At 41.4% G+C, this 115,343-nt stretch carries 96 protein-coding genes, 1 tRNA gene and 2 pseudogenes (2 of these 99 running past the window's edge); 44 read left to right on the top strand and 55 right to left on the bottom strand.

Annotated features, from left to right (window positions below; all coding sequences use genetic code 11):
* Positions 1-731, top strand: the 3' portion of a protein-coding gene (locus tag KAN5_RS10820; protein ID WP_244389688.1) for a cupin-like domain-containing protein. Its footprint begins 295 nt before the window's first position; 731 of the gene's 1,026 nt are visible here — the last part of the coding sequence; its start codon lies beyond the left edge, outside the window; it ends in the stop codon at positions 729-731.
* A gap of 96 nt (positions 732-827) precedes the next feature.
* Here the strand turns inward: KAN5_RS10820 and KAN5_RS10825 are convergent, their stop codons facing one another.
* The 3 genes from KAN5_RS10825 to KAN5_RS10835 are packed head-to-tail and all read right to left on the bottom strand — an operon-like array spanning position 828 to position 5,653.
* Complete coding sequence (locus KAN5_RS10825) at positions 828-1,865, bottom strand: glycoside hydrolase family 16 protein (RefSeq protein ID WP_138554011.1); 1,038 nt, start codon at positions 1,863-1,865, stop codon at positions 828-830.
* Complete coding sequence (locus tag KAN5_RS10830; RefSeq protein WP_244389689.1) at positions 1,856-4,375, bottom strand: exo 1,3/1,4-beta-D-glucan glucohydrolase; 2,520 nt, start codon at positions 4,373-4,375, stop codon at positions 1,856-1,858. The genes KAN5_RS10825 and KAN5_RS10830 overlap by 10 nt, the downstream gene beginning before the upstream one ends.
* 12 nt (positions 4,376-4,387) lie before the next feature.
* Entirely contained in the window at positions 4,388-5,653 is a 1,266-nt protein-coding gene (locus KAN5_RS10835; protein WP_244389690.1) for a sugar MFS transporter, read from the bottom strand.
* A gap of 282 nt (positions 5,654-5,935) precedes the next feature.
* Between KAN5_RS10835 and KAN5_RS10840 the strand changes: the two genes are divergently transcribed.
* The 3 genes from KAN5_RS10840 to KAN5_RS10850 are packed head-to-tail and all read left to right on the top strand — an operon-like array spanning position 5,936 to position 9,596.
* Complete coding sequence (locus KAN5_RS10840) at positions 5,936-7,234, top strand: GH1 family beta-glucosidase (protein ID WP_016708123.1); 1,299 nt, start codon at positions 5,936-5,938, stop codon at positions 7,232-7,234.
* A 21-nt stretch (positions 7,235-7,255) separates the two neighbouring features.
* Complete coding sequence (locus tag KAN5_RS10845) at positions 7,256-8,590, top strand: glycoside-pentoside-hexuronide (GPH):cation symporter (protein ID WP_029216097.1); 1,335 nt, start codon at positions 7,256-7,258, stop codon at positions 8,588-8,590.
* A 1-nt stretch (position 8,591) separates the two neighbouring features.
* Positions 8,592-9,596, top strand: coding sequence for a LacI family DNA-binding transcriptional regulator (locus tag KAN5_RS10850; RefSeq protein WP_016708125.1), 1,005 nt, complete (start codon positions 8,592-8,594; stop codon positions 9,594-9,596).
* Here KAN5_RS10850 and KAN5_RS10855 read toward each other — a convergent pair.
* The 5 genes from KAN5_RS10855 to KAN5_RS10875 are packed head-to-tail and all read right to left on the bottom strand — an operon-like array spanning position 9,583 to position 15,107.
* Complete coding sequence (locus KAN5_RS10855) at positions 9,583-11,547, bottom strand: response regulator (protein ID WP_016708126.1); 1,965 nt, start codon at positions 11,545-11,547, stop codon at positions 9,583-9,585. The genes KAN5_RS10850 and KAN5_RS10855 overlap by 14 nt on opposite strands.
* Positions 11,548-11,568: 21 nt before the next feature.
* The gene (locus tag KAN5_RS10860) at positions 11,569-12,030 is read right to left on the bottom strand and encodes a response regulator (protein WP_016708127.1); all 462 of its coding nucleotides are present in this window, start codon (positions 12,028-12,030) and stop codon (positions 11,569-11,571) included.
* On the bottom strand, positions 12,031-13,515 hold the full coding sequence (locus tag KAN5_RS10865) for a sensor histidine kinase (RefSeq protein WP_244389691.1): 1,485 nt from the start codon (positions 13,513-13,515) through the stop codon (positions 12,031-12,033).
* A 21-nt stretch (positions 13,516-13,536) separates the two neighbouring features.
* Entirely contained in the window at positions 13,537-13,746 is a 210-nt protein-coding gene (locus KAN5_RS10870; protein ID WP_016708129.1) for a hypothetical protein, read from the bottom strand.
* A gap of 20 nt (positions 13,747-13,766) precedes the next feature.
* A complete protein-coding gene (locus tag KAN5_RS10875; protein ID WP_016708130.1) occupies positions 13,767-15,107 on the bottom strand; it encodes a sigma-54 dependent transcriptional regulator in 1,341 nt (446 codons plus the stop codon).
* 153 nt (positions 15,108-15,260) lie between these two features.
* On the opposite strand from KAN5_RS10875, the gene KAN5_RS10880 reads away from it, so the two are divergent.
* Entirely contained in the window at positions 15,261-15,776 is a 516-nt protein-coding gene (locus tag KAN5_RS10880) for an NUDIX hydrolase (RefSeq protein WP_138554016.1), read from the top strand.
* A 134-nt stretch (positions 15,777-15,910) separates the two neighbouring features.
* On the opposite strand, the gene KAN5_RS10885 is transcribed toward KAN5_RS10880, so the two are convergent.
* On the bottom strand, positions 15,911-16,948 hold the full coding sequence (locus KAN5_RS10885; RefSeq protein ID WP_244389692.1) for a nitronate monooxygenase: 1,038 nt from the start codon (positions 16,946-16,948) through the stop codon (positions 15,911-15,913).
* 193 nt (positions 16,949-17,141) lie between these two features.
* Between KAN5_RS10885 and KAN5_RS10890 the strand changes: the two genes are divergently transcribed.
* On the top strand, positions 17,142-18,524 hold the full coding sequence (locus KAN5_RS10890; protein ID WP_016708133.1) for an NAD-dependent succinate-semialdehyde dehydrogenase: 1,383 nt from the start codon (positions 17,142-17,144) through the stop codon (positions 18,522-18,524).
* A gap of 24 nt (positions 18,525-18,548) precedes the next feature.
* Here KAN5_RS10890 and KAN5_RS10895 read toward each other — a convergent pair whose 3' ends face one another.
* Entirely contained in the window at positions 18,549-19,631 is a 1,083-nt protein-coding gene (locus KAN5_RS10895) for an endonuclease/exonuclease/phosphatase family protein (RefSeq protein ID WP_244389693.1), read from the bottom strand.
* Between the two features lie 229 nt (positions 19,632-19,860).
* Between KAN5_RS10895 and KAN5_RS10900 the strand changes: the two genes are divergently transcribed.
* The 4 genes from KAN5_RS10900 to KAN5_RS10915 are packed head-to-tail and all read left to right on the top strand — an operon-like array spanning position 19,861 to position 22,592.
* Positions 19,861-20,244: a type IV pilin protein gene (locus KAN5_RS10900; RefSeq protein ID WP_244389694.1), complete on the top strand. Its 384-nt coding sequence runs from the start codon at positions 19,861-19,863 to the stop codon at positions 20,242-20,244.
* Positions 20,244-20,684, top strand: coding sequence for a GspH/FimT family pseudopilin (locus KAN5_RS10905; protein WP_138554020.1), 441 nt, complete (start codon positions 20,244-20,246; stop codon positions 20,682-20,684). Before KAN5_RS10900 ends, KAN5_RS10905 begins: the two co-directional genes overlap by 1 nt.
* Entirely contained in the window at positions 20,684-21,349 is a 666-nt protein-coding gene (locus KAN5_RS10910) for a PilX N-terminal domain-containing pilus assembly protein (RefSeq protein WP_244389696.1), read from the top strand. Before KAN5_RS10905 ends, KAN5_RS10910 begins: the two co-directional genes overlap by 1 nt.
* Entirely contained in the window at positions 21,297-22,592 is a 1,296-nt protein-coding gene (locus KAN5_RS10915; protein ID WP_244389697.1) for a hypothetical protein, read from the top strand. The genes KAN5_RS10910 and KAN5_RS10915 overlap by 53 nt, the downstream gene beginning before the upstream one ends.
* A 39-nt stretch (positions 22,593-22,631) precedes the next feature.
* Here KAN5_RS10915 and KAN5_RS10920 read toward each other — a convergent pair whose 3' ends face one another.
* Both KAN5_RS10920 and KAN5_RS10925 read right to left on the bottom strand, forming a co-directional pair.
* The gene (locus tag KAN5_RS10920; protein ID WP_308700767.1) at positions 22,632-22,967 is read right to left on the bottom strand and encodes a hypothetical protein; all 336 of its coding nucleotides are present in this window, start codon (positions 22,965-22,967) and stop codon (positions 22,632-22,634) included.
* 75 nt (positions 22,968-23,042) lie between these two features.
* Positions 23,043-23,453 carry a hypothetical protein gene (locus KAN5_RS10925; RefSeq protein WP_016708139.1) on the bottom strand — a complete coding sequence of 137 codons (411 nt, stop codon included), beginning with the start codon at positions 23,451-23,453 and terminating at the stop codon, positions 23,043-23,045.
* A gap of 365 nt (positions 23,454-23,818) precedes the next feature.
* Between KAN5_RS10925 and KAN5_RS10930 the strand changes: the two genes are divergently transcribed.
* From KAN5_RS10930 to KAN5_RS10940, 3 genes are all read left to right on the top strand, one after another.
* Positions 23,819-25,399 carry an ATP-binding cassette domain-containing protein gene (locus KAN5_RS10930; RefSeq protein WP_244389698.1) on the top strand — a complete coding sequence of 527 codons (1,581 nt, stop codon included), beginning with the start codon at positions 23,819-23,821 and terminating at the stop codon, positions 25,397-25,399.
* Between the two features lie 69 nt (positions 25,400-25,468).
* The gene (gene rhlP / locus KAN5_RS10935) at positions 25,469-26,305 is read left to right on the top strand and encodes a rhombotarget lipoprotein (protein ID WP_244389699.1); all 837 of its coding nucleotides are present in this window, start codon (positions 25,469-25,471) and stop codon (positions 26,303-26,305) included.
* A gap of 76 nt (positions 26,306-26,381) precedes the next feature.
* Positions 26,382-28,436: a TonB-dependent receptor gene (locus tag KAN5_RS10940; RefSeq protein ID WP_244389700.1), complete on the top strand. Its 2,055-nt coding sequence runs from the start codon at positions 26,382-26,384 to the stop codon at positions 28,434-28,436.
* Between the two features lie 90 nt (positions 28,437-28,526).
* Here the strand turns inward: KAN5_RS10940 and KAN5_RS10945 are convergent, their stop codons facing one another.
* Together KAN5_RS10945 and KAN5_RS10950 are read right to left on the bottom strand one after the other, a co-directional pair.
* Positions 28,527-28,796: a hypothetical protein gene (locus KAN5_RS10945; protein WP_244389701.1), complete on the bottom strand. Its 270-nt coding sequence runs from the start codon at positions 28,794-28,796 to the stop codon at positions 28,527-28,529.
* 1 nt (position 28,797) lies between these two features.
* On the bottom strand, positions 28,798-28,956 hold the full coding sequence (locus KAN5_RS10950; protein WP_244389702.1) for a hypothetical protein: 159 nt from the start codon (positions 28,954-28,956) through the stop codon (positions 28,798-28,800).
* 404 nt (positions 28,957-29,360) lie between these two features.
* On the opposite strand from KAN5_RS10950, the gene KAN5_RS10955 reads away from it, so the two are divergent.
* Entirely contained in the window at positions 29,361-30,530 is a 1,170-nt protein-coding gene (locus KAN5_RS10955; protein ID WP_016708145.1) for an MFS transporter, read from the top strand.
* Here the strand turns inward: KAN5_RS10955 and KAN5_RS10960 are convergent.
* The 6 genes from KAN5_RS10960 to KAN5_RS10985 all read right to left on the bottom strand — a co-directional run bounded on the left by KAN5_RS10960 (position 30,508) and on the right by KAN5_RS10985 (position 34,613).
* The gene (locus KAN5_RS10960; RefSeq protein ID WP_244389703.1) at positions 30,508-30,735 is read right to left on the bottom strand and encodes a hypothetical protein; all 228 of its coding nucleotides are present in this window, start codon (positions 30,733-30,735) and stop codon (positions 30,508-30,510) included. The two genes, KAN5_RS10955 and KAN5_RS10960, sit on opposite strands and share 23 nt — an antisense overlap.
* Before the next feature lie 72 nt (positions 30,736-30,807).
* A complete protein-coding gene (locus KAN5_RS10965) occupies positions 30,808-31,224 on the bottom strand; it encodes a GFA family protein (RefSeq protein WP_016708147.1) in 417 nt (138 codons plus the stop codon).
* A 105-nt stretch (positions 31,225-31,329) separates the two neighbouring features.
* On the bottom strand, positions 31,330-31,578 hold the full coding sequence (locus tag KAN5_RS10970) for a TIGR03643 family protein (protein WP_244389704.1): 249 nt from the start codon (positions 31,576-31,578) through the stop codon (positions 31,330-31,332).
* Between the two features lie 50 nt (positions 31,579-31,628).
* Complete coding sequence (locus KAN5_RS10975; protein WP_016708149.1) at positions 31,629-32,006, bottom strand: VOC family protein; 378 nt, start codon at positions 32,004-32,006, stop codon at positions 31,629-31,631.
* An 83-nt stretch (positions 32,007-32,089) separates the two neighbouring features.
* Positions 32,090-33,085, bottom strand: a complete 996-nt coding sequence (locus KAN5_RS10980) for a fatty acid desaturase (RefSeq protein ID WP_244389705.1) — start codon at positions 33,083-33,085, stop codon at positions 32,090-32,092.
* Between the two features lie 1,060 nt (positions 33,086-34,145).
* On the bottom strand, positions 34,146-34,613 hold the full coding sequence (locus KAN5_RS10985) for a GNAT family N-acetyltransferase (RefSeq protein WP_244389706.1): 468 nt from the start codon (positions 34,611-34,613) through the stop codon (positions 34,146-34,148).
* A 294-nt stretch (positions 34,614-34,907) separates the two neighbouring features.
* Here KAN5_RS10985 and KAN5_RS10990 point away from each other — a divergent pair, with 294 nt between their 5' ends.
* On the top strand, positions 34,908-35,291 hold the full coding sequence (locus KAN5_RS10990) for a DUF1842 domain-containing protein (RefSeq protein WP_016708154.1): 384 nt from the start codon (positions 34,908-34,910) through the stop codon (positions 35,289-35,291).
* 382 nt (positions 35,292-35,673) lie between these two features.
* Positions 35,674-37,722 carry a bifunctional 2',3'-cyclic-nucleotide 2'-phosphodiesterase/3'-nucleotidase gene (locus KAN5_RS10995; protein ID WP_244389707.1) on the top strand — a complete coding sequence of 683 codons (2,049 nt, stop codon included), beginning with the start codon at positions 35,674-35,676 and terminating at the stop codon, positions 37,720-37,722.
* Positions 37,723-37,859: 137 nt separating this feature from the next.
* On the opposite strand, the gene KAN5_RS11000 is transcribed toward KAN5_RS10995, so the two are convergent.
* Positions 37,860-37,944 (bottom strand) — tRNA-Leu (locus KAN5_RS11000).
* A 261-nt stretch (positions 37,945-38,205) separates the two neighbouring features.
* On the opposite strand from KAN5_RS11000, the gene KAN5_RS11005 reads away from it, so the two are divergent.
* Positions 38,206-38,700, top strand: coding sequence for an RDD family protein (locus KAN5_RS11005; RefSeq protein WP_029216101.1), 495 nt, complete (start codon positions 38,206-38,208; stop codon positions 38,698-38,700).
* Positions 38,701-38,740: 40 nt separating this feature from the next.
* On the opposite strand, the gene lptG is transcribed toward KAN5_RS11005, so the two are convergent.
* Positions 38,741-39,808: an LPS export ABC transporter permease LptG gene (lptG, locus tag KAN5_RS11010; RefSeq protein WP_016708162.1), complete on the bottom strand. Its 1,068-nt coding sequence runs from the start codon at positions 39,806-39,808 to the stop codon at positions 38,741-38,743.
* Complete coding sequence (gene lptF / locus KAN5_RS11015) at positions 39,805-40,917, bottom strand: LPS export ABC transporter permease LptF (RefSeq protein WP_244389708.1); 1,113 nt, start codon at positions 40,915-40,917, stop codon at positions 39,805-39,807. Before lptF ends, lptG begins: the two co-directional genes overlap by 4 nt.
* 264 nt (positions 40,918-41,181) lie before the next feature.
* Between lptF and pepA the strand changes: the two genes are divergently transcribed.
* From pepA to KAN5_RS11030, 3 genes and pseudogenes are all read left to right on the top strand, one after another.
* Positions 41,182-42,693, top strand: a complete 1,512-nt coding sequence (gene pepA, locus KAN5_RS11020; RefSeq protein ID WP_016708164.1) for a leucyl aminopeptidase — start codon at positions 41,182-41,184, stop codon at positions 42,691-42,693.
* A gap of 159 nt (positions 42,694-42,852) precedes the next feature.
* A pseudogene (locus KAN5_RS11025) lies at positions 42,853-43,297 on the top strand (DNA polymerase III subunit chi).
* 61 nt (positions 43,298-43,358) lie between these two features.
* On the top strand, positions 43,359-46,214 hold the full coding sequence (locus KAN5_RS11030; RefSeq protein ID WP_016708166.1) for a valine--tRNA ligase: 2,856 nt from the start codon (positions 43,359-43,361) through the stop codon (positions 46,212-46,214).
* A 120-nt stretch (positions 46,215-46,334) separates the two neighbouring features.
* Here KAN5_RS11030 and KAN5_RS11035 read toward each other — a convergent pair whose 3' ends face one another.
* Entirely contained in the window at positions 46,335-47,603 is a 1,269-nt protein-coding gene (locus KAN5_RS11035; RefSeq protein WP_016708167.1) for an outer membrane protein transport protein, read from the bottom strand.
* A gap of 290 nt (positions 47,604-47,893) precedes the next feature.
* Here KAN5_RS11035 and KAN5_RS11040 point away from each other — a divergent pair, with 290 nt between their 5' ends.
* The gene (locus KAN5_RS11040) at positions 47,894-48,235 is read left to right on the top strand and encodes a hypothetical protein (protein WP_016708168.1); all 342 of its coding nucleotides are present in this window, start codon (positions 47,894-47,896) and stop codon (positions 48,233-48,235) included.
* Here the strand turns inward: KAN5_RS11040 and KAN5_RS11045 are convergent.
* The 11 genes and pseudogenes from KAN5_RS11045 to KAN5_RS11095 all read right to left on the bottom strand — a co-directional run bounded on the left by KAN5_RS11045 (position 48,195) and on the right by KAN5_RS11095 (position 60,591).
* A complete protein-coding gene (locus KAN5_RS11045; RefSeq protein WP_016708169.1) occupies positions 48,195-49,412 on the bottom strand; it encodes an HD-GYP domain-containing protein in 1,218 nt (405 codons plus the stop codon). The genes KAN5_RS11040 and KAN5_RS11045 overlap by 41 nt on opposite strands.
* Before the next feature lie 286 nt (positions 49,413-49,698).
* Positions 49,699-50,034, bottom strand: coding sequence for a ribonuclease E inhibitor RraB (gene rraB, locus KAN5_RS11050; RefSeq protein ID WP_016708170.1), 336 nt, complete (start codon positions 50,032-50,034; stop codon positions 49,699-49,701).
* Positions 50,034-50,747, bottom strand: coding sequence for a 1-acylglycerol-3-phosphate O-acyltransferase (locus tag KAN5_RS11055; protein ID WP_016708171.1), 714 nt, complete (start codon positions 50,745-50,747; stop codon positions 50,034-50,036). The genes rraB and KAN5_RS11055 overlap by 1 nt, the downstream gene beginning before the upstream one ends.
* Positions 50,748-50,906: 159 nt before the next feature.
* Positions 50,907-53,196: pseudogene (parC, locus tag KAN5_RS11060) on the bottom strand (DNA topoisomerase IV subunit A).
* Between the two features lie 10 nt (positions 53,197-53,206).
* A complete protein-coding gene (locus KAN5_RS11065) occupies positions 53,207-54,301 on the bottom strand; it encodes a PQQ-dependent sugar dehydrogenase (RefSeq protein WP_016708173.1) in 1,095 nt (364 codons plus the stop codon).
* Entirely contained in the window at positions 54,294-56,222 is a 1,929-nt protein-coding gene (locus KAN5_RS11070; RefSeq protein WP_244389709.1) for a GGDEF domain-containing protein, read from the bottom strand. Before KAN5_RS11070 ends, KAN5_RS11065 begins: the two co-directional genes overlap by 8 nt.
* Before the next feature lie 18 nt (positions 56,223-56,240).
* Positions 56,241-58,130, bottom strand: coding sequence for a DNA topoisomerase IV subunit B (gene parE, locus KAN5_RS11075; protein WP_016708175.1), 1,890 nt, complete (start codon positions 58,128-58,130; stop codon positions 56,241-56,243).
* Between the two features lie 31 nt (positions 58,131-58,161).
* Entirely contained in the window at positions 58,162-58,722 is a 561-nt protein-coding gene (locus tag KAN5_RS11080; protein ID WP_016708176.1) for a YqiA/YcfP family alpha/beta fold hydrolase, read from the bottom strand.
* Complete coding sequence (locus tag KAN5_RS11085; protein WP_244389710.1) at positions 58,707-59,492, bottom strand: metallophosphoesterase; 786 nt, start codon at positions 59,490-59,492, stop codon at positions 58,707-58,709. Before KAN5_RS11085 ends, KAN5_RS11080 begins: the two co-directional genes overlap by 16 nt.
* A complete protein-coding gene (locus tag KAN5_RS11090) occupies positions 59,479-59,937 on the bottom strand; it encodes a DUF1249 domain-containing protein (protein WP_016708178.1) in 459 nt (152 codons plus the stop codon). Before KAN5_RS11090 ends, KAN5_RS11085 begins: the two co-directional genes overlap by 14 nt.
* A 33-nt stretch (positions 59,938-59,970) precedes the next feature.
* Positions 59,971-60,591, bottom strand: a complete 621-nt coding sequence (locus tag KAN5_RS11095) for an NUDIX domain-containing protein (RefSeq protein WP_138554631.1) — start codon at positions 60,589-60,591, stop codon at positions 59,971-59,973.
* A gap of 156 nt (positions 60,592-60,747) precedes the next feature.
* On the opposite strand from KAN5_RS11095, the gene tolC reads away from it, so the two are divergent.
* From tolC to KAN5_RS11110, 3 genes are all read left to right on the top strand, one after another.
* A complete protein-coding gene (gene tolC, locus KAN5_RS11100; RefSeq protein ID WP_016708180.1) occupies positions 60,748-62,088 on the top strand; it encodes an outer membrane channel protein TolC in 1,341 nt (446 codons plus the stop codon).
* Positions 62,089-62,195: 107 nt separating this feature from the next.
* A complete protein-coding gene (gene lpxL / locus KAN5_RS11105; RefSeq protein WP_016708181.1) occupies positions 62,196-63,122 on the top strand; it encodes an LpxL/LpxP family Kdo(2)-lipid IV(A) lauroyl/palmitoleoyl acyltransferase in 927 nt (308 codons plus the stop codon).
* A gap of 54 nt (positions 63,123-63,176) precedes the next feature.
* Positions 63,177-63,749 (top strand): TcpQ domain-containing protein, encoded by a 573-nt coding sequence (locus KAN5_RS11110; protein WP_016708182.1) that lies wholly within the window; start codon positions 63,177-63,179, stop codon positions 63,747-63,749.
* Here KAN5_RS11110 and glnE read toward each other — a convergent pair.
* Positions 63,738-66,536 (bottom strand): bifunctional [glutamate--ammonia ligase]-adenylyl-L-tyrosine phosphorylase/[glutamate--ammonia-ligase] adenylyltransferase, encoded by a 2,799-nt coding sequence (glnE, locus tag KAN5_RS11115; protein ID WP_244390946.1) that lies wholly within the window; start codon positions 66,534-66,536, stop codon positions 63,738-63,740. The genes KAN5_RS11110 and glnE overlap by 12 nt on opposite strands.
* A 73-nt stretch (positions 66,537-66,609) precedes the next feature.
* Here glnE and KAN5_RS11120 point away from each other — a divergent pair, with 73 nt between their 5' ends.
* The 6 genes from KAN5_RS11120 (at position 66,610) to ruvX (ending at position 70,903) form a co-directional block, all read left to right on the top strand.
* Entirely contained in the window at positions 66,610-67,503 is an 894-nt protein-coding gene (locus KAN5_RS11120; RefSeq protein WP_016708184.1) for a hypothetical protein, read from the top strand.
* Positions 67,504-67,533: 30 nt separating this feature from the next.
* Positions 67,534-68,007 carry a hypothetical protein gene (locus KAN5_RS11125; RefSeq protein ID WP_244389711.1) on the top strand — a complete coding sequence of 158 codons (474 nt, stop codon included), beginning with the start codon at positions 67,534-67,536 and terminating at the stop codon, positions 68,005-68,007.
* 85 nt (positions 68,008-68,092) lie between these two features.
* Positions 68,093-68,827 (top strand): 16S rRNA (uracil(1498)-N(3))-methyltransferase, encoded by a 735-nt coding sequence (gene rsmE / locus KAN5_RS11130; RefSeq protein WP_244389712.1) that lies wholly within the window; start codon positions 68,093-68,095, stop codon positions 68,825-68,827.
* 54 nt (positions 68,828-68,881) lie between these two features.
* Positions 68,882-69,835, top strand: a complete 954-nt coding sequence (gshB, locus tag KAN5_RS11135) for a glutathione synthase (RefSeq protein ID WP_016708187.1) — start codon at positions 68,882-68,884, stop codon at positions 69,833-69,835.
* A gap of 27 nt (positions 69,836-69,862) precedes the next feature.
* Complete coding sequence (locus KAN5_RS11140) at positions 69,863-70,420, top strand: YqgE/AlgH family protein (protein ID WP_016708188.1); 558 nt, start codon at positions 69,863-69,865, stop codon at positions 70,418-70,420.
* A gap of 36 nt (positions 70,421-70,456) precedes the next feature.
* Positions 70,457-70,903, top strand: coding sequence for a Holliday junction resolvase RuvX (ruvX, locus tag KAN5_RS11145; RefSeq protein ID WP_016708189.1), 447 nt, complete (start codon positions 70,457-70,459; stop codon positions 70,901-70,903).
* Positions 70,904-71,166: 263 nt separating this feature from the next.
* Here ruvX and KAN5_RS11150 read toward each other — a convergent pair whose 3' ends face one another.
* Both KAN5_RS11150 and KAN5_RS11155 read right to left on the bottom strand, forming a co-directional pair.
* On the bottom strand, positions 71,167-72,297 hold the full coding sequence (locus KAN5_RS11150) for a PilT/PilU family type 4a pilus ATPase (protein ID WP_016708191.1): 1,131 nt from the start codon (positions 72,295-72,297) through the stop codon (positions 71,167-71,169).
* The gene (locus KAN5_RS11155; protein ID WP_016708192.1) at positions 72,297-73,340 is read right to left on the bottom strand and encodes a type IV pilus twitching motility protein PilT; all 1,044 of its coding nucleotides are present in this window, start codon (positions 73,338-73,340) and stop codon (positions 72,297-72,299) included. The genes KAN5_RS11150 and KAN5_RS11155 overlap by 1 nt, the downstream gene beginning before the upstream one ends.
* A 2-nt stretch (positions 73,341-73,342) precedes the next feature.
* Here KAN5_RS11155 and KAN5_RS11160 point away from each other — a divergent pair, with 2 nt between their 5' ends.
* The 8 genes from KAN5_RS11160 (at position 73,343) to KAN5_RS11195 (ending at position 80,443) form a co-directional block, all read left to right on the top strand.
* Positions 73,343-74,056, top strand: a complete 714-nt coding sequence (locus KAN5_RS11160; RefSeq protein WP_016708193.1) for a YggS family pyridoxal phosphate-dependent enzyme — start codon at positions 73,343-73,345, stop codon at positions 74,054-74,056.
* 15 nt (positions 74,057-74,071) lie between these two features.
* Complete coding sequence (proC, locus tag KAN5_RS11165) at positions 74,072-74,893, top strand: pyrroline-5-carboxylate reductase (protein ID WP_244389713.1); 822 nt, start codon at positions 74,072-74,074, stop codon at positions 74,891-74,893.
* A gap of 49 nt (positions 74,894-74,942) precedes the next feature.
* Positions 74,943-75,476, top strand: coding sequence for a YggT family protein (locus KAN5_RS11170; RefSeq protein WP_016708195.1), 534 nt, complete (start codon positions 74,943-74,945; stop codon positions 75,474-75,476).
* 55 nt (positions 75,477-75,531) lie between these two features.
* A complete protein-coding gene (locus tag KAN5_RS11175; protein ID WP_244389714.1) occupies positions 75,532-75,975 on the top strand; it encodes a DUF4426 domain-containing protein in 444 nt (147 codons plus the stop codon).
* Between the two features lie 3 nt (positions 75,976-75,978).
* On the top strand, positions 75,979-76,578 hold the full coding sequence (locus KAN5_RS11180; protein WP_244389715.1) for an XTP/dITP diphosphatase: 600 nt from the start codon (positions 75,979-75,981) through the stop codon (positions 76,576-76,578).
* Positions 76,575-77,711 carry a radical SAM family heme chaperone HemW gene (gene hemW / locus KAN5_RS11185; RefSeq protein ID WP_244389716.1) on the top strand — a complete coding sequence of 379 codons (1,137 nt, stop codon included), beginning with the start codon at positions 76,575-76,577 and terminating at the stop codon, positions 77,709-77,711. Before KAN5_RS11180 ends, hemW begins: the two co-directional genes overlap by 4 nt.
* Positions 77,712-77,784: 73 nt before the next feature.
* Positions 77,785-79,617, top strand: coding sequence for a DUF885 domain-containing protein (locus KAN5_RS11190; RefSeq protein ID WP_244389717.1), 1,833 nt, complete (start codon positions 77,785-77,787; stop codon positions 79,615-79,617).
* A 130-nt stretch (positions 79,618-79,747) separates the two neighbouring features.
* On the top strand, positions 79,748-80,443 hold the full coding sequence (locus tag KAN5_RS11195; RefSeq protein ID WP_016708200.1) for a hypothetical protein: 696 nt from the start codon (positions 79,748-79,750) through the stop codon (positions 80,441-80,443).
* Positions 80,444-80,445: 2 nt separating this feature from the next.
* Here the strand turns inward: KAN5_RS11195 and KAN5_RS11200 are convergent, their stop codons facing one another.
* Positions 80,446-81,162 (bottom strand): SIMPL domain-containing protein, encoded by a 717-nt coding sequence (locus KAN5_RS11200; RefSeq protein WP_016708201.1) that lies wholly within the window; start codon positions 81,160-81,162, stop codon positions 80,446-80,448.
* A gap of 171 nt (positions 81,163-81,333) precedes the next feature.
* Here KAN5_RS11200 and KAN5_RS11205 point away from each other — a divergent pair, with 171 nt between their 5' ends.
* Positions 81,334-83,994, top strand: coding sequence for a bifunctional acetate--CoA ligase family protein/GNAT family N-acetyltransferase (locus KAN5_RS11205; protein ID WP_016708202.1), 2,661 nt, complete (start codon positions 81,334-81,336; stop codon positions 83,992-83,994).
* 14 nt (positions 83,995-84,008) lie between these two features.
* Positions 84,009-84,956 carry an ion transporter gene (locus KAN5_RS11210; RefSeq protein WP_016708203.1) on the top strand — a complete coding sequence of 316 codons (948 nt, stop codon included), beginning with the start codon at positions 84,009-84,011 and terminating at the stop codon, positions 84,954-84,956.
* A 73-nt stretch (positions 84,957-85,029) separates the two neighbouring features.
* On the opposite strand, the gene KAN5_RS11215 is transcribed toward KAN5_RS11210, so the two are convergent.
* The 3 genes from KAN5_RS11215 to KAN5_RS11225 are packed head-to-tail and all read right to left on the bottom strand — an operon-like array spanning position 85,030 to position 90,177.
* Positions 85,030-89,541 carry an EAL domain-containing protein gene (locus KAN5_RS11215; protein WP_244389718.1) on the bottom strand — a complete coding sequence of 1,504 codons (4,512 nt, stop codon included), beginning with the start codon at positions 89,539-89,541 and terminating at the stop codon, positions 85,030-85,032.
* A gap of 28 nt (positions 89,542-89,569) precedes the next feature.
* Positions 89,570-89,974, bottom strand: coding sequence for a GNAT family N-acetyltransferase (locus KAN5_RS11220; RefSeq protein ID WP_244389719.1), 405 nt, complete (start codon positions 89,972-89,974; stop codon positions 89,570-89,572).
* On the bottom strand, positions 89,974-90,177 hold the full coding sequence (locus KAN5_RS11225; protein WP_016708206.1) for a DUF3283 family protein: 204 nt from the start codon (positions 90,175-90,177) through the stop codon (positions 89,974-89,976). Before KAN5_RS11225 ends, KAN5_RS11220 begins: the two co-directional genes overlap by 1 nt.
* 260 nt (positions 90,178-90,437) lie before the next feature.
* On the opposite strand from KAN5_RS11225, the gene KAN5_RS11230 reads away from it, so the two are divergent.
* A complete protein-coding gene (locus KAN5_RS11230) occupies positions 90,438-91,133 on the top strand; it encodes a transporter substrate-binding domain-containing protein (RefSeq protein WP_029216103.1) in 696 nt (231 codons plus the stop codon).
* Here the strand turns inward: KAN5_RS11230 and KAN5_RS11235 are convergent.
* From KAN5_RS11235 to zntR, 4 genes are all read right to left on the bottom strand, one after another.
* Positions 91,130-91,375, bottom strand: a complete 246-nt coding sequence (locus tag KAN5_RS11235) for a DUF1289 domain-containing protein (protein WP_016708208.1) — start codon at positions 91,373-91,375, stop codon at positions 91,130-91,132. The genes KAN5_RS11230 and KAN5_RS11235 overlap by 4 nt on opposite strands.
* Positions 91,376-91,486: 111 nt before the next feature.
* Positions 91,487-92,620, bottom strand: a complete 1,134-nt coding sequence (locus KAN5_RS11240; protein WP_016708209.1) for a 1-acyl-sn-glycerol-3-phosphate acyltransferase — start codon at positions 92,618-92,620, stop codon at positions 91,487-91,489.
* Between the two features lie 160 nt (positions 92,621-92,780).
* The gene (locus KAN5_RS11245; protein WP_138554641.1) at positions 92,781-93,950 is read right to left on the bottom strand and encodes an SO_0444 family Cu/Zn efflux transporter; all 1,170 of its coding nucleotides are present in this window, start codon (positions 93,948-93,950) and stop codon (positions 92,781-92,783) included.
* Positions 93,934-94,347, bottom strand: a complete 414-nt coding sequence (gene zntR / locus KAN5_RS11250) for a Zn(2+)-responsive transcriptional regulator (protein WP_016708211.1) — start codon at positions 94,345-94,347, stop codon at positions 93,934-93,936. The genes KAN5_RS11245 and zntR overlap by 17 nt, the downstream gene beginning before the upstream one ends.
* A 102-nt stretch (positions 94,348-94,449) precedes the next feature.
* Here zntR and KAN5_RS11255 point away from each other — a divergent pair, with 102 nt between their 5' ends.
* Entirely contained in the window at positions 94,450-95,394 is a 945-nt protein-coding gene (locus KAN5_RS11255; RefSeq protein ID WP_016708212.1) for a D-2-hydroxyacid dehydrogenase, read from the top strand.
* Positions 95,395-95,557: 163 nt separating this feature from the next.
* Positions 95,558-95,938: a DUF3192 domain-containing protein gene (locus KAN5_RS11260; protein WP_016708213.1), complete on the top strand. Its 381-nt coding sequence runs from the start codon at positions 95,558-95,560 to the stop codon at positions 95,936-95,938.
* A 41-nt stretch (positions 95,939-95,979) separates the two neighbouring features.
* Here the strand turns inward: KAN5_RS11260 and KAN5_RS11265 are convergent, their stop codons facing one another.
* The 3 genes from KAN5_RS11265 to KAN5_RS11275 all read right to left on the bottom strand — a co-directional run bounded on the left by KAN5_RS11265 (position 95,980) and on the right by KAN5_RS11275 (position 102,129).
* Complete coding sequence (locus KAN5_RS11265; protein ID WP_016708214.1) at positions 95,980-96,915, bottom strand: diguanylate cyclase; 936 nt, start codon at positions 96,913-96,915, stop codon at positions 95,980-95,982.
* Entirely contained in the window at positions 96,899-100,666 is a 3,768-nt protein-coding gene (locus tag KAN5_RS11270) for an ATP-binding protein (protein WP_244389720.1), read from the bottom strand. Before KAN5_RS11270 ends, KAN5_RS11265 begins: the two co-directional genes overlap by 17 nt.
* A 65-nt stretch (positions 100,667-100,731) precedes the next feature.
* Positions 100,732-102,129 carry a PhoH family protein gene (locus KAN5_RS11275; RefSeq protein ID WP_138554643.1) on the bottom strand — a complete coding sequence of 466 codons (1,398 nt, stop codon included), beginning with the start codon at positions 102,127-102,129 and terminating at the stop codon, positions 100,732-100,734.
* Positions 102,130-102,427: 298 nt separating this feature from the next.
* Here KAN5_RS11275 and rapA point away from each other — a divergent pair, with 298 nt between their 5' ends.
* Positions 102,428-105,322, top strand: coding sequence for an RNA polymerase-associated protein RapA (gene rapA, locus KAN5_RS11280; protein ID WP_244389721.1), 2,895 nt, complete (start codon positions 102,428-102,430; stop codon positions 105,320-105,322).
* A gap of 557 nt (positions 105,323-105,879) precedes the next feature.
* Here the strand turns inward: rapA and KAN5_RS11285 are convergent.
* The 6 genes from KAN5_RS11285 to ampE form a co-directional block, all read right to left on the bottom strand.
* Positions 105,880-106,569, bottom strand: a complete 690-nt coding sequence (locus tag KAN5_RS11285) for a tRNA-uridine aminocarboxypropyltransferase (protein ID WP_244389722.1) — start codon at positions 106,567-106,569, stop codon at positions 105,880-105,882.
* 581 nt (positions 106,570-107,150) lie between these two features.
* Entirely contained in the window at positions 107,151-108,578 is a 1,428-nt protein-coding gene (lpdA, locus tag KAN5_RS11290; protein WP_244389723.1) for a dihydrolipoyl dehydrogenase, read from the bottom strand.
* Positions 108,579-108,776: 198 nt separating this feature from the next.
* A complete protein-coding gene (gene aceF / locus KAN5_RS11295) occupies positions 108,777-110,684 on the bottom strand; it encodes a pyruvate dehydrogenase complex dihydrolipoyllysine-residue acetyltransferase (RefSeq protein WP_244389724.1) in 1,908 nt (635 codons plus the stop codon).
* A gap of 11 nt (positions 110,685-110,695) precedes the next feature.
* A complete protein-coding gene (gene aceE, locus KAN5_RS11300; protein ID WP_016708267.1) occupies positions 110,696-113,362 on the bottom strand; it encodes a pyruvate dehydrogenase (acetyl-transferring), homodimeric type in 2,667 nt (888 codons plus the stop codon).
* A 116-nt stretch (positions 113,363-113,478) separates the two neighbouring features.
* Complete coding sequence (pdhR, locus tag KAN5_RS11305) at positions 113,479-114,228, bottom strand: pyruvate dehydrogenase complex transcriptional repressor PdhR (protein WP_016708268.1); 750 nt, start codon at positions 114,226-114,228, stop codon at positions 113,479-113,481.
* Positions 114,229-115,066: 838 nt separating this feature from the next.
* Positions 115,067-115,343, bottom strand: the end of a protein-coding gene (gene ampE / locus KAN5_RS11310; RefSeq protein WP_016708269.1) for a beta-lactamase regulator AmpE. The gene runs 575 nt beyond the window's last position; 277 of the gene's 852 nt are visible here — the last part of the coding sequence; its start codon lies off the right edge, out of view; its stop codon occupies positions 115,067-115,069.

Consider the following 115,343-nt stretch of genomic DNA (forward strand, 5'->3'; position numbering starts at 1 on the left):
ACTTAGTTGAATTACTTGAGCAATTAGAGCAAGTAACAGCAATAGCTGAGCCAGACTCTTACTACATGGGATCAACAGCGTGTGATTACTGTGCCCCTGATTTTAATCGTTACAACCCGTTACTGGTCACAGCCCATAAGTGTTTAAAAAGCTTGTGGGTAGGTAATCACAGCCAAATTGCCGCCCATTATGATAATGCCGATAACCTTGCTTGCGTTGGCGCAGGAAGTCGTGAGTTTATTTTGTTCGCCCCAGAGCAAGTAGATAACTTATATATAGGCCCGTTAGAATTCACTCCTGCAGGACAAGCCGTCAGTTTAGTTGATTTTACAGCCCCAGATTTTGAACGTTTCCCCCGCTTTAAACAGGCGCTAAATAGCGCGCAGATCGCAAAGTTAACACCCGGTGATGGCATATTCATTCCTGCACTTTGGTGGCACCATGTTAGCGCTCAAAGCGTATTCAACGTGCTGGTTAACTATTGGTGGCGTCAAGCCGCTGATCATTTAGCCAATCCATTTGATGCGCTGCTACACAGCATGCTCGCGATTAAAGATTTGCCCGCAAATCATAAAACGAACTGGCAGCAGTTGTTTAATCATTACGTCTTTAATGACAATATTGAGCTTGGTGAACACACACCCGATAATGTAAAAGGCATACTTGGGAAAGTAGATGAACTTACTGCACGAAAGATTCGCCAGTTACTATTACAGAAGTTAAATCGTTAAGGTTGGCTGGTGGTTTCTGGTGTTAATAAGATGGGTCTTAAGCCTGCAATTACAACGAGTTCGGCGATGTAACTGCAGGCTAAAGACCCAAATAACTTAAAGACGTTTGGGTATAATCTGCTTAGCAGAATCTTGATACGTTGCGCAGCCTTTGCCCGTTTCAGGGTTAACGCTGCATTCAAATACCCGCACATAATCCACCAGCATTTGTTTTGCAAAGCCACTCTCATCCACGCCTTTTTCATTCACGTTTGCAGGCCAATTACCGCCAATCGCGAAATTCAGCAACATATGAAAGCGCTTATTAAAAGGTGCAAAACCTGAATTTTTTAGTAACGTACCATCAGCTTGTTCACTGACTGAATACCACTGTTCACTTTTGAAGGTGGCAAAGTGAATATCATCCACATACCAGCGCATTTCATCTTGCTGCCACTCTAGAGCATAAACATGAAACATATCAGCTGGGTTTTGATCAGCAGCAAATGTATACGCTGTGCCACTGTAAACATTGTTAGGGGCTGGACCACCGTAATGCAAAGTACCGTGCACACGGCTCTCAAGCGTACCAGTTGGCGCCGTTTTATCATCTGTTGGTACTTTAAGATTCACCGCTTCCATAATATCGATTTCACCTGAAGAGGCCCAACGACCATACTCCCAATCAGTAGGTAACATCCAAATTGCAGGCCATGCACCTTGCCCTGCTGGCAGTTTTGCACGAATTTCAAAGCGGCCATATTGCCAATCCCCTAAACCTTTACTGCGTAACCGCGCAGAGGTAAATGACTGGGTCTGAGTAAGTGCTCGCTCTGCATCACTATTAACGTCATCACGATTAAATTTAGGACCCGTGTATTGCTCTTTATGGGCGACTAAATGCAACAATCCTTGCTCAACAAAACTGTTTTTGGCTCGTGCGGTATAACACTGTTTTTCGTCGTTGCCACCACCATGACAGTTTACTTCATGGGACCATTTTTGTGAGTCAATTTGTGAGCCATTAAATTCATCTTGCCACACCAGCTGCCAGCCTTCACCGATGCTTGCGGTTACAGGCCGAATTTGCTCTACTTGTTGGCAAGCGCTAAGTGCGCTTGCCAACATCAGGAGTAGCGGAGCTTTTATTGACATACCACAGCCGACTCTGGTGTACGTTCAGTTGTTATCATTAACTTAGCGATAGATAACTGCCAATCCCCTTGTGTGCTTAACTGCCACGGTGAAAACACTTGCCCTAGGTTCACATTTTGCTGAGCAAAACAGGCTAAATCAATGTTCAATGTTTGCCACTGTGCGTTTTTACTTAATTGCTCAGTGATATCGAACTTGCCTTGGCAATCATCGCCACACTGCATACCTAACCACAGCGGGCTTGCGCCTGCTTTATCCACTTTGACCTGCATTTGTAGCTGCCCTTGTTTTTCAACAAAAGAGCGTAGATCTGATGGAAACGCCGCCATTAAGCGAATGGCCGCCAACTCTTCACCTGTAAAGGTGATAGCACGTGCATCTTCTTGAACGTCTTTATCAAAGGTTTTAACACTCACAGCGCCAACCGCTTCCCGGCTGCTTGCCATCGTTTTTTGTTGCTCACCACTTTGTAATACTAAGCTCCACGGTGCTTTTACAGCGCGTTCAAATAACACTAAATCTTCAAGCTGCTGCGTTACTTGGCTTTGCTCTTCAAGGTCATCAGCTAAGGTGTTTTCGTCGGTGTAGGTTAAACCAAAGCCATATGGCAGCAATGGTGCGTATTCAGTGTCTCCACGGTTGGCATTATCAATTGGGTTGTTAGGCCAAGAGAATGACAGCTTACCTTTAAAGTCATGGTTTACAGAGCCGTCAGCATTGGCAAATAACACATCGCTGATGGCATCCCCTTCACTACCTGGAAGCCAAGTAGCAACAAAGGCATCACTGGCATTTAATTCTGCGTTCACCCACATAGGGCGACCACTAATGAATAATGATACAACTGGAATACCGGCTTGTTTGAACTTACGCAACAACGCTAAATCTGTTTTATTGCCACGTTGGTATTCAAGGTTATCTAAGTCGCCGTTGCCTTCTGCGTATGGTTGCTCACCAAACACCACGATGGCCACATCTGGAGATGTTTTAAACTCACCATTTAAGTCATACTGCACTTGGCCACCAGCTTGCTTAACCGTGTGCTCAATACCATCCAAAATCGATGTGCCGCCAGGGAAGTCACTATTTTCGTTACCTGTCCCTTGCCATGTGATACTCCAACCACCTGACTGCATACCAATGTTATCAGCGCCTAAACCCGCAACAAGCACATTTGCTTTTGGTGAAAGAGGCAGTAACTGCTGTTTATTTTTAAGTAATACTAATGACTCGCGTACCGCTTGCTTTGCAATTGCACGGTGTTCTGCGCTACCTATAACCTCTGTTTTACCTGATAACGGACGCTGCGCTGGGCTTGGTTTATCAAATAAACCTGCACGCATTTTCACGCGTAAAATACGCGTCACCGCATCATCAATTCGGCTTTGAGCAATATCGCCACTTTTAACTTGAGCAATTAAGTTTTCATAAAGCGGCTTCCATGCATCGGTTGGCACCATGTATACATCTAAACCAGCATTGGCTGCCTGCGCACAATTACCATTTGTACAACCGTCGATTTGCCCGTGACCATTCCAGTCACCCACTACAAAACCATCAAAGCCCATTTTGCCTTTAAGCACATCGGTCAGTAAGTATTTGCTGCCATGAATTTTTTCACCATGCCAACTATTAAATGACGCCATAACTGTTTGCGCGCCGGCACCTAAGCCACCCACATAGCCTTGGGCATGGATATCGAACAGTTCTTGCTCTGATGCAATGTTATCACCTTGATCGTCACCACCTTGCGTACCACCATCACCCAAAAAATGCTTAACAGTACTAATAACGCGTTTATCAGATAAAAAGTCTTGATCGACCGCGCCTTGCAAACCCTTTACAATTGCTGCTGAGTAATCACGCACGATTTCAGGGTCTTCTGAATAGCCTTCGTAAGTGCGACCCCAGCGATCGTCACGCACCACAGCTACAGTGGGTGCAAACACCCAATCAATACCTGTTACCATCACTTCTTGTGCGGTTGCTGCGGCTATTTTTTCAATCAACGCAGGGTTGTTTGTCGCGCCTAAACCAATGTTATGCGGAAATAAAGTCGCGCCAATCACATTGTTATGCCCATGTACTGCATCGGTGCCCCACATGGTTGGAATACTAATGCCATCCAGCGAGTCATCGACAGAAGCCTGATACATTTTTTCTGCAAGCTCTATCCAATCAGCTGCGCTGGCGTGTTTATCGTTATTAGGAAACGCACCACCACCATTTAAATATGAGCCAAAACCATACTTACGCATATCTTCCACTGTAATATCGCGAATTTCCGGTTGGATCATTTGTGCAATTTTTTGCTCAAGCGTCATGCTATTTAACAACGTGGTAATTGCCGCCTCCATGTTGGCATCATCATTAATACCCGTGGTGATTTTTGGCCAAATTTCATCGTTTGCAGTTTTGCTCGCTTGTATGTGCTCAGGCCCCGAGCAGCCGTTCATCGCTATGGTCGCCATCACTAGCGCTGTAAGTGTGAATGGTTTTTTTAATGTCATGTTTTGTACCTATTATTTATGACGAGGAGAAGATACTTTTGAGCCAACCAGCGCAAAGTAAGTGATATATAAATAACAGCCTATTGGTAGTAACAGCGCTAACTGCACGCCAATACTGTCAGCGAGTACACCTTGTAGTAGTGGAATAATCGCACCACCAACAATCGCTAAGCAAAGAATACCTGACCCTTGTGAAGTGTATTTACCAAGCCCCTGTAACGCTAAGCTAAAAATAGTTGGGAACATGATTGAGTTACACAGGCCGACCAATAAAAGCGCCCACATGGCAAATCCACCTTGGCCAGTCATTGCCATAACAATCAATACAATGGCAAGTAAGCCATGACATGCCAGCACTTTACCGGCATCAAATTTTTGCATCACTACTGCGCCAATAAAACGGCCTATCATCGCACCGGCAAAGTAATAACTAATGTAATGAGCCGCTTGCTGCTCGGATAAACTGCTAATATGATCAAGCGTTAAAAAACCCACCAAGAAACTACCAATGGCAACCTCAGCCCCCACATAAACAAAGATACCTAATGCGCCAAACAGTAAATGACGGTATTGCCACACACTACCTAAATCAACAAATCCTTCAACCTGCTGACTTTGAACTTGAGAGTCACTTTCTTTACCTAATTTCGGCAATTTTAAAAATGCGAAGATAACCGCAAGCACCAATAGACTGGCTGACAGCATTAAATACGGGAGTTTCACTTGCTCTGCCGTTGCTTGACTCACTTCAGTTAAAATTAACCAACCACCAAAAATAGGCGCTATTGTAGTCCCTAATGAATTAAATGCTTGAGTCATGGTTAGGCGTGATGAGGCTGTTTTAGGCGACCCCAACACACTTACATATGGATTAGCTGATACTTGTAAAATAGTGATACCCGATGCTAATACAAACAACGCCAATAAAAATAATTCATAAACATGTGCCACTGCTGCAGGATAGAAAAGTGCACACCCTATAGCGGCAACCACAAGCCCGACGACAATACCAAACTGATAACCAATTTTACTAACCAACTTCCCCGCAGGGATCGACATTACAAAATAAGCCCCAAAAAAGCAGAACTGAACTAACATTGCTTGGGTATAATTTAGCGAAAACATACCTTTTAAATACGGGATCAAAATATCATTTAAGCAAGTAATAAATCCCCACATAAAAAATAGTGTGGTCAACGACGTTAAAGCAAACGTTTGCTTGCCCAATGGTTGCTGGCTATGTTCGTTCTCTGCCAAAGTGTGTGTGACATGTGCCATATTAAAATCTCTAATTGTTTTTAATTATCAGTTTATTACAACTACTAGCAGGTTCTTTTATTAAAACTATAAAAACAAAAAATAGTTGCAACATTAAATGTAAGCGCTTACATTTATAACATATAAATCGAATTTAGCAATTTATTTACAAAAAACTTGTAAGCGCTTACATTGAAAAGCTATGCTGTCTTCAAAATAAATATTAAGCGATTACGACTACCGAAAATTAAAAGGTGCACCTTGAGCGAATTTAAAACTATATCACTGCCCTCAAATTCCCCCATGCTAATGCCACAGTTCGTATTTGGCGTAGCAACGGCTTCATTTCAAATTGAAGGAGCACGTGATACCCGCTTACCTTGTATTTGGGATACTTTTTGCTCAAAACCTGGAGCAATTGCTGATAATAGCCATGGCGATATTGCCTGCGATCATGTCAATTTATGGCAACAAGATATTGAAATGATCGCAAACTTAGCCGTGGATGCATACCGACTCTCTATTTCATGGCCGCGCGTGCTGCATCAAGATGGTACAGTGAATGAACAAGGCATTAGTTTCTATCGTAATTTATTAACTGCATTAAAAGCACGAAATATTAAAACCTATGTCACTCTTTATCATTGGGATCTGCCACAACATTTAGAGGATCAAGGTGGTTGGCAAAACCGTGAGACCGCCTACGCTTTTGCAGCCTACACCGATGTAATTAGTAAAGAGCTCACCGGCTTGGTCGATTCATATGCCACTTTAAATGAACCATTTTGTAGTGCTTATTTAGGGTACGAAATAGGTGTTCATGCACCAGGTATCAAAAGTCAGCAAGCAGGACGTCAAGCTGCTCATCACTTACTATTAGCACACGGCCTTGCGATGCAAGTGTTACGCCAAAACTGTCCTGATACTGAAGCTGGGATTGTACTAAACTTTAGCCCGAGCTACCCACTGACATCAGCAGATCAAACAGCAGCAATGCTTGCCGATCAATATCATAACCAGTGGTACATCAAAGCAGTACTAGAAGGACAATACCCTGACTTGCTGAGCAAACTCAATATCAACGTACAGCCAGTAATTGCCCCTGGCGATATGGCTATAATTAGCCAGCCAATTGACTTTATTGGGGTTAATTACTATACCCGCATACATTATCGCAACACTGAAGATAACTGGTTTGCCGAGGCTAATATTGATAATGTGCCAGTCACGGATATGGGCTGGGAAGTTTATCCGCAAGGCTTAACTGAGTTATTGGTTTCGTTAAATGAGCAATACCAGTTACCCAAAGTCTATGTAACAGAAAATGGCGCGGCCATGGCAGATCACTTGCATGAAGGGCAAGTAGCTGATTTAGCAAGAGTAAGCTACTATCATACCCATCTTAATGCTGTTCATGACGCAATAATTCAAGGCGTTGATGTCAAAGGCTATTTTGCATGGAGCTTATTGGATAACTTTGAATGGGCGTACGGCTACGAAAAACGCTTTGGTTTGGTTTATGTTGACTATTCGAATCAGCAACGGATACTTAAAGAAAGCGCTAAACAATATCGCCGCTTACTGCAACAACGTAAAAAATAACAATAAAATTGAGTGCCAATTATGCTAACTAAAAAAGAAAAAATAGCCTATGGCTTAGGTGATACTGCCAGTAACATCATTTTTCAAACCGTAATGCTATTTTTGACTTTTTTCTATACTGATATTTTTGGCATATCGCCTGCTATAGTCGGCACTTTATTTTTAGTCGTGCGCATCATTGATGCAGTTACCGACCCATTAATGGGCGCACTCACAGATGCTACACGCACAAAATACGGCAGCTATCGCCCTTATCTATTATGGCTGGCAATCCCATTTGGGGTGATCAGTATTATTACCTTTACAACGCCAGATCTTAGTCCAAGCGGCAAAGTGATTTATGCATTTGTCACTTATACTTTACTGATGTTGGTCTACACCGCAATTAACATACCTTACTCAGCACTAGGTGGCGTGCTTAGCCGCGATCCTAATGAGCGCGTTTCAATTCAATCATATCGTTTTGTATTTGGCATGTTAGGTGGCTTACTCGTAAGTAGCTGTACGCTACCTTTAGTCAATTGGCTTGGTCATGGGGATAACGCCCTTGGTTACCAACTCACTATGGTCATAATGAGCTGTTTTGGCGTGATACTATTTTTAGTGTGCTTTCGATTTACCAAAGAGCGGGTAGTGGCACAGCAGCATAAAACCCTGACTCTTAAAGCACAAATGGCCACTTTATGGCAAAACGGGCCGTTTAAAATACTCTGTGCTGCTGCCCTAATGTTATTAACCAGTATGGTATTACGTACCACCTTAGCAATTTATTACGTAAAATATGTGCTCGGGGAAGGTGATTTAGTCACTCACTTTGTTACTCTCGGTATGATAGGCAATATCTTAGGCTGTGCCTGTGCGCAACCATTGAGTAAACGCATTGATAAAAAAACCGCTTATATTTATCTACAGTATATTTCTGCGGCTCTTAGCTGTGTTGCCTTTTGGTTACCTAGCGAGCAGCTTATTTTGGCCTTTGCAGTGTACTTTTTATGGTGTTTTTTCACTCAAATGGCAACTCCGCTGCTATGGGCAAAAATGGCCGACGCTATCGATTACGGACAATGGCAAAATGGCCACCGCCTAACCGGTCTTGTTTACGCGAGCGTGGTGTTTTTTATTAAACTCGGTTTAGCACTGGGTGGCGCGATTGCTGGCTGGTTATTAGCCTATTATGGTTACCAAGCAAATACTGAATTAACTGAGCTGACTAAAACTGGAATTTTAACCTCGTTTACTCTTTACCCTGCTATTGGCAGCGTACTTGTCGCTTTGATCATGACAAGGTATATTCTTGATAATAAAACTTTAAAACAGATAAATGACGATTTAGTAGCCCACACTCAAAAGGAATAACATGGCCACCATTTATGAGGTGTCAAAACTTGCTGGCGTGTCATTAGCAACCGTCTCAAGAGTGATGAATAATAATGCAAATGTCAGCGATGCAACCCGTGAAAAAGTAACTCGTGCGATGACAGAGTTAGGTTATCGACCAAACTCCATAGCTCAATCGTTAGCATCAAATTGCTCAAATAGCGTGGGATTACTCGTTTCTGAGCTACAGGGTCCTTTTTATGGCCCTATGATGAGTGGGATAGAAACCGCGTTTCGTAAGCAGAGCAAACATGTGATCATCGCCGCAGGTCATAGTGATGAAGAGCGCGAACAACAGGCTATTGAATTTTTAATTAGTCGCAATTGCGATGGTTTAATTTTGCATGTTGAGGCTATTAGTGATGATTACCTAATAGAGCTTAGTAAAGGGAAAACCCCTTTTGTGCTAATCAATCGCTATATTGAAGAATTATCTTCACGTTGTATTATTTTAGACAACGTGAAAGGTGGTTACTTAGCTGCTAAATACGTCTTAGAGCAAGGCCATACTGATATTGCTTATATTAGTGGCCCATTGTGGAAAAAAGATGCCCAAGATCGCTTAGCTGGGCATAAGCAAGCCTTAGCTGAGTATAACCTGAACTTTAATGAGCAATTACTGTATCAAGGTGATTTCATGGAAGACAGCGGTGCTACAGGCTTTCAGCACTTACATAACAATGCGCCTCAATTTACTGCATTGATCTGCGCCAATGATGAAATGGCCACTGGTGCAATGGCCACAGCAAGAGAGTATAAAATTAAATTACCCGAACAATTATCGATTATGGGCTACGATAATGTGTTTTTTACTCGCCATATTTCCCCACCATTGAGCACTATAAATTACCCAATCAGTGCAATGGGTCGCATGGCTGCCGATTGGGTATTGAGCAATGTTTATCACAAAAACACGTCACCATTACAAACTTTATTTGAGCCGGAGTTAATCATCCGCCAATCAGTACTTGCTATCCCTCAATAAGTTGGGTTAACAATGCAAGATTAATTGGTTTTAATAAAACATGCTTAATATTGAGTTGTTCTAGTTGCAACGGTTCAGGCTGCATACCACTGACAATAACACGTGATAACTGAGGGTAATGCAGCTTGATATAAGCTGCTAACTCCAAGCCACTGCCATCCGGTAAATGCATATCTAATAAAACCTTATCAAAGTTGCTATCCGCTTTTAAGATGGCAACACAATGCTCATAACTGGTTGCAATACTTGTTTGTACGCCTAAGCTTTCGAGTAATAATTGGGTTATTTGCGCCGCATCGGCATCATCTTCAACTAATAAAAAACGCATTTTATTTTGCAAACTATCGAGTGCAGGCACAACCTCCTTGGTTTTTTGCGTGTTATTAGCTAAATAGGTTTGCAAGCACAAATACAATAAATTAGCGTCAACAGGCTTGCCTATTACATCATTAAACCCCAAGGCTGTAAGCTCATTATGAATGCCCTTCATCGTTGCGGCGGTAAGCGCAATAATAGCTCCCGTAAACCCAGCCTTTCTGAGCTCAATGGCGGTTTCTTTACCGCCCATCACCGGCATATGGATATCTAAATAAACTATATCGTATGGTTCACCTTGCTGCTGCGCTTTGGCTACTTTATCAAGTGCTTGCTTGCCGTGCTCGGCGTAATCAACTTTCGCTCCAGCAGAGGCAATCATATGCCCTACCAACACCCGCAAATCACGTAAATCGTCAACTACTAACACTCGACCTGTGACCTTACATGGTGCGGTTTTTTGCTGCATATTAGGGGTTAGATCCAACTTTAGTAAATGCCGTTCAACCGCTTGAATATTGCCGGGATATAAAGAAATAGTAAACTCAGAGCCCTTGCCTATTGCCGACTCCAAGGTTATACCGCCTTGCATGCGACTCAATAACTCAGAGCAAATAGCAAGCCCTAAACCAGCACCGCCAACAGAGCGCGATTCAACATCTGCTATTTGTTCAAATGGTTTAAATATCAACGCTTGTTTTTCTGGCGCAATGCCCAACCCTGAATCTTTAATACTAAAAAATAGCATTTCAGTACCATCAACAACTTTTGTCCACGCACGAACAATGATCTCACCTTGCTCAGTAAACTTAATTGCGTTGTTGATTATATTAATTAAAATTTGTCTAAACCGCGTCGCATCAATATTTACCACCAGCGGTAAAGGCTGTAATGATTCAAAACGCAGTGATAAGCCCTTATCAAGCGCAGACACTCGCATCAGAGTAAACACATCAGCCATAAGGCTATCAAGGTTCACATCACTGCAGCTGAGCTCTAATTTATCGGCGGCTATTTTTGATAAGTCGAGCACATCATTCAACAAGCTTAATAAGTGCTTACCATTTCGATAAATTACACCAAGCTCATTATTAGCATGGTCATTTAGGTCACTTTGCATGAGCAATTCGGTATAACCTAAAATGGAGGATAAAGGTGTGCGTAATTCATGACTCAAATGAGCTAAAAAGCGGTCTTTAGAGCGATTTTCGGCTTCCGCTTTCAACCGTTCGATACGCTCATCTTCAATGTCTCGCCGTGCTAATGCATAGCGAATTGAACGTGCAAAACGGCTACTGCTCATTTCATTTTTAACTAGGTAATCAACTGCGCCTGCATCCAATGCTGCAGAGTCAAGTTCATCATTTGACTGCCCAGTAAGCATAATAATTGGCCCAGTAAAGCCATTTTCGACCGCTTGTTTTAATACAACAAGGCCATCCGATGCGCCTAAACGGTAATCAAGCAGGCAGATATCATGTAAGTTTTGACTTAATAGCTGCACTGCCTGCTTGGGGTCACTGATCCACTCTATATCAAATGTATGGGAATTAAGCTGTTCAAGATAATCGCAGGTAAGTATGTAATCATCTTCATCGTCTTCAACCAATAGCAGCTTAGTTGCCTTATCTAACATAGTGTCTCCAGTGGTTACTTTCTAATCGTTATAGGTACTCGGTAATTCTACAAACTCAACCCAATACTTACCGAGTGTTTTCATCAGGTCAACAAGACCATCAAAGGTCACCGGTTTAGTGATATAAGAGGCGGCGCCCAGGTCATACCCTTTAACCATGTCTTCCTCTTGCTTTGAGGTCGTTAAAATCACCACCGGGATGCCTTTTAAGTTCGGATTGGCTTTGATTGCTTGCAGTGCTTCTCGCCCATCCATGCGCGGCATATTTAAATCCAATAGAATTAAACTTGGTCGTGGTGATGAATCTCTGTCTTCAAACTTACCTTTACGCTCAAGGTACTCCAACAATTCCACACCATCTTCAACAAAGTGCAATTCATTAAGCACGCGGCTCTCTGTCAACGCATCTTGAGTTAATAAACGATCATCTTCATCATCATCAGCCATTAAAATGGTGATTGGCTTTACTTTAGTGAACGGCATTTAAGCCTCTCCTTGCAATGTGAAAAGTTCACTTTCCACAGGTAGTTTTATGATGAAGGTTGCCCCCTCACCCGTTTCGCTTTGAGCTGTAATAGTGCCGCCATGACGCTCTACAATTCGTCGACATACCGATAAACCTATACCGGTGCCTTTGTATTGTGAGCGTCCGTGTAAGCGCTGAAACGGCACAAAAATTTTGTCCGTATACTCAGCTGAAAACCCAATACCATTGTCTTTGACTGTAATAACTTGCCATTCTACGTCGGTATTAAGATCTTCACTGAATTGCGTTTGATGTGCGTAATCTATATGAATGACAGGCGCTATTTCTGGCCGCCTAAATTTCACCGCATTCGAAATTAAATTTAAAAACAGCTGCTCCATCTGACTTGGATCAGCTTGTATTACGGGCATTTGAGCAACGTGAACTTGCGCATTTGATTCTTTAATCGCAATCTCCAAATCATTCAAGATTTCATCAAGTACTTTTTGTAAATCGGTATCGACAAAATCTTTGCCGCGGGTAGTCACTCGCGAGAATTCCAATAAGTCATTTATTAAGTTAGACATGCGTTGCGCTGCATTTTTCATTCGCGCTATATAATCAATGCCTTTTTCACCCAGCTCATCTTTGAACATGGTTTCTAAACGATCACTAAAGGCCTGAATCTTACGCAGTGGCTCTTGCAAATCATGACTTGCCACAAAGGCAAACTCTTCAAGTTCACGGTTAGAGCGACTCAATTCATCAGAATATAAAGTTAATTCCTGAGTACGCTCAGTCACTTTCGCCGCCAAAGTTTCATTCTGATACTCCAGCTCTTCACGGTATTTTGCTGAGGTGCGTAAGTTGATCCGTGTTAACACAAACATGCCAATAATTAATAACGCACTCGTCACTGCAGTAATCGCAAATGTGACTTTTGCCTCTTTTTTGATTTGTCCTAACTTTCTAAATTGAGCAAGTTTAAAGGCTGATTCAGCATCTTGAATTTCATCAGCAAGTAAGCGAATTTCCTCGTACAGCTTACGACCTTGGTGAGTCTCTAATAAGTAATGTGCACGACGCTCTTTATCCGCTAAAGCTAAATCGGCGGTTCTGGTTAAGATTGCCACTTTATCATCAACTAAAAACAATAAACGAGCGACTTTATCTGCTTGACCATCGATTTCGGTACGTAAGCCTTTAACTAACTTAGCTTGTGAGTTAAGTTGTAAAACAGCATCGTAATAAGGCGCTAAATACGCCTCATCACCGGTTAGTAAAAAGCCACGTTGCCCTGACTCAGCCTGCACAATAGAAAGGTGAAGCTTTTCAATGGCGGTATTTAGCATCCCAGTATCGTCTAAACGTTGTTGAGTTTGCGTAAGACTTTGAATAGTGTTCATGGCCAAAATAGCATTGCCAACGACAATACATAGCACTACAGCAATAAAGCTAGCCCAGACTACATTGGTTCTACCTTGTTGCTTTTTTTGCTTCATTTACTTTCCCTTAAAAACTGTTTATTCAGTGACATCTGAGTCCGCTATTTTTTGCAAGCTGTCACTGCACTGCTGGCAATTACTAATTATTTTATCTAATGCCGCTAACGCTTTATCTTTAGGCATATCGTTTTCAATTACCAATTTAATTAATTCTGCATTCATTGAGATACGGTTAAGTGGTGCTCGCGCATCATGAACGAGTTTATTTAACGGTTCGTTATTACTCATGTTTCTCCTGCCGAAATTATCTAACTATATTCGCCTATGCCACCGTATGCATTTAAGCGGTTATATAACGTTTTTGTACTGATCCCCAGCATTTGTGCCGCCAGAGTTTTATTGCCTTGTACTTTATCTAACGTGGCATGGATCAACTCTTTTTCAACTTCTTCAATCGTTTGTCCAGCACTGACTTGGTTGACTTGGGTACGCTTATTAATTCGAGAAAATGGCGACTCTAAGTTATCTGGCAGGGTAATAGCCTTACCTTTTGGATCGCTCATAATAAAAGCACGATGAATCGCGTGGCGCAGCTCTCGCACATTTCCCGGCCAATCATAGCTTTCAAGCAATTTTAACTGGCTGGCTTGCCACTGAAAATCAGTATTGTTTTCATCATTTAACTGCTCTAAAAATGCGCTAGCGAGTAGACTGATGTCTTCTTTTCGGTCTCGAAGTGGCGGAATATCAATAGGAAATACCGCTAAACGAAAGTAAATGTCTTCACGGATAATATTATTTTGCGCCAAGTCTTCCAGCGAACGGTTAGTCGCAGAAATAACTCGACAATCAACTGCGCTTTCTTTACTACCACCTACTCGAGTGACTTTTTTAGTTTCCAGCACACGCAGTAAATTCGGCTGCATATCAATAGGCATTTCGGTTACTTCATCTAAAAACAACGTACCGCCCATAGCTTGTTCAAATACGCCGTCTTTGCGGGCAATTGCGCCTGTAAATGCACCTTTTTCATGGCCGAACAACTCACTGCCTATTAGCTCTTTTGAAAGTGCGCCGCAGTTAGTTGCCACTAATGGGCCACTACAGGCACTGGCGTTATGAATCGCCTGTGCCACAACTTCTTTACCAGCACCACTTTCACCCATTAACATCACGTTAGCGCTGGTGTTTGCGACTCGCTCAATCATAGTGTAGAGCCGCTGCATTTGCGGTGACTCACCGATCAAGGTACCAAAATGTTTTTTAATACTCGGCGTTGTTTTTTTCTTAACGGCTACTTTTTTAGGATTTAAAACGCGTTCAATATCTTCACGTTGTAAAGGTTTAACTAAATGGCCAACATTTGGCTCACACATCTCAGCCAATTTACCTTTTACTGAAGGGTGGCCTGAAATAAGCGTTATTTTAGGTTTTTGACCTATACTCTTAAGGTGCTCAACTAAATGTAAGCCGCTGCCGTCTGGCAGCATAAAATCAAGGAAAACGTGGTCAAAGTGATTATTAACAAACCATTGCTCTGCTTCGGCTAAATTTGCCGCGGTGTTGATGTTATGCCCTAAAAACTCAACAATATGACAAACAACCTCACTAAACTCATTGTCATCATCAACTAAAAGTATGTTTAACATGAAAAATCCCTATGCTTTTATTATTACTGAGCCTAACACATTAATCCTTTTATGCTATAGGATTGATTCTTAACCCACAGTTTACGTACGAAAAAATTTTATTGATCACTTTTGCGTTATAATTCTTGAAAATATTTTACAGTTAGGAAAGCTATGCGCTTACTTAAGACTGCTATTCACCCCAGTGTTAATGCCAATGACCCTCGCCAGTTTACTCGCTTAACGGGGCGGGCAATAGCCCTAAATGGAACTGACATTTTATTAATGTACACCGCCCGTTATGAAGATTACAGCCTCCCTGGCGGGGGGATAGATGAAGGTGAAAGTATAGAACAAGGACTCATTCGCGAACTACAAGAAGAAACCGGCGCACAGAATATAAAAATACTTAACGAGTTTGGCCTTTATGAAGAATATCGCCCTTGGTATAAAGATGATTTTGCTGTGATCCATATAAAATCTTACTGCTATTATTGCAGCATTGATGAAAAATTAGGCCAAGCTCAATTAGAACATTATGAGCAACAAAATGGCATGACCGCAAAGTGGGTCAATATTTATGATGCCATTGCCCATAATGAGCGCACGCTGGCAAACAGTGATAAGCAAGGGCTGTCGATCATTCGTGAAACCTACTTATTAAAACAAATAGCCGAACAACTTAAGTAAGCACTGCGAAATTAAAAACATACCGCCCCCTGAAAAACAGCAGTCTAATTTAACCTAGCCAGTGGCGCCTTAATTTAAGTTAAGGCGCTATGACGAATTAATAATAACGATCACCTAATGGTCACATCGCTAAATTATGCATTGTCTGGTGCTAACAGCTTAGTAATTTCAGCAGCGCTCAACGCATCTCTAACAATATATTTTTGCCCACACCATAACGGCGAAAAATCACTTTTACCTTGTGCTTCAGATTTAGCGCGCAATGCACTTAGCGCAATACTGGCAAATGGAAATGCAGGAGCTTGCTGTGGCATAGTGCCAAGCTCGCGCATAATACGGTTTTCAATTCCACGCGCAGCGCGCCCTGAAAAAATCGTTGTCAGTGCAGTGCTATTCACTGGCTGCTGCAAAATAGCGTCGCGGTGCAGCGCTGATGTTGTTGCCTCTTGGCACAACAAATATGCACTGCCAACTTGTACCAAAGCAGCACCAAGTGAGTGCATTTGTTTGACATCCTCAACGGTTGCAATACCACCGGCAGCAATTACAGCTATATTTAGCTCCCGCACACATTGCTCAACCAGCTTAGTCGTTGGCTGCTGTAAACTTAAGTCCATTGATAAAAAGTGCCCTCTGTGGCCGCCTGCTTCTAAACCTTGTGCTATAACAGCATCGGCCCCATTAGCTTCTAGCCACTTAGCTTCATCCACTGTTGTTGCTGTGGAAATAACTTTGCCACCCCAACTTTTAATTTGTTGCACAATTGCTGCAGCTGGTAAACCAAAATGAAAGCTCACTACTGGCGGTTTAAAAGGCGCAATCAGCGCGACAGTGTCTGCATCAATTGGCTGACGTGATGCCGTCATACCTAAGCTTGAATCATCTATACCCAGCTCAATAAAATAAGGCGCAAGCAATTGATGCCATTTTTGTTTTTGCGGTTGTGTGTAGCAGGCCGGTGTATGGCAAAAAAAGTTAAGGTTATAAGGTTTATTAGTTGCTTGGGTCAAAGCGGTGAGCTCACTCAATAATTGCTCTTTAGAGAGCATGGCACAGGGTAATGACCCTAAGCCACCAGCGTTACTCACTGCCGCCGCTAAACGAAAATCTTGCACCCCTGCCATTGGCGCTTGAATGAGTGGTTGTTGAGTATTAAATAAAGATAACGCCATAACTTTCTCCTTGTAACTTTTTCAGCCACCTGCACTTTTTACCGATACAAAAATAATAACTGAATAATAAAAACAATTTCAAAAAACAAAAATTGTTTTATAGCAACAACTTAAAGCTGTGAAATCATTTACCGCAGAGTTGGTGTTAGCTTTGCACACTGCTTACTCAATACAAATTGTAAGGAGATAAATGATGACTAACACAGTAACTACGATTAATCCTGCTACTGAGCAAACTATTGCAGACTATACCTTGCTCGACCTAGCACAAGCAAAAAATGAGATAGATAAAAGTCACGAGGCATTTTTACAGTGGCGTATGACCTCGTTTACTGAGCGGGCTAAACATTTAAATCAGTTAGCCGTGATATTTGAGGAAAATAAACAGAGCATAGCTAAATTAATGACCGCAGAAATGGGCAAGGTTTACTCACAAGGCTTTCAGGAAGTTGAACTTTGCGCCGCTATCTGCCGTTATACTGCTGAAAATGGGCCTGCACAATTAGCGGATGAGCAACGCTCAATGGAAACGGGCCGCGCCATCATTTCTTACCAACCGATTGGGGTTTTACTCGGTATTCAGCCTTGGAATTTTCCGCTTTACCAAGTTGTACGTTATGCCGTGACTAACATTATGGCTGGTAATACCGCCGTACTTAAACACGCGGGTAATGTGTTTGGTATGGCTGAGAAAATAGAGCAGATGTTTGCTGATGCCGGTTTCCCAAGCCATGTATTTAAAAATTTACTCATTGATGGCAAAACAGCCAGTGAGCTGATCAGCCACCCAGCAATTCGTGGGATAACCTTTACTGGCAGTGACGGTACGGGTAAAAAAGTGGCCGAACAAGCAGGTAAACAGGTGAAAAAGACCGTTTTAGAGCTGGGTAGTAACGATGCTTACTTAGTGCTTGATGATGCCGATTTAGAATTGGCAATTAAAACTTGTGTGCAAGGTAGGATGATCAATAACGGTCAAACATGCGTTTCAGCAAAACGCTTCGTCGTCGTTGATTCTTTATATGATGAATTTAAAGCCGGTATTATTGAACAATTTAAGGGCCTAAAACTTGGTGATCCAATGGATGAAAATACCGACCTTGGGCCAATGGCACGTGAAGACTTAAGAGATAAGCTACACGATCAGGTACAAAAATCTATTAAAGCTGGTGCTAAAGTTGTTCTCGGTGGCGAAATCCCCACGCAAACAGGTTTTTACTATCCCGCTACCTTAATTGAAAATTTATCACCAGGCATGCCTGCTTATGATGATGAGCTATTTGGTCCTGTTGCTTCACTGATCAAAGCAAAAGATAACGAGGATGCGATGCGCATTGCCAACGACTCCCGCTATGGTTTAGGTGGCGGTATTTTCTCTAAAGATGAAAAACAAGCTGTTGAGCTGGCGAAAAAATACTTTGATACCGGGATGGTCAATATCAATGGTTACGGTCTTGCTCAGCCCAACTTACCTTTTGGTGGCGTTAAAGACAGCGGTTATGGCCGCGAGCATGGCGGTTTTGGTATCCGTGAATTCGTGAATATCAAAACCATAATGATCGCTGATAATAGCTAAGCAGTGGCTTTGTAAAAAGGGCCTTTATTGGCCCTTTTTAAAGGTTGGTACTTGACGCTTATCAACCCGGTTCATTTTTAACTGCTCTGCTATTTCAGCCGTATCCTCATCTTTTTTTAACAATGATTGCTGCTCAGCATCTTCATATACTAACTCAGTTAACAAAGCAAAATGATCAGAACCATATTTAGCTAGGCGCTTGATGCGTTTAACCGTAAACCCGGGACTGTGGAATAAGTGATCCAATGGCCAACGCATAAAAAAGTAATCTGCATGAAAAGTATTGAAAAATCCCCTCCCCTTACGAGGGTCTAAAAAACCACTCAGTTTCATAAATAATTGTGTGGTACGTGACCATGCAACATCATTGAGATCCCCCGCAACGATAACTGGCCGAATAGGATCTTTAACGGCTTTGGCAACCATAATAAGCTCGCTATCTCGCGTTCGCGAAGTGTCTTTTTCTGTCGGACTTGGCGGCTCAGGATGAATAAAATGTCCTTGCATTTGCAAGCCATCAGCATTTTCAAACAATATATGAATAGACGGAATATCGTCTGAAACAAGTTCACATATCTGTGATTGGATTATTTTATACTTACTAAACACATGCATGCCATAGCGATTATCTTTTGGGCACGCTATACGATACGGGTAATCATTATGCAGCGCTGCGAGCTGATTTTGCCACCAAGTATCAGTTTCGAGTGTGACCAATAAATCCGGCTGATGCTGTTTTACTAAGCTGATCAATGCCTCACTGTTATGATTAGACATCAACACATTCGCACTCATAATACGAATACTATGGGGAGCATGAGAGTGACTATTTTTTACTTCATGACGAGCAAACCTGCAATAAGGATAAATCCAATAACCTTGCAGTATTAGTACCAGCACGTTTGCAATTACCAGAACAATAAGTAGTGGTGAACTCATCACTAAAACAGCATAACTGGCGATTAGCAATAAATTAATAAGCGCACCATAACATACTTGCAAACGAATAAAGTCGCCGCCTCGAACCATATAATGCTGGCTATAAGAAAGTGGCAACACGCTGGCGATAAGTAAGATGGTCGAAATAATGGCAAGTAAAATAAGCACTCTTCATTCCTTTTATTTTTTATACAGCTAGCATAACAGTTACGTATGAATCAGTAATGAAAAACAGAAAAAATACATATGTAATCATTAAATTACAAACTCATCGTACCTGATTGCATATTGAGCGTTCTAAAAATGTGCAAAGCAGTGTAAAATTTGCGCATCTAAAAAGGATTTATAAACTCGCTACGGAACCGCTTTGTTCCGTACTTTTTAGGTGCCTTCCACAATGCGCAATCATCGCTACTTTCTACAACATGGCTTTACTTTAGTCGAACTGATGATAGTTATCGCTATTTTAGGCATTTTATATCGCATCGCGATGCCAAACTACACTGAGCATATGCTTAAAAGTCGCCGTGCTAATATCCAACAAATCATGCTCCAAGGCAGTGCCAGCCTAGAACGTCACTATAGTAGAAACGGTCGTTACCCTAACGAATTTGCCACACAAGATACTGAATACTATGAATTTAATTACAAATCAGATAATATAACTTTTGTACTAGAAGCTGTACCTAAAGGGGCACAAACGGCTGATAGTTGCGGTACTTTAATGACTAATCACAGTGGCCAGCAAACAGCTCAAACTGATAACTGTTGGAATGGCTAATGCGTGGTTTTACTTTACTGGAATTAATGATAGTGGTGGCTATTGTCAGTATTATGGCTGTACTTGCAGCGCCCAATTATATGGCGTTTATCAAACATGACCGTCTTGTCACCCATGCGAATCAATTACAGAGTGTCTATAAATACTCACGCAGTGAAGCTATTAAGCGTAACCAAACGGTGATATTACAAGCAAAACCCGAACACTGGCAGGCAAAGACTGATGTCGATGGCGTAACTACCATCTTGCAAGAATTTACGATTCAGCATGCGAGCATTACTATCGATTTGCCGACTTTAAGTGTCTCTGCAACAGGAGAGCTCAACCAAGCTTATCAAATCACAGTAACGGATCAGGATAGCAGTACCATTGATATGCAATTGTGTATTTTACCAAGTGGACAAAGCTGGCTTAGCGAACAACCGCAAGGTTGTGCTTAATGAGAAACTCAAAAGGCTTTACCCTAATAACAGTATTAATACTCACCTCAATGGCAACTTTAGTAGTGTTAAGCTCACTACGTGACACTATTATTCAAGAGCGCCTCAGCGGGAATTATCAAAAGCAGCTTAATGCCCGTTTAATGGCTGAAAAAGGTGTATACGCCAGTATGCAGCAACTCAACCAACAACTACTCAATGATCCAACACAAAACTTAGCTGATTTAGTCAATCAAAATGCGTCTATCAATGGTAGTGGTACACTGGATGCAACCGCTTTTAATGCCAATTTAACCGTGAATAACGATGGCGAATTAGTGATTTCTAGCACGGGTAATCGCTTTGAAGGCGAAGCTAATTTAGAAGCAATTTTTGAATTTGTACAAACACCCGGCAGTACTGGCAGTTCACCATTCTCACCGGGGATCACCGGGTGTTCAGGTATAAGTTTGAGTGGTAGCGGGAAAATTGACAGTTATGATTCTTCGCTCGGCGATTACAACGCCACTCTAAGTGACGGTAGCCAAAATTACAGCGAACAAGCTTTTGTACAAACTTTAGATGGCGATAGCACCATTGTTTTATCAGGTAATGGGAAAAATTTTTGGAGATGTGATTGCATCCAACAGCATCAAACTTACTGGCTCTGCAGATATCAGTGGTAACGTGCATTCAAATGGCTATTTAAGCTTACCAAGCAATAGCAAAATTGGTGGCAATGTAACCGCGTATCTTTATTACAGCCAACAAAGTGGCAGCGTCGGTGGCAACATTCAAGCAAATGGTGATATTTCCCTAAAACAAACCTATGTCGCAGGTAATATTACTTCGGGCGCTAACATTGCAATTACAGGTAACACAATTGATGGAAAAGTTCTTAGCCAAGGCGATACCACGCTTAACCAACCGACTATTTTAGGAGGAGTGCAAAGTCACGGTAATTACAGCCAAAAAGGGGGGACAGTCAGTGGTGGAGTAAAAGTCTTAGGCAATGTCGCACTTACCCAATGGGGCAGTACTATCAGCAGTGATGATTTACGTTATCTTGGTAATGGTAGTTTTACAGGCGATACACCAGAGTATTACCTCGCCCCATATAAAGCTTCACCACCACTGGTAATTGATACTATTTCACCAGTGAAGAAAATAGACTTTACTGAAAATGGAGCTGCTAGCGGCACTACAAGTTGCGACCCTCTGGGTATCAACAACGCGATTAATGACTTAGATGATCCATTAAATAATTACCAAGATTTGTTCATTAGTGGCTCTGGCAAAGGTGATCACCTGCAACTTTTCACCAGTAAAGCAGAGTTTCTAGTTGATAATGCAAGTACACCTGATAGTGATATAACAGCAAAATCAACGCGTTTTTTAGATAAGCCAACGGATATTATGTATTTTGATAATATCAGTATCAAAGGTCATTTATCTGTAAAAGAAAACCACCACGCCACCTTATTTGTACAAGGTGACTTTACCATGAGTGGTGCCAGCTCACTGACAATCCCTGAGCAAAGTAGTTTAACGATTATAGTTCTAGGCAAGTTTAATATTGGTGCTGGTACCCAAGTCTATACTCCGACAAATGGCATTACGGCACTAGGGAAACCGGTATTTAGCATATACAGTAACTATTCGGGCAATGACACTGGTGTTAGCTTTTCAGGCGGCACTGAGCAAGCTTACGCAGTTATATACGCACCATTAAGCCATGTTGAAATAACTTCTTCGGTTGGCTTTAAGGGCTCTGTGCTAGGTAATACGGTTAATGTATCTGGTGCTGGCGGCATCCACTACGATACCGCACTTGCTGATGTAAGCGCAGGTGGTGGCAGTACTTCAAGCTCAAGCAGCCACTTGGTATTTAAAGGCTGGCGCTATGCGGTAGAGGAAAATAAAGAATAGCAAATAGTTAACTCTAAATCCCCTCTTCCAACATGGCACTTAATACCGGCTCAAAATTGATAAAATCTCCCGTGTATCATGCACCAAATGAATGATGGTATCGTCGATTTCAATGGTAATACGACCATCACGGTCTATCGGTTTGATAACTCGACCATGACGATAAATGTCATCATCTAATCTATCGCCTTTATGGTATTTTTTTTGCCAACCCGGTGGTAATTGCCCGCCATTATCCACTTTCTTTTGCAGCCCAGGCGGTAAGCTCACTTTGCCTTTATTTTTATCTTTGTCATGGTTATCATTTTTTGCAAATACTACACTGCTGCAAAGTACTAACCCTAGCAAAGCAATTGATGTTAGTGTTTTCATCATTTACTCCTTATCTAATTGCTTAAAGAGTAGCAATAGTTCATAAATTCACCATGAAGTTAACTACCCTATCAATGTTTAATGATGACGAGTCACAATCGAAAGGATCTCTCGGGTATCGTGAACTAAATGGATAAGTTGATCATCAACTTCCAATAAAACTAAACCTTTGCGCTCATGACGCTCTATAACTCGCCCATGGCGGTAAATATCTCGTTCAAGGCGATCACCACGGCGGTACTTTTTGTACCACCCCGGCGGCAAACCATGTCCGTAGCCTACTTTTTTATATAAACCCGGCGGCAGCTTTTTATAATATGCTGATTTATGGTGCGTTTTATAATATTTTTTATGATGTTTCTTACTGTGTTTTTTATGCTCATGACGATGTTCATAACGGTCATGTTCACGCTCGTGCTTAGCACTTGCAGCAAAGGGTAATAAACTCAAGCCTAGTAAAGCCAAAGACAATGGCGTTAAGTTGTTCATAGTTACGTCCAAAATAATCTGTGTGAATAACTAAAGCCTAACAAATCAGCCTTAATCGTAAGTTAACCATAATGTAAATATTGTAAAGACAGTAAGCACTCACATAATCATTCCATTTAGACTGCAACAATAAAACCATCGGCTAAATATAAAGAAATAAAAGCGTGACAGTCCCCTTTGAACTGCTTAAAATATCATCTCTTATCTTATTGGAGTTTGCGCATTAATGAATAACTAACACCTGTTGAAATTCGTTTTATTTTTTGAATTTACAGGGTTAGTGGGCGCAAAATTCGTCATATTTCGACCTATCACAATATAATATTATTCTTTGCGCGCCATGCCCTGCACACTCCAGAGGCATTATGCAGTTATTACACATTCATAATTTAAGCTATCAACACGCTGATGGCCATGTACAATTTAAACAACTTAATTTTGCTGTCAGTGAAAAACTCACTGCAATTATCGGTGCCAACGGCACAGGTAAATCGTTGCTGGCACAAATACTCGCAAAACAACTTGCAGCCACCACTGGCAATGTTGAATTTAACGGCTCTGTTTTACTCGTTTCGCAGCAACAACTAACTGCACAACACCTTGAAGAAACGTCAGGTTCTATAGCCCACCAGCTCGGAATTGCACAAAAACTCGCGGCACTTGCGCGCATAGAGCAAGGTAGTTGTCTTGAGACTGATTTTAATCTTGTAAACGATGATTGGCTTTGCGCGCAATACTATCAACAACAACTATTAACCTTGGCTATTGATGCACCATTGACTCAACGCGTGGGAAGTTTAAGTGGCGGTCAGCAACGGCGCTTAACACTTTATTGCGCTTTGCAAGCAGCGCCTGATTTGCTGATTCTAGATGAGCCCACAAATCATTTAGATCATGCAGCAAAGCAGTGGTTAATAGCACAGCTACACGCATTTCAAGGGCATATTATTGTTGTTAGCCACGACCGCGAACTACTCAACCAATGCAATGCAATCATTGAGCTAAACAACCAAGGTGCGACTTACGAAACCGGTAATTACCAGCATTACAGTGAGCAAAAAGCGTTGCAACAAAATGCCCTAGCCAAAAGAATTAATCACCTAGAAAAGGAGCAAAAAAAGCAGCAACTCCAGATGCAACAAAACCGCGAAAAAGCTCAGCAACGGGCGGCACAAGGTAATAAAAATCGCAGCACAGCAAGTCAACCTAAAGTCATGCTAGATTTTAAGAAAAACAGCGCCCAAGCTAGCAAAGGCGCTAGCGAACGTTTAGCCTCAGCTAAGTTAGATTCTTTAGCCAAAAAGCAACAAACCCTGAAACAGCACCTGCCAGATAATATTGAACGAAAGTTAAAATTCAGCCAACCCTCCAGCAATAAACGCTTACTGTTTATTGATAAGCTTTGCTTACCCTATGGTTGCAGTAAAAATCCCGTAACCTTACAAATTAACAGTGGCGATAAATTACGTATTGCAGGGCCAAATGGCTCAGGTAAATCAACGCTTCTAAGGATGATTAGTGAATCCACAAAGTCATGCCTATCAGCGGCAATTCAATTAAACAGTAAGGTGCTTTATATTGACCAACATTGCTCTTTTTTAACCGCTACTGACAACTTAGAAAAGGCGCTAGAGCTACACTGCGAGCTTAAGCCGCAAACAATTCGACATTTACTGGCGAATATTGGCTTTAAGGGCGATGATATATATCGGCAAATACACCAGCTCAGCGGCGGAGAGAAAATGCAATTAGCCATGCTTATTGCTGCGCAAAATGCCGCGAACTATTTACTATTACTCGATGAGCCCGATAATCATTTGGACTTAGCGAACAAGCAACATCTTGCGCAAAACCTCGCTAATTTTACTGGCAGTTTTATATTAGTAAGCCACGATGAAGCATTTGTTCAACAATCTAGTTTAACAGCCCAAATTACCTTAAAGTAACGGCGAGAGAACTTTTTCCTTGATTAAGGTTCAAACTCATCGGATCACTTAATTATAAAAAGGAATAATATGAAAACTCTGCAATTAGTTTTGGTGATAATAATTACTGCATTAGCTGGCTGTAGCACTATGCTCAGCCAAAATGCCAATCAAAAAACGCGCTCAAGTAGTCTTGTGGATTTTTTATACCCAGATGAGCAAAGCCGTCAAGCCCATCAACCAAGCGTACCTACGCTCAATTTACCAGCCACTGTCGGTATTGCATTTATTCCGAATCAATATGACTCAGGCATTCGCAGTAACGACGAAATAGCCTTGCTTGAGAAAGTAAAAAAACAGTTTATGCAATACGACTATATTGACCGTATCGAGGTTATCCCAAGCAGTTATTTAAAAGGAGGCCAAGGATTTACTACCCTTGAGCAAGTATCTAGATTGTATGATGTTGATATTATGGCACTGGTATCTTATGACCAAGTTGCACAAACACTCGAAAATAATGCCGCATTCTTATACTTAACAATAGTTGGTTTATACGTTATTCCTGGCAACGAAAATACCGTACAGACTTTTGTTGATACTGCTGTTTTTGATGTGCGAAGTAAAAAAATGCTGTTTCGAGCGCCAGGAATTAACAAAGTAGAGCAACGTAGTACAGCCATCGGTATTGACGACACCTTAAACGAAAAGTCACAAAACAGCTTTAGCTTAGCTGTTGATGACATGATCACAAACTTAGATGCAGAGCTTGGCTCATTTAAAACCCGGGTTAAAGAAGACAAAATAGCCAATGTAAATCATAAAGACGGTAGCAGTGGTGGTGGCTTATTTGGCTTGCTGATGCTTTTAGCGGTCGTGTTAATCTTAAAACAAAACCAGAAAAAAGCGAAACTACGCTCTGCTTAATTTTAAGCTAACGCTTTAGAATTCCTAAAAAAGGTTATATCCTGCCCTTTTGAAATAGCTTAGATAAAGGGCTTTCATGCTTTCACGAATATTATGCCTGGCGCTGCTCACACCTACTGCATTTAACGCTTTCGCCGCGCAAAACGATATAGAACGTATTACGACTACTGCATCTCGTTCAGAAGTAAACGCTGACCCTCTACCATTGGTAATTAGCAGTATCACTAATGCACAATTGGAGCTAATTGCCCCAACCCATATTGAACAAGTCTTAAAACAAGTTGCCGGTGCAAACATCCAACACGGCAATGGCCAAGAATATTTACCGGCACTGCGATCGCCGGTGCTTTCAGGCGCTGGGGCTTGCGGTGGTATTTTAACAGCAGAAGACGGTATTCCGCTGCGTGCGGCTGGTTTTTGTAATATCAATGAGTTATTTGAAGCGCATACAGAAATGGCCCAGCGTGTTGAGGTGTTAAAAGGCCCAGGCTCTGCCCTATACGGCTCCAATGCCGTGCACGGGGTTATTAATGTGATCACCCCTGATACCACTTATGATGAAAGTTTGCTTGGTGTTGATTTAGGCTCATACGGTTACAGCCGATTTAAATTACGCAGTGGTAAAGACTTGGGCAATCAAGGGATTGGTATTAACGCCAGTGTTACTCGCGATACTGGCTACCGTGATGATGAAAGCGTTGACCAAGAAAAACTCAATTTACGCCATCGCTATACACATGCTGATCTCGCTATTACTACAGGGCTAACTTACACCCATTTAGATCAGCAAACAGCAGGATTTATCGAAGGCTTTGAAAGCTATAAAGATGATGAAATAGCCCAGCAGAATTTTGATCCTGATGCATTTAGAAAAGCCCGTTCTTTTCGGCTTTGGTCAAAAGTGCAGTGGCAAACCGCAAAAGATACGTTCACCATCACACCGTATCTACGCAGCCAGAGTATGACTTTTTTTAAACACTTTTTACCAGGCACTCCCCTTGAAGAAAACAGCCAAAATGGCGTTGGTGTACAATCACTTTGGCAGCATGCTTATACAAATACACTCACTATTAACCTAGGGCTTGATAGCGAATACACCCGTGCAGAATTTTTGCAATATCAAGATCAGCCAACTCAAGGTTCAGCATTTTTAGTCGCTACAGTGCCACAAGGTAAGCATTACGATTACGATGTAACTAGCACGCTACTGGCGCCTTTTATCAGCCTTGATTGGCAATGGCAACAACTTGCTATCAGCTTAGGTGCACGCTTTGAGCAACTTAATTACGACTACACTAATAATATGCTCGCAGGGCGTACAGACGAAAATGGTAACGAATGCGGTTTTGGTGGTTGCCGTTACTCGCGCCCGCCAAGTAGCGAGAACACCTTTACTAATACATCCCCTAAATTAGGCCTTAGTTACCAATTAAGTGCAGATCATTATCTATACGCAAACTTATCGCGTGGTTACCGTGCCCCACAAGCCGCTGAGCTTTATCAATTAGAGCGCGCACAACAAGTTGCTGACCTTGAATCTGAAACCGCAGACAATCTAGAGTTCGGTTTTAAAGGGCAATACCAACAATTACATTATGTTTTCTCAGCGTACGCAATGAATAAAGAGAATGTCATTTTTCGTGACAGTGACTTTTTTACCATTAATGACGGGCAAACTCAGCACCGCGGTATTGAACTGGAGCTGGATTATCAGCTTACTGAATCACTCCAGCTCGCTTTTGCTGCAAGCCATGCCGAGCACACCTACGACTATGACCAAGTTTTATCTGGTATAAACATTAACGGCAACGATATAGACACTGCACCGCGTAATATCGCCAACTTCCAAGCTAACTGGCAAGTTACTAATAACACCTTAATTGCCATTGAGTGGCATCATGTCAGTGATTATTTTACCGACCCTGAAAACCTGCACAGCTACAACGGTCATGATCTAATTAATTTACGTGGGGCTTGGCAGCTAACTGAGCAGCTAAAGCTAACCGCGCGAATTAACAACCTAACCGATGCCGCTTATGCCGAGCGCGCCGACTACACTAGCTTTACCGGCGACCGTTATTTTCCAGGGCGACCACGTAATATAATGTTCTCAGCGAGTTACGCTTGGTAGCAACCACGCTTAAGTAGGTTCGCCAAATAGCGAACATAATTGTACAAAACCAAAAAGATAGCCATATAGCGAACATAAGTCGATTACATTTTACTGAAATAGCTGTTTATATTGCTCAGTTAAGTGCACCTTAAGTTCGGGGTGCGCTGCTAACAATTCAACCAACTGTGTTTTAGCGGCTACTGTATTTCCCTCTGCAATGAGTGTATCTATGCGCTTAAATTTATTTGCTACCTCTGCGGTGACGATTTCAAGCTCTAGTAACAACGTACTTTTCGCTGCCATGCTTGGTACTGCAAATTGCCTTCCAGCCATTTCTTCACTGCGTTGGCGCTGTTGGCTTTGTTTTAATTGCATCATTTTAGCTTGCGCTTCGCTTTGCATCATCTGCAATTGGGCGAGGCATTGGCGGCATTAAGCTAATGCTGGCGTTTGCGTGCATCATTCCCTGTGGCATTGCTTCGTAACTTACAGCATGTAGCCGCTGTGTTTCTTGCACCTGCTCTTGTGCAACTAACATCTGTTCACTGCGGGCTTTACTTTGCGCTATTTCAACTTCATCTGCTTACTCTTTTACTGAGCTTTGTGATGCTTGTTTGCAGCCAGTTAAACCACTAAAACGGCAATACTTAACACCGTAAGACTCTTTTGTTATTGCCATAATCGTGTAAAACGTTATTCATAAGTCACCTTTTAAAGTCAAATTTGGATTACTACAGCTATAAACGGATGACTTTAAAAAGTGGGGTTAATTATTTTTTAATGAGCTATAGATACCACCAATTGTTAAGAATAAGTTATTCAAAAATAAAGACTAAGGAGTAGTCAATTTAATACCAACGCCATTCCCCTTCGGGTATAATTACGCCACCTGCCATCGACTTGGTGACTTTAGTTTTGTATTCAGCGCCTACTAAGCGGACTGTGTTTTCTTCTGCTATTTTAATTCTTGGTATTTTCTTTATTGCCACAAACTTACGTGCTCCAGTAACAGGCATTGCGCCTGTACTTGAGGATATAATTGCGTCTTTTAGCCTTTCACCATCACAAGCGGGTATGTTAACAACACTACCGCTTCTGGCCTTTGCATTAGCGTCACCACTGGCTAATTGGCTTGCTAAAAAACTCGGGCTAGAAATCTCATTATTTATAGCTTTGCTGCTAATTGGTGCAGGTTTAGCGTCACGCTTAATAACAAACCTACCTTTGTTGTATCTAGGCACAGCTATTATCGGAGTGGGTATTGCGATTGGTAACGTCCTATTGCCAAGCTTAATTAAACGCGATTTCCCACATAAAGTCGCGGTAATGACCTCGGCTTATGTACTCGCAATGGCCATTTTTGGCGGTAGCTATGCGGCGATTGTATTCCCGCTGAGTCAGTATCAGGATATCGGCTGGCAACTTGCACTGGCAAGTTATGGCTTGCTGACTTTACTGGGTATTATTCTTTGGTTCCCGCAGCTTAAATACCACACAAAGCCTGTAAAGGAACTGGTTAATACGCAGGCGAACAGTAATGTTTGGCGACAATCACTAGCATGGCAAATCACGCTTTTACTTGGGCTTAACTCATTTTTTACTTACATTATGGTCGCTTGGTTACCAAGTATTTTAATTGAAAACGGTATATCACCACTACAAGCCGGTGCCATGCAAGGTGCATTTCAAGCAGCATCGGCAGTGCCTGGGATTATTTTAATTCCTTTATTAGCGAGGCTCAAAGATCAACGTATTTTAACCAGTACGTTAGCACTGCTTGGCGCACTTTGCTCTTTTGGCTTATTGTTTATGCCTGAGTTAGCACTATTTTGGTCAATAACGTTGGGGTTTTGCTCTGGGGCATGCTTTATATTAGGTTTGTCATTTGTCAGTTTGCGAACACATAATAGCCGCCAAGCCGCGTCATTATCTGCCATGGCACAATGTATTGGTTACCTAATAGCGGCAACAGGTCCAATGCTGGCGGGTGCTTTACATGACCACTTTAATAGCTGGGCACCGACATTATGGTTATGTGCTATCGCCAGTTTTGGCTGCGCCGTATTTGGCTACCTTGGCGGGCGCAATATCACTTTGAAAAAAGATCTATAAGCCAACTTAGTAAAGTCTGCTTTTGAGGTTGTTGAGAGCGGTGCTTAGCAACCCATTTTTTGTTAAGTGCCTCACGCTCTTCACGTCGCGCTTGCGCTAAATTAGCACGGGCAGCAAACTGTTGGCGTTGCTCTGCACTTAACTCATTATCGAATGTAAATTGTGACTCCTTAACAGTCCGGTTTGACTTTACTGAGCTACACATTTTGCCGTCTCCTAAACAATCATCTCATTTAAGTAGACAGCATAATGTCTGTTTCTATTTCACACCTATAAATTAACTACTTGGTGGAACGGTCTCAAAACCCTTTATGTTATTAATTTCTTTTAACCAAGATGGGCTCGAACGACACCAAATTTGTGCTTTAGGAATAAGTTGTTCACGCTGCTCAACCGCACCTAAACGTAGGCCATAAACTTTATCGCCCTCGCCAACTGAAGTGGCATACAAAGAAGTACCGCAATTACCACAAAAACCTTGTGCACGCTTATTACCACTTTCGGCAATCTTTATATATTCTTTTGGTGCAGCAGCAGTGAAGGTAACCGCGTTAGGATGCGATATTACTACAGTGCGAAATGGCGCACTTGCGATGATTTGGCAATCAGTACAGTGACAGTTAATTACCTTGTTTTCGTCTACCTCTGCCGTGTAAGTTACTTCCCCGCAATGACAACGCCCAGTGATCTGCATAATAATCCTTAAAATAATTTATTTAATTAATGTCTAAAACTCTACGTTAAAAATTGCCAAAAACACAGTAATACTGAGCTTTTGCAACAAATAAATTAGACCGGATCAACGATTTTTATATTGCGTCTTACAGTGACTCCGCTCAACTGCGGGATCACGTAATTTAAGATGCTTTGTTACTCGCCCTGCATGGCGTTTTCGCCAAGCTTTAAATGAGCCAGCCGATATATTAGCACGCATAAAATTAACTAACTGAGAGTAATTTAACCCATAAAGATTTTCAATGGCTTCAAATGGTGTGCGATCTTCCCACGCCATCTCGATAATTCTAGACACTTGACTACAATCAAACATAACAGACTCTTTTGCAAAGTACCTTTATACCCAACCTAGCAAAAATTCGATCAAGCTATAATTTCAACTCGCCAAGGTGGATTCAAGCGATTAGACCCCGCCCAATAAAGCTTAATTTTATTGCCTGATGGATCTTTTAACACCGCTTCTTGCCATAAATAACGCTGCTCGGTGATCGTGGATTCAAACTCAAAGCCTTTATCTTTTAAGGAGGCGACCCACTCTTCAAGTTCTTCGCTTTCAAAGTAGATAACCGCACCATTAGTAAACGTATCATCGGTTAATAACAAAGAAAATGTGGCTTTATTAGGGCACTCAAAACGTGAGTAATGAGGCGTTTTCACAATTTGTGTAAAACCCATAGCCAAATAAAACTGGTTTGCTTTTTCGATGTCACAGACAGGTAAAGTGATTTGATTAAGGTTCATGGTCGCTATCTAAATATTGAGTTAGATAACGACTTTAAAACCTTAACTTAACTTGAGGTCAATGAATAATTTGTATCTTGATATTAAGAAGCTTGGTAGCGATTTGCTTGTTTGATACTAGCAAAGTCGTTAAAGCGAACACCGTGTTTTTTCATTACCGCTAACACTTTCTTGCTGATCATCTGACGCAAATAAAACGGCTGATTCGGCACAAAGTGATGAATTGTATGGGTATGGCCAAAGTTAAAACAAAACAAATGAAATGGTGCAAACAAACGACTCGTTAATACATGAGTTTGCTCCAGCATATTGTTTACACCGCCATAGTAATGCATTGAAGATGTTACAAAATTAAGTGAGCTTGAACGTACAATATTAGGCACGATCAGTACCACCATTAAGAACTCAAACACCGCCATCACATCTAACAGTAAAACCGGTGAATTAGTTTCAAGTGGCATAAATAAGTTCACCGAATGAAATACAATCACGCTATATAAAATTGCAAAATACGCGGTAGTTACCGGAAAACCGGCATTAAACACTTTCAAAAAGCTAAAGCCTTTAATTTCTTTACTAAAGCGTTTAGTGTTAATTAGTAAACCAAGCAAGCCGTCAACAATCACTAATGCGCGTAAAAATGGGTTTTTAATGCCGTTACCAACTAAGCGCTCTTCAAGATCTTGATCAGTGCCCGAAGTTTTATGATGATGTAAATGCATTTTGCGGCGATACCATGGGCTAATGGTGTTTGGTCGCATTAGCCAAACGGTTAGCATCATAAAGTTATGTAAAAAAGGTTGGTTACTAAAATACTGTTTATGGATCAGATCGTGTTCGAGTTCGTGTGAAATTGAAGTCGCAATGGCCGCTAATACAATACATAACCAAGCTGGAATAATAGCAAAATAATAAAGCGCACCAACCCCAATTAAGGCACCGAGTGATAATAATAAAATAGCCATCCCGATAGTATTCTGATGGGCTAATAACGGATGCTTTTGACGAAGCTTGGCTTCTTCAGCTTTAATCGCCTTAACAATAGCTTGAATATTTTCTTTAGCACTTAACGTGTTCATAAATAGCAACTGATAATCAAAGTTGCGCAGATGATACCCGAATAAATAAAAAGCTGCCATAGCGGGCAACGGGCAACGGGCAACGGGCAACGGGCAACGGGCAACGGGCAACGGGCAACGGGCAACGGGCAACGGGCAACGAAAAAATAAAAGTGTGGTTAGTTTAAGTCAAGGTGTTCCTTATGGATATTAGCCTTCAAGTTCGTCCTCATTTACTTCTCATTCCCTTCTCTTTGTGCAAAAGATCTTTAATTGAATTATTCACAAAGAGGTTGATAGACGCTGCGCTTAAGAGTAAGGGTCTAAAGGCTGAGGTTGGCGTAGGTCGTGCTTTAGCGCGTCAATTCCAATAGTTAATTGGTTCTCGCCATAAATGACGTATCTACATTGCTAGGTGTATACCCGCAACTCGTTGCTCGAATCCAGTGGCTTGTCATTCCCGTTTCTTTGGGAAAAAGATCTTTAATTGAATTATTCACAAATAGGTTGGTAGACGCTGCGCTTTAGAGGAATATATTTACTTATTAAATTATAATTGACCGTCAATCTTTAAAGGCGGTCAAAAAGCATACTAACACCTATTGACAGAGTTAAGGCTTATATGTGTTATAAGCCAAATGCTCGATGTTTAAATAATGCACTAAAATAACCCAACTATTTTGAATAGTGCTACAAATACCAACAATACAACAATTACATTTGGAAAATACGGATGTTTTGTCTTCATCCACGTTAGAGCCGGTGATTTTTTAGAAGTAACAAGTACACCGCCAAAGTGCAACGCACCGACTATGCAAATAAAAATTACTACAATGCTGCTTACTGGTTCAGAGATCAACGTAGCTCCTTGGGCTTATAATTTTATAGTGCGCTAAGGGCGAATATTTCTGTTCCGACCACACTCACATTTATACTTTAAACAGTTTCAACAAATTATCTATGGCATTGCTATTATTAAGTTTTCTACTATTTTCAAGCAAAGCTAAATGGAACAATATACACGCGTCGCTCATTTCTTGATTGTATGAGCAAAAAACAAGTCGACTACAATACCCTCATGTTAAACATCACAACTTTTAACCATTGCCAGCTTTTCAATACCGTGTTCTGGCGTCCATCTTTTGAACTCAACAAAACCATGTTTTTTATATAGCTTAATAGCGGGTTCGTTTACCACGGCGGTCTCGACGATCGCAGTTGTTATAGCTGCGCAAATAACGCATTCACTTAGCGCATAGCGAATTAACTTATCGACAATGCCTTTTCTAAAATGATCAGGGTAAACCACTAAGCTATTAATTTCTAATCCCTCATTACCGATTGCCAGCTCAATAACCCCCGCGAGCTGCGTATCGTCATAAAATCCATAAAAAAGCGTTGGCGAATTTTGGATGTCAGTAACAGTGCGCGATAAAGGCGGAAAATTAAGTGCACCTATTAACTCAGCTTCTATTTTATAGGAACGCTGTAAAGTGATGTAAATTTGCTTTGCGACAAAATCATTTGCATTGTCTAATTTTGTGATCATTAACTTCACTCCCTGTTATAAGCATTATGTTTGTACCAAGTGCCAATAGATTAAGTTTGTTTGCTCTTCCAATAACATTATAAGTGCTTTTAATCTATCGAAAAAACGACTAACTCAATACATTAACTGCAGACATTTGCACCGCAATGATAAAGTAACTGCGTCGAAAGCTGATATACATTACCTAGCTGTAATACCCTGTAATATGTATTTCTTGGCAATCACCCTACACTTTCCATCGATTAATGAATGCCCGCACAATTGTGTGCAGCACTTAATAAAAGGAAGAATAAAATGTCTGGTGAAAGCTTATATCTCGTAAAATTACAGTTTCAATCTGGTGTTGTTGGTGGTGGCTCAATGGAGATTCAGTTTGCTGTTGATCCAAAAACAGATGCACTAAATGGTCGCGCTAATGGTCATATTCAAGAAGGCACACAACATTCACCACAGTTTACATCTAGCGCTTCAGGGCATATGCATGCAACTGGCTATAATGATATAACTAAAGTTGGCGCGCTAACAGGTCAAGCCGTGGTGTCTTTTCCGCCTCCTGCGATTGGTAGCTATCTGTCACCATTTACAGCAAGCTTTGCTGTAGATAACCAGTGGAATGGCAAAGGTAGCTTTTCAGTAGGTGACAACACCTACCAATGTAAAGTGAGCTTAATTGACTAAACTGACTGAAGTTAGTTTTTATATTAAATGGCGTTCAATCCCCCCTGAATGCCATTTAATGGTTACCAAGCAACAACACTGCGCAGTATACGAGTATCGTAGCCGGCGACGGAGCCATACTTGAAAGCTCTGTATTGTCTGATCCATGAGAGTTTCCATCGCCAGAGATTTCAATATCTTGCCATCTTTCACACTCTGAGGATATGGCTGTAATTATCAAAAGCATCACATAAATTAAAATTAGCCCTGCCGAATACGATTACCCCCATCCCTTTTACGTCCTAACCTCTTTGATTTATTAATATTTTTATTCAATTAACGTCATTAAGCTTTAATAATTAAGGTCTAATGTGGCGGCTACTTTATAACACACGGAACAATCATGAAAACCATGGATCTAACAAGCACTTTTTTTAAAACAACGCTTGCATTAAGCGTAGCACTTTCATTGACAGGATGTATCAGTGATAAAAATGATGATGAGCCATCGCCAACAACGGTAAACTTGCGTGTAATGGAAACTACCGACATTCACATGTACCTATCTAATTATGATTATTTTGCGCAAGCGCCATCAGAAACGCTTGGCTTTGTTAATACAGCAACGTTAATAAAAGAAGCACGCAATGAAGTACAAAATAGCGTACTGGTTGATAATGGTGATCTTATTCAAAATAGCCCACTAGGCGACTATGAAGCAATCATTCGTAAAGATGACATCTTAAATGGCGCTACCCATGTAGTTTATAAAGCAATGAACTTGCTTGATTACGACGTCGCAAATCTAGGTAACCACGAATTTAACTTTGGTTTAGAGTTTTTAGATGCAACTTTGCAAGGCGCAGACTTCCCATATATAAACGCTAACGTCTATATAGATGATGGCGATAACAGTGACGAAAATGACAAAAATCGTTACACCCCTTATTACATCCAAGAAAAAATCGTTTTCGATGAAAACAATAACGAACAAACAATCAAAATCGGTTATTTGGGGTTAACGCCACCACAAATTATGCAATGGGATAATGCACATTTACAGGGTAAAGTAATAGCTAAAGACATTATTAAAACAGCTGAAAAATTCATTCCACAAATGAAAGCTGAAGGCGCTGATATCATCATCGCTATTCCACATTCAGGGTTAACAGCCAGCGCAAAAGAAGACTTAGCAGAAAACACAGCGCTTTATTTATCACTAGTGCCAGGTATTGATGCAATTCTATTTGGTCATAACCACCGCATATTCCCTGGTGATGCTGCTTACGACGGGTTTGAATTTGCTGGTATCGACAACGTAAATGGTAAGCTCAATGGTGTGCCTGCGGTTATGCCTGGTTTTTTTGGTAATCATTTAGGTGTTATTGATTTAGTGATCGACCCAACTAAAGATGGCGGCTGGCAAGTCGTTAGCTCTCGTGTTGAAAATCGTGCAATTAGTGGCACTGATGAAAATGGTGATTTTGTTGACTTAGCCGTAGCTGATACTGATGTTGCAGCCGCAATTGAACTTGAGCATAAAGCAACGATTGAATGGGTTAGCGAACCATTTGCAAAAATCTCTGCGCCTATTTATAGCTTTTTTGCACTTGTTCAAGATGATCCATCAATTCAAATTGTTTCAGACGCACAAATTGCCTGGGGGGAAGCATTTATTCAGGGTACTGAGCTTGATGGCCTCCCCGTTCTATCTGCTGCTGCGCCATTTAGAGCAGGCCGTAATGGTATTGAAGATTACACTAACGTTAAGGCTGGCGATATCGCCTTATTAGACACTGTAAGCTTATACGTTTACCCGAACACTATTCGCATGGTACGCGTAACAGGAAAAGATGTTAAAGAATGGCTTGAGCGCTCAGCAGGTCAATTTAATCAAATAGATGTAAACAGTAGCGCGCAACAAAACCTACTCGATACCACTTTCCCGTCATTTAATTTTGATATAATTGATGGCGTAACGTTCGAGATAGATGTAACTCAGGCTAAACGATACAACAACGATGGTAATTTAGTTAACGCCGAAAGCTCGCGCATTACCAACTTGCAATACCAAGGTGAAGCGATTGATTTAACCGCTGAGTTTTTAGTGGTAACTAACAACTATCGAGCATCTGGTGGTGGTAACTTCCCAGCAATAGATGGCACCAGCCGTGAAACGTTTGAAGGCCCGGATGAAAACCGTGGTGTACTCAGAAACTATATTATTAGTGAAGCAGCTAAAAGTGCAGAAGGCAGCATAGATCCTTCAGCTGATAACAACTGGCGCTTTGCGACAGTGGTCACTGACACTGATTTAAATGTGGTCTTTAGAACATCCCCACTGGATGCAGTAGCAAGTATTGCGCAAACGCTACCAGCTGTAAGCCCTACATCACCTATCGAGTTAGATGAAAACGGCTTTGCTCTTTATAGCATTGACTTAAAGCAATAAAATCTAGCTAAAATACTAAGTCAGTTGTTGGTTTAACAACTGACTTTTTTGTTCTTAAATTTGTATAGCTTCCGCCCGAGTTCACTTTGCTACAGGCATAAAAAAACCCCGACCAATTTGGTCAGGGTTATCAAAAGTGGTACCAGCGGCCGGACTTGAACCGGCACGCCTTGCGGCAGGGGATTTTGAATCCCCCATGTATACCAATTTCATCACGCTGGCATCATTTTTCTTTAACCTTCTAACATGAGAAGATAAAGAAAAACCACTTTAGAGCTAAGACTTATCAAGCTATCTTCGTCTCTATGGCAAGCATTATACAAACAATCACAGACGCAGCAAGCGTTTTTTACAAAACCCCGATCAACCGCTTAACAATTAAGCAACCATTAACATTCCCCTATTTAAACCAATTACGCAGTGGCTAGTATTTGTCTCGCTATTTGCTAAACTAGCGCGCATATTAACTTTATGAGTGTGTTTATGTCTGGTGAGTTTCCACGTGCGGGCTTCTGGCGTCGCTTTGCTTCATTGATTTACGATTCTTTAGTCGTTATTTCATTATCTATGTTGACTGCTATTTTGTATTTTGCTGCGATTCAGAGCTTAGTTGCACTCGGGTTTATTCCACAAACAGAAGATCCTGCCGCGCTAATACAAGATTCACCACTGCTTTATGGTATTCGTAGCGCACTATTTATAGGCGTTAACATTGCGTTTTTTGCTTATTTTTGGACTAAAAGCGGGCAAACTATTGGTATGCGGGCATGGCGTTTAAAAGTACAAACCCTTAATAACGAACTCATCAGTTGGCCACAAGCGGTTATTCGCAGCATAACGGCATTACTCGGGTTAGGTAATTTAGTGGTGTTAGTTGATTTTAAAAATAAACGCGCTTTACAAGATTACCTATCTAAAACCGAGGTTGTTACGCTAACTAAAGAAGAAAACAAACGTATTTACCGTTCGTTAGATTAGCAGACTTTCTAGGAGCCTAGGCTCCTAGAATAACAAGCAACTAGTTACGCTTATTCAGTAAATAAGTGGCAAAACCAATAAAAAGTATACTCGGTAAAGTGGCGCCAATAATTGCAGGAATTTGATAAACCATAACCACGGGGCCAAATATCTCATTGGTTAAATGGAACACAATACCTGTCACCACCCCCATTACAATACGTGCCCCCATGGTTACAGTACGCAGCGGGCCAAATATAAACGACAGGGCTACTAACAACATCACCGCAATTGACACAGGTTGCATTATCTTACGCCATAGCGCCAACTCATAAGTACTGGTATCTTGCTCATTTTGCTTTAAATAACCTAAGTATGACCACAACCCAGTAAATGACAGTGACTCAGGCTTAACCGATACCACGCCTAATTTTTCTGCGGTTAGTTGTGAGTCATAAAACTCTTCATCTTGTTGCTGAGTATTAATTTGTTCTTCAGTCAGCTGCACTTTATTTACATCACGCAATAACCAACCATCTTTTCGGCTAACGGCTTCACGGGCTTTGGTAATTTGCGTAAGTTGCAGCGATTTATCAAAATGGTACATATTTACACCGTGCAACACACCATTTTGATCTACATCTTCAATATTAATAAAGTTATTACCATCTTTTGCCCACACACCTTTTTGCGCGTTGAATACATCACCGCCATGAATTGCATGGTTACGTAACTCTTTAGCTTTAAGCTGCGCTTCTGGTGCTCCCCACTCGCCAAGCGCCATCATACAGATAGCCATAAATATTGCGGTTTTCATTACTGAAATTATGATTTGCAAGCGTGACATACCAGCCGCTTGCATTACAACTAGCTCACTATTTGAGGCAAGTGCTCCTAACCCAGTTAAACCGCCAATAAGTGCAGCCATAGGGAAAAACACCACAAGATCACCTGGCATGCTATACAAGGTATATAACAGCGCAGTGGCGATATCATAACTACCGCGACCAACTGATTTTAATTGCTCGATAAATTTAATAAGGGTACTGATACCCACCAACACCATTAAAGCAAAACCCGTGGTCTGTAAGATGCTGCGGCCTAAATACCAATCAAGCATTTTCATCATGCGCTTAACTCCCGCTTAGTGACGATTGCTTTGAGCCAAGCCCCTAATGGACGCCCTTTGATTATTAAAAACCCACCAATAAATAGCGCCGTAAAGTGGATCCACCATAAACCAATTGAAGGTGGGATCTTGCCATCCTCAACAGCAAACTTGGCGGCATTGAGTAAAATGAAATAGCCTAAATATAAACTAATAGCTGGCACTAATTTAGCAAACTTACCTTGTCGCGGGTTTACCACGCTCAGCGGAACTGCCAGTAAAGTAAGTAACGGTATCGACAGCGGTATAGCTAAACGCCATTGCCACTGTGCAACCGCTTCAGGACCTTGCATAGTCAATAGATCCATAGTTGGTACGGCTTCAAGCTTGCGGCGTTGGTGTTCAATTTCTTGTTCACGTATTTGTACACTGTAACCATCAAATTCGGTTAAATTTAGTGCAGGTGTCTTACCGTCTGTTTCGTATCGCTTACCGTCGCTGAGGATTAATTGTTGCTCGCCACTTTCTTGCTCAATCACCACACCACGCTCCGCATACACTAACCGAGCTAGGTTATCTTTTTCGTTGTCTGGTAGTTGAGCAACAAAAACTTTATGTAATTCTTTACCGCCATTTTCAATATTATGAATAAATACCACGGCTTTTTCGTTACCTGTTTGTTGAAAACGTCCAGCTCGCAGCGCCGACAATCCGGCATCTGCTTTGGCTTGCTCTTTTAGTTGATATTCTTGCTCGCTAGCCCATGGCGCAACATACAAAGTTAATACACCCGCTAAAAGCGCAAGCAGCACACTAGAAATCAAGGTCACTCGTACCACATACCATTCACTGACCCCGCACGCTTTTAGCACCGTCATTTCACTATCGGCATAAATTCGGCTATAGGCGAGAATAATTCCTAAAAAGATACTAAGTGGTAAAATTAATGAAGCTAATTGTGGTAGTTTTAGTGCAATCATCGACAACACTAACTTAGCAGGAATGCCACCTTCAGAGGCATCACTTAAAATAACAACAAACTTTTGCGACAAAAAAATTGTCATCAAAGTTAAAAATACGGCGACCTGAGACTTTAATACTTCAGTGGTCAAATAACGGAAAATTAGCAATGATCGCCCCTGTTAAACGTCGTGTTTCACTTTAAGAGTAAGAAAATTTTAGTAAACTTAAGATTTTATTATATGTCATCAACATTAAATATCATACCTAGCAACTCGATATATTGTCGCTTTAGTGGTATTGATAGTACTAAACATATAAAGTTCAAATACACATAATGAGTCAGCGTTTATAAGCTAGTATTAATCTAATGTCTGGATTTTTATTTAATTGCCCTTATCTAAGGGTTAAATGACTCAAAATTAGGAGTGACAATGGAATTTAGCGTAAAAAGTGGTAGTCCTGAAAAGCAACGTAGCGCATGTATAGTAGTTGGCGTTTATGAGCCACGTCGTTTATCCCCCATTGGAGAACAACTCGATAAAATCAGCGATGGTTATATCTCTAATTTATTACGCCGTGGTGATCTCGAAGGCAAGCCTGGGCAAGTACTGTTATTGCATCATGTACCAAACGTATTAAGTGAACGCATTCTACTTGTTGGCTGTGGTAAAGAGCGCGAACTGGATGACAAACAATACAAACAAATTATTTCAAAAACCATTAATACCCTTAACGAAACTGGGTCGATGGAAGCGGTGTGCTTTTTAACCGAGCAACATGTAAAAAGTCGCGATACGTATTGGAAAGTCCGCCAAGCGGTCGAAACAACTCAAGATTGCTTGTACACATTTAATCAATTAAAAAGCAAAAAAAGCGACCCACGTCGTCCACTGCGTAAAATTGTATTTAATGTACCTACTCGTCGTGAGTTAACTATTGGTGAAAGCGCTATTGAGCACGGCTTAGCGATTGCTGCTGGTAGCAAGTTATGTAAAGACGTAGCAAACATGCCACCAAATATCTGTAACCCAGCGTATTTAGGTGAACAAGCGCAAGAACTTGCCACTAATTTCGATAACATCACAGTGGATATTATCGGTGAAGAAAAAATGGCAGAGCTGGGGATGAATTCATACTTGGCTGTTGGCCGTGGTAGCGATAACGAATCGGTGATGTCGGTCATTAACTACCAAGGTGGCGCGAAAGATCAAGCCCCTATCGTATTAGTTGGTAAGGGCTTAACCTTTGACTCAGGCGGTATTTCACTAAAACCTGGCGAAGCCATGGACGAAATGAAATACGATATGGGTGGTGCTGCCGGGGTAATTGGTGCCATGCGTGCTTTAGCACAAATGCAATTACCAATTAATGTAATTGGTGTTTTAGCCGGTTGTGAAAATATGCCAAGCTCAAATGCCTATCGACCTGGTGATATTCTAACCACTATGTCAGGGCAAACGGTTGAAGTACTCAATACTGACGCAGAAGGACGTTTAGTGCTATGTGATGCACTCACCTATGTTGAGCGCTTTGAGCCTGAAACTGTAATTGATGTAGCCACTTTAACCGGTGCCTGTATTGTTGCCCTTGGTGCTCATGCCACAGGGTTGTTATCAAACCACAATCCACTGGCACATGACTTATTAAAAGCCTCTGAACAAAGTGGCGACCGTGCATGGCAATTACCACTGTGGGATGATTACCAAGATCAACTTGAAAGCCCATTTGCTGATTTCACCAACTTAGGTGGTCGTGCAGCAGGCACTATTACCGCCGCGTGTTTCTTATCTAAGTTCACTAAGAAATATAATTGGGCGCATTTAGATATTGCTGGTACCGCGTGGCGTAGCGGTAAAAATAAAGGGGCAACAGGTCGCCCAGTGCCGATGTTGACACAATACTTACTAAACCGTGCGGGTGTAAGCGAAACCACTCAAGATTAACCTTCGCATACAATGCATTTAAATTAAAATAAGGCGCTTTTCAGCGCCTTATTTATTCTCCACTTAATGAGTGTATTAATTGAAGCAAAACACGTTATATGGCAAAATCTCTGCTTTGATTTAAGTATTATTTTCAATACTGTGGGAAGCCCCGATACAATGAGCATCAACGCCCAGTTTTTCGTTATAAAGCAACAAGATGAGTCATTAGCCAAGGCTGACGATCACTTTCGCTTAGCGGCTGATATTGCGGCTGAACAGTATCGTCTTGGTCATCGTATATTTATTTACGTCGATGATCTTGAAGTCGCCCATGCCATTGATGAAACTATTTGGTCATTTGACCCCGACAGTTTTGTGCCACATAACCTGCAAGGTGAAGGCCCAAAAGGCGGTGCGCCCGTTGAAATAGGCACCACCCCCCGTCGGTAATCGTAAAGTTTTAATTAACTTGGCAGCACAATTACCGGACTTTATTCGCCGGTTTAACCAAGTTTTTGATTTTGTACCCGTAGAAGCCATAGCAAAACAAGCCGCCCGTGAGCGTTTTAAAAAGCTACGCCAACTCGGTGCTAATATCACCACGCAAGATATTAATAGCTAACATACCCTATTGTATAAATAGCTAACTAACTCATTTAAGTACTTATTTAAGGTTCTGTGTAATGGATAAAACCTACAATCCGCAAGATATTGAACAGTCGCTATACCAAGACTGGGAAGAAAAAGGCTACTTTAAACCATCAGGCAAAGGCGACGCATATTCAATTATGATCCCACCGCCAAATGTCACAGGTAGCTTACACATGGGCCACGCCTTTCAAGACACCATTATGGATACCTTAACGCGCTTTAAGCGTATGCAAGGTAACAACACTTTATGGCAAGTAGGTACTGACCACGCAGGTATTGCAACACAAATGTTAGTTGAGCGTAAACTTGCTGCCGAAGAAGGCAAAACACGCCACGACTTAGGCCGTGAAGCCTTCATTGATAAAATCTGGGAATGGAAAAACCAATCTGGCGGCACAATCACCAAACAACTTCGCCGCCTTGGTGCATCGGTTGATTGGGATCGTGAACGTTTCACTATGGATGACGGCTTATCAGAAGCGGTTAAAGAAGTGTTTGTTCGCCTGCACAAAGAAGACTTAATCTACCGTGGTAAACGCCTAGTAAACTGGGATCCAAAACTGCACACAGCAATTTCAGACCTTGAAGTTGAAAACAAAGACAAAAAAGGCTTTATGTGGAACTTACGTTACCCATTAGCTGATGGCGTTAAAACGCAAGATGGTAAAGATTACATTGTGGTTGCAACCACCCGCCCAGAGACCATGTTAGGCGACTCAGGTGTTGCAGTAAACCCAGATGACGAGCGCTATCAAGATTTGATCGGCAAAGATATTTTACTGCCGATTGTTAATCGTCGTATTAAGATTGTTGCTGACGAACATGCCGATAAAGATAAAGGCACAGGCTGTGTAAAAATCACTCCAGCTCATGACTTTAACGACAACGAAGTAGGTAAACGTCATCAACTGCCGATGATCAACATCTTCGATAAAGATGCGGCTATTTTAAGCCAAGGTGAAACCTACACCTTTGACGGCAAAGAGCTTGAATTTGACGCGCCAATTCCTGAACGCTTACATGGCCTTGACCGTTTTGATGCACGTAAAGCGATTGTTGCTGAATTTGAACAGCTTGGTTTACTTGAAAAAATCGAAGATCACGCGCTAACCGTACCTTACGGCGACCGCTCTGGTGTAGTAATTGAACCACTCCTTACCGACCAATGGTATGTACGCGTTGCACCACTGGCTGAACCTGCAAAAGATGCCGTTAAAAATGGCGACATTAAATTTGTACCGCAGCAATACGAGAACATGTACTTCTCATGGATGAACGACGTACAAGATTGGTGTATTTCACGCCAACTTTGGTGGGGTCACCGCATCCCTGCTTGGTACGACAGCGAAGGTAATGTATTTGTCGGTCGTGATGAAGCTGAAGTGCGTCGCGAAAACAATATTGCTGATGATGTAGCTCTGAGCCAAGACGAAGATGTGCTAGACACTTGGTTCTCGTCTGCACTGTGGACTTTCTCAACGCAAGGTTGGCCTGAAAATACCGATGACTTAAAAACCTTTCACCCGTCTGACGTGTTGGTAACCGGTTTTGATATCATTTTCTTCTGGGTGGCGCGTATGATCATGATGACCATGCACTTCATCAAAGATGACAACGGCAAGCCACAAGTGCCATTCAAAACGGTATATGTAACGGGTCTAATTCGCGATGAAAATGGCGATAAAATGTCAAAATCAAAAGGTAACGTACTTGATCCAATTGATATGATTGACGGTATCGACCTTGAGAGTTTAGTGACCAAGCGTACTGGCAATATGATGCAGCCGCAGCTTGCGAAAAAGATTGAAAAGAACACCCGTAAAACGTTTGAAAATGGCATTGAAGCCCATGGTACTGATGCACTGCGCTTTACTCTTGCAGCAATGGCGTCAACCGGTCGTGATATCAATTGGGATATGAACCGCCTTGAAGGTTATCGTAACTTCTGTAATAAGTTATGGAACGCTAGCCGTTACGTACTTATGAATACCGAAGAGCAAGATTGTGGTTTTACAAGCGATGCTGCAAAAGAATATTCACTTGCTGATCGTTGGATCTTAGGGCAATTTGAAGCGACGGTAAAAACTTACACTGAGCACTTAGATAACTACCGTTTTGACCTTGCAGCCAATACGCTTTATGAGTTCACTTGGAACCAATTCTGTGATTGGTACTTAGAGCTGACTAAGCCCGTATTATTCAAAGGTAATGAAGCACAGCAACGTGGTACACGTCATACGCTTATTACTGTACTTGAGAGCTTGCTACGCCTAATGCACCCAATGATGCCATACATCACAGAAACAATTTGGCAACGTGTTGCGCCATTAGCAGGCCTTGAAACAGCCAATACTAGCATCATGGTACAGGCATTCCCGCTATACAATGAAGCGAACGTTGATGCTAAAGCGATGGACGATTTAGAGTGGGTGAAACAATTCATTCTCGCTATTCGTAACATTCGTGGTGAAATGGATATCAGCCCAAGCAAGCCATTATCAGTGTTACTAGCAAATGCATCGAGTGATGATGTACGTCGTATTGAGGAAAATAAATCATTCTTAGCTTCTCTTGCTAAAATTGAAGAATTTACCCTACTTGATAACAAAGATGACGCGCCAGCATGCGCAACATCTTATGTGGGTAACCTTGAGATCATGATCCCAATGGCTGGTCTAATAGATGTAGACGCAGAGCTTGCGCGTATTGCTAAGCAACTTGAAAAAGCTGAGAAAGGCCTAGCCCAAGTGCAAAACAAGCTAGCAAACGAGAAGTTTGTAAACAATGCACCTGAAGCGGTACTTGCTAAAGAAAATGAGAAGCTTGCAGAGTTTTCAGATGCTAAAGCAAAACTACTTGAGCAAAAAGCGAAAATCGAAAGTCTGTAACTACGATCAACGTATATAGTAGCAGCGCGATGTAAAATCGCGCCTACCTACAAAAAAAAGCCGCGTTACTATACAGTAACGCGGCTTTTTATTTGCGCAGGATAACCCCGCGCTTACACATTAAAACGTGTAGTTATACTGTGCACCAAATAAGTACGCATGGCCTTTTGATTCAAAGCCCCACTGCTGCCCTAATTTATCTGATTCAGTAAACTTTTGTGTTTTACCACGTAAAATACTCATACCAATATCTAAGTTTGCTTGCTCACTCATCGTGTAATTAACACCAAACGAGTACCAAAAACGGTCTGTGTCAGGAATAGAAATCGACATATGGTTTTTATCAGCTGGTGATTCATCATACGCAAGACCTGCACGTAGTAGCACAGCATCGTTATACTGATAATCACCACCGATTGAATAACGCATTGCGTTAGAGAAGTTCTCTTCTTTGTCAAATACCGGCTCTTCTAAGCCTGGTACGTAAGCTTCCAGCCTTTCAAAGCTATCCCAACCGGTCCACATTACACTGTAGTGTAAACCTGTTTTCTCATCTAACTGATGTGAACCAGAAAACTCAGCAATTGCTGGTAAAGTAATTTCAACGCTACCCGGTACACTTGCACCCGCTAAACCATTAAAAGGTGCTGATGCTGGTAATTGGTTAGAATATTCACCGTCAAATGTAATGTCTGTTTCACTGCGATAATTAAAACCGAAGCGGCTGTTCTCATCTAGTTGGTACGTAGCACCTACATTCCAACCAAAGCCAGTATCATCACCTTCTAAGTGAGCGCCTTCAGTTTGTGCTGGCACACCAAATGGATTAGCACCAAAGTTACGTACAATTTTCGCGTCTGCGTAAATATAGTTTAAACCAAGACCTACGCTAAATTGCTCGTTAATTTTATATGAGCCACTCACATTCATATTTACAGTAACGATCTCAGTTTCACCAGCAAGTTGACCTGCCGGGTAATCGGCATCAAACTCGGTCGCTAAGCCAAAGTTCGAAAACGCACCAAAACCAACGGCAAATTTATCATCAATAGGCATTACAAAGTAACCGGCTGGAACAAACGCAGCCGGTGCAATGCTACTATCATTTAATTCATTTGGGTTAACTGATGCATTGCTCGCAGAAGTACCACGTAGGCTAACATCAGGAACAACTGCAACGCCTGCAACGCTTAATTGCTGCTCTTTAAATACAGACATTAATGCTGGGTTACGAGCTACGACTGAAGCATCATCGGCTACGGCAGCTTCACCGGCATAAGCACGGCCAAGTCCTGAAGCACTATGCTCAGCTAGTTGAAAAGCTGCTGCAAACGTATCTGCAGACATAACAGCAAGAGATGCTGCGATTAAAGTTTTTGTAAATTTCATTATGTTACCTTAACCAAACTATGCGCTTGGGTTCCCATGTGATGTATCTAATTATTAGGAGTAAGTTACTTCAAAACCTTAGCACATTACCTTATTTTTTAATAAAAAACTGTAACAATTCGTTAAAAAACACCTTTTAAACAAGTTTTTAACAGCAGGATAACACCCTTTTAAAACACATCGGACAAGATGTAGCATTAACTGCAATTGCTATTAATTATCATTTAGGTTGACTTGATTCTAATCGCTAATTAGACTGTTCAACAAGAGTCAGTAAAAGGAGTAAAGCTGTGGAAATAGCATTAATTATTGCTGCATTAGCTTTTTCTGGGGCGAGTGTGTATTGCTTTTGCAAAGCGAACTTTTGTGCCTGCACAAGAGCTGGGCAATGCGACAATCCTGTTAATCATTATTGGTTAGGCGCGATTATTTTCGCCTTGATAGCATTATTGTTTTGCTGTGGAGCCCTGCATACTGAAAAGGGAACTTTATTATGGCTATTATTAATGGTCAGTTGCTTCAGCGGTGCTCTTTTATCAGCAAAGCAGTCAGCTAAAAAGCGCTGTGATCAATCAAAAATTAAAAAATCGCTTAAACCAGCAGATGCTCTTTTAACAAACGAGCCAAATTAAGCTGGTAGTCTAACGGCTTAATACTCGCGAGGATTTTTAAATCATGTTCAGGTGAAGTTAAATCAACATCTTTTGCAGTAATATGATGGCTGTGTTTAGCGTTATAGAAAATTTTCACTTTAGGCTGAATTGGATTCTGGTGATTCCCTTCAGTGACTAAAGCCAAGCGTTCATTAGTTAACTTAACAATAGTCCCTACCGGATGCACGCCTAAACACTTAATAAACCGTTGTACTAACTCCCCATCAAACATTTGTTTATTTGCCAATAAATAACGCAGTGCGTTAATTGGCTCATCGCCTATTTGATGCGGCCTATCTGCGGTCATCGCATCGTACACATCTACAATCGCCATTATTCGTGCTGGCCGACTAAGTTTATCACCTTGCAAACCTCGAGGGTAACCACTCCCATCAAGACGCTCATGATGATTAACAATCATATCAAGCATCAAAGGTGTAATGCCTTTCTCTCCTTTTACTAAGCCAAGACTTTGTGCAACATGCTTTTTAATCGCTTGCATCTCTAACTTGTTCACTTTTTCAGGCTTAGAGAAAATCCCTTGAGGTAATTTAGCTTGCCCTAAGTCATGCAACAATGCCCCCATAGCAAGCTCATGAACAATACTTTCTTTGTAACCTAAGTACTTAGCAAATACAGTGACAAAAATAGCGCAATTGGTCATGTGTCGCCAATTGTACATATGTTTATCTTTAAGACGCGTTAAAATGGTCATTGCATTGTGATTGCGAAATACCGATGCCACAATATCTTTGGCAATATCATCAAGCAACGTCATATTCATCTTTAAACCTGAAGTTACATCGCCATATAAGCTTTGCAAATTACGATTATGTTGCTCATAACTAACACTGGCTTTAGCAAACTCTTGTTCGACAGAGATAACCTTTTTGGCTTTTACTTTTTTAGCTTTTGCTACAGGCTCATTAGTCGTCTGAGTTTTTTGTTGGTACTTAGCGGGGATCCCTACGTCACTTTGAGTAAAGTCGATTAATAACTCTTGCACCCCCTCAGATATTAGTCGCTTTATAATTGACTTATCACGAACTAAACCTCGAGTTTTAATCTTGATACTATCAGCGCCCTCAAATTGCTTGCTGACACTGTCAACAAACATACCTGGTACGAGTTCAGAAATAGGGAGGGTAATGAGCATAAATAGCAATAAGTTACTTTTTCAATAATGGCTTTTTATTATCAACTATCCAGTATAAATGTCTATAACTAAAAGCAGGAACAATAATTAAGTATGAGGTAAACTTATATTTACTTGTCGGTAGTGTGGGTTTGCATTTATTTGTGGATATTGCGAGTTGGCATTTACTTATGGGAGCGCGAGTTGGCGAGATTAGAAACCAAACACAAGGGTCAAGCTGTTTACCCTCGCGAGCTTTACTCTCGCTAACTTTACTCTCTCTAACGTTGCCCTCGCCACTCGCTACTTATTCTTGAAAATACGTGCCCCAGCCGTCGTATTCTACATCGGTATCTACCGCCAGTTGGGCAAGCTTATCAACGTCTTCCATAATAACATCAACATCAAGCTCTGCTTCTACAACGATGTCAAATCCCCAAATTTTACTACCATCTTCAAGCTCTAGCTCGGCAGGTTCTTCAACATCATAACCAAGCTTAAACGCGGCTAATGCAGCTTGCTCAAGCTTTGCAAAGTCTTCACAGACAAAGTGGTGTTCAACTTCATATAAGATCTCTGGATCTGAGCCATCTTCTAATAACGAAGTTACAATGTCTTCACTTATTTCACGCCAATTTTCCATTACTTTTCTCTCACTTGAGCATCTAATTCAGTTATTCTAGCAGCCATTATAGAGTGAATACGTGTTGCGTGTTCACGTGCCCCAACCTTTTTATCAAGGGGGTGTGGCGCTAGCATGTCTATATAGATTGTACCATTGTCCCAGCGATTTAGCTTAATGGTTTTATCCGTTGTACTCATACATACAGGCACTACTGGCACATCGGCATTTAATGCAGTATGAAATGCCCCTGTTTTAAATGGCAATAAACCACGACCATAACTACGCGTTCCCTCAGGAAACATCCATACAGACAAGCCTTTTTGTTTAATTTTATCTGCTGATTTAGAAATAGTCCCAGCCGCTTTTGAGCGATTACCACGATCAATCAAAATGTTTCCCGATAGCCAGTAAAGCTGGCCAAAAAATGGGATCCATTTCAGGCTTTTTTTCCCTAAGCTTACACAGTTTTTTGGTACTGCGGCTGGTAACGTGAAAATATCGTAGTTATTTTGATGGTTTGCAACGTACACTGCCGGACCGCAGTTTTGTGCATCAGGGTGACGTGTAATAACCAATTTTACCCCAAGCATTTTAGCCATAGAGCCAAACCAACTAGCCAAAATATGTACATTATTTATATGGAAAGGCTTTACTAAACAAAGTATTAAACCAAATATACAGCTTAGTAAAATAAATAATGCCATGATCAAAATACGAATAATAGCTAACAAAGAAAACTCTCCAAAAATAATAACGCCGGCATTATAGCGTTATTTTAGTTGCTAAACGAGAGTTTAGCGCACACTTGTAAGCTTAAATTAATTTTCTTTTTAAAAACAAATGGCCTGCAAACGCAGGCCATTTAGTTTAATAACAATTAAGTCAAATTGTTACTCTGTTTCGGTGGACTCACTATCGTCAACAGTAATTAATTCAACCACAGCTTCATCAACTCGCTGTAAACCTCGCGGTAGCTTATTACCACGACGACCACGCTCACCATGATAATGCTCTAAGTCACTTGGTTTTAGGGTCAATTTACGTTTACCTGCATGCAAGGTAACACTCGTTCCTTCTGGCACAACCGCCAACACTTTTACAAACTCTTCTCGCGCTTGCACTTTTGCGCTTGGAATCGAAATTATTTTGTTACCTTTACCTTTACCCAACTTTGGTAAGTCACGTAACGGGAACAGTAACATTCTACCTTCGTTCGAGATAGCCATACAGTAATCAGTGGCAACATCATTGACTCTAATTGGCGCCAATAACTGCCCCCCCTTAGGGACGCTTACCAAAGCTTTACCGTTTTTGTTTTTACTTACTAAATCAACAAAATCAGTGATAAAACCATAGCCTGCATCCGATGCCATTAGCAGCACTTGTTTATCATCAGCCATTACTACATGTTCAAAGTTCGCACCAACAGTGAGGTTAAACCGCCCTGTCATTGGTTCTCCTTGGCTTCGTGCCGACGGTAAACCATGTGCATCGGTGGCAAATGCGCGCCCTGCTGAATCTAAGAACACCGCGGGTTGATTACTCTTACCCCTAGCTGAGGCTTTATATGCATCACCAGCTCGATAACTCAGCCCTTCTACATCTAAATCATGGCCTTTACCTACTCGCGCCCAGCCTTTTTCCGATAGCACCACAGTTACAGATTCTGATGGGATCAAATCTTTTTCACTTAGTGCTTTTGCTTCTAGACGCTCTACAATTGGTGAACGGCGCTCATCGCCATACATCTCTGCGGCTTCTTGAATTTCTTTTTTTAGCAACGTCGACATACGACGTTCTGAGCCTAAAATCAGCTGTAATTTGTCACGCTCTTTCGCTAGCTCATCTTGCTCACCACGAATTTTAAACTCTTCGAGTTTTGCTAAATGACGCAGTTTCAATTCAAGAATTGCTTCTGCTTGAATATCAGTAATACCAAAGCGCTCCATTAACACCGGCTTGGGCTTATCTTCAGAGCGAATAATTTCAATAACTTCATCAATATTTAAAAAGGCAGCGAGTAAACCTTCTAAAATATGCAAACGAGCCAATACTTTATCTAAACGATACTGCAAACGGCGGCGCACAGTTTCACGACGGAACACCAGCCACTCAGTTAAAATTGTTCGTAAATCCTTTACCTGCGGACGGCCATCAAGACCCAGCATATTAATATTAACGCGGTAATTTTTTTCCAAATCTGTCGTTGCAAATAAATGGGCCATTAACGGCTCCACTTTAATACGATTAGAGCGAGGAATAATCACTATGCGAGTTGGGTTTTCGTGATCTGACTCATCTCGTAAATCAGCCACCATAGGCAGCTTTTTTCGCATTCATTTGTGCTGCAATTTGCTCAAGCACTTTGCCACCAGAACACTGATGCGGTAATGCAGTGATCACGATATCACCGTGTTCTTCTGTGTAAATAGCCCGCATTTTTATCGAACCACGACCAGTTTGATAAATTTTACGAATATCAGCTTTTGACGTAATAATTTCTGCTTCAGTTGGATAATCAGGTGCTTGCACATGCTCAAGCAATTGGTCCAACTCAGCTTTTGGGTTATCTAACAATTCACAACAGGCGCTAGCCACTTCACGCACGTTATGTGGCGGAATGTCTGTTGCCATACCTACGGCAATCCCCGTAATACCATTAAGTAAAATATGCGGTAAGCGTGCAGGCAGGACTTTAGGCTCATCCATAGTGCCATCAAAATTAGGCGTCCAATCAACGGTGCCTTGGCCAAGCTCTTTTAACAGTACTTCGGAAAACTTAGATAAACGTGCCTCGGTATAACGCATTGCAGCGAATGATTTAGGATCATCTGCCGCGCCCCAGTTACCTTGTCCATCTACAAGTGGATAACGATATGAAAATGGTTGCGCCATTAACACCATCGCTTCATAACAGGCGCTATCTCCATGTGGGTGATATTTACCTAATACGTCACCAACTGTGCGCGCAGATTTTTTATATTTCGCTGCCGCTGATAAACCCAGCTCACTCATCGCATAAATAATCCGGCGCTGTACGGGTTTTAAGCCATCGCCAATATGCGGCAATGCCCTGTCCATGATCACATACATGGAGTAGTTCAAATAGGCGTCCTCGGTAAAACGCCCCATTGTTTGTTGTTCAATTCCTTGCATTAGCAAAGTATCTGTATCACTCATCAAAGCCTACCTAATTTTTTTTATAGCTTACACGGTAGATCACATTGGCATAATCATCGGAGATCAATAAGCTGCCATCGGCAAGTTCTGCAAAAGCAACTGGACGACCCAATGTTTCTTCGTTTTTCATAAAGCCCGTAATAAACGGCGTATATTTTATCACACGTCCTTGCTCAATGGTGGCAACTGCCACTTTATATCCGGATTTTTTACTGCGGTTCCACGACCCGTGCTCAGCAACAAATAGCTGCTGTTTATAATTAGCCGGAAATTGCTTTCCGTTATAAAAATGAATACCTAAAGGTGCAACATGTGCACCTAACGCTAACGCTGGAGCACTGTAATCTGCAATACTTTTGCCTTTGCCAAACTCAGGATCTAAAATTGCACCTGCGTGCACGTATGGGAAACCAAAGTGCTCACCTTCGCTCGTTAAACGGTTTAACTCATCTGGAGGTAAATCATCCCCCATCATATCTCGACCATTATCGCTAAACCACATAACCTGTGTACTTGGGTGGAAATCAAAACCGACAGAATTACGAACACCTTGCGCAAGCGTGGTCATTTGTTTGGTGCTGACATCCAACGAAAAAATTCGTCCAAACCGCTCATCTTCGCCGCAAATATTACAAGGTACCCCAACTGGGATGATCAATTCGCCAGTAGGTGAAAAACGTAAAAATTTCCAACCATGATGGCGCTCAGTTGGCAACGCATCGTATACCACTTCATAGCTTGGCGCTTTTAATTGTGTATCGATATTTTTAAAGCGAATAATCCGATGTACTTCACCTACATATAAATCACCATCTTTAATTGCTAAGCCAGATGGCATGGTTAAACCGCTGGCTACTAAGATTTGTTTATCAGCAATTCCATCGCTATTGTGATCAATCAATGCATACACATTGCCCGCTTTTCGCGAGCCAACATACACTATGCCTTTTTTTGACACAGCAAGCTGCCGAGCGTTTTCTACATCACTGGCAAATATATTTATTGTAAAACCATCCGGAACACTGAGTTCTTGAATAATTTCTTTTGCTGCTAAGGGCGTGCTTAGCAACCCTACTGCTAGTAGAGATATTAGTAATTTATTCATCGGTTTCTACCCTATTTCGACCACGCTCTTTTGCAGTATAGAGCGCTTTATCTGCGTTTTTTAATAAATCTTTACATGAGTTTAGATGCACACCTTTTTGCGCGACACCAAAACTTGCAGTCATTCTAAGCACATGTTCGCCATAATTAATCTGTGTTTTTTCTATATCACTTTTAATTCGATAAGCGATTTCTACCGCTTCCACACGCGATGTATTACTTAACACCACTAAGAACTCCTCTCCACCAATACGTCCTAAAACATCATTGTCGCGAATAGCGCGTTGCGAAATCTCAGTAATCGCTTTTAATACATGATCCCCAGCTGGATGACCAAACTCATCATTGATAGTCTTAAAGTGATCTAAGTCAAAAATGATCAAACAAAAATTATGATTATCTTTTTTCAGCTGTAGCCACTGTAACTCAGCAAGATCCATGATTTTGCGTCGATTTGCCACACCGGTTAAAAAGTCAGTATTTGCCAATAAACTGAACTTACGTTTTAATCGGTATTGTCGCCACGAAAACAGTAACAAGAGTAAAAACAACAATAACACACTAAACATAATGGTATTTTGTAGTGCTTGCTGTTGTTTAATTTCTAGTAAAGCAAACTCATTAAGCTCTTTATCTTTTTTAAGCAATTGCTTTTCAAGTTCAACTTGTTTGGTATCAAATTGGACTTTATGACGTGAGCGCGACAACTCACGTACTTTATTATAATGCTGATCATTTAACGCTATGAAATCTTGTTGATACTTATAAGCCAGTTGATAATCATTTTGTTGTACGGCCAGCTTTGTTTGTAACCGTGCCAGCTTTAATAACGACGTTATACTATTTTCTATTGGTATTTGTTCAGACATCAACTGCGCTTTTGCTAACGTTTGCGCGGCTTGCTCAGTTAAATTTTGTGCAAGCTCGACAGCAGCTTGAATGTATAAGTGATTGGCAATGTTAGCGACATCTTCAAGCTTATCGAAAAACTGGTTACTGAGTGCAAGGTAATGACTAGCACGCGTTATATCTTGTTCAAATAAATACGCTTCGGCCAATATTATATAACCGTAGTACACTAAGTTTTCATTTGCTACTTTGTGGGCCATTGCGAGCATTGTTTGGCTACTATCAATTGCCTCTTGGCTACGCTCCATCTTTAAATATACTTTAGCTAAATGAAAGTACGACACTAAACTATCAAACACTAAATCATTCTCTAGGAAATAAGCTAACGCCTTGTGCTGCATTTGCAGTGCTTTATCGTAATCAAATAAATACTCATACGATTTTGCCATGGTCGATTCTATGTAGGCTAAATCAAGTAAATCTCCGCTGCGCTTAATAATCTCATAGCTTTTATAAAAATAGTCTAATGCTTTAATATCATCATGATTATAAACATAAAAACTCGCTAACGCGCCGTATACTTTACTTCTTAACTTATCATTACCAAGTAGATCGACTTGCTGCTCAGCGGTCTTTAAAATCGCTAACGACTTATCAGCTTGACCCGAGTAACTATGGATAGTGGATTTTATTAAGTAGTAATTGATCAACGACTCATTACTTAATACTGCCAATTCATTGGCAAGTTGTTTTTCCAGCTCTATGGCTTTAGTCAACTCACCCAATAATAAGTAATTTTCAGCTAAATCAAGTTGTAACTCACTGCGTTGTAAGGGCGTTAAGCGAGTGTGCTGTTGGGTTAATACTAATTCTAAAAACTCAGTAGCTTGACCTGGATCTTGAACACTTTTCTCATGTGCAAGGTCGCGTTGTGTCGCCAACCATTGCGCATCTAAAGCCGGTTGCTGCGCTGCGTTTGACGCAGCGCAATATAAATACAAGTACGCAAATATGCTGAGTAATAAAACACGTATGTGTAAATAGCTAAAACAGCTTCCTTGTTGACCTTGCATATTTACACCCTGGCTTAATTACACTTGAGCACGATTTCCATGGTCTTCTAACCATTGACGACGATCTGATGAACGTTTTTTCGCAAGCAGCATATCCATCATTTCCATGGTTTCCACTTCATCTTCTAAAGTAAGTTGTACTAAGCGGCGAGTATTAGGGTCCATGGTTGTTTCACGCAATTGTAGTGGGTTCATTTCACCCAAGCCTTTAAAGCGCTGTACATTCACTTTGCCACGTTTTTTCTCAGCTTCAATACGAGCTAAAATGCCTGACTTTTCATCTTCATCCAAGGCGTAATAAACGTCTTTACCAATATCGATTCTAAACAATGGCGGCATCGCAACAAACACATGCCCCGCTTTTACTAAGGTAGGAAAATGACGCACAAAAAGCGCACATAATAAGGTGGCAATATGTAGCCCATCTGAATCAGCATCCGCTAAAATACAGATTTTATTGTATCGTAAAGAAGAAATATCTGCGGAATCTGGATCAATCCCTAATGCAACTGAAATATCGTGTACTTCTTGTGATGCTAAAATCTGCCCTGATTCAACTTCCCACGTGTTCAAAATTTTACCACGTAGCGGCATAATAGCCTGAAATTCACGGTCACGCGCTTGTTTTGCTGAGCCGCCTGCTGAGTCACCTTCGACTAAAAATAATTCGGTGCGATCATTATCAGCGGCACTACAATCGGTTAATTTACCAGGTAATGCGGGGCCTGCTGTAACACGTTTACGCACCACCTTTTTAGCAGCACGTAAACGTTTTTGAGCATTTGAGATACACAGCTCAGAAAGCAGCTCTGCAGTATCAGTATGTTCGTTCAGCCACAAGCTAAATGAGTCTTTAACCACCCCTGATACAAATGCAGAACACGAACGAGATGAGAGTTTTTCTTTGGTTTGGCCAGCAAATTGTGGATCTTGCATTTTAACTGATAAGACATAGCTACAGCGCTCCCAAATATCATCGGGGGTCAACTTTACGCCGCGCGGTAAGAGGTTTCTAAATTCACAAAACTCACGCATCGCTTCAAGTAAACCTTGGCGCAAACCATTCACATGGGTGCCGCCTTGCGCTGTAGGTATTAAATTAACATAGCTTTCAGCAATTGATTCGCCGCCTTCTGGCAACCAAACAACGGCCCAATCAGCCCCTTCAGTTGAGCTTGAGAATTCGCCTGTAAATGGGTCTTGTGGTAAAACCTCGTATCCTTTAACGGCCTCGTTTAAGTAATCTTTTAAACCCGTTTCATAGTACCACTCTTGCGTTTCTTTGGTTTGCTTGTTAGTAAACTTAATACGCAAACCCGGGCACAATACAGCCTTAGCCTTAAGCAAGTGATGTAGCTTGAGTAATGAGAAGTTAGCGGAATCAAAATAGCTGGCATCCGGCCAAAAACGCACTGTGGTACCGGTGTTACGCTTACCAACAGTACCAATGACATGTAAGTCTTCAACTTTATCGCCATTTTCAAACGCCATCATGTATTGCTGTGCATCACGACGCACAACCACTTCAACTCGGGTCGAGAGCGCATTTACTACAGAAATACCGACACCGTGTAAACCACCAGAAAATTGGTAATTCTTATTGGAAAACTTACCACCGGCATGCAATTTAGTGAAAATTAGTTCAACCCCAGGGATACCTTCTTCTGGGTGAATATCAATAGGCATACCACGGCCGTCATCGCTGACCTCTAGTGAATTATCTTCGTGTAAAATAACATCAATTTTAGTGGCATGGCCGGCCATTGCTTCATCGACACTGTTATCAATAACCTCTTGTCCCAAGTGATTAGGACGGGTAGTGTCGGTGTACATGCCAGGACGGCGTTTAACAGGTTCTAACCCATTTAATACTTCAATGGCTTCGGCGTTATAATTTTGCTGACTCATAGTTTTTATCTTTTATGCGCTTAGCTATGTTTTACGTGATTTTAAGAAAATCTACAATACTAGCAATGGAGTCTTCAAAGCCAATAAAGCTATGATCACCCCCAAATTCTACCCGTTGCTGGCATTGTGAATAATATTTAACGGCCTGCTGATAATCCAAAACTTCGTCACCCGTTTGCTGTAATAAATACAGTAATGATGGGCGTTTCAAGTATGGTATCGACAGTGACTTTAACGCGTTAATATGACTATTATTGAGCTCGTAATGGCTATCCTGATACGGATTATAGTTCGGCCCTAACAATGAACTCAATAATAAATAAGGTTTAACAGCAGGATTGATCAGCGCTGCTGGTAATTGATATTTCTGCGATAAATAAGTGGCGTAAAAACCACCTAAAGAACTGCCAAGTAATACCGTATTTGGCGTTATTAATTGCTCAAGCTGAATTATTGCATGATACGGTTCATGACTCAGGCGCGGCACACAATAATCAACGTCATAGTGTGCCATATACTCACCAAAGCGGACAGCTTTAAATGATTTCTCACTGCTATTAAACCCATGAATATAAATTACTCGTTGAGCCATACTAGCTCCGAATCAACAATTACGTCATCGCTTGACTTAGCTATCGTTAATAACCGATAACTCGCACCTAAATTTTGTTGCTGCCAATGGTGACTATTTTTAGTAAATTGTACTGAACTTGCAGGGGTCGCCACCACCTCAATATTTCTGAACTGAAATTGATAGTCATTATGAACATGACCATGAAATACATGCCTAACCTGCCCACTGTTTTGTAACATGTTAAGTAACTGTGGCCCATTTTCAAGCATATGCTTATCTAAATAGCCGTTAATTGGCAGCGGATTATGATGGCAAAAGACCACACTCGGTGACACTGTATTTGCTAATAATTCAGTGATCTCATTTAAGTGCACTTCACTTACCCAGCCTGCGGGAGTTGGGCCTTTAGAGTTAATCAATAACACTTCGAAACCCTGAGCAATTAAACGCTTAGCGTTGCTTATTTGGCCGCTAGAAATGTGTTTCATGGCAGCTATATCGTCATGATTTCCTGGCAGCCAAAATACCTGACAGGTAAGCGCTGAGTCAGCAATCAACTGAGCAAATAACGAGTACGATTCAATACTGTGATCTTGAGTTAAATCACCACCAAAAATAACCGCATCTAATGACTGCGCTGCCATGTGTGCCAGCGCGCGAGAAAAGTGCTCTGCGGTATTAACCGAAAAATACTCACCTTGTGGATCAGCAAATAAATGGCTATCGGTAATATGCGCTAAACGTAGTTGATTGTGCTTGAAAGTGGCATGTACATCAAACCAAGCCATTATTCACATCCCAATTGAGTACAGAGCGACCACTTTCTACACATGCCACTAACCAATCATATAAAAATGCATTGAGCTGATATTTTTCATCTTTTTGATGCATTTGCGGATTAGGGTAACCATAGGATGGTTTAATTCTTTGGTGGTAGTCATGGTGAATTATTTCTGCCACCTTTGCATCATGGTACAAACGCACAGTCAAAAACAGTGGGGTGAAGCCTGCTAACATGCCCGTTAATTGCGTAATAGAAATATCCATAGTGTACTTTGCACACCCATCTACTTTAATTGCAAACTGGCTATTGCCTAATTGTACTTGTCGCGTACTGCCTTGTTTGCGCTCGTTAGGTAGCAACTTTAGCGCACGTAAGTAATTATGCTCACACAAGGTCAAGTATTTAGGGAGACTTTGAATATATCGTTGTTTCACTGCAAGTGCTGTCACGTTACCGCCATAAAATTAGATGTTAAGGGTAGTCTATTTATTCATTATACGTTCGCGATTAAGTGCTAACCACTGTAATGAAATAACCGTAGCGGCATTGTCTATTTCACCACTGGCTAGACGTGCCATCGCTTCACTGTAACTGATGATGTGAGTTTTTATATCTTCACCTTCTGTTTCAAGCCCATAAACACCACTTTGCAGCTGACTTAAATCAGTAAGCGCTAAATAAAGGTGTAACCGCTCAGTCGTGCCGCCTGGGCTTGAAAGATACGATAACATAAACTCTAATTCATCCAGTTCAAGTCCCGCTTCCTCAAATGCCTCACGTTTCACTACAGTCTCATAATCAGTGCTGCCATCCGTCATACCCGCGATGCACTCTAATAACCAAGGAGACTGCTTACTCTTGATCGCACCAATGCGAATTTGCTCGATGAGCAATATATTATCTGAAATAGGATCATACGGTAAAACGGCTACGGCGTCACCGCGTTCGAGTATTTCTCGGCGGATCGTTGCTGATTGCCCACCAGCAAAAAGGGCATGCTGAAACTGATATAAATTTATTTTAAAAAAACCTGCATATAAATTTTCTATTGGCGCGATAGTTACATCATTGCTGCTGAACTTTGCTACGGTCTTATCGGTCATTTATCTTCCTAAATCGCTTTATTAACTCAAATAGTTTGAGGATTATTATATTCTGTTACACTTGTTTACGCTGTTTTACGCAATTTTTTTTTTGTTATTAAGTAAAACAGGTTACCATGCTTTTAGAACGAAAATTGTCTAAGGACTGAACGAATAATGAAAAAGAACATTCTTGCTGCGCTAATTGGCTTATCCTGCGCATTAACGGCTACAGCATCTAATGCTGAAGATTTATTACAAGTTTACGAAATTGCTACAGCTAACGATCCAACTGTTTTAAAAGCAAAAGCACAAGCTGACGCACAAGCGTATAACAGTGATCGTGCGATGAGTGCTTTATTACCGCAAATCAATTTCTCTATGGGTTATGATAAAACGGACAGTTCTACATACACTGGGACCGATAACGCAGGTTATATTCATACAGATACTGATACCGATTCATTTAGTCGTAGTCTTACACTCAGTCAAACTCTGTTTGATTTAGGTGCATGGAATTCATTAGGCATAGCTGACAAACAAGCATTGCAAGCAACGGCTCAGTACGACTTTGCTAAACAAGACCTCATTGTTCGTGTTGCAGAGGGTTACTTCAACGTATTAAGCGCCATTGATAATTTAGAGTTTGTACAATCAGAAAAACGCGCTATTGAACGCCAACTTGAGCAAACTAAACAGCGTTACGCTGTAGGTTTAACGGCAATTACCGATGTTCATGAAGCGCAGGCGCAGTACGATAACTCTGTTGCTCGTGAGATCGTCGCAAAAAATGGCGTTGAAACAGCCCGTGAACAGCTTCGCGAGATCACCGGTAAATATCATGCCAAACTTGATACATTAAATACTGAAACGTTTTCTACAGTCAAACCAACCAAGCAATCAACTGATTACATTAAGTTGGCAGAAGAAAACAACTTAAATCTACAAGTGTCAAAAGTAACCGTTGATATTGCTAAAGATCAAATTGATTTAGCGCAAGCCGGCCACTATCCAAGGTTAACATTAGACGCCAGCTACGGTGACACACTTACTGATAGTAACAACAATAATATGAAGCCTCGTGGTGACAGCGCCAATGTAGGCATTAACTTTAGTGTGCCAATTTATTCTGGTGGTGCAACCACAGCTGCGACCGATCAAGCACGTGCTTTTTATGTAGCAGCAAGTGAAGACCTAGAAGCAAGCTTACGTGCAGTTACACGCAATACGATCACTTCGTATAATCAAGTGGTATCTGATATCGCCACCTTTAAAGCCCTTGAGCAAGCCGTTGTTTCCGCGGAAAGTGCATTAAAAGCCACTGAAGCAGGTTTTGAAGTGGGTACTCGTACTATTGTTGATGTATTGATCAGCACACAAAACCTTTTTAATGCAAAACGTAACCTTGCTGATGTGCGTTACCGTTATGTAGTCTCAACACTGCGCTTAAAACAAGCTGCGGGGACTTTAACAAGCGATGACTTACTGGCGATTAATCAAGGCTTAAAAGAAATCTAAACGACTCTTTTAATTAACCCTTTATAAAAGCCAGCAAATTGCTGGCTTTTTTGTATTTTTTTATTCATCCAGTTAAACTAAGTACTTTTCGAATATGAGATATTTCCGTGGTCAACTCATCTGCATTTAAATGGTCTTTCCTAGGCCCGCGTTATTGGCTTACTTGGCTAGGTGTTTTTATTTTATATACGGTCTCTTGGTTACCGTCTAAATTGCAATTATGGTTAGGCAAACAACTTGGTCGCTTGGTACACCGCACGATGAAAAAGCGCCGCCACATTGCTGAAGTTAATATAAAATTATGCTTTCCTGATATGCCTATTGAAGAGCAACGTGCACTGGTTAAACAAAATATGGAAAACACTGGCATTGCAACACTTGAAACAGGTATGGCATGGTGGTGGCCAAATTGGCGGATCAAACGTGTTTATGGTTCTGTGAAAGGACTTGAGCACTTTGAACGCATACAACAAGCTGGTAAAGGCGTGCTATTGCTCGTTCCCCATATTTTACACCTTGAAATAGCCAGCCGTGTAATGGGACTTAATCACCAAGGCATCGGCTTCTATCGTCCGCATAATAATCCGCTAATGGAATTTTTTATGACCCGTGGCCGCTTACGCTCAAATGAGTATTTAATTGGCAAACGCGATGTCAAAGGGCTATTAAAAGCACTGAAAAACAAAAAAGTCTGTTACTACCTGCCCGATCAAGACTATGGCCGTAAACGTTGCGAGTTTGCACCTTTTTTTGCAGTTCAAGATGCAGCAACCACCACTGGAACTTTACTGTTTTCAGCCAGTAAAAACTGTGAAACAGTCAGCTTAACTAGCCGTCGTGATGAGCAAGGAAAATACCATTTAGAAGTATTGCCAGCGCTGGAGAATTTCCCCAGTGGTGATGATAAAGCAGATGTAACTCGGGTTAACCAACGCATAGAGCAAGCTGTAAACGTTGCCCCTGAGCAATATATGTGGCTGCATAGACGTTTTAAAACGCGTCCAGATATCGATGCGCCTTCTTATTACAAGTGACAATATCACTGGAATATGCTTTTATTAACAAATACAAACACAAGAGTATGAGTTATGTGGTTTTGGGTTAAGCATTTATCATTAGCAGCCATTTTAATTGCCGCAGCACTTTATTTTTTATTAGGCCATGGTCCAGTCATGGATATGAAAGAGACTAAAAATGCCGCGGCACAAGGTTTATCGCGCTTTTATTCTGCTTTACGTAACCAAGTTAATAAAAACAATGAACGTGATAAGTATGTACTTAAACTCCCGGCTCCAGATATAAATATTGATGCTGCGTTAACCGAGCGTGCGAAAGTCGTTGAGCCTTCTTCACCAAACTGGACGGGGGAGTATATTCCCAGACGTTTCGAAAACGGCTCCACATTAAAAAAAGTGTTAACTGAATACGCACGTGATGAAGACATCGTCTTATATTGGTATTTAAATAAAGATTATGTAGTCAAAGATCATTTTAGAGTGGATAGTAATTTTAACTCAACTCTCTATCAAGTAGGGCGCGCTATCAACGATGACTTTGAGAACGAAGTCTATACGTTTTTTTGCTTTAAACAACGGGCAGCGGTGATCACTGAGCTGCCCTCTGAATATTTGCGCGAGAATTGCAAACGCCTAAGAAGTTAATTCAAATACCTGCTGCCATGCATTACTAACAAACGCAATATGTGTGGCAAACTCTTCTTTAGTTACACAACGCCCCTGCTGATCTAAGCTCAATACATGATAACGAGAGCGGTAATCAATATAAGCTGCAATCAAGCCTTGCTTAGTCTCTTTACTAATACAACCAAGGCGAGCCGCATCAGTTAAGATCCTGACATTATCTGAATAGGTTGTTAGCTCATCAAAACGGTGAGCATTATTGAGCACTAAGTATTGTGTTAAAAACTCAATATCAGCAATGCCACCGGCATCTTGCTTTAAATCAAATTCAATATCATTACCTTTGGCTAGATGCGTTCGCATTTTTTCACGCATGGTGATCACATCTTCTTTGAGCTTTTCTGGATCTCGTTGCTGGCACAAAATACCTAAACGAATTTTCGCAAACCGCTGTTGTAATTCAGCTTGGCCAAAAATCATGCGTGAACGCACCAAAGCCTGATGCTCCCATGTCCACGCTTGAGTTTGCTGGTAATGATTAAAACTTTCTAAATTGATAGCCATTAGCCCTGAAGCGCCTTCTGGGCGTAATCGCGTATCCAGCTCATATAAAATACCCGATGCTGTACGGGTATTAAATAGATGCATTAATCGTTGCGCCAGTTTTAAGTAAAACTGACGAGAATCAATCGCTTTGCTACCATTTGTTTGCTCTGAGCCATCACTATTATGTACAAAAACTAAGTCAAGATCGGAATCATAACCAACTTCAAAACCACCGGTTTTACCGTATGCAATAACAGCAAAGCCTTTATGTTCATCATCAGTATTAGGGGGAGTACCAAAGCGCTGTGCCATTTGTTGCCACGCCAGATTAACAGCTTGCTCTACAATTGCTTCAGCTAATGCAGTTAAGTGATCGCTGACCTTCATTACATCTAGTACACCCGTTGCATCAGCGGCAGCAATACGCAATTGATGGGTTTGTTTAAATTGACGCAGCGCCTCCATTTGCTGCTCTAGATCTTCACCATCAATACGTAAAAAATAGTGACGTATTTCATCTTTGTAGGCACTCAATGGGGTTGGCTTATACAGCACCGCAGGGTCAATTAGCTCATCAAGTAAAATGGGATATCGAGAAATATGTTCACCAATCCATTTACTGTGACAGCATAATGAAACTAATTGCTTTAACGCACCTGGATTTTCATAGAGTAATTCTAAATACGCTGTACGTGAAATAACCTTACTTAACACTTGGCAGATCATACTAAATACATCACCGGTTACCTGACTATCAGCAAGTTGCTTCAACAATAACGGCATGAGTTTATCGAGAATGTCACGACCGCGGTGACCAATTTTGGTTTTTGTTAACCGCGCTCTAAAATCTTCTAGCGGTATTTGCCACGCATCATTGGGTTGTTCTAACACGCTAATATCGGTATGCTCCCAAGCACTAATAAAGGCACTTTCACATGGATCGACAGGTTCACTTTCATAGCCAATAACTTGCTCAAACTCACTATGTATACCCGCCATAATGCCATTTATTTGCGCTAAAGAGGCGTTGAAGTCCCCTTGCCCTAACAAGTAATTTAACCGCTGTTGATTGAGTTCATCATCAGGTAATGTTTGCGTTTGTTGATCGGCAAATATTTGTAAATACTGTTCTACGCGTCTTAAGAATAAATAATTATACCGTAATAACTGCGCTTCACTTTCAGCAATAATTTGAATATTCTCAAGTTCCGCTAATGCTTTTTGCAAGGATTGCGTTTGCAAATTTGCTTCTCGACCGCCCCTTACCATTTGCAAAGCTTGCACCACAAACTCCACTTCTCGAATACCACCTGCACCTAGCTTTATATTGTTAGTCAAACGCTTACGGCGTACTTCTTGGGCTATCATTTGTTTCATTTTACGTAGTGATTCGATCACTGAAAAATCAATATAACGACGATATACAAATGGTTTTAATAACTGGTAAAACTCATCGCTATAACGGGTTGGCGCGCCAATCAAACGCCCTTTAAGCATGGCATAACGCTCCCACTCACGACCTTGATCTTGATAATAGTCTTCTATTGCAGTGAAACTCATCACTAAAGGACCACTTTCGCCAAACGGACGCAGTCGCATATCAACTCTAAACACTTGGCCATCAACTGTGCTTTGGTTCAGTGCTGCAATCAGCTTTTGCGCAACTTTAGTGTAGAATACTTGCGCCTCTAACGAGCGACGCCCGCCTTGAGTTTTGACGCTGCGAGGATAAGAAAAGATTAAATCGATGTCAGAGGAGTAATTTAATTCTTGGCCACCTAATTTGCCCATGCCCAGAACCATCATTGCTAATGGTTGATGTTGATCATCTAATGGTTCGCCGTTTACGATAGCAACTTGAGCAAATGCCCAACGATTAGCACTATCAATTAACTGATCAGCAAGTGCTGAAATATAGCCAATGCTGTCTGCAATGTCGTTGTTATAACATAAATCTAAACACGCGACTTTTAACCAATAACGTTCACGATAACGACGTAAAATTTTATGACACTGCGCTTCATCCACTTCTGCCAAATTTAACTCTTGAAATGGATCTGGGCAATCACGCAAATTCATTTGCGTATCAGACAATAGTATTTCAATTAACTGTGGTTGAGATTGCAAACAACGCCATGCAAAGTCACTCAAGCCTATCAATTTAATAATTAATTCACTTGGGGAGCGTTCAGGGTAAAGCTGTACAAAGCGCTCGCGACCGAGGTTGTCGAGTGCTGCTGGAAGTTGCTCGCTTAGTGTCATCAAATACTCTCTTTTATATCTGTCGTAACCGTACTAGAATGATTAACATAATAATAACCACTCTAGGTTCTTAATGTCATATTTATCTTTATCTAACACTAGTTTACTTGCGATTGCTATCTGTTTTACGGTTATTTGTGTAGCAGTTATTTGTTTACGTGTAATTAGTCAGCTCAAGGCTAAGCAGGCTTTAAAAGAAGAACTAGCTCAGCATGATAACTTTGCAATGGGGATCAGCTTTGCCTCAGAAATCAGTGTAGTGATCGCTACGATGGCTTTCTTATTTGATGAAATCAATATTAGCGCAGCCCAATCAAACCCGATTAAAGTAGTTGTATTAATAGTGCTTTTATTCACTTTTATCAAAGTAGGTCACCTCATACACCGTAAGTGGATTTTACACCGCTTTAACGAAGAAGCCGCCATCTTAAAACAAAATGTCTGTGCCGCTTTAGTTGATTCAGGCATGTTGATAGCCAACTTTATCATTACCTTAGGACTTTATAACTGGTCTCACACGCAAGGATTTAGCAATTTGCTCATCGCATTTGTTAGCTTCTTTTTACTCCAAGGTTTTTTTGCTTTAGACAGCAAACTACGTGAATACCGTTTTGCCCGCGCTAATCAAGGCGCGTCATTACAAAATAATTTTAATTTAGAAAACACCTCAATCGGCATCCGCTATGCGGGTAAATCGATCGGACTTGCATTAGCTATCTATGCAGGCCTAGCCAGCGCGACCTTCCATAGTGGTAAAATGGTTGAGAATTTATTCACATTAGCTTTACATTGCGGCACTATGTGGTTATTACTGTATTTATTAACGACTATTATCAAGTTCATTTCTTTGCCAAACATTGATACTGCGCTTGAAATTGATCATCAAGATAATATTGGCGTAGCCTGCATTGAATTTGCTGTTTTCAGTGCAATAGGCTATTTACTAATAAGCATGTTTTCAGTTTAAGCTTGGAAATATTCAAACACGTGGGGCCTTATGCCGTTTGAAGTAAGTAACTATCTACTGATCGACAACGACAGTGAATTCAGTCGGCAATTTACTGAGCACTATTTTGCTCAGCCACACGGAACTCGCCCCAGCACTTTAGTGGTAGCAGGCACACACACCCGCCAATTAGTAAAGTTAATGTTTGATGAGCTAATCAAAGATTACTGCTATTGTGATTTTAGCAATGAAATTAGCGTGTCAGAATTAGCCAGTTACTTACACGAGCATCATGATATTGCCGGGGTGCTATTCAATGAAACGGATTATTTACTCGCTGATGATAAACAACGGTTTATATTTAACTCATTACACTCTGTTCGCTTTTTAATAAAAGAAACCGTTGATGGCTATCAATTTGAACCGGTCACCGATGTCGCGCAGAACAATCATTTATCATGTCAAACTGAAATAGCCGAGACCCCGCAAGATTTAGATGCATTATGCGAAAAGCTCAATAACTAATTATGCAGCTCTCACAATTAGTATTTGCACCAAAGAGATGACTTACTTACCATAACAACATTAGCTATTTTTGTTGAAGGTCAACATGCGAGTTCCTCATATTTATCAAGCAAGTTCCATTGAAATTGCCACCCGAGTGCAATTAGAAGATGATGCCGCAGGCCACATTGGTCGCGTGTTACGTATGAAAGTTGGTGAGCATATTTCATTGTTTAATGGCCAAGGTGGCGAATACCTGTGTGAACTCATTGACGTTAGTAAGAAATCAGTCGTGGCAATGCCACTTTCATTTGCTGACAAAGACGTTGAATCACCACTTAGCATTCACTTAGGGCAAGGTATTTCCCGTGGCGATAAAATGGACTTTACGATTCAAAAATCGGTGGAGTTAGGGATCACTGAGATCACGCCGATTTTTAGCCAACGTTGCGGGGTTAAATTAAGCCCTGAAAGACTTGCAAAGAAACACCTACAATGGCAAAAAATAGCCATTGCAGCTGCCGAGCAATCAGGACGTAATACTATAACCACCATTCACCCACCGATTGATCTTAGCCAATGGCTTGCACAAAACAGTGACGAAATTAAACTGACCCTGCACCCTCGCGCGGAGCACAGCATCAAAACAATCCAAGTTCCCAGTGCTGGCGTACGCTTCTTAGTGGGTCCTGAGGGCGGTTTTACCGATGAAGAAATTGCGCAAACCAAACAACACGCATTTGTTGATATTCGTATTGGTCCACGTGTATTGCGAACTGAAACTGCCGCTTTAACGGTCTTAAGTGCATTACAGCTACAATTTGGCGATTTAGCTAATTGAAAATAGCTAAATCACCCTCATATCAATAGTAATATATTCAGTAAGGCAACGAACATGGCAATTAAATTAGGTATAATTTCGGATCCGATCAGTGGATTTAACATCAAAAAAGACACTGGTTTTGCAATGATGATGCAAGCCCAAAACCGCGGCTATGAAATTTACTATATGGAAATGAATGATCTTTCATTACGTAAAGGCAAAGCCTATGCCACAGCAGCAAAAGCAACCGTTTTTGACGATGTTAACCACTGGTATGAACTTGAAGAAAAGACCACCATCGCACTTGCTGATTTAGATGTTATTTTAATGCGAAAAGATCCGCCTTTTGATACTGAATACATTTACGCCACGTACATTTTAGAACGCGCAGAACTTGAAGGCACATTGATTATTAATAAGCCACAGAGTCTACGTGATGCGAACGAAAAATTATTTACAGCATGGTTTAGTGAACATACTCCTGACACCTTAGTAACCCGTTGTAAACACCAAATTCGCGCATTCTTGGCCGAACATAAAGACATTATCCTAAAGCCTTTAGATGGCATGGGGGGCGCGTCGATTTTTCGTGTCACTGAGCATGATGCCAACATCGGCGTTATCTGTGAAACACTCACCGAACACGGTAGTCGTTTTGCCATGGCACAAAATTATATCCCTGAAATCAAGCAAGGCGATAAACGTGTATTGGTAGTGGATGGTGAAGTGATCCCTTATTGCCTAGCTCGGATCCCGCAAAATGGTGAAACACGTGGTAATTTAGCCGCAGGTGGCCGCGGTGAAGCACGCCCGATCAGTGACTCTGACCGGAAAATTGCCGAAGCCGTAGCGCCAACATTAAAAGCGAAGGGACTTATATTTGTAGGCCTAGATATCATTGGTGATAAATTAACAGAAATTAACGTGACGGCACCAACCTGCGTAAAAGAAATTGAAGCCGCTTATGATATTTCAATTACTGGGCGCTTATTTGATGCCATAGAAAGAAAACTGAGCCATACTTAAATTTACTAACAATAAAGGGGTATCGTTATGCAATCATTAGAAAATCATTTTTTAATCGCAATGCCATCAATGCAAGACCCTTTTTTTAAACGTGCTGTCGCGTATATTTGTGAGCACAATGAAGACGGGGCTATGGGGCTGGTGATCAATCAGCCCATCAATATTACTGTCGGTGATTTACTCGACAAAATAGAGATCGATAACGACAAGTCAGCCCATGCCGCAAGTGTTGCTGTATTTGCAGGAGGGCCGGTAAAAACGGATCGTGGTTTTGTGCTGCATTCGCCAAAATCCGGTTATAGCGCAAGCCAAGAACTCAGCAGTGATATTATGATCACCACATCCAAAGACGTATTGGCCAGTTTAACCACAGCGCAAGCGCCGGAACAGTTTATTATTACACTCGGTTACTCTGGTTGGGAACAGGGGCAACTTGAGCAAGAACTGCTAGAAAATTCATGGCTTATTATTAAAGCTGATCCTGATATTATTTTTAACACTCCAATTGAACAGCGCTGGGAAAAAGCAGTCGCGACTCTTGGCATTGATATTAGCCAATTAAGTTCTGAAGTTGGCCACGCGTGAGCGTGGTCAAGCAGCAATATAACGCACAGAGATAACATGACAAAGAAACAACTAAAGCCCAAGGGTCAACGTACCGTAATGGGCTTTGATTTTGGCACCACCAGCATTGGCGTTGCAATTGGCCAAGAGTTAACAGGCACAGCCTCAAGTCTCACTGCAATTAAAGCAAAAGATGGCATACCTAATTGGGATTTTATTAAAAAGCATGTCGATGAATGGCAGCCTGATTTACTGGTTGTCGGTTTACCGCTCAATATGGATGGTAGTAATCAAGAAGTTACTTTCAAAGCTAAAAAGTTTGCCAACCGCTTACATAACCACTATGGACTTCCTGTAGAGACTCAGGACGAACGTTTAACCACTGCGGACGCCAAAGCACGTTTATTTGAGCAAGGCGGTTACCGTAGCTTAGGTAAAGGCAATGTTGATAATATGTCGGCGGTTATTATTCTGGAAAGTTTCTTTGAACAAGCTTACCAGTAACTATCAAAACCACCTAAATGCAAAGCTTGCTGCGCGATGATCATATCAACAACATCGCGGCGAATAAACTGACCACTAAAATCAGTGATACCTTGTGGCTGTCTTCCTGCTAAAAAATGCCTCTAATCATAATACACCTCATCATGAATATTGATTTCAGTTGCTTGGTGTAATTGCGGCTGCTCAGCAGCCAAAGCAAAAAATGGTGTACTCACAATATGAGTGGTAGTCGTCACAAGTAACCATTTGATGCTTTTTTCATACTACTGACCTTTGGGCTCTAGCCCATCGATGGTAACTCCTTGTAAAAAGCCAGCTCCTTGCTGTTCATTGTTTCTAAGCTTAATCATCAAACGTAAATCGTTTGGTGAGTCAGCGTGGTGCAATGCATCAGCATAGTTAATTCGCTGCTGCTTATAAAGTTCAAACAATGCCTGATCAAAAGTTTGCATACCCATGTCTTTTGCTTTCGCCATGGCTTCTTTTATACCGCCAATGTCACCTTTTTTGATAAGCTCGCCAACAATTGGCGTATTCAGCAAAATTTCGATCGCAGCCACACGGCCATTGCCATCAGCGGTAGGCACTAACTGTTGCGCAATAATAGCGCGTAAATTTAAAGATAGGTCATATTTTAACTTGTCGTGCTTTTCTTTTGGCACTAAATGCATGATCCGATCAATCGCTTGGTTAGCATTATTAGCATGCAGAGTTGCCACACATAAATGCCCTGTTTCAGCAAAACTCAGTGCATATTCCATGGTCTCTTGTGAGCGTATTTCACCAATTAAAATAACATCTGGAGCTTGGCGCAATGAACTTTTAAGAGCCGATTCAAAGCTTTCCGTATCAAGGCCAACTTCACGTTGGGTAATAATACTTTTTCGATGTTCATGTACAAATTCAATGGGATCTTCAATAGTTAAAATATGTCCACGTTGATTACGGTTACGATAACCTAATAGTGCAGCAAGAGAGGTCGATTTACCCGTCCCAGTACCACCAACGAATAACACTAGGCCCCGCTTCGCCATGATCACATCTGTCAGCGTTGAAGGTAGACCAAGCTCTGTGACGTCTGGAATTTTTGTAACAATGCGGCGAATAACCATACCGGCACGATCACGTTGCCAAAATGCCGAGATCCTAAAACGCCCTTCATCAGTAGCAATTGCAAAATTACATTCTTTAGTACTATGAAACTCTGCTTTTTGTTTTTCATTCATCGCTGATTCGACTAACGCGAGCGACTCCTCATCTGATATTTTTTCGTCACCTAATGCAATCAACTCACCATTAATCTTAGCGCTGACCGGCAATTGACTTGAAACAAATAAATCAGACCCTTGCTTTTCAAGCATCAATCGTAAAAAGTAATCTAGAGAATGTGTCATTACTGTCCACCAAAGTTATTTTTATCTTGTGCTTTAGCGCGCGCCTCAGCATTGGTAACTACACCGTGGTTTACTAAATTGGTTAAACATTGATCCATCGTTTGCATACCGTGTGATGCACCTGTTTGAATAGATGAATACATTTGCGCAATTTTATCTTCGCGGATCAAGTTACGGATCGCAGGCACTGCAATCATAATTTCATGGGCTGCGACTCGTCCCCCGCCCACTTTTTTCAATAAAGTTTGTGAAATAACCGCACGCAATGATTCTGAAAGCATTGAGCGGATCATGCTTTTTTCTTCGCCAGGGAATACATCAATAATACGGTCAATGGTTTTTGGTGCTGAGGTAGTATGCAAAGTACCAAATACTAGATGACCAGTTTCAGCCGCGGTCATAGCAAGGCGAATGGTTTCTAAATCACGTAGCTCACCCACTAGTATAACATCAGGGTCTTCACGCAAAGCGCTACGCAGTGCTGCAGAGAAACTATGAGTATCACGGTGAACTTCACGCTGGTTGATCAGTGATAATTTATTGTCATGAACAAACTCGATTGGATCTTCAATAGTTAAAATATGATGATGTTTATGTTGGTTAATATAATCGACCATTGCAGCTAAGGTGGTTGATTTACCAGAACCGGTTGGCCCAGTAACGAGTACCAAGCCGCGTGGCGTATCTGAGATTGTTTTGAAGATATCGGGGGCGCCTAAATCATCGAGTGTTAAAACTTCGCTAGGGATAGTACGAAATACCGCTGCAGGGCCACGGTTTGAGTTAAAGGCATTAACACGAAAACGTGCTAAATTTGGCACTTCAAACGAAAAGTCCACTTCTAAGTTTTGTTCGTAGTCCTTGCGTTGATTATCGTTCATAATGTCGTAAACTAGGCTGTTCACATCTTTGTTTTCCAGCGCTGGTATATTAATACGTCGCACATCGCCATCAACACGGATCATTGGCGCAACCCCTGATGATAAGTGTAAATCGGATGCTTTGTGCTGCACACTAAAGGCCAATAATTCGGTAATATCCATTTATGACTCCACAACTAACTGATAATTATATGGTTACAATAGCAGAACGACTTAAATCCGCCTATGCTAGAATTGCCCTCGCGGCAAAAAAACATCATCGTAACGAAGGTGATGTTTGCTTGTTGGCTGTGTCGAAAACCAAGCCTGCTGATTTTATTTTAGCGGCTTATCAACAGGGCCACCGAGAATTTGGTGAATCATACGTCCAAGAAGCTGTAGATAAAATAACCCAACTAGCAAATTATAGCGATATAGTTTGGCATTTCATTGGCCCGATTCAATCAAATAAAACCGCGGCAGTGGCTGAACATTTTGACTGGGTACAGAGTGTTGACCGTGAGAAAATAGCAAAACGTTTAAACAGACAAAGGCCAACAGATAAAGCCCCGTTAAAAGTACTGATCCAAGTGAATATTAGTTTAGAAGAGACTAAGTCAGGTTGCCAGCCAGCGCAACTCGATACCTTAGCTGAATGCATTCACCACTGCCCGAACTTAGAGTTACGTGGGCTGATGGCTATTCCAGCAAAAACAGACGACAAGCAGCAACAAATACAATATTTTGAGCAATTACGGGCTTGCTTTGATAGACTTAAAGCCCAATATCCTCAAATAGACACCGTATCGATGGGGATGAGTGGTGATGTAGAAGCTGCGATTGCAGCAGGCTCAACCATGGTACGCATCGGCACGGATATTTTTGGCCAACGAAGCTAAGGTGATAACTAAGATATGACAGATAAAACAATTGCATTCATAGGCACAGGTAATATGAGCTACGCCATTATTGGCGGCATGGTAAAAAAAGGCTTTGCTGCATCGAATATTATTGCAACAAACCGTAACCAAGAAAAACTCGCTAAGGTAGCAGCAGATTTCGGGGTTAAAACCACCGCAGATAACAACGCAGCACTGCGTGATGCCGATGTTATTGTGTTATCTGTAAAACCGCAAATGATGGGCGATTTATGCCAATCTTTTCAAGATTCTGGTATCGACTTTAGCGATAAGCTATTTATCTCTGTGGCAGCAGGCTTAACCGTTAAACGGTTACGTGAAATGCTTGGTCAAGACGTTAAAATGGTCCGTTGTATGCCAAACACACCATCATTGCTCGGTCGTGGTGTATCAGGTTTATTTGGCGCAGGCGAAACTACGCAAGAGCACGAGTTTGTACAGCAAGTATTTGAATGTACGGGTATTGCTGTGTGGGTTGAGCAAGAATCTCAAATTAACGATATTATTGCCGTAACGGGTTCGTCTCCTGCGTACTTTTTCTTATTTATGGAAGCTATCGAAGAAAAAGCCAAAGCGTTGGGCTTTAGTGATGAAGATGCACGTCGCTTAGTGCAGCAAACTGCACTAGGCGCAGCCGAAATGGCGGTATCGCAACCTGAAATCAGTATTTCACAGTTACGCGCTAATGTGACCTCAAAAGGCGGCACCACACACGCTGCAGTTGAGCATCTAAAAGCGCAAGGGCTAACTGGCACCGTCGCTGATGCAATGGATGCCTGTATCGCCCGTGCAGAACAAATGGAGCAAGAGCTTTAAAAGCGCTTAGCCCAATTTAATGTTTAAGGTTTTTTAATTAAGGTACGTTATGAACGCCATGCAATTTTTAATAAGCACATTATTCGATCTATTTTTAATGGTCGTATTGCTGCGCTTTTGGTTACAAGCCGCTAAAGCTGACTTTTACAATCCGTTGAGTCAGTTTGTAGTTAAAGCGACTTCATTTGCTGTAAACCCTCTGCGTAAAATTATTCCAGGTTTAGGTGGCTTAGACTTAGCCTCATTATTGCTGGCGTTCATTGTCGCTGCGGCAAAAATTACTGCGTTGATCTTTTTAGTGGGCGCAACTTGGGAGGTGGGCTTTGTACTCTTTAATGCCCTAGTAACAGTAGTTAAAGAAGGTCTAAACTTGCTGTTTTGGGTGTTAGTTATCCGCGCCTTATTGAGCTGGGTTAGCCAAGGCAATAACCCTATCGAAGCTGTTTTCCACCAATTAACAGAGCCAATGCTTAGACCTATTCGTAAAGTATTACCGCCACTTGGTGGTTTAGATTTATCAATTTTAGTGCTAATTATTGCACTACAATTTGCCCAATTTTTGTTTATGGATTTAATCCGTTAATCTCATTCTTCACACCGAGGCCTATAAATTTAGGCCTCTTACTTAAGAGCTTCCTATGAAAAAAATAGTGAGTATTTTATTCTTTGCATTAGCTGGTATTACATTTAGCGCTCACAGTGAGAAAATGCAAGGTGCGCAATATAAAGAGCTTGGCCCATGGCAAGTGCACTATATTGCTTTCCCATCTACGTTTGTTCAACCACAAATAGCCAAAGCTTACGGTCTAGAGCGTAGTGGTTACAAAGGGATTATTAATATTTCAATTTTGAAAAATAATGCCGATGCAACAGCGCAAACAGCCACTCTTAAAGGTACAGCTAGAAATTTACTCGGCAATAAACAAACCTTAGATTTTAAAGAAGTCATTGAAGGCGACTCGATTTACTATCTTGCACAAGTTGATTTTACCAATGAAGAAATTCTTCGCTTTGAAGTTGAAATACAACAAGCTAACCAATTTCAAAAGCTGCAATTCCAGCAAAAATTTTATGTAGATTAAACCATGAAAAAAACCTTAGTTTTAGCCACAGGTAACCAAGGAAAGGTCAATGAATTAGCACAGATGCTAAGCCCGCTTGAAATAAACGTCGTACCACAAAGCGATTTTAACGTGTCAGCAGTCGCCGAAACTGGCACCACCTTTGTTGAAAATGCCATTATTAAAGCCCGCCATGCAGCAAAAGTAACCGGCTTACCAGCCATAGCCGATGACTCTGGTTTAGAGGTAGATGGGTTAAACGGTGCACCGGGAGTTTACTCTGCACGTTTTGCAGGGGAACAAGCCAGCGATCAAGATAATATAGATAAACTATTAAACGAACTTGCTGATAACCCTAACCGCAGCGCACGATTTTGGTGTGTATTAGTATTAATGCGCCACGCCGATGATCCTACTCCACTAATTTGCAGTGCGAGCTGGGAAGGTCAGATAACACAAAGCCAAGACGGTCAAGGTGGCTTTGGTTATGATCCCGTATTTTATGTTCCAGAACTTAAGTGCACCAGCGCTCAGCTGACTAAAGAACAAAAAAATGCTGTTAGCCATCGTGGCACAGCATTACAGCGCTTACTAACTGAGCTTAAGCTCAAAGGCGGCCTGTGAATTTACCACCGTTAAGCTTATACGTGCACGTGCCTTGGTGCGTGCAAAAATGCCCTTATTGTGACTTTAATAGTCACGGTCAAAAAGGCGATATTCCTGAAAAGGAATATGTACAACATCTCATTGATGATTTAAAAACCGACTTACACTTAGTGCAAGGGCGAAAAATTCACTCCATATTTATTGGTGGCGGCACACCTAGTCTATTAACAGGTGATGCCTATGTAACATTGCTAAGCGCTGTTGAGCAATTAATTGGCCTGAGTGAACACTGCGAAATTACCTTAGAGGCCAACCCCGGCACCGTGGAAACTGGCCGTTTTAAAGAATACGTCGCAGCGGGAATTAATCGTATCTCAATCGGTGTGCAAAGCATGCAAAACGATAAGCTCAAAGCATTAGGACGAATTCACGGTGCAGATGAAGCAACCTATGCCGCACAGCAAGCCCATGACGCGGGCCTAACGAGCTTTAACCTTGATTTGATGCACGGCTTGCCTGGCCAATCATTAGATGATGCGCTGAGTGATTTGAAAAAAGTGATAGCCTTAAATCCGCCTCATATCTCGTGGTATCAACTGACAATTGAAGCCAATACCCAATTTGCTTCTAAGCCACCGACTTTGCCAGCGGATGACATTTTGTGGGATATTCAGGAGCAAGGCCAAGCACTGCTTGCAGCAGCAGGCTACCAGCAATATGAAATATCAGGCTACGCAAAACCAGGTTACCAATGCCAACACAACCTAAATTATTGGCGCTTCGGCGACTATTTAGGCATAGGCTGTGGTGCCCATGCTAAGGTAACTGACGCTAAAACAGGCATCATTACCCGAACTGAAAAAGTAAAGCATCCACGCGGATATATGGATCTAGCGAAGCCTTATTTATTTAAACAATGGCGAGTTGAACAACAAGACTTACCGTTTGAATTTTTTATGAATCGCTTGCGGTTATTTGAACCATGCCCAATCAATGACTTTACTGCATTAACGCAATTACCACTGCAAAGCCAAGCCAAGGCACTACAACAAGCAGTAGTAAAGGGGTTGCTCATACAAACGGATAACCATTGGCAAGTAAGCCAAAAAGGTCATCGTTTTTTAAACGACCTGCTAGAATTATTTGTGTAATTACCTCTGGTGATTACTTCATTTTAATAATAACTAATAACCTGTAATGGTTTCTAACAACAAAAGGGAAAACATGCGTAAACTTACCTTTATCGCCGCCGCAGTGAGTATTGCACTGCTAGGTGGTTGCCAGCAAACACCTGAGCAATCAAGCACACCCATTGTACAATCACAGCCTGTGCAAAGTGAAATAGACAAAGCCAATGCATTTTTCGAAGATACCTTCAACCGCGATGTAATGAGCAGCCCGGTTTACCAAACTTATATGGGTATCAAAAAAGATTATGACAAATGGGATGACGGCAGCGAAGCTCGCGTGCAAAAAGATCATCAACAAACCAAAGATGATTTAGTTGCCCTAAATGCGATTAACCGTGACTTGCTAGATGACACCACAAAAGTAAGTTATGACCTAAAAAAACAAGAGCTTGAAGAAAGCATTGCCGACTTTAAATGGCGTTACCACAACTACCCTGTAAACCAAATGTTTGGTACTCACTCGATGATCCCAGCATTTTTAATCAACCAACATCAAATTACTGATGTGGCTGATGCAAAAGCGTATATCTCACGTTTAAATGGTGTAACAACCGTAATAGATCAATTGATCAAAGACTTAGATGTACGTGCTGATAAAGGCATTATCGCCCCGAAGTTTGTGTTCCCACATGTGATTGATTCAAGCAAAAATATCATTCACGGTGCGCCGTTTGAAGCGGGTGAAGACTCAACTTTACTAGCTGACTTTAAACGTAAAGTTACAGCTCTTGAAATCGCTCAAGCTGATAAAGACGCGCTAATCACAGACGCTGAAAAAGCCCTAAAAGCCGCTGTTAAGCCATCTTATTCTAAGCTAATTAATTATTTAGCGCAGCTTGAAAAGCGTGCTGATGATCGCGATGGTGCCTGGAAGTTCCCTGACGGCGAAGCGTTTTATAATAATGCCTTAGCGCGTACTACCACCACAGATTTAACCGCGAAAGAAATTCACAGCATTGGTTTAGCTGAGGTTTCACGTATTCATGATGAAATGCGCGAGATCAAAGAAAAAGTCGGCTTTAAAGGCGATTTAAAAGCGTTTATGCAGTTTATGAAAACCGATAAGCAGTTTTACTTACCAAATACTGAAGCCGGTAAGCAGCAATACCTCGATGAAGCGACTGCACTGATCGACAACATGAAATCACGCTTAGACGAACTATTCATTGTAAAGCCAAAAGCAGACATGGTTGTGAAGCGTGTCGAAGCATTCCGTGAAAAAGCAGCAGGTAAAGCATTTTATCAACAGCCTGCACCGGATGGCTCGCGCCCAGGTATTTACTACGCCAACCTTTATGATATGGAAGCAATGCCAACTTACCAAATGGAAGCGCTGGCTTACCACGAAGGTATTCCGGGTCACCACATGCAAATTGCCATTTCGCAAGAGCTTGAAGGCGTACCTAAGTTCCGTAAATTTGGTGGTTACACTGCCTACATTGAAGGCTGGGGTTTATACTCTGAATTACTACCAAAAGAAATGGGCTTATATGAAGACCCTTATTCTGACTTTGGTCGCTTATCAATGGAGCTATGGCGCGCATGTCGCTTAGTTGTAGATACCGGTATCCACGAAATGAAGTGGACTCGTCAACAAGGTATTGATTACTACGTAAATAACACACCAAATGCCACGTCAGACGGCGTTAAAATGGTGGAACGTCACATTGTAATGCCTTCGCAAGCAACGGCTTATAAAGTGGGCATGCTGAAGATTTTAGAACTAAGAGAAGCTGCGAAAGTGAAACTTGGTGATAAGTTTGATATTCGCCAATTCCACGATGTTGTACTTAAAAATGGCGCAGTGCCACTTAACGTACTTGAGAGCTTTGTTGATCAATGGGTTGAAAGTAAATTAGCCATGTAACCAGCTCGGCTATATAACAAATTCAAAGGTCGCACTCGCGGCCTTTTTTATTGCCCATATTATTGAGAAACACTTGACCAGTGAAGGCGTTAGGCTAGGATAGATTGATAAAACGAATAAGAGAGCAACAATGGACGCCTGTATTAACCAACTAAACCAACAAATGCAACAGCATCAGTTACCAGCCATTGTTGATTCATTTGTGCGCTTATCTGACACACAGCAAACGCTGCAATTACTGCATTTGTATGAAAGCGCCCAACGAATGAGCGTAAAATATGCTTACTTACAAAATATTGCCACACGGATACTAACCCAACACTCACTACCAACTGCCATGATAAACCAGTTAAATAACATCGATCAGCTAAGCTTTTTTACTCCGGGGTTAAAGTTTAATCATGGTTTTACGCAGCAAAACCAACAGCAAAAAAATGTCTTACACAGCTTATTCAGCGAATCTGATAATACTAAATTACCGTTTAATTATGTTCGTTCATTGATGCTCTTTGAAAGTAACGAAAATTTACTGCAAGCATTAGCACAAATTAATAATGTAGGGCTCACCCCAGTTGCAAGCTATATAGCAAGTAATCCTAATCAGCACTCTTTACCTAAACATGAATTTTCAGCGTTATTAGCATTAATGGAAGTTGAGCTAAAACAAAATAAAGGCAATATAAATACCGCCGCTTTCTTAAAAGCATTACTCACATTAAGCCATTCAATAACTGGGCAACTCAGCGAAGATAAAATACTCCTCTGCGGTGCTTACTTACGCTGTAAAACAGCGCAAGTTGAGCGCTACCTTGTACAAAATAAATGAAATTAATCTGACAAGTAATATTCTACACTGGTTACAACTCGTACTTTTTTTATTTGTGGGGTGTTTGAATCTCTGTCAATAATACTGAATTGCCCTTGTCTTGCAGTGCGGATTTTACCAAGCTTAGATTGTGAATCTTTGGCAAACTTAAGAGCAACTTCACGGGCTTTCTCAGTGGCCTCTTGCACCATTTCTGGCTTGATATCATTTAAGCCAGTAAACATGTATTCAACTCGGGTTTCATAATTATCTTGTACAATTGCAATACCTTGCTTTGCCAACTGCCCCACCTTTGTTAAAGCATTTTGTACTTTATCAGGTTGCTGTGAATACACAGTGATATTAGCACGGGCAATATAACGAAATTGCTGATTCTCAGCGCCATATTCGCGCGCTTGTTTATCAACGATTGATTGTTTACTCAAGCTTATTTCTTGATCATCAAAACCATGTAGCTTCAAAAAGGCGACTACGGCAGTGCTTTTTTGCTCAACCCGCTCAACCAGCTTTTCTAAATTATTATCTGCATCACTAAATTGCACAGGCCAGATAACGGTATCAGCTACAACTTCACGCTCAGCAAGTCCTTTAACTTCAACGGTGCGCTCCATATTTTTTACATCAAGTGCCGCTGATTTTAAAATCCAACCACAACCTAAAATAGCGATGCTTAATACGGCAGCGCCAAGTAATTGGTAATATCCATTTGGCTTATTCATTTACGTTCCTTTGATATTAATCATTAATTTATGGGTATATAGACTCGAAAAATTGACCTAAACAGGTTACATTGAGCATATACCCAAACCACCTCAAGATGCGAGTGTCGTTAGCAAAAAGATTCTCTTGCATCACCTCGCAAGAAAACATACAACCAGCAAGGATAGGCCATGAGTGTAAAACGCATTAGTCAGTTTTTTAACCCTACATCAGTTGCCGTAATTGGTGCCTCTAATAATGTTTCTCGGGCAGGGTTTGTGGTAATGCGTAACTTATTACAAGGCGGATTTAACGGCCCGATAATGCCAGTAAGCCCAACACACAGCGCCGTACATGGCGTACTAGCCTACCCATCAATTGCTTCCCTACCGAAAGTTCCCGACCTTGCGGTGATCTGCACAAACAAGCACACATTGCAGACAATTATTGCTGAATTAGGTGAATTTGGTTGTAAAAATGCCGTAGTGATCGCGGCAGGACTTAATTATGAACAAAAAATAGCACTGCAAGATGCAGCCAAAAAAGCCAAAGTATCACTACTAGGCCCCAATTGTTTGGGTTTACTGATCCCCCATATTGGCCTTAATGCGAGCTTTTCTCACACTGTTGCCAGCGAAGGAAAAATAGCCTTTGTATCGCAATCAGCAGCGGTATGTTCAACCATTTTAGATTGGGCTAAAAATAAAGAAATTGGTTTTTCTTATTTTGTATCTATGGGAGATTGTTTAGATATTGATTTTGCTGAGTTGTTAGACTTTCTAGGTCGCGATGCCAAAACTAAAGCTATTTTGCTCTATATTGATAATATCGAAAACATACGTAACTTTATTTCCGCCGCTCGCGCTGCCGCGTTTAGTAAACCAGTGATCGCCATTAAAACCGGCAAAACAGCCGCAGGAGCACTCGCGGCAGAAATTCACACCGGCGGAAAACAAAGTTCAGATGCCGTGTATGATGCGCTATTTCAACGCGCTGGTATGCTACGAGTAAATGATCTCACAGAGCTGTTCGCTGCCACACAAACCCTTGCCATGCACCCTAAGCTATTAAAAGTAGAGCAACTAACTATTTTAACCAATGGCGGCGGTCCTGGTGTTATGGCCGTTGATAGCCTATTGCAAAGTTCCGGCAAGCTTACGCAACTAAGCGAAGAAACACGCTGCGCGTTAAACAAGGTGATCCCACAGTCAGATATGACCTCTAACCCGGTGGATATTTTTGGTGATTCAGCCCCCGCGCGCTACCAGCAAGCGCTAGAAATTTTACTGCACGCAAAAGAAGTGAAGAACTTACTGATCATTCACACGCCATCAGCACTGGCACCTAGCGAAGATTATGCGTTGATCATTGCACAGACGCTCAATAAGCTACCGAAAATGGCACGTCCTTATGTGATCACAAACTTTATGGGTGAAGATGCCGCCTATGCTGCACGTCGCTTGTGTAGTAACTACGGTATTCCGACTTATCGCACACCAGAGGGCGCCGTTCGTGCCTTTATGCACTTAGTCAGTTATCGCCGCAACCAAAAACACCTTACACAAACTCCGGAATCAAATACAGACGATGCAAAAATTAATAAACAAGCCGCAAAAGCCATCGTTAATGAATTTTTAGCAGAGCAGCAAAGCTACTTATCAACCCATCAAGCGAGTCAAATACTGGCTCACTACGGAGTTGAATGTATTCAAACTGAAGTAGCATACACACCAACAGAAGCGAAAGAGCAAGCTATCGAGTTAGGTTTTCCTGTTGCACTGAAACTGATAAGCCCTAGCATCCCATCTAAATCTGAAGTCGGTGGCGTAGTGCTTAACCTAAATGATGCCCAAGAAGTTGAGCAAACCGCCTTTGCAATGCTGTTACGGATTAAAAACACCTATCCCGACGCCATCATTGAAGGTTTTTCATTACAAAAAATGGCCCCCCGTGCAGGCGCAAATGAACTGCGTATCGCCATCAAAACAGAGCCAAATTTTGGCCCGGTTATTTTACTTGGGGAAGCCGGCACTGGCCTTGAATTTGCTCAAGCAGCGGTCGCTTTGCCGCCATTAAATATGAACTTAGCAAAATACTTAATTGCCGCAGCTCATGATAAAGGCGTACTCAAAGACCGAGTACTACCAGAAAAAGTCGATAAGTATCGCCTCTGTGCGCTACTGACCCGTATTTCGCAGTTAGTGATTGATCAACCTGATATCACTTCTGTAGAGCTAAACCCGATTTTAGCCAGTAACGGACAATTCTTAGTCCTCGATGCCACCATGACTTTAAGCCGCTACCAAATACAGTCGCACCGTAAGCGCTTATCAATCCGCCCTTATCCAATTGAATTGGTTAAGCAAGTAACGCTCAAAAATAATACTCAAGCGACACTGCGACCCATAAAACCTGAAGATGAACAAGCCCATCAAGAGTTTGATCAATCACTTACAAAAGAAGATCGCTACAAACGTTTCTTTGGTGAGTTGCCACAATTTAACCATGATCAACTCGCGAAAATGACGCAGATTGATTACGATCGTGAAATGGCCTTTATTATCACGCAAGACAACGCAACGCTTGGTGTCTCTCGGGTATTAATGGATCCTGACAAACTCCATGCCGAATTTGCTATTGTGGTACGTTCAAACTGCCAAGGGCTTGGCTTAGGTGGTTTGTTAATGCGAGCAGCCATTGAGTATTGCCGCAGCCAAGGGGTACAATTTATTGAAGGTATCACCCTACCAGAAAACACCGGTATGATTGAATTAGCCCGTAAGTTAGGTTTTAAGATCAGTCGTGATTTTGAAGAAGGCAGCATTAACATGGTACTTAATCTCAATAAATAAACACGGATAAGAACTTGAAAAACTTACGACAACGCACAGCTTTACTACTCGAGGGCAATGGTGAATATCGCCAAATCGGCCACATCATCGACATATTTTTAATAACGCTGATAATGGTTAATGTGATTGCGATTGTCCTTGAATCTGTCGTTACTCTAGCTCATCACTATAAACAGGCATTTTTAATACTCGAGATCGGCTCGGTGAGTATATTTGCTGTCGAATATTTATTACGTTTTTGGTCATGCGTTGACCGCGTAGAATACAAAAGCTTAGAGTGCAGTGACTTTAAACGCCGCTTAAAGTACTTAATTTCCCCGCTCGCTATCATAGATTTACTAGCTATTTTACCAACACTACTGATGATGTTTATCACGTTTGATTTACGTTTCTTAAGGGTATTTAGGCTGCTCAGGATCTTTAAACTGACCCGCTACTCACGGGCTATGCAGCTACTATTGCAATCATTCCGAGAAGAAAGTGGTTCACTTATCGCTGCATTTTTTATCATGGCTGTGGTGCTCATTTTAGCCTCTTGTGGCATTTATTTAATTGAACATGATGTTCAGCCAGATAAGTTTGGCTCCATTCCTGCGGCAATGTGGTGGGCAATGGCAACCCTAACAACGGTAGGCTACGGCGATGTTGTGCCCGTAACACCATTAGGCCGTATTTTTGGCGGTGTAATAACACTACTCAGTATGGGGATGGTGGCTATTCCGACAGGTTTACTTGCTTCAAGTTTCTCAGAGCAGTTACGCAAACGTCGCGTACTTTTTTGTGATGCCGTGCATGAATGCCTTCATGACGGTAAGCTAGATGATGATCAGCTAGAGCATTTAGAACACTTACGTTGTAAGCTTGGCCTGAGTAAACAAGAAGCAAATAAAGCAATTAAATCTCAACTAAGTGCACGTACTAAAAATCTTTATTGCCGTCACTGTGGTGAACGCCAAGACTAGCAAAGCTTTAGTTCAAGCTTTGTCGCCAACACCACAATTAATTAGATTATGGTGTTGGTTCTCAACAAGGTTATTACTCTTCGTTAAACAATGAACGCCAATCTTTGCTTAATAATGCACTTACATCATCACCTGGAATTGGTTTACTAAACAAGTATCCTTGAAATAAATTACAGCCTAAGTTGCGTAAAAAGGTCAGCTGTTGCGCCGTTTCAACCCCTTCAGCAACACATTCTTTACCTAAGCTTTTTGCTAATGCCAGCGTTGACTCAATAATCGCTTCATCATCGCTATCTATACCAATATCAGTCACAAAACTACGGTCAATTTTTAGCACATCGATAGGAAAACGCTTTAAATATGTTAAAGACGCATAGCCAGTACCAAAATCATCCATATATAAACGACAACCTAACTGCTTCAATTTCGACATACTCGCAAGAGCTTGTGAAGAATCATGCATCAACACGGACTCTGTAATTTCAAACACCACTGAGCTGGCCGACACATCTGCAGAGACCAATGCTGTGCGGATCTCTTCAACTAACGATTTATATTCAAAATCCAATGCCGAAAGATTAATAGATACATATAAGTCAGGTCTTTGCTGTTGCCACTGTTTCAGCTCTATCAATGCTCTAGCCAAGGTTTGCAGCATAATCTTGGTGATCAAACCAACACTCTCTGCCGCAAGTGCAAACTCTTGTGGTTTATAAGTGGTGTTTTCCGGCCAACGCAGCAATACTTCAAGCCCATCGGCTTGGTGAGTTTTAGCATTAACAATGACTTGGTAATGATTACAAAATTCGCAGTTCTGATAAGCTTGGGTTAATTGCGATTCCAAGTGTAAGGCGCGCTGCACATGTTGATTCATTTCTTGCTTGTAAAATTGATAACAGCCTTCCAAGCTCTTTTTAGAATGATAAAGTGCTATATCAGCGGCTTTTATTAAATCCTTCGCATTGAGCGCATCATCGGGAGCCATAGCAACACCAATGCTTAAACTGATACTAATGGCCTGATCATGAATGATAATATTGTCATTCATACTAGCCATCAATTTAACACATAATAAAACCACCTCTTCGATTTGTTGAATACCTTCGACTAGCAGCATAAATTCGTCGCCACTGAAACGAGCAACACTATCTTTGGCTTGCAAACGCGATTTCAACCTTAGAGCCACTGCTTTTATGATCTCATCAGCAGCTTCATGCCCTAGCGAGTCATTAAAATATTTAAAGCGCTTAATATTAATATTAAGCAGTGCAGCTTTTGTATTTTGGGCTTTGGCTTGCTCAAGCGCATGCTCAACTCGGTCATTAAATAAAGTGCGATTTGGTAAGCCGGTTAAGCTGTCGTAATTTGCTAATACAAACAATTCATTCTCTGCCAGCTTTTGCGCATTTATATCAGTTAAAATCACAACGTAACTTTCTAAGCGTTGCTCAGAATCAGCAACGGCACTCACCTTGATCAACACATGGCGCGGCTCGCCATTGGCAAGATATACGGTATCTTCAGCAGAAAAATGCTCACCGACTTGTAATTCTTTCATAACCCGTAAGTAATTAACGCGAACACTGCGGCTTAGCCCTAAATGTAATGAGCAACTAGAACGATACTCAACCGGGAAATCAAATGCACTTTGTAATGCTTTGTTGGTCGCTAAAATTCGTAAACTTTTATCTAAAATAAATACCCAGTCGCGGGTTTGCTCAAATGCAGCACCAAATAAGCGCGCACGCTCTTCAAACACTAATTCACGTGTCATATTAGTGTAAGTGCCAGCTACTTTATCCGGTGTAGTACCTTGCCAGGCAACGACTTTGCCAAAATCTTTATACCAACGCCAATGCCCTGACTTATGACGTAGTCGATAAGTACAATTAAAGTACCCCTTTTCTGTTGATAAAAACTCTAACCACTCGATACGAAAATTTTGTTTATCTTTAGGATGAATTTTAGCTAAATAATCATCCAAATTAACCGATTCAACATCATAGCCGAGTTCATTTTTAAGCCGTGGTTGATAAATGATTGGACTGCTGGAATGCCAGTCCCATACCCCTGAACGACTCCCCTCTAAGGCTAGCTTTAAGCGCGCTTCACTTTCTTGACTTTCTCTATGAGCTGCAAGCAATAGCTGCTGGATCCGGTTACGACGCATAACCCAACTGGCAATTAAGACAAAAAACACTACCGCATAGAGCACCATAAATTGAGGTGCTCGCCATAGTGGATACTTAACCACAATATCCAGCACGGCCGGTGCAGTGTAATCTCCAGTCATTGGATCTGTCGCCCAAACTTTTAATTGATATCGACCGGGATTTAATTTTGGAAACAGCACTCGATTATTATTACGAGTATAAGACTTCTGCCCATCTGAGAGTTGGTATTCGTAAATAATACGTTCTTGATAGTTAAATGCCATCGCCGAAAAAGCCACTTCAAGACCAATATCATCATGTTCTAAAACAATTTTTTTGATCGGTTGTTTGAGATCAGTCGACAATTCACGCGACATTAAATCAATACTGGTGATATTAACGTGATCAATTAAGCCATGCTTTGGGTGATTTTCATTTGGGTAAAAGTACGTAAACCCCTTTAATGTGCCATACACTATTTGTCCGGTTTTTAAACGCGTAACTGCACCACTGTTAAACTCTGTAGAGGCCAAGCCTTCTGAAGTCGTAAATTGTTGAAAGTGCTTATTCTCAGGGTTTAGTCGCCAAATACCTTTATGACTACTCATCCAAATCATGCCCATCTCATCTAATACCATGTCGTACATTAAAGTACCGAGCTTATTTTTATCTAAGTCGATGGTATAAAGTAACTGGTAGGTCGTTGCATCGAGGCCAATCAAGCCAAAGTTAGATAAGCTGATCCACAGCACATTATTATTATCAACAACATAAGACATCACGTTCACAGCAAGGTTTTCATGCTGCTCAGGAACGGTATAAATTTTTGTCAAAGCAAACGTATTTGGATCAACCTGATATAATACCCCAGCATTAAAAAACAGCGGTGATTCAGGTTTGGTAGATAATGGCGGAAAGAAACCATAACTCAAAAACGGCTCAAAACTTTCAAACTCACCACCTAAAGAGGTTATTGTTTGACTATCAACATTATAAACAAACATGCCATGATCGGAATGAACATAAAATAAGTCTCCAGTAGGCATTAAGATAGAACCATGCACCTTGCCAGTGATCAGATGTTGTTGACTAGGATCGGCCGTTTTAGCAGGAAAAATTTCGTGGCTCTGTGGATCAAAACTGAATATGCCGCGATTAGTATATAACCACAGTCTATTTTTGTAGGGAGTGATTTTGTAAATATTAAATGCGGTAGTAAATAAATCTGCTTGATAGTCTTTTAAAAATACCTGACTTTGGTTAGTTTTTAAATCAACCGCAGTTAAGCCATTATGGGTCGCTAACCAGAGCTTGTTTTCAAACTCGGTTATTCCCCAAATAGAAGGATGTGACAACCCATCACCTGAAAGCATACTGGCATTCATATTTTCAAAATGGTAATTGTCATAAGGTAAGTAAAATGCCCCATCACTTTTTGTGGCAGCCCACATAGCACCATTTCTATCTTTAACTATATCGATAATACTTGGATCCACCAGTGAGTATTTACTTTCTTCTAACCTTTTGTTTTTAATGAGCTCGCCAGTAGTTAAATTTAATTTGAATAAGCCCTTATCTGTACCTAGTTCAAGAGTGCTATGTTCATTAATTATTTTCCAAACATTAAGATCGGCAAGAATAGTTTTATTTTTAAAAGGGATATCTGGGCGTTCAAACATAGTAGGTAAATCACTAATATCAACTTGATACAAGCCGCGTACTGCCCCCACATACAATTGTTCATTTTCGCCAATGGCTAGTGACTTTACATAATTTTGATAGGCATGCTCAGGCTCTTTACTTAAGTGCTCTAACTTTCGATATTGCCCAGTAGGAATATGATAAACATAAGCGCCGCTACTGGCAGCAATAAAAATATAATCTTTATAATGCAATAAATTCCGGATCACTGTGCCACGATCGCGTTCTCCGGGTAGTTCAAAGATTGTTTCAATTTGCCCCGTGGCTAAATCAAGACGAGCAAAGTCCCAGCCTCGACCTATCCATAATGACTTGTCATCGGTTGCGAGCATAGTAAATACAGACTGACTTAAGACTTGCTCTTCACTTATAGGTTTTGATAAAAACTGTTGATAACTATCAGTACTTGGATCATAACGAAACAGCCCAGCAACTAATGAAGCAATCCAAATATAACCTGCGGGATCTTGATAAAGAACATCAATCATCGCTTCATCTAACTCGCCATTAGGCCCCGCTATGTGCACAACTTGATAGCCGTCGTAACGATTCAAGCCACCTTCTGTCGCGAGCCATAAATAACCACTGTTATCAATTAGCATGTTACTTACATAGCTTTGTGACAAACCTTCACTAGGCGATAAACGTTTTACCTGTGCTAAAGCAAATTGGCTAGCAACTACACAGGCGGCTAACCAACATAAAATACAAGCCTTAAACCATTTAGCCATTTAAATTTCCACATCTTTGTTGAACAAATTAATACTGCATGGCCACTATTTTGCGTTGTTGATAAACAGCAAACAATGTATCCAAAGGTGTTGGTAATGTTAGCACAAAGTTAAAGCCTATTGATTGATAAAAATCAGCTAATTCTACGTAAGCAAACGTATAAACGAGTGAATTTTGATTAGACAAGACATGCTTTAGTAGTTGCTTTGCGAGCCCTTGACGACGTCTATTTGGTGCAACCAGCACAGTTGATAAGAATAAATAACCGTCACGATGTTGAATTCGACATGCAGCGACAATAATCAAGTCATGGTAGGCAACCCATACTTGATCACCTTTGGTTGCTCGGCCACGGGCATTATATTGACTGTAAAACTTATTAACTAAGGGGGTTTTAATCGCCTCTAAACGCTCAAAACGTAGTGTGCCCATCAACTTTGCATCGTTGCTAAATACTGTTCAAACTGTTGTTTTAAAAACATTTGCTCTGCAACCGGACGGTTATGAATAGTATTATATATTTGCTCACGAGTAGTCTTACCGCGCTTTATTTGATAAGCCCAAAATGACGCCTCGTAATCGAGCTGTATTTGATATTTTTGCTCACGCGGCAGTAAACATAAATTAAACGACATAAATTACCTGCTATCACTGTTCATATTAATACCTAAATTATAACAAACAACTATACCCAAACCACCTTAAGATGCGAGCGCTGTTGGAATAAAAGGCAATTTAGGCAAGATGCAAAGTTACGCCTTGATATTAAGCCCTGTGAAACGCAGAATTCTGCATCCAGGGGGGTGGGTATAAATAAAAGAGTCTCGGCTAAACTTGCGCTTTTTAGCTTTTAAACGTAGATTGAAGGCGTTTTTCGTCCCAATATGGAAACGATGTGATTAAATATTTCTTCCAATACATCATAGTATGCAGTTTGCTTGCACCATTTGGTAGTGTTGCAAAAAACCAACATATGCTATTTAATCGCCCGGCAGACACGCCGCAAGCCAGCTATGTTATTGAGTTAATGACCCTTGCTTATAACGAACTTGGTTATGAAGTACATATTATTGACTTTAACCACCAAAGCGCTTTATCTGCTGCCAATAATGGTACTCTTGATGGTCAATTAGGGCGCGTTTCAACAATCAGCCAACAATACACAAACTTACATGCAGTAAACTTCCCACTGTTTGAATTTAATCTAGTACTTTTAAAAAACTGCCAGCAATGTACATTTGAACAAATTAACAGTATCGCCATTCAAGTTGGCTACCCTGCAGCACAAAATTACTTAGACGAGCACCCATTTATGGGGGATATAATTAAAGTGAAAAGTGTTACTGCACAGCTCAATCTACTCACTCAACAAAAAGTACAAGGGGTATTACTGCTCGATTTTTTATTATCGACGAAGCACCCTCAGTTTGATGTTAATAAATTTCAAATTGAGCTACTTGCGCCGATCCAAAGCTTTCACTTTTTGCATTCTCGCCATCGTGCGTTAATACCTAAACTCGAAGAACAACTGCATAAACTAAATGAAAACGGCACCATCAGATTGCTCAAAGCTAAATATAATCTTGATTAGAAACCAAAATCTTCCTGCTTAGGTGAAGCGGCTTGTTCAGTAAGCGCTCTGCGTTTTTGTAAGTAACGCTTATAGCGCTGTTGGCATAAACTGATGACATGTTTTTTTTCAACATTTGAAAATGAATTCCAGCCAAACCGTTCTTCGCGGCTGCGATAGCAGCCTTTGCAATAGCCGCGGTTATTCACCTCACAAATGCCTTTGCAAGGGCTTGGAATTTCAAAAATTTCAATTTGTTGCATAGCCAGCATCAGTCAATAAAGCGTGTTTTGAGTATAGCCCGTTTTTTAAACGAAAAAAAACCGTAACTTAATGACGGTTTTAAATCTATTGAACCTGAACCTTGGTTAATTTTATTGTTCGTGTTCTTTACTGTTGTATTCAGCTTTACGATGAAAAGGCTTTGCATACATAGCTAACACCAAGGGCTTTAACTCATCCGGGACATGCGCCATGCGTTGCTCAAATGACTGTGCGTCTGCTTTATCAATGACAGCTTGCTTACAACCACCGGCAATATAATTACCCGGGTGTAAAAAGAATGAGTCAATGATTTGTTCATCGATGGTTTTTGCTAACTGTTCAGGCGACTCACAGCCTGTTTCAATTGGCTGGCCAAACGCTAAATGAACATGTCCTTTGGCGGCACTAAAGCCTTCAACAATACTGGCAATATCTTCACCGGCCGATTTTACATACTGACCATGATGTTGCCTATGGTACAACTCCTTCGCTTTCGCAATTGCACACGGCTCATATTGATAAGAAATTGATACCGGCACAATTTTTAGCTCACGTACGTATTCAGAAAACTCTTTCTTTTGTTTGCGGCCATTTAATTGCAACATTTTCAGTAACGCTGGATCGGTTTGATCAAAACCATCTTTTGCACGACCTTCTTTTTGCGCAATCCAAATAGAATGACCACCAGCAAGTGAATCATAGATATACGCTGAAAGTTGTGATAATGCTTTGAGCATCTCTTTAGGTGCTTTAGCTGAGCGCTTAACAATAAAACTCTTATTAAGACGCATTAACTCCGTAATATAAGGGATCTGCAGTAGGTTATCGCCTATAGCGATACGCACTGTTTTCATATTATGGCTAAACAATCCCCAATTCACTAATGCAGGATCAAGTACGATATCGCGATGATTTGAGATAAATAAATACGCTTGTTTTGGATCCAGTTGCTCTAACCCAGAAAAAGTAACTTCTGAGGTAGTGCGCTTCACTAATAATGCTAAATACTTGGCCACCTCTTGCTGTACTTGTTCAACAGAGTTAACAGCCCCCCATTTTTTTTGTAGTTGGCGGCGAACTAAAAAACGCGCAAAAAATGGCACCGAGGATATAAAGCGCGGCAAATTATATTTTGCTAATACATCAATAAATGCGTTATCTGCAATCAAACGAGCAACTGAGTCAGCTACTTCGTCGTCGTTGTAAGGTCTTATATCGGCGTACTTATCCACTAATTCACTCATTACTGCTTCTATAAAGTTAAAAAAACGGCACGTAAAATACGTACCGTTTATATTATGCTCCCGATTATAACTCAGGCAAACTAAAATGCGAACTAACTCACACTATTGCATTTTAGTGCAAACTGAGATGCGCTCTTGAAAGTACTTATAGAACACTTAATTACGCAATGCTCTTACCAGTTACTTGACGTTTTTTTTGCCATGCTATCGCAACTAGACGCAACATCAGTATGATTAAAATTACTCCGCAAATAAAACTTAACCAGTGTGGCAACACTTCATGTTCTTCACCTAATAATGGGGTAACAACAAAACCAAACTCAGTTACTAAATAATCAGTTAAAAAACCAAAGCATAATGCAACACCGATGACGCCAGTTAAATAAGCCGCAACAGCACGTTTACCAAGCTCATTAGCCACAACACCTAAAGTAGCAATATTTGTGGCTGGTCCTGCAAGCATAAACACTAATACAGCCCCTGGAGATACCCCACTCAATAACAAACCAGCCGCAATAGGCGTCGATGCTGTGGCACAAATATACATAGGAATACTGATCAATATCACCACTAACATAGCGAGAATACCGCTACCCCACTGTGTTAAAAAGGATTCTGGCACATATGTTTGTACTAATGCCGCAAAAAATAAACCAATCATTAACCACACCATAGTATCGGATAATAGCTTGTTACAGCTAAAGCTCAGTGCTTGGCGCATCTTTTGCCATTGGCTTGGCGCTGCAACGCTTGATGTATCGCAACAACTGGTTTCAGCTGTAGGCGCTGCCGGTTTTGACGCGCAACAACTACTTTTAATTTCTGGATCTACCTGTTTAGGTGCGCAGCAACTTGCTTTAGTTTCTGACGCTGCTGCTTTCGCGGTGCAGCAACTGCTTTTAACTTCAGGCTCTAATTCTAGGTGCTGCTTATCAGTGTCACGCCCTACTAACACACCTGCCACAATGGCACTGCATATTGCGGCTATGGGGCGGATAATCGCCATAAATGGGCCTAATAACACATACGATACTGACACCGAATCAACCCCTGTTTCAGGCGTTGAAACTAAAAACGCCGTCGTAGCACTTTTTGAAGCGCCTGCTCGCCTGAGACCTATCGCCGCAGGAATAACACCACACGAACATAAAGGCATTGGTGCGCCAATTAAAGCCGCTTTTACTGTGGTCCAAAAACCTTCTTTACCTAAATGGGTATTTAAGAAATTTGCCGGTAAATACACATTTAATATCCCAGCAATGAGCAAGCCAAGCATTAGCCAAGGAGCTGATAATAGAAATAGCTGCCAAAAATTATTGAGTAAGTCCATCTATGTCCTCCAACGTGGTTAATATCGAACAATTATCGGCAGGCTCTTCACCGCCGCAGCACCTGTCAGCCAGTATCGATAATGATTTATGAAAGCGTGTTAATTCAGCAATACGTTTTGCGACTAAATCACGTTTTTGAATTGTTAAATTTTTCACTTCATGGCATGAGTGCTGGTGCTTTTTAAACTTAATTTGCAATAATTCTTTGATCTCTGACAAACTAAAACCAACATTCTTAGCGCGTAAAATAAACTCCATTTGTTTTAATGCGGTTTCATCGTAATCACGGTAACCTGCCCCAGTTCGACTCGATGGCGTTAACAAATTATGTTTTTCATAGTATCTTAGAGTATCTGTAGAGACACCTAATTGATTAGCAAACTCACCTATTTTCACCTGTGTCTCCAATAAGAGTATTAGCAACTGATGCCTAGTATAAACCTTAGAGTACACACCAAGGTCAAGCATTAAAATCATTTTATTTAATAAGGAAAGCGCATGAATATTACCCTTCTCGATACTGCCACATTAGCAGGCACATCACTTGAGCCTTTTCAAACGCTTGGTAATTTCACCAGCTATCCGCTAACTAGCCCTGAACAAGTATTAGCTCACAGTAGCGGAGCTCAGGTGTTGATCACCAATAAAGTGGTGCTTAATCGTGAAACGCTGGCAAAACTTCCAGAGTTGAAGCTTATCTGTGTAGCTGCAACTGGCACTAACAATGTTGATTTAGCAGCCGCTAAAGAGTTTGGTATTGCTGTGACTAATGTTGCGGGCTACTCAACGCCTTCAGTTGTTCAACATACTTTTGCGTTGATCACCAACTTACTCGGTAACACCCACCGCTATATTGCTGACTGTCAACAAGGTCTTTGGCAACAAAGCGACATGTTCTGTCGTTTGGATTATAGCTTTAATGATATTGGCGATAAAACCTTCGCTATTATCGGTTATGGCTCGCTTGGCAAAGCCGTTGCTGATGTTGCAAAGGCGTTTGGTGCAAATGTGATCATCAGTGAGCGCAAAGGTGATAAGCCAAGAGAAGGCCGCACGGAGTTTTATCAGGCAATAAAGAATGCAGATATTATCAGTATTCATTGTCCATTAACGGATGAAAGCCGAGATCTAATTGGCAGCGAAGAGCTGGCAATGATGAAACCAAGCGCCATTTTAATTAACACTGCCCGCGGTGGGATTGTTAATGAAGCACAGTTAGCGCAGGCATTGACTAATAAACAAATAGCAGGAGCTGGATTTGATGTATTAACCAAAGAGCCTGCGGCAGAGAATAACCCATTAGCCGTTTATCGTGGCGACAACTTAATTTTAACTCCCCATATAGCATGGGCAAGCGAGGAGTCAATTATTCGCTTAGTGAAACAGGTGAGCCTAAATATCAGTGCATTTAGCCAAGGCGAAAGCTTAAATAGGTTGGTGTAATAAACTAAATTTTAGCCTTTAACACTATGCAAGGTGGTTAAATACAGTTTTCCACCTTGCAAAAAACAACTAACCATATGATTTTTAATAAGTAAAAATATTGGCAGATTCTTTGCTACTAAATAAAAAATTAATAAACACTATTTAGTATCAGGATTAAATAATGAAAAAAGTACTTTTAATTGCCGCACTAACAGCTCCTTTTTTAACCGGCTGCGTGATTGCCGTATCAGACGGCGAAGCAGAAAGTCATTGGGCCGGTAATAATTCAAGCTGGGAAAAACATCATCAAGCGAATCGTGAAAAAATTGCATCACTAGCGTTAGATACCAGCTATCAGAGTGTTTTAAGCCAATTAAAAACCCCTGAATTTACAGAGTTATTAAAAAAAGAAGATGATGTATACCAAGTATTATTCTATGCAACGCACAGCATCCACTCTGACGGAAAAATGACAAAAGATGAATGTACGCCACTTGTCTTTAAAAACGACAAGTTAATTGGTGTGGGTGATAGTATTTATAATTCTCTTAACGCTATTTAAGCTCAAATCAACTAAAGAGTGAACAAACATTCACTCTTTAGTTACAGTAATGACTCACTTTTACCACTTGCGGCAATAACTCGAGCAACAATTCTGTCCCGCCCAGTATCTTTCGCCTCATATAAACCAAGATCAGCTTCTTCAAGCAAGGTATGCTCAGCATACACTTGGCCAAACTCAGTGGTAGCAATACCGATACTAATGGTAATGTGCTCAGCATTAAGTGAGGCTTTATGCGGTATCTTGAGAGCATTTACAGCACTTCTAAGCTTATTAGCAAACACCAATGCTTCTTGTTGATTGATATTAGGTAATACAGCGGCAAACTCCTCTCCACCATAGCGAGCAACAAAGTCACTACCACGTTCACATGCAGTAACTAACGCATGTGCCACTCGCTTGAGACAATCATCCCCAGCACGATGACCATAACAATCGTTATAACGTTTGAAGTGATCTATATCCATTAATAACACCGATAATGGCGTACCTGCACGGCGACTTCGGCGCCATTCTCGCGAAAGATTTTCATCTAAATAGCGACGATTGGGGATCTCCGTCAAACCATCAATTGACGCTAGCATTTCAAGCAAATCATTCTTTTGTTTGATCAGTAACTGATTACGTACCCGGGCACGCACGATAGCCGTGCTAAATGGTTTAGCAATATAATCCATCGCCCCTAATTCAAACCCTTTAGCTTCATCATCATGGCTAGTATTAGCTGAAATAAAAATGACAGGGATCGTTTGCGTACTCGGATTTTCTTTTAACTGAATTAAAACGTCATACCCATCAATTCCCGGCATCACAATATCGAGAATAATTAAATCAACTTCGGTTGATTTAACAAACGTTAAGGCTTTTTCGCCACTTTCGACCAAAAATATTTCATGATCACTCGCCAATGTTTTTTCTAACACTAATCGATTTAATGGGTCATCATCAACGATCAGTATTTTAGCTTTCTTCAACATCTGCTGATCCCTGTAGTTGAATGTATCTATTTATTTGCTCTAATTCGAACACAAGTTGAGTCAAGTCTAATTGCTCTACACTTTGCGATTTTTGCAGTTCAGTTTCTAATTGCTGAGCAACCGCACTAAGACGCTTAAATCCGAGATTTCCTGACACACCTTTGATGGTATGCACTAATCGTTCCAAGGCACTAAGCTCAGTAGAAACTTGCAATTGCTGTATATGACTATCACATAACTGAGCAAACTTATCCAACATAGTCTGTAGTAAAGTATTATCACCTGAGAATTGAGCTAATGCAAAAGAACGATCAAAAAATATAAACTGGGATGTTTTAAGCTCATTGATTGCCGCTAATAAAGCTGCCGCAATAACAGGTTTAGTGAGATGCTTATTCATACCGGCTGCGAATGAACGCTGTTCATCAGCCAACTCACTGTGCGCCGTAAGCGCAAAAATAGGTAGCTGTTGCTTATTATAACGTTGTCGCAATAAGGTCGTTGCTTGCAAGCCATCCACTTCTGGCATCTGGACATCCATCAGGATCAAATCAGGTTTTACTTGTTCTACTAAAGCAATTCCAGCCATCGCCGAATTTGCGGTCATAACATTAATATATGCTTGGCTTAAAACATTGCTAATAATATCGAGGTTTAACTGATTATCATCAATCACTAATACGAGTAACCCAGCAACATCAATGGTTACTGCTGATGTTGCAGTATCAGGCGTATCACCTTCGTTGAGCTGTAGTAGCCGTTGTACAAGGGCAGAACTTTTAACACTGACACTATGCGTATTATGGCTGCTAGGAAGCTCGATATCGGCATCATTTTTAACAACATATAACTGGGTGTTATTTTTCAGCAACGCCGTTTTTATATTAGGCCACTCTATAATGCTAGTTATATCAAAGTCATTTATAATAATTCGCTGCACCGCCGCAAGGTCTGTTGTATCTGTAAATTCAGATAACATACAATAACGTAGCTGCTGCAGAGGCTGTAACGCTTTGGGTAAATTAATCCCCCGAGAAGAATGTATAACCAATGTATTTGGCCAACTACGCGCTGTTGATTGCTGCTCAAGCGAAAACGTCACTGTGAAGAAAAACTCACTGCCTTGGCCTTTATCACTGACTACGTTAATTTCTGCGCCCATTAATGCGAGTTCATGTTTAACAATCGCAAGCCCTAACCCCACGCCTTGATGAGCTCGAGTGAGCGATTCATCGCCTTGTGTAAATGCATCAAATAATCGACTTTGATCAGCTTTATCAATACCAACCCCAGTATCTTTTACCGTAAAGCACAGTGTTTGCTGTGTTTTAGCTATATCATGGGCTGTTATTGTCAGTGTGATAGTGCCGTGCTGGGTAAATTTCACCGCATTCGTCAACAAATTACCGAGTACTTGTTGCAAGCGAATATGATCACCAATCAGCTGCGGGGCGATTAACGGGTCAACCTCAATATTATAAGTGAGGCCTTTTTGCTGGCAAAGCCCGATTAATACACTTTCACAACTATCTACAAGCGCAACTAACTCAAAGTTAACCAAATCTAATTGCACTTGGTTATTCTCACTACGTGCAAAATCAAGCATCCTGTTAAGCATAGTTAATAAATTTTGCGCAGCATTTTTTGCTTGCGCCGCATGTTGCTGCTGCTGAGTAGTTAAACCTTGTTGCACAACCATATCAATCAAGCCTGTCACCGCATTAAGTGGTGTACGGATTTCATGGCTTAAATTAGCAATAAAACGACTTTTAGCCTCAGTTGCACGCTCGGCATCCTGCTTAGCTTGCGTTAAATCACTCACATCTTGAATATGAATGACGTAATAATAAGGGGCTTGCTGTTCATCCCACACTAAAGATACGCTCAATTGCCACCAAAGATTGAGCTCTTGTTGCCCTAATGTAAGGTGGTACACTTTCTTTTTTTCGTTCAGTAATAGCGCTAATAACACCGCTATTTCTTGCCATTGCTGCTGTGAGAATAACTGCTCTAATGACAAATTTGAGGATGCTTTATCAATATCAAAAATCTTTCGAGCAGTCCGGTTCAGCTGTAATACCGTATGCTCAAGTGACAATAAAATCACCCCATTGGCAGCATACTCAATCGCACTGCGAAACTTAGATTCTGAGGCCTTTAATGCCAATAATGCATCTTGCTGAGCTGTGATGTCGCGGCCAATCCCCATTGACCCCAAAAGTTGATTTTGTTCGTTATAGAATGGCGCTATTGTTAATTGAAATGTTTGCTTAGCGGTTTCAATACGTTGTTCAGCTTTCGTTTTAGTTTGTAATACTTGTTGCTCAAGCTCACTGATTTGGCCACTATCATCACTAATATCACACAGCTGATGACCAACTAGCTGCCCTTGCTCAACCCCAATATATTGCTCATAAGCACGGTTGCAGCCTAAAAATGAACCATCAATATTTTTAAAATAAATTAGATCAGGCACACTATTCAACATAGTATTTAACAAGGCTAAATGCCGTTCTTTGGCTTCATAACTGCGCGCGAGTTCTCGTGTTTTTATTTTAACTTGTTCATCAAGTTCACTATTAGCTCGCTGGAGGGAGTCAACCAACTGCTGATTTTTACTAAGCACCCATTTTATTCTGCTAAACCATGGCTGCCAGTTAGTGGGTATTTGGTAATTTGAACGGGTTTTGTAGTGCACCTCATTTTGTTCAAGGTACGACATCAAGTAAGTCATCGGTTTTACAAAAATACGCTGACTCAACCACAATAACGTACTGAACATCATTACTAAAAACACACATAAAAAAATCAGTTCAATGCCTACCTCTATCAATATAGGGGAAATTAATTCAGCATGAGACTCAAAGTAGCCAGCATAAATAGGCAGCTGCTTTTGCGCTTGCACAAAAGTGATATTACTAAGTCCAGCGCCCTTTGATATTGAGCTATTCGTAAGACTCGCCATAGGCCAATACTCTGCCAGCGGCACACCTTTAATCTCATTTAACGAACTTGCAATGATATTTTTATCGTTGTTTAAAAAGATATATTCACCATTGCTTGGAGATATTTTGTGTAGCCAACTAGAAACCGCAGCCAAGTCATAAATTAAAATAATGTAATCTTCACTGCCTTGCTCGCGCGCGCGCCCGATTGAAAAATAGTGTTTACCCGCAATTTCGATTATCGCACTTGATGACAATGAGTTATCAACAAATTTAGGGAGTAAATGGCCATCAAGTACGTGGGTTAACATTAAGCTATCCCCATCATGACGACGCTTTATATATGCAAAACCTTGTTCATTCACATAAGCAACTGCAGCTAATGATTGAATTAACGATAATGCCGTATTAAAAGCGGGACCAAGTGCAATAACTTGTTGCCATTGGGTGACTACATTGGCCGTAGAAGCAAATTTACCCTGACCGACAATTTCACCACCACCGTCAGGGATTTTCCGATAGTAATAATTGGTTTGCTGATCAATATCTGCAAGCCATTGTTGATCAAATTGATAAGAAAGAGGTTGCTCATATTGTGAGAACAAAGTGCTCAATAAATCATTAGCAGCATTCATCGCATGCTCAACTTGTGCCGCTAGATTAGTAAAATCAGCTTCACGTTTAGCAACAGCTCGGTCCAACTTAATATTGTATAAATGAAGACACAATAGAAAAGCCACCAGCAATGGCACAATAAGTGCCACTGCCAATGAACGGTAGTAATGTTTTAAAGGTAGAAAGTTCAATCTACAGCCCGTCACTTGACGCTAATTTACAAGTTAGGTTAGCGAGCCAAGTGAACCAGTGCAAGCTATAAATTTTCCTCTGCAAATGAAGCTAAGCGACTTCTTACCACGCCATTTAAGTTAACCGTGGCACTGCCCTCAAAGTTTTTAAAACGCTCCACAATATAAGTTAAACCAGACGTTACTGGGGTTAAGTAATTACTATCTATTTGTGCAAGGTTACCAGAGCAAATCAGCTTAGTGCCTTCACCGCAGCGGGTAATAATCGTTTTTAGCTGCGAAGCGGTTAAGTTTTGGCTTTCATCTAAAATTACCACTGCGTTTTGAATACTACGACCACGCATAAAGTTTACTGACTTAAACTGTACGTTGGCTTTTTCCATAATGTAATTACGACTCGAAACGGGGTTTTCATCCCCCTTGTGTAGCACTTCTAATGTATCGGTAATGGCCGCAAGCCAAGGCGCCATTTTCTCTTCTTCCGTGCCGGGTAAAAAGCCTATTGATTCAGCGATTTCAGGAGTATTACGAGTAACGATAACTTTATCGTAAATGCCTTTTTCAATCACCATTTCCAAAGCACAAGCAAGCGCAAGTAAGGTTTTTCCACAGCCTGCGGGGCCAGTTAAAATAACCAGTTCAATACCCGTATCGAGTAACGCGTCCATCGCCATACCTTGGTAAATATTTTTTGGTTTTACTCCCCATGCTGATTGATGCATCAACCGCTCAATGCCGATGTCTTTGAGCATAATATGTTGATCATCGTAGGATTTGACCCTTGCCGCAAAATGGCCACTGTCATCCAATAAATATTCATTGCAAAAGACATCAGGGATCAAGCTTTTTGCTACTTTATGAAATGCATCGCGCCCGTGCTGCTGTGTTTCACATTCCCCCACATGTTGCCAAAAATCCCCGGTAATTTTTTTATAGCCGCTAGAGAGTAATGCAATGTCGTCAATCAATTGGTCGGTGCGGTAATCTTCAACAAATTTAAGTCCTGCACCTTTTGCTTTTAAGCGCATATTAATATCTTTGGTTACTAATACGACTTTACATTGAGCGTGTTGCTTTTGTAGGTGTACGGCACAATTGATTATGCGGTGGTCATTCTCATTGCCAGGTAAGCCAGAAATAGAATCCGCAAATAAATGATCATTAACAATAATTAGCGTGCCTGCTGAAGACGCTTTCGCTTTTTTATTACTAGGTAACGCGACGCCTTTAAGCATTTGCTCTGGGGTGGCGTCTTTAAGCACTTCATCCAAACCACGAATGGCCACACGGGCATCGCGGCTCACATCGTGTTTACGGTCTTTAATATGATCCAGTTCCTCTAAAACTGTCATAGGAATTACAACGTCGTGTTCTTGGAAAGATAAATAAGCGAGGGGCTCGTGGAGTAATACATTGGTATCTAGCACATACATTTTACTATCAAGGTTCGAAGCTTTTTCCATAGCACTTTCCTTACGTTTTATGATTTTTATGCTATACCCAACTAATTAAAATAAAACGGGTGCATGCTCCACCCTGAAAAACTTAATTGTTAAGGTATAATCTAAGTTTAGCTTAGATGTCATAAAAGTCTGTTTTATGACAAACCTTTTTTTTGTTTTGAATTAATCCTTAATACTTCAACTTAAATAGGAATAATTCACAGTTGATAAATTAATTAAAAGTGAGCTAGTTCGCACCTTGCAGTGGTGTTAGCTAACAGGTAACATAGCCGCCTTTTTCTTCATAGACGAGACATATATGAATTTTTCCTTAGGTCAGCGTTGGATCAGTGATACAGAGTCAGATTTAGGATTAGGCACAGTCGTTGCCCTAGAAGGCCGTCAGGTCAGCATTTTATTTCCCGCCAGTGGCGAAAACCGTGTTTATTCAATGCTAGAAGCACCGGTAACCCGCGTGGCATTTAATCCTGGTGATGTGATCAAAAGCGTTGAAGAATGGGAACTTACAGTCGAGTCAATTGAAACAATAGGTGATCTGCTTTGTTATCACGGCACCCGTGTTGACAACGGCGAGCCAGCACAATTAAAAGAAACCTTTTTAGATCACTTTATTAAATTTAATAAGCCGCAAGACCGGTTATTTGCTGGCCAAGTCGACCGCTTTGATCGATACACATTGCGCTATCAAACCTGGCAACACCAGTTTGAACGCCAGCAATCGCCAATTAAAGGCTTAATTGGTCAGCGCGCAAGCCTTATTCCTCATCAGCTTTACATTGCCCAAGAAGTTGGCAAACGCTTTGCGCCACGCGTATTACTCTCTGATGAAGTGGGTCTTGGGAAAACCATTGAAGCAGGGATGATTTTACATCAACAAATCATTAGCGGCCGCGCTAGTCGCGTACTGATTGTAGTACCTGAAAACCTCCAGCATCAGTGGCTAGTGGAAATGCTACGCCGTTTTAATTTGCACTTTTCTATTTTTGATGAAGAACGTTGTGATGAAGCATTTGCTGACTCACCGAATGTTTTCGATACTGAGCAATTAGTACTTACCAGTCTTGAATTTTTAGCGAAGAAAAAACGCTGGTTTGAACAAGCGACCATGGCTGATTGGGATTTATTAATAGTTGATGAAGCGCATCACTTAAGTATTAATAATGGTAAGCCTAGCACTGAATACCTGCGCATGGCAGAACTTAGCCAAGATATTCCAGGCCTGATATTACTGACCGCAACACCTGATCAACTTGGTCACCGCAGCCACTTTGCACGCTTGCAATTACTCGACCCAGATCGTTTTTATGATTACGATGCCTTCGTTGCAGAAGAAAGTAACTATAAGCATGTTGCCGAAGCTGCCAATCAATTGCTGCAAGAGCAGGCCCTTGATGACAGTGCAAAAGCCACATTAATTGCGCTATTAAAAGAAACTGATATCACAACACTTCTTGAACAAGCACAAAATGGCGATACTGCGGCCCGTAAAGAAATTTTAGCCATGTTATTAGATCGACATGGCACAGGTCGTATTTTATTTAGAAATAGCCGTAGCGGCATTGATGGCTACCCTAGCCGTAAACTGCACGCATATCCAATGGCCATGCCAAAACAATATAAAACCGCCATTTCGGTATTAGGCAATATGGGCGGCATTCAAAATGCTGAACTTAGCGCGCAACGTGCCCTTTTCCCAGAAAAGATTTTTCAAGAATTTGAAGGTGAAAGCGCCAGCTGGGGACAATTTGACCCTCGTGTAGATTGGTTAATCAACACGCTAAAAACCCTAAAACGCGAAAAAGTGCTGCTGATCTGTGCTAAAGCAGAAACAGCCATTAGTCTTGAGCAAATATTACGTGAGCGCGAAGCAATCAAAGCATCCGTGTTCCATGAAGGCATGACGATTATTGAACGTGACCGGGCAGCGGCGTTTTTTGCTGACGAGTACGACAATGCGCAAATACTGTTATGTTCTGAGATTGGCTCTGAAGGTCGTAACTTCCAATTTGCCCATCATTTAGTGTTGTTTGATTTACCACTAAACCCTGATTTACTTGAGCAACGTATTGGTCGTCTAGACCGTATTGGTCAAACTCAAGATATCAACATTCATGTGCCATACTTCGAAAATACTGCGCAAGAAGTATTACTGCGTTGGTATAACGAAGGCTTAGATGCCTTTGAAACCACCTCAAGCACTGGGCAATTATTATACAAAGAGTTCAAAGATGATCTGCTTGATTTTATTGCAGCGCATAACTGTGATGAAGACGAGCTAGAGCCATTACTCGAGCAGGTTGCCAGCCAAAACGCCGTGCTGCGTAAACAAATGGAAAGTGGTCGTGACCGCTTGCTAGAGCTACATTCTTCAGGGCAAGGCGCTGCTGATTCGCTGGTTGTCGATATTGAGAAACTAGACAATCAGTTTGAGCTTCCTAGTTATATGATCAATGTATTTGATACCTTTGGTGTTAGCCAAGAAGATAAAGGTGAAAATACCATTATCTTAAAACCGACTGAGCACATGTTAAATCCATCATTCCCAAGTTTAAAAGACGATGGAATGACAGTGACCTTCGACCGAGACACTGCATTAGCGCAAGAAGACGTGCATTTCATCAGTTGGGATCACCCTATGGTACAAGGTACCTTAGATATGATCTGCGATGATGACTTTGGAACCGCCTCAGTAGCACTGCTTAAAAATAAAAAATTACCCCCTGGTACTTTTTTTGTTGAGCTCATTTATGTTGCTACCGCTATGGCACCTAAAGCCCTGCAGGTTGGTCGTTTTTTACCGCCAACGCCAATTCGTATTTTGTTAGATAAAGCCAGCAACAACCTAGCTGATAATGTCGGCTTTGATGGTTTTAATCAGCAACTTTCAGCGGTAGGTCGCCAAACTGCGAGCAAACTAGCTGGCGCATTACAAAGTGCGATTCACCCAATGCTTAAAACTGCACAAGAGATGGCACAAACTAAGTTAGAGGGCATTCGCACAGCAGCTCTTGAGCAGATGCAGCAATCACTCAGTGAAGAGCAAGCTCGTTTAGCGGCACTTAAACAGATCAACCCTAATATTCGTGAAGAAGAACTGACCTTCTACGATAAGCAACGCACAGAGCTGGAAAACTATATCGGCAAAGCACAGTTACAATTAGATGCCATTCGTTTGATCGTGGTATCGCATTGATTTGGGAGCTGAGCTTTAAGTTATAAGCGGTAAGTTTTAAGTTCAAAAAAGCGCGATGTATTAAATACAACGCGCTTTTTTATTGCATTTGCGCGGGGTAAACCCGCGCCTACAAGGTATTACAAATTCGTCGCAGCGATTTTATATCGCGACAGCCGCTGTTTAGTGGCTGAATCTTATCCCGTGCTTATATTTTGCATTTGCGCGGGGTAAACCCGCGCCTACAAGGTATTACAAATTCGTAGCAGCGATTTTATATCGCGACAGGCGCTGTTCCGCGGTTAAATTTTATCCCGTACTTACTTTTAGCATTTGCGCGGGGTAAACCCGCGCCTACGAGGTATTACAAATTCGTAGCAGCGATTTTATATCGCGACAGGAGCTGTTTCGTGGCTGAATCTTATCCCGTGCTTATATTTTATATTTGCGCGGGGTAAACCCGCGCCTACGAGATATTACAAATTCGTAGCAGCGATTTTATATCGCGACAGGAGCTGTGCCGTGGCTGAGTTTTATCCCGTGCTTATATTTTATATTTGCGCGGAGTAAACCCACACCTACGCAGGTCTGCCTTTGTTGCGTTTACCCAATAAATACGCATCGCGGAATTTCATAAAATGTTGCTCGAGTTTAGTTGCAGCATCAGCCTCACCAGCTAACGCTAACACCATAATTGCCACTTCCGCGGTGCCAAGTTGATGGGCATGCGGCGCTATACGCAGGCGATAATCAGACAGCTTCTCAGCGGTGATCGACAGCACAGGTAAATTATCAAGATACGGGCTTTTGCGGATCATTTTTTTCGCTTCACGCCATGTGCCATCTAAAAAGATAAACAATGGGCGTTTATTTGGTAGATGCTCTACATCTGTAATAACACGCGTGGCATCTTCAACATCCGTGGCAGGAAAAATCACCATAGGCTGATACTGCGGATCGTTCAATAACGCTAACAGCTTTGCATCAGGTTTGGTTCTGTCCCAGCGAAAAGCGTAATTGTCAGGGACTATTTCAGCAATCAAACGACCGGTATTAGAAGGTTTAAAGCTTTCATTATGATACATCAGCATGCAAACAGCGGCATTGCACTGCGCCTGCTCTACGCCGTCACAAATACAATAATGCTTTGCAATTAAGCATTGCTCACAACGATCCATTTTGCCGCCACGGGCATTAAATTCACGGCGAGATTCACTAATTTGCTGGGCACGCAAGACAAGTACTGAATTAGAAGAGCGGTTAGTCACAAACTTTAATACCTAAAAATTGATCGGCGCGTATTGTAGCCAAAAACAGCGGGAATAGATATCAGATATCAGCTATCAGCTATCAGCTATCAGCTATCAGCTATCAGCTATCAGCTATCAGCTATCAGCTATCAGCTATCAGCTATCAGCTATCAGCTATCAGCTATCAGCTATCAGCTATCAGCTATCAGCTATCAGCTATCAGCTATCAGCTATCAGCTATCAGCTATCAGCTATCAGCTATCAGCTATCAGCTATCAGCTATCAGCTATCAGCTACAGCTATCAGCTATCAGCTATCAGCTATCAGCTATCAGCTATCAGCTATCAGCTATCAGCTATCAGCTATCAGCTATCAGCTATCAGCTATCAGCTATCAGCTATCAGCTATCAGCTATCAGCTATCAGCTATCAGCTATCAGCTATCAGCTATCAGCTATCAGCTACAAAATTTTGCTCATATTAACTTAGGTGTCAAGACGAATTTGTCTTAAACTGACGGCTGACGGCTGACGGCTGACGGCTATAAAAACAAAAAACCCAAGCCGGGGCTTGGGTTTTTAAACAATTAACTAAAAGAACTTACTTCTTCTTTTTAACTGCTTTTTTGTTTGGTAAATCAGTGATTGAACCTTCAAAGATTTCAGCTGCTAGGCCGATTGATTCGTTCAATGTTGGGTGAGCGTGAATAGTCAGCGCTAAGTCTTCGCCATCTGCGCCCATTTCAACTGCTAGGCCGATTTCGCCAAGCATTTCGCCTGCGTTAATACCAACCATAGCGCCACCGATAATACGGCCACTGTCTTTATCAAAGATAAGTTTAGTTTGACCTTCTGTACGAGCAGATGCAATTGCACGACCTGAAGCTGCCCACGGGAATACCGCAGTTTCGATGCTTAAGCCTTGCTCTTTTGCTTCTTTCTCTGTTACACCAACCCAAGCGATTTCTGGATCAGTATACGCGATTGAAGGAATACATTTAGGGTCAAAGAAGTGTTTTTGACCTGAGATAACTTCAGCAGCAACGTGTGCTTCATGAACCGCTTTGTGCGCAAGCATAGGTTGACCAACAATGTCACCAATCGCGAAGATGTGATCAACATTTGTTTTAAGCTGTTTATCAACATTGATAAAGCCACGCTCATCAACGTTAACACCTGCTTTGTCTGCATCAAGTAGTTTGCCGTTTGGTGTACGACCAACAGCAACAAGTACTTTGTCATAACGTACTGGCTCTGCCGGTGCATTCTTACCTTCAAACGTTACATATAAACCGTCGTCTTTTGCTTCAACGCCAGTTACTTTAGTAGAAAGCATTACGTTGAACTTTTTGCTCACGTATTTTTGATAAATCTTGATCACGTCTTTATCAGCTGCTGGTACTAGTTGATCAGCAAATTCTACTACGTCGATGTCAGAACCAAGCGCACGGTATACAGTACCCATCTCAAGACCGATGATACCACCACCTAATACAAGTAGTTTTTCTGGTACATCTTTAAGTTCAAGCGCGCCAGTTGAATCGATTACACGGTCATCTTCAGGGATGAAAGGTAAGTTAACTGGTTGCGAACCTGCTGCGATAATAGCATTATCAAAGGTAATTATCGTTTTGCCGTCTGCGCCTTCAACATCAAGGGTGTTGCTGCCAGTGAATTTACCGTAACCGTAAACCACTTTAACTTTACGCATTTTAGCCATGCCGTCTAGGCCACCAGTTAATTGACCAATTACAGACTCTTTCCAAGAACGGATTTTGTCTAAATCAATTTGTGGTGCGCCAAAAGTAACACCATGAGATGACATTTCAGCAGCGTCATCAATTACTTTAGCTACGTGTAAAAGTGCTTTTGAAGGGATACAACCCACATTAAGACATACACCGCCTAATGTGTCGCGAGATTCTACTAATGTAACTTCTAAGCCCAAGTCAGCAGCACGGAAAGCCGCAGAATAACCACCAGGACCACCGCCTAGTACAACAACTTGAGTTTTTAATTCGTTGCTCATGCTATTACCTTAATTGTTTGAACGGGACACTGCCCTAAAGTTTAACTGCCATGTTTCTGCATGGGCAGAAAGGGAGAGCAGATCAAAAATTTATGCAAGATAGATAAATATTGTATCATTGCAAATGGTAAAAATCCCAGCAAAAAACAACTGGCTGGGATTTGATTCTATTTTATTTATATTGCTTACACTAACTGCCTACATAACCAGTTGGCGAATATCGCTCATGTAACTTGCTAAAGTTACAGTAAAGCGTGCCGCAAGTGCACCGTCAATCACCCTATGGTCGTATGACATTGAAAGTGGAACCATTAATTTTGGTTCAAACTCTTTGCCATTCCATTTTGGTTTCATTTCAGATTTAGATACACCTAAAATTGCCACCTCTGGTGCGTTAACGATTGGTGTAAATGCTGTACCACCGATACCGCCTAAGCTTGAAATAGTAAAACAGCCGCCTTGCATATCAGATGCAGTTAACTTGCCATCACGTGCTTTTACAGACACTTCCATCAATTCACGTGATAATTCAATGATGCCTTTCTTATCAACATCTTTAAATACAGGTACCACGAGTCCATTTGGTGTATCAACGGCAACCCCGATATTGATGTACTTTTTAAGAATTAAGCTTTCACCGTCTTCAGACAATGACGAGTTAAATGTAGGGAACTCAGCAAGCGCTTTGGCCGCTGCTTTCATTACAAATACCAACGGGGTGATTTTAACGCCAAGCTTTTTCTTCTCGCTAAGGGCATTTTGCTCTTTACGGAACTCTTCAAGGGTGGTGATATCAGCTTCATCAAACTGTGTAACGTGAGGGATTTGCACCCAGTTACGATGTAAGTTTTTACCCGATAGCTTTTGAATGCGAGACAGTTTCTTCTCTTCGATTTCACCAAACTTAGCAAAATCAACTTTTGGCCATGGAATTAAACCAAGCTCACCGCCGCCCGCATTACCATTACCCGCAGATAACTGACCAGACTCAACTTGCTTAACTAGGTTCTTCACATAGTTTTGCACGTCTTCTTTAACAACACGGTTTTTACGACCAGAGCCTTTTACGTTCGCAAGGTTGATACCAAACTCACGAGCTAAACGGCGAACAACTGGCGATGCATGCGCATACGCGCTGTTATTTTCAAAGCTCTCGTTGCTTGCTTTTGCAGGTGCTGCTTGTGGTGCTGGCGCTGACTCTGTTTTAGCCGCAGGTGCTGATGCCGGCGCTAACTTTTCTGCAGGAGCTGCTGGTGCACTACCTTCAACTTCAAATACAAAGATAAGTGAACCGGTCGATACTTTATCGCCCGCAGCTACTTTAATCTCTTTAACAGTTCCTGCAAACGGCGCAGGTACTTCCATGGCCGCTTTATCACCTTCAACGTTTAAGATTGATTGATCTTCTTCAACCTTATCGCCTACTGCAACCATCACCTCAGTGACTTCCACTTCGTCACCGCCAATATCAGGCACGTTGACTTCTTTGCTGCTTGGCGCTGCGCTTTGTGCAGGTGCTGACTCTTGCGCTGGCGCTGCTTCGGCTTGCGCAGGGGCAGACTCACCACCGGCAACTTCAAAAACAAACACTAACGAGCCTGTTTTTACTTTATCGCCAGTGGCAACTTTAATTTCTTTAACGGTACCGGCAAACGGTGCTGGTACTTCCATCGCCGCTTTGTCGCCTTCAACGTTTAAGATAGATTGCTCTTCTGAAACCTCGTCGCCAACTGCAACCATGACTTCGGTTACTTCAACTTCATCATCGCCGATATCTGGTACGGTAACTTCTTTCGTGGTTGAGCCTGAAGAGGCAGCTGGTGCTGCATCTTCAGATTTAGCCGGCGCTTCTGGCGCTTTTTCTTCGCCAGCACTTTCGCCTTCAAAGATCATAATTAAAGAGCCAGTGGTAACCGTGTCACCTTCACTAACTTTAATTTCTTTTACTGTACCGGCTTGTGCAGCTGGTACTTCCATTGATGCTTTGTCGCCTTCAACGGTTAGTAGCGATTGGTCAACTTCAACTTTGTCACCAACGCTTACTAAGATTTCGGTTACTTCAACTTCATCGCCACCGATATCTGGTACATTAATTTCAATACTCATTGCAAAACCTCTTATGCGTAAAGTGGGTTAACTTTGGTCGTGTCGATGTTGAACTTCTTAAGTGCCTCAACAACCACTGACTTCTCAACCTCACCACGTTTAGCAAGTTCAGATAATGTAGCAACCACAACATAACCTGCATTAACTTCAAAGTGACGGCGTAAGTTTTCACGGCTATCAGAGCGGCCATAACCGTCTGTGCCTAACACTTTATAGTTGCTAGTTGGAATGAATGAACGCGCTTGCTCAGCGTAGTTTTTCATGTAATCCGTTGCGGCAACAGTTACTGAGTCGTTTAATACACTGGTGATGTAAGCTGTTTTTTGCTCGCCTTCAGGGTTAAGCATGTTGAAACGCTCAACATCTTGACCATCACGGGTAAGCTCATTAAATGACGTTACTGAGTAAACATCTGACGCAATACCGTAATCTTCACTTAAGATAGCCGCTGCTTTACGTACTTCAGTCATGATAGTACCTGAGCTTAATAGTTGTACGTTGGCTTTTTTGCCTGCGTAGCTTTCAAGCTTATAGATACCTTTACGAATACCTTCTTCAGCACCTTCTGGCATTGCAGGTTGTGCATAGTTTTCGTTCATCAGTGTTAGGTAGTAGTAAATGTTTTCTTGGTTTTCACCGTACATACGACGAATACCATCTTGCATGATTACCGCTACTTCATACGCATAAGTTGGATCATAAGAGATACAGTTAGGTACAGTGTTAGCAAGAATATGGCTGTGGCCATCTTCGTGTTGTAGGCCTTCACCATTTAGCGTTGTACGACCTGCCGTAGCACCTAGTAGGAAGCCACGAGCTTGTTGGTCACCGGCCATCCATGCCATGTCGCCAACACGTTGGAAGCCAAACATTGAATAGTAAATGTAGAATGGGATCATTGGTAAATCGTTCGTGCTGTATGATGTTGCCGCAGCAACCCATGAAGACATAGCACCTAACTCATTGATACCTTCTTGCAATACTTGCCCTGATGTCGCTTCTTTATAGTAAGAAACAATGTCACGGTCTTGTGGTGTGTAGTTTTGGCCATGCGGGTTATAAATCCCGATTTGACGGAATAAACCTTCCATACCAAAGGTACGCGCTTCATCAGCAATAATTGGTACGATGTTTTTACCAATGCCTTTATCTTTTAATAAGATATTAAGTGCACGAACAAAGCCCATAGTGGTAGAGATATCACGCTTTTGCTCTTCCAATAATGGTTTAAATGCTTCAACTTCAGGTAATACTAACTTTTCAGTAAAGTTAGGGATACGTGTAGGTGTATAACCTTTTAATGCATCACGACGTGCATGTAAGTATTTATACTCAGGTGAGCCTTCTTCAAGCTCTAGATAAGGAAGCTCTTTTAGTTGCTCTTCAGATACTAAATCATCTAAACCTAAACGTGAACGTAAATGAGCAACATGTGACATGTCCATTTTCTTCACTTGGTGCGCGATGTTTTTACCTTCAGCCGCTTCACCCATGCCGTAACCTTTTACTGTTTTAGCTAAGATCACAGTTGGACGGTCTTTCGTTTCTTCAGCCTTTTTAAATGCAGCGTATAGTTTTGATGGCTCATGACCACCACGCTTAAGGGCAAAGATTTCGTCATCTGTCATATCAGCAACCAGTGCGGCTGTTTCAGGGTAACGACCAAAGAAGTGCTCACGTACGTATGCGCCATCTTTCGCTTTATAAGTTTGGTAATCACCATCGATGGTTTCATTCATCAATTGTAATAACTTACCCGTAGTATCTTTAGCAAGTAAGATATCCCAACCGCTACCCCAAACTACTTTAATTACGTTCCAGCCTGCACCTTTAAATAGACCTTCAAGTTCTTGAATGATCTTACCATTACCCATTACTGGGCCGTCTAGGCGTTGTAAGTTACAGTTAATAAGGTAACAAAGGTTGTCTAGCTTTTCACGAGCAGCAAATGAGATAGCGCCACGTGATTCTGGCTCATCCATTTCACCATCACCTAAAAACGCATAGACGCGTTGATTTTTGGTGTCTTTTAAGCCACGACCATCTAAGTATTTTAAGAAACGCGCTTGGTAAATAGACGCGATAGGACCAAGGCCCATAGATACTGTAGGGAACTGCCAGAATTCAGGCATTAACTTAGGGTGTGGGTATGATGGTAAACCATTGCCATCAACTTCTTGGCGGAAATTATCTAACTGGGCAGCAGATAAACGGCCTTCAACAAATGCACGCGCATAAATACCAGGCGAAATATGACCTTGGTAATAAACTAAGTCACCGCCGTCTACTTCGTTTGGCGCTTTAAAGAAGTGATTAAAGCACACTTCATAAAATGCCGCAGATGACTGGTAAGACGCCATATGGCCGCCTAAGTCGAGATCTTTTTTCGAAGCACGCAATACAATCATAATTGCGTTCCAACGAATAATAGAACGAATACGGCGTTCAAGGTTTACATCACCTGGGTAAGCAGGCTCTTGATCGACCGGGATCGTATTAACGTAGTTTGTGTTGATACCAGTTGGCATATCAACACCGTCTAAACGGGCTTGCTCTAATACTTGCTCAAGTAAAAACTGAGCACGTTCAACACCTTCTTCACGCACAACTGATTCAAGAGCTTGTAACCACTCTTGTGTTTCTAGCGCGTCTACGTCAATTTTATTGACTTCAGACATATGGAGGTTTCCTTATGTTTAAAATACGAATGTTCTTAATTAGCACTGTGGTAATAGTGTTGCCATATAAACAGTACTTGCTTAAATTATTTATCTTTTACTTAGTTTTTAATTACTTAATTTTGCTTTGTGCGTCTTAAACTACGTTCAATTCGCGAATGCTCTTTGCCGGCTTCCAATAATGCTTCTTCAATGAAAGCTAAGTGAGCATTACTGGCAAGTCGCGCTTGCTCCGGATTCCCTTCAATCACTGCATCCATTAATAAACGGCGGTGCTCAGCTAAGCGCTTACTAATATGTGGCTTCTCTAACAACACCGTTAAATTTTGTAATACATTTTGTTCAAGTAATGCCTGCATACCACGTACTAAGTGCAGTAACACCACATTATGTGATGCCTCTGCAACACTAAAGTGAAAGGCATTAATTGCTTTTGCTTTTTGTTGCAAATTATCATTCGCTAAAGCAATGCACTCAAAACTTTCTTTTACTTTATTAAAATCAGTACTCGTACCACGCAGCGCGGCATAATAAGCAGCAATACCTTCTAATGCATGACGAAATTCTAATAAATCAAACTGTGATTCAGGGTGCTTACTGATCAAATCAAAAAGCGGATCTGTTAACCCTTCTTCAAGTTGATTTTTTACATACGTCCCGCCACCTTGCCGACGCGTTACTAAGCCTTTTGCCTCTAACTTTTGAATTGCTTCACGCAATGAAGGTCGAGACACTTCAAATTGCTTTGCTAATTCCCGTTCTGGCGGCAGTTTCTCACCCGGTGCTAATGAGCCCTCAAGAATCATATTCTCAAGTTGCTGTAAAATAACATCCGATAGTTTTGCAGCTTTAATCTTTAAAGACATTAATCAACGTCCGCATTGTAGTGGGAATAAAACCTGATAAACTCAAGTTTGTGCCCATAGTCAAGACCAAAAGGTAAATTGGTCATACCAAATTTGAGCCATACGTTATCAAAAAGCAACTTTGCTGTCAATTTACCTAGATTATCTGTCGTAAATCCAGCCTAACGCATTTAGCACAAAGATTAAACAGTATGAGATACAGTCAGTGTTTGGAAAGGGTTTTAACAGAAAAAACAAATGGTCTGACCAGACAGTTGAGATTTTAGATTTTAGATTTTAGATTTTAGATTTTAGATTTTAGATTTTAACCATAACTTCCCTAACGCCCAGTAACTTCCTCAAACCTATTCTTATAATTACGTCTCTAAAGCGCAGCGCCTCATAGCCTCTTTGTGAATAAATTTTAATTGCGCGGGGTAAACCCGCGCCTACGTGGTAGCAGCGAGTTTACCTCGCGACAATGGAATGGCATTCGCGGTGGCAAGTCACTCGCCTACAAGTAATACCCACCGCGCTCCTGTAGGTCGTCATTTATGGCGACAAGAATATTTCACCACCGAGGACTGGAGGCGCTGCGCGCTACACCGAGAAGACAAAAGTAAAATTAATCACTTAAAACCATTGTGCACAAAGGAAAAAACGCCACGGGCTTCGAGCTGCGGGCTTTAAGTTCACCTAGCAGCTAGTCACTTCCCTAGAACCTATTTTCCTCTAAAGCGCAGCGCCTCTTATCCTCTTTGTGAATAAATTTTAATTGCGCGGGGTAAACCCGCGCCTACGTGGTAGCAGCGAGTTTACCCCGCGACAATCACTTCCCTAAAACCTAGCACCTGTTTCTTTACGCTAACCCGCCAAATAGGGTGAGCAAAGCAATTAGCACCAGATAAAATAAAACATTGCGTTTTACTAGCTTCATCATACAGGTTGCCTCATACGTGCAGCCAAAATGTTGTTGCTCAATTTGCTCTGCTGCAAGTGCGGTATTGGTTACCACTTTACGATTACTCACCGTAAAATCGAGTACATATTGCAACCAACACCCCGTGCCTTTATTAAAGTTACCTATTATCAAGTAACCAAAACTCGCAATTCGCGCTGGTAACCAATCAAGCCAA

Source organism: Pseudoalteromonas sp. KAN5 (assembly GCF_022846535.1).
Taxonomy (GTDB): Bacteria; Pseudomonadota; Gammaproteobacteria; order Enterobacterales; family Alteromonadaceae; genus Pseudoalteromonas; species Pseudoalteromonas haloplanktis.

What these genes read in the sequence shown, in the direction of transcription:
- KAN5_RS11030 (WP_016708166.1), top strand. Translation starts at nt 43,359, where the DNA reads ATGGATAAAACCTACAATCCGCAAGATATTGAACAGTCGCTATACCAA.
- KAN5_RS10840 (WP_016708123.1), top strand. Translation starts at nt 5,936, where the DNA reads ATGCTAATGCCACAGTTCGTATTTGGCGTAGCAACGGCTTCATTTCAA.
- aceF (WP_244389724.1), bottom strand. Translation starts at nt 110,684, where the DNA reads ATGAGTATTGAAATTAATGTACCAGATATCGGTGGCGATGAAGTTGAA.
- KAN5_RS11160 (WP_016708193.1), top strand. Translation starts at nt 73,343, where the DNA reads ATGACTCCACAACTAACTGATAATTATATGGTTACAATAGCAGAACGA.
- KAN5_RS11245 (WP_138554641.1), bottom strand. Translation starts at nt 93,950, where the DNA reads ATGGACTTACTCAATAATTTTTGGCAGCTATTTCTATTATCAGCTCCT.
- KAN5_RS11215 (WP_244389718.1), bottom strand. Translation starts at nt 89,541, where the DNA reads ATGGCTAAATGGTTTAAGGCTTGTATTTTATGTTGGTTAGCCGCCTGT.
- KAN5_RS10865 (WP_244389691.1), bottom strand. Translation starts at nt 13,515, where the DNA reads ATGAAGCAAAAAAAGCAACAAGGTAGAACCAATGTAGTCTGGGCTAGC.
- KAN5_RS11065 (WP_016708173.1), bottom strand. Translation starts at nt 54,301, where the DNA reads ATGAATAAATTACTAATATCTCTACTAGCAGTAGGGTTGCTAAGCACG.
- lptG (WP_016708162.1), bottom strand. Translation starts at nt 39,808, where the DNA reads ATGATGAAAATGCTTGATTGGTATTTAGGCCGCAGCATCTTACAGACC.
- KAN5_RS11005 (WP_029216101.1), top strand. Translation starts at nt 38,206, where the DNA reads ATGTCTGGTGAGTTTCCACGTGCGGGCTTCTGGCGTCGCTTTGCTTCA.
- KAN5_RS11205 (WP_016708202.1), top strand. Translation starts at nt 81,334, where the DNA reads ATGAGTGTAAAACGCATTAGTCAGTTTTTTAACCCTACATCAGTTGCC.
- KAN5_RS11235 (WP_016708208.1), bottom strand. Translation starts at nt 91,375, where the DNA reads ATGCAACAAATTGAAATTTTTGAAATTCCAAGCCCTTGCAAAGGCATT.
- KAN5_RS11265 (WP_016708214.1), bottom strand. Translation starts at nt 96,915, where the DNA reads ATGTTGAAGAAAGCTAAAATACTGATCGTTGATGATGACCCATTAAAT.
- KAN5_RS10925 (WP_016708139.1), bottom strand. Translation starts at nt 23,453, where the DNA reads ATGAACAACTTAACGCCATTGTCTTTGGCTTTACTAGGCTTGAGTTTA.
- KAN5_RS11240 (WP_016708209.1), bottom strand. Translation starts at nt 92,620, where the DNA reads ATGAGTGAATTAGTGGATAAGTACGCCGATATAAGACCTTACAACGAC.
- KAN5_RS11255 (WP_016708212.1), top strand. Translation starts at nt 94,450, where the DNA reads ATGAATATTACCCTTCTCGATACTGCCACATTAGCAGGCACATCACTT.
- KAN5_RS11180 (WP_244389715.1), top strand. Translation starts at nt 75,979, where the DNA reads ATGAAAAAAACCTTAGTTTTAGCCACAGGTAACCAAGGAAAGGTCAAT.
- rsmE (WP_244389712.1), top strand. Translation starts at nt 68,093, where the DNA reads ATGCGAGTTCCTCATATTTATCAAGCAAGTTCCATTGAAATTGCCACC.
- KAN5_RS11175 (WP_244389714.1), top strand. Translation starts at nt 75,532, where the DNA reads ATGAAAAAAATAGTGAGTATTTTATTCTTTGCATTAGCTGGTATTACA.
- KAN5_RS10880 (WP_138554016.1), top strand. Translation starts at nt 15,261, where the DNA reads ATGCGCTTACTTAAGACTGCTATTCACCCCAGTGTTAATGCCAATGAC.
- rraB (WP_016708170.1), bottom strand. Translation starts at nt 50,034, where the DNA reads ATGGAAAATTGGCGTGAAATAAGTGAAGACATTGTAACTTCGTTATTA.
- aceE (WP_016708267.1), bottom strand. Translation starts at nt 113,362, where the DNA reads ATGTCTGAAGTCAATAAAATTGACGTAGACGCGCTAGAAACACAAGAG.
- KAN5_RS10990 (WP_016708154.1), top strand. Translation starts at nt 34,908, where the DNA reads ATGTCTGGTGAAAGCTTATATCTCGTAAAATTACAGTTTCAATCTGGT.
- KAN5_RS11150 (WP_016708191.1), bottom strand. Translation starts at nt 72,297, where the DNA reads ATGACACATTCTCTAGATTACTTTTTACGATTGATGCTTGAAAAGCAA.
- KAN5_RS10930 (WP_244389698.1), top strand. Translation starts at nt 23,819, where the DNA reads ATGCAGTTATTACACATTCATAATTTAAGCTATCAACACGCTGATGGC.
- ruvX (WP_016708189.1), top strand. Translation starts at nt 70,457, where the DNA reads ATGACAAAGAAACAACTAAAGCCCAAGGGTCAACGTACCGTAATGGGC.
- KAN5_RS11200 (WP_016708201.1), bottom strand. Translation starts at nt 81,162, where the DNA reads ATGAATAAGCCAAATGGATATTACCAATTACTTGGCGCTGCCGTATTA.
- KAN5_RS11220 (WP_244389719.1), bottom strand. Translation starts at nt 89,974, where the DNA reads ATGGGCACACTACGTTTTGAGCGTTTAGAGGCGATTAAAACCCCCTTA.
- KAN5_RS10940 (WP_244389700.1), top strand. Translation starts at nt 26,382, where the DNA reads ATGCTTTCACGAATATTATGCCTGGCGCTGCTCACACCTACTGCATTT.
- KAN5_RS10980 (WP_244389705.1), bottom strand. Translation starts at nt 33,085, where the DNA reads ATGAACACGTTAAGTGCTAAAGAAAATATTCAAGCTATTGTTAAGGCG.
- KAN5_RS10830 (WP_244389689.1), bottom strand. Translation starts at nt 4,375, where the DNA reads ATGACATTAAAAAAACCATTCACACTTACAGCGCTAGTGATGGCGACC.
- rapA (WP_244389721.1), top strand. Translation starts at nt 102,428, where the DNA reads ATGAATTTTTCCTTAGGTCAGCGTTGGATCAGTGATACAGAGTCAGAT.
- KAN5_RS10825 (WP_138554011.1), bottom strand. Translation starts at nt 1,865, where the DNA reads ATGTCAATAAAAGCTCCGCTACTCCTGATGTTGGCAAGCGCACTTAGC.
- KAN5_RS11190 (WP_244389717.1), top strand. Translation starts at nt 77,785, where the DNA reads ATGCGTAAACTTACCTTTATCGCCGCCGCAGTGAGTATTGCACTGCTA.
- lpdA (WP_244389723.1), bottom strand. Translation starts at nt 108,578, where the DNA reads ATGAGCAACGAATTAAAAACTCAAGTTGTTGTACTAGGCGGTGGTCCT.
- KAN5_RS11125 (WP_244389711.1), top strand. Translation starts at nt 67,534, where the DNA reads ATGCCGTTTGAAGTAAGTAACTATCTACTGATCGACAACGACAGTGAA.
- glnE (WP_244390946.1), bottom strand. Translation starts at nt 66,536, where the DNA reads ATGACACTAAGCGAGCAACTTCCAGCAGCACTCGACAACCTCGGTCGC.
- KAN5_RS11095 (WP_138554631.1), bottom strand. Translation starts at nt 60,591, where the DNA reads ATGACCGATAAGACCGTAGCAAAGTTCAGCAGCAATGATGTAACTATC.
- KAN5_RS10960 (WP_244389703.1), bottom strand. Translation starts at nt 30,735, where the DNA reads ATGTGTAGCTCAGTAAAGTCAAACCGGACTGTTAAGGAGTCACAATTT.
- KAN5_RS10900 (WP_244389694.1), top strand. Translation starts at nt 19,861, where the DNA reads ATGCGCAATCATCGCTACTTTCTACAACATGGCTTTACTTTAGTCGAA.
- KAN5_RS11170 (WP_016708195.1), top strand. Translation starts at nt 74,943, where the DNA reads ATGAACGCCATGCAATTTTTAATAAGCACATTATTCGATCTATTTTTA.
- KAN5_RS11195 (WP_016708200.1), top strand. Translation starts at nt 79,748, where the DNA reads ATGGACGCCTGTATTAACCAACTAAACCAACAAATGCAACAGCATCAG.
- parE (WP_016708175.1), bottom strand. Translation starts at nt 58,130, where the DNA reads ATGAGTCAGCAAAATTATAACGCCGAAGCCATTGAAGTATTAAATGGG.
- KAN5_RS11070 (WP_244389709.1), bottom strand. Translation starts at nt 56,222, where the DNA reads ATGCAAGGTCAACAAGGAAGCTGTTTTAGCTATTTACACATACGTGTT.
- pdhR (WP_016708268.1), bottom strand. Translation starts at nt 114,228, where the DNA reads ATGTCTTTAAAGATTAAAGCTGCAAAACTATCGGATGTTATTTTACAG.
- KAN5_RS11035 (WP_016708167.1), bottom strand. Translation starts at nt 47,603, where the DNA reads ATGAAATTTACAAAAACTTTAATCGCAGCATCTCTTGCTGTTATGTCT.
- KAN5_RS11120 (WP_016708184.1), top strand. Translation starts at nt 66,610, where the DNA reads ATGTCATATTTATCTTTATCTAACACTAGTTTACTTGCGATTGCTATC.
- KAN5_RS10965 (WP_016708147.1), bottom strand. Translation starts at nt 31,224, where the DNA reads ATGCAGATCACTGGGCGTTGTCATTGCGGGGAAGTAACTTACACGGCA.
- KAN5_RS10950 (WP_244389702.1), bottom strand. Translation starts at nt 28,956, where the DNA reads ATGTTAGTTGCACAAGAGCAGGTGCAAGAAACACAGCGGCTACATGCT.
- gshB (WP_016708187.1), top strand. Translation starts at nt 68,882, where the DNA reads ATGGCAATTAAATTAGGTATAATTTCGGATCCGATCAGTGGATTTAAC.
- KAN5_RS10995 (WP_244389707.1), top strand. Translation starts at nt 35,674, where the DNA reads ATGAAAACCATGGATCTAACAAGCACTTTTTTTAAAACAACGCTTGCA.
- KAN5_RS10910 (WP_244389696.1), top strand. Translation starts at nt 20,684, where the DNA reads ATGAGAAACTCAAAAGGCTTTACCCTAATAACAGTATTAATACTCACC.
- KAN5_RS10905 (WP_138554020.1), top strand. Translation starts at nt 20,244, where the DNA reads ATGCGTGGTTTTACTTTACTGGAATTAATGATAGTGGTGGCTATTGTC.
- KAN5_RS10870 (WP_016708129.1), bottom strand. Translation starts at nt 13,746, where the DNA reads ATGAGTAATAACGAACCGTTAAATAAACTCGTTCATGATGCGCGAGCA.
- KAN5_RS10970 (WP_244389704.1), bottom strand. Translation starts at nt 31,578, where the DNA reads ATGTTTGATTGTAGTCAAGTGTCTAGAATTATCGAGATGGCGTGGGAA.
- KAN5_RS10975 (WP_016708149.1), bottom strand. Translation starts at nt 32,006, where the DNA reads ATGAACCTTAATCAAATCACTTTACCTGTCTGTGACATCGAAAAAGCA.
- rhlP (WP_244389699.1), top strand. Translation starts at nt 25,469, where the DNA reads ATGAAAACTCTGCAATTAGTTTTGGTGATAATAATTACTGCATTAGCT.
- KAN5_RS11080 (WP_016708176.1), bottom strand. Translation starts at nt 58,722, where the DNA reads ATGGCTCAACGAGTAATTTATATTCATGGGTTTAATAGCAGTGAGAAA.
- KAN5_RS10890 (WP_016708133.1), top strand. Translation starts at nt 17,142, where the DNA reads ATGACTAACACAGTAACTACGATTAATCCTGCTACTGAGCAAACTATT.
- KAN5_RS10920 (WP_308700767.1), bottom strand. Translation starts at nt 22,967, where the DNA reads ATGATGAAAACACTAACATCAATTGCTTTGCTAGGGTTAGTACTTTGC.
- KAN5_RS11260 (WP_016708213.1), top strand. Translation starts at nt 95,558, where the DNA reads ATGAAAAAAGTACTTTTAATTGCCGCACTAACAGCTCCTTTTTTAACC.
- KAN5_RS10985 (WP_244389706.1), bottom strand. Translation starts at nt 34,613, where the DNA reads ATGATCACAAAATTAGACAATGCAAATGATTTTGTCGCAAAGCAAATT.
- KAN5_RS10845 (WP_029216097.1), top strand. Translation starts at nt 7,256, where the DNA reads ATGCTAACTAAAAAAGAAAAAATAGCCTATGGCTTAGGTGATACTGCC.
- KAN5_RS10855 (WP_016708126.1), bottom strand. Translation starts at nt 11,547, where the DNA reads ATGTTAGATAAGGCAACTAAGCTGCTATTGGTTGAAGACGATGAAGAT.
- tolC (WP_016708180.1), top strand. Translation starts at nt 60,748, where the DNA reads ATGAAAAAGAACATTCTTGCTGCGCTAATTGGCTTATCCTGCGCATTA.
- KAN5_RS11140 (WP_016708188.1), top strand. Translation starts at nt 69,863, where the DNA reads ATGCAATCATTAGAAAATCATTTTTTAATCGCAATGCCATCAATGCAA.
- KAN5_RS10875 (WP_016708130.1), bottom strand. Translation starts at nt 15,107, where the DNA reads ATGTTAAACATACTTTTAGTTGATGATGACAATGAGTTTAGTGAGGTT.
- KAN5_RS11275 (WP_138554643.1), bottom strand. Translation starts at nt 102,129, where the DNA reads ATGGAAAAAGCTTCGAACCTTGATAGTAAAATGTATGTGCTAGATACC.
- KAN5_RS11225 (WP_016708206.1), bottom strand. Translation starts at nt 90,177, where the DNA reads ATGTCGTTTAATTTATGTTTACTGCCGCGTGAGCAAAAATATCAAATA.
- KAN5_RS10945 (WP_244389701.1), bottom strand. Translation starts at nt 28,796, where the DNA reads ATGATGCAATTAAAACAAAGCCAACAGCGCCAACGCAGTGAAGAAATG.
- proC (WP_244389713.1), top strand. Translation starts at nt 74,072, where the DNA reads ATGACAGATAAAACAATTGCATTCATAGGCACAGGTAATATGAGCTAC.
- KAN5_RS10885 (WP_244389692.1), bottom strand. Translation starts at nt 16,948, where the DNA reads ATGGCGTTATCTTTATTTAATACTCAACAACCACTCATTCAAGCGCCA.
- KAN5_RS10860 (WP_016708127.1), bottom strand. Translation starts at nt 12,030, where the DNA reads ATGCCGTTCACTAAAGTAAAGCCAATCACCATTTTAATGGCTGATGAT.
- pepA (WP_016708164.1), top strand. Translation starts at nt 41,182, where the DNA reads ATGGAATTTAGCGTAAAAAGTGGTAGTCCTGAAAAGCAACGTAGCGCA.
- KAN5_RS11045 (WP_016708169.1), bottom strand. Translation starts at nt 49,412, where the DNA reads ATGCTCATTACCCTCCCTATTTCTGAACTCGTACCAGGTATGTTTGTT.
- KAN5_RS11085 (WP_244389710.1), bottom strand. Translation starts at nt 59,492, where the DNA reads ATGGCTTGGTTTGATGTACATGCCACTTTCAAGCACAATCAACTACGT.
- KAN5_RS11110 (WP_016708182.1), top strand. Translation starts at nt 63,177, where the DNA reads ATGTGGTTTTGGGTTAAGCATTTATCATTAGCAGCCATTTTAATTGCC.
- KAN5_RS11155 (WP_016708192.1), bottom strand. Translation starts at nt 73,340, where the DNA reads ATGGATATTACCGAATTATTGGCCTTTAGTGTGCAGCACAAAGCATCC.
- KAN5_RS10835 (WP_244389690.1), bottom strand. Translation starts at nt 5,653, where the DNA reads ATGGCACATGTCACACACACTTTGGCAGAGAACGAACATAGCCAGCAA.
- KAN5_RS10850 (WP_016708125.1), top strand. Translation starts at nt 8,592, where the DNA reads ATGGCCACCATTTATGAGGTGTCAAAACTTGCTGGCGTGTCATTAGCA.